95 protein-coding genes (1 of these 95 running past the window's edge) are annotated in these 115,343 nt (G+C 33.5%); 57 read left to right on the top strand and 38 right to left on the bottom strand.

Features of this window, described 5'->3' with window-relative positions; genetic code table 11:
• From ilvD to I5M07_RS01130, 3 genes are all read right to left on the bottom strand, one after another.
• Window positions 1-285, bottom strand: partial view of a dihydroxy-acid dehydratase gene (gene ilvD / locus I5M07_RS01140; RefSeq protein ID WP_200104355.1) — the start only. The gene continues 1,392 nt to the left of window position 1, outside the view; only the first 285 of its 1,677 coding nucleotides appear in the window; the start codon lies at window positions 283-285; the stop codon falls past the left edge of the window.
• A gap of 257 nt (window positions 286-542) precedes the next feature.
• Window positions 543-1,661 (bottom strand): 3-isopropylmalate dehydrogenase, encoded by a 1,119-nt coding sequence (leuB, locus tag I5M07_RS01135; protein WP_200104354.1) that lies wholly within the window; start codon window positions 1,659-1,661, stop codon window positions 543-545.
• A gap of 31 nt (window positions 1,662-1,692) precedes the next feature.
• A complete protein-coding gene (locus I5M07_RS01130; RefSeq protein WP_200104353.1) occupies window positions 1,693-2,853 on the bottom strand; it encodes a 2-isopropylmalate synthase in 1,161 nt (386 codons plus the stop codon).
• 156 nt (window positions 2,854-3,009) lie between these two features.
• Here I5M07_RS01130 and I5M07_RS01125 point away from each other — a divergent pair, with 156 nt between their 5' ends.
• Window positions 3,010-4,554, top strand: coding sequence for a hypothetical protein (locus I5M07_RS01125; RefSeq protein WP_200104352.1), 1,545 nt, complete (start codon window positions 3,010-3,012; stop codon window positions 4,552-4,554).
• Window positions 4,555-4,646: 92 nt separating this feature from the next.
• Here the strand turns inward: I5M07_RS01125 and I5M07_RS01120 are convergent, their stop codons facing one another.
• The 9 genes from I5M07_RS01120 to I5M07_RS01080 form a co-directional block, all read right to left on the bottom strand.
• The gene (locus I5M07_RS01120) at window positions 4,647-5,075 is read right to left on the bottom strand and encodes a hypothetical protein (RefSeq protein WP_200104351.1); all 429 of its coding nucleotides are present in this window, start codon (window positions 5,073-5,075) and stop codon (window positions 4,647-4,649) included.
• Window positions 5,076-5,216: 141 nt separating this feature from the next.
• Window positions 5,217-6,089: a succinate--CoA ligase subunit alpha gene (gene sucD / locus I5M07_RS01115; RefSeq protein WP_200104350.1), complete on the bottom strand. Its 873-nt coding sequence runs from the start codon at window positions 6,087-6,089 to the stop codon at window positions 5,217-5,219.
• Between the two features lie 86 nt (window positions 6,090-6,175).
• Complete coding sequence (locus I5M07_RS01110) at window positions 6,176-6,538, bottom strand: nuclear transport factor 2 family protein (RefSeq protein WP_200104349.1); 363 nt, start codon at window positions 6,536-6,538, stop codon at window positions 6,176-6,178.
• A 2-nt stretch (window positions 6,539-6,540) separates the two neighbouring features.
• Window positions 6,541-7,470 (bottom strand): UDP-3-O-(3-hydroxymyristoyl)glucosamine N-acyltransferase, encoded by a 930-nt coding sequence (locus I5M07_RS01105; protein ID WP_200104348.1) that lies wholly within the window; start codon window positions 7,468-7,470, stop codon window positions 6,541-6,543.
• A gap of 102 nt (window positions 7,471-7,572) precedes the next feature.
• Complete coding sequence (gene efp, locus I5M07_RS01100) at window positions 7,573-8,139, bottom strand: elongation factor P (RefSeq protein ID WP_200104347.1); 567 nt, start codon at window positions 8,137-8,139, stop codon at window positions 7,573-7,575.
• Between the two features lie 130 nt (window positions 8,140-8,269).
• Complete coding sequence (gene lpxA, locus I5M07_RS01095) at window positions 8,270-9,055, bottom strand: acyl-ACP--UDP-N-acetylglucosamine O-acyltransferase (RefSeq protein WP_200104346.1); 786 nt, start codon at window positions 9,053-9,055, stop codon at window positions 8,270-8,272.
• Window positions 9,056-9,088: 33 nt separating this feature from the next.
• Window positions 9,089-10,477 (bottom strand): bifunctional UDP-3-O-[3-hydroxymyristoyl] N-acetylglucosamine deacetylase/3-hydroxyacyl-ACP dehydratase, encoded by a 1,389-nt coding sequence (locus tag I5M07_RS01090; RefSeq protein ID WP_200104345.1) that lies wholly within the window; start codon window positions 10,475-10,477, stop codon window positions 9,089-9,091.
• The gene (lpxD, locus tag I5M07_RS01085; RefSeq protein ID WP_200104344.1) at window positions 10,470-11,513 is read right to left on the bottom strand and encodes a UDP-3-O-(3-hydroxymyristoyl)glucosamine N-acyltransferase; all 1,044 of its coding nucleotides are present in this window, start codon (window positions 11,511-11,513) and stop codon (window positions 10,470-10,472) included. The genes I5M07_RS01090 and lpxD overlap by 8 nt, the downstream gene beginning before the upstream one ends.
• 130 nt (window positions 11,514-11,643) lie before the next feature.
• Window positions 11,644-12,876, bottom strand: coding sequence for an HD domain-containing protein (locus tag I5M07_RS01080; protein ID WP_200104343.1), 1,233 nt, complete (start codon window positions 12,874-12,876; stop codon window positions 11,644-11,646).
• Between the two features lie 210 nt (window positions 12,877-13,086).
• On the opposite strand from I5M07_RS01080, the gene I5M07_RS01075 reads away from it, so the two are divergent.
• The 8 genes from I5M07_RS01075 to I5M07_RS01040 all read left to right on the top strand — a co-directional run bounded on the left by I5M07_RS01075 (window position 13,087) and on the right by I5M07_RS01040 (window position 23,168).
• Window positions 13,087-13,569 (top strand): GbsR/MarR family transcriptional regulator, encoded by a 483-nt coding sequence (locus I5M07_RS01075; RefSeq protein ID WP_200104342.1) that lies wholly within the window; start codon window positions 13,087-13,089, stop codon window positions 13,567-13,569.
• Window positions 13,570-13,595: 26 nt separating this feature from the next.
• On the top strand, window positions 13,596-14,705 hold the full coding sequence (locus I5M07_RS01070) for an efflux RND transporter periplasmic adaptor subunit (RefSeq protein ID WP_200104341.1): 1,110 nt from the start codon (window positions 13,596-13,598) through the stop codon (window positions 14,703-14,705).
• Between the two features lie 20 nt (window positions 14,706-14,725).
• A complete protein-coding gene (locus I5M07_RS01065) occupies window positions 14,726-17,881 on the top strand; it encodes an efflux RND transporter permease subunit (protein WP_200104340.1) in 3,156 nt (1,051 codons plus the stop codon).
• 4 nt (window positions 17,882-17,885) lie between these two features.
• Window positions 17,886-19,286 (top strand): efflux transporter outer membrane subunit, encoded by a 1,401-nt coding sequence (locus I5M07_RS01060; protein ID WP_200104339.1) that lies wholly within the window; start codon window positions 17,886-17,888, stop codon window positions 19,284-19,286.
• A 156-nt stretch (window positions 19,287-19,442) separates the two neighbouring features.
• Entirely contained in the window at window positions 19,443-20,996 is a 1,554-nt protein-coding gene (gene porX / locus I5M07_RS01055; RefSeq protein WP_200104338.1) for a T9SS response regulator signal transducer PorX, read from the top strand.
• Between the two features lie 66 nt (window positions 20,997-21,062).
• A complete protein-coding gene (gene tsaE / locus I5M07_RS01050) occupies window positions 21,063-21,470 on the top strand; it encodes a tRNA (adenosine(37)-N6)-threonylcarbamoyltransferase complex ATPase subunit type 1 TsaE (protein WP_200104337.1) in 408 nt (135 codons plus the stop codon).
• A gap of 84 nt (window positions 21,471-21,554) precedes the next feature.
• The gene (locus I5M07_RS01045; RefSeq protein WP_200104336.1) at window positions 21,555-22,754 is read left to right on the top strand and encodes an alanine dehydrogenase; all 1,200 of its coding nucleotides are present in this window, start codon (window positions 21,555-21,557) and stop codon (window positions 22,752-22,754) included.
• Between the two features lie 36 nt (window positions 22,755-22,790).
• Window positions 22,791-23,168 carry a DUF4258 domain-containing protein gene (locus I5M07_RS01040; RefSeq protein ID WP_200104335.1) on the top strand — a complete coding sequence of 126 codons (378 nt, stop codon included), beginning with the start codon at window positions 22,791-22,793 and terminating at the stop codon, window positions 23,166-23,168.
• On the opposite strand, the gene I5M07_RS01035 is transcribed toward I5M07_RS01040, so the two are convergent.
• A complete protein-coding gene (locus tag I5M07_RS01035) occupies window positions 23,165-23,836 on the bottom strand; it encodes a uracil-DNA glycosylase (protein WP_200104334.1) in 672 nt (223 codons plus the stop codon). The two genes, I5M07_RS01040 and I5M07_RS01035, sit on opposite strands and share 4 nt — an antisense overlap.
• A gap of 110 nt (window positions 23,837-23,946) precedes the next feature.
• Here I5M07_RS01035 and I5M07_RS01030 point away from each other — a divergent pair, with 110 nt between their 5' ends.
• The 9 genes from I5M07_RS01030 (at window position 23,947) to I5M07_RS00990 (ending at window position 32,209) form a co-directional block, all read left to right on the top strand.
• Complete coding sequence (locus I5M07_RS01030) at window positions 23,947-26,112, top strand: endonuclease MutS2 (RefSeq protein ID WP_200104333.1); 2,166 nt, start codon at window positions 23,947-23,949, stop codon at window positions 26,110-26,112.
• A 165-nt stretch (window positions 26,113-26,277) separates the two neighbouring features.
• Window positions 26,278-26,781 (top strand): carboxypeptidase-like regulatory domain-containing protein, encoded by a 504-nt coding sequence (locus tag I5M07_RS01025; protein ID WP_200104332.1) that lies wholly within the window; start codon window positions 26,278-26,280, stop codon window positions 26,779-26,781.
• 195 nt (window positions 26,782-26,976) lie between these two features.
• On the top strand, window positions 26,977-27,390 hold the full coding sequence (locus I5M07_RS01020) for a thiol-disulfide oxidoreductase DCC family protein (RefSeq protein WP_200104331.1): 414 nt from the start codon (window positions 26,977-26,979) through the stop codon (window positions 27,388-27,390).
• Window positions 27,391-27,432: 42 nt separating this feature from the next.
• The gene (prmA, locus tag I5M07_RS01015; RefSeq protein ID WP_200104330.1) at window positions 27,433-28,269 is read left to right on the top strand and encodes a 50S ribosomal protein L11 methyltransferase; all 837 of its coding nucleotides are present in this window, start codon (window positions 27,433-27,435) and stop codon (window positions 28,267-28,269) included.
• A 30-nt stretch (window positions 28,270-28,299) separates the two neighbouring features.
• Window positions 28,300-28,575: an ATP-dependent Clp protease adaptor ClpS gene (locus tag I5M07_RS01010; RefSeq protein WP_200104329.1), complete on the top strand. Its 276-nt coding sequence runs from the start codon at window positions 28,300-28,302 to the stop codon at window positions 28,573-28,575.
• Window positions 28,576-28,688: 113 nt separating this feature from the next.
• Window positions 28,689-29,141: a 2-dehydro-3-deoxyphosphooctonate aldolase gene (locus tag I5M07_RS01005; RefSeq protein WP_200104328.1), complete on the top strand. Its 453-nt coding sequence runs from the start codon at window positions 28,689-28,691 to the stop codon at window positions 29,139-29,141.
• Between the two features lie 84 nt (window positions 29,142-29,225).
• The gene (gene kdsA / locus I5M07_RS01000; RefSeq protein WP_200104327.1) at window positions 29,226-30,044 is read left to right on the top strand and encodes a 3-deoxy-8-phosphooctulonate synthase; all 819 of its coding nucleotides are present in this window, start codon (window positions 29,226-29,228) and stop codon (window positions 30,042-30,044) included.
• A gap of 48 nt (window positions 30,045-30,092) precedes the next feature.
• A complete protein-coding gene (locus I5M07_RS00995) occupies window positions 30,093-30,977 on the top strand; it encodes a hypothetical protein (protein ID WP_394369040.1) in 885 nt (294 codons plus the stop codon).
• 119 nt (window positions 30,978-31,096) lie between these two features.
• A complete protein-coding gene (locus tag I5M07_RS00990) occupies window positions 31,097-32,209 on the top strand; it encodes a PAS domain-containing sensor histidine kinase (protein WP_200104326.1) in 1,113 nt (370 codons plus the stop codon).
• A gap of 75 nt (window positions 32,210-32,284) precedes the next feature.
• Here the strand turns inward: I5M07_RS00990 and rpsA are convergent, their stop codons facing one another.
• Window positions 32,285-34,060, bottom strand: a complete 1,776-nt coding sequence (rpsA, locus tag I5M07_RS00985; RefSeq protein WP_200104325.1) for a 30S ribosomal protein S1 — start codon at window positions 34,058-34,060, stop codon at window positions 32,285-32,287.
• A 399-nt stretch (window positions 34,061-34,459) separates the two neighbouring features.
• Here rpsA and I5M07_RS00980 point away from each other — a divergent pair, with 399 nt between their 5' ends.
• Entirely contained in the window at window positions 34,460-35,824 is a 1,365-nt protein-coding gene (locus tag I5M07_RS00980; RefSeq protein WP_200104324.1) for a pectate lyase family protein, read from the top strand.
• 75 nt (window positions 35,825-35,899) lie between these two features.
• Here I5M07_RS00980 and acs read toward each other — a convergent pair whose 3' ends face one another.
• Window positions 35,900-37,810 (bottom strand): acetate--CoA ligase, encoded by a 1,911-nt coding sequence (gene acs / locus I5M07_RS00975; protein WP_200104323.1) that lies wholly within the window; start codon window positions 37,808-37,810, stop codon window positions 35,900-35,902.
• Window positions 37,811-38,069: 259 nt separating this feature from the next.
• On the opposite strand from acs, the gene I5M07_RS00970 reads away from it, so the two are divergent.
• The 6 genes from I5M07_RS00970 (at window position 38,070) to I5M07_RS00945 (ending at window position 45,295) form a co-directional block, all read left to right on the top strand.
• On the top strand, window positions 38,070-39,110 hold the full coding sequence (locus I5M07_RS00970) for a GMP reductase (RefSeq protein ID WP_200104322.1): 1,041 nt from the start codon (window positions 38,070-38,072) through the stop codon (window positions 39,108-39,110).
• A 439-nt stretch (window positions 39,111-39,549) separates the two neighbouring features.
• Window positions 39,550-40,689 carry an ergothioneine biosynthesis protein EgtB gene (gene egtB, locus I5M07_RS00965; protein WP_200104321.1) on the top strand — a complete coding sequence of 380 codons (1,140 nt, stop codon included), beginning with the start codon at window positions 39,550-39,552 and terminating at the stop codon, window positions 40,687-40,689.
• Between the two features lie 35 nt (window positions 40,690-40,724).
• Window positions 40,725-42,083 (top strand): mercuric reductase, encoded by a 1,359-nt coding sequence (locus tag I5M07_RS00960; protein WP_200104320.1) that lies wholly within the window; start codon window positions 40,725-40,727, stop codon window positions 42,081-42,083.
• A gap of 7 nt (window positions 42,084-42,090) precedes the next feature.
• Entirely contained in the window at window positions 42,091-43,557 is a 1,467-nt protein-coding gene (locus tag I5M07_RS00955) for a BCCT family transporter (RefSeq protein WP_200104319.1), read from the top strand.
• A 74-nt stretch (window positions 43,558-43,631) separates the two neighbouring features.
• Entirely contained in the window at window positions 43,632-44,624 is a 993-nt protein-coding gene (locus I5M07_RS00950; RefSeq protein ID WP_200104318.1) for an L-histidine N(alpha)-methyltransferase, read from the top strand.
• Window positions 44,624-45,295: an aspartate/glutamate racemase family protein gene (locus I5M07_RS00945; protein ID WP_200104317.1), complete on the top strand. Its 672-nt coding sequence runs from the start codon at window positions 44,624-44,626 to the stop codon at window positions 45,293-45,295. The genes I5M07_RS00950 and I5M07_RS00945 overlap by 1 nt, the downstream gene beginning before the upstream one ends.
• A 36-nt stretch (window positions 45,296-45,331) precedes the next feature.
• Here the strand turns inward: I5M07_RS00945 and I5M07_RS00940 are convergent, their stop codons facing one another.
• From I5M07_RS00940 to I5M07_RS00925, 4 genes are all read right to left on the bottom strand, one after another.
• On the bottom strand, window positions 45,332-46,261 hold the full coding sequence (locus tag I5M07_RS00940; RefSeq protein ID WP_200104316.1) for a sensor histidine kinase: 930 nt from the start codon (window positions 46,259-46,261) through the stop codon (window positions 45,332-45,334).
• A gap of 277 nt (window positions 46,262-46,538) precedes the next feature.
• Window positions 46,539-47,354, bottom strand: coding sequence for an alpha/beta fold hydrolase (locus I5M07_RS00935; RefSeq protein ID WP_200104315.1), 816 nt, complete (start codon window positions 47,352-47,354; stop codon window positions 46,539-46,541).
• Window positions 47,355-47,496: 142 nt separating this feature from the next.
• Window positions 47,497-48,537, bottom strand: coding sequence for an agmatine deiminase family protein (locus I5M07_RS00930; RefSeq protein WP_200104314.1), 1,041 nt, complete (start codon window positions 48,535-48,537; stop codon window positions 47,497-47,499).
• A 128-nt stretch (window positions 48,538-48,665) separates the two neighbouring features.
• A complete protein-coding gene (locus I5M07_RS00925; RefSeq protein ID WP_200104313.1) occupies window positions 48,666-50,855 on the bottom strand; it encodes a glutamine synthetase III family protein in 2,190 nt (729 codons plus the stop codon).
• Window positions 50,856-51,271: 416 nt separating this feature from the next.
• Here I5M07_RS00925 and I5M07_RS00920 point away from each other — a divergent pair, with 416 nt between their 5' ends.
• Both I5M07_RS00920 and I5M07_RS00915 read left to right on the top strand, forming a co-directional pair.
• On the top strand, window positions 51,272-52,288 hold the full coding sequence (locus tag I5M07_RS00920; RefSeq protein WP_200104312.1) for a glutamine synthetase beta-grasp domain-containing protein: 1,017 nt from the start codon (window positions 51,272-51,274) through the stop codon (window positions 52,286-52,288).
• Between the two features lie 126 nt (window positions 52,289-52,414).
• Window positions 52,415-53,368 carry a TerC family protein gene (locus I5M07_RS00915; RefSeq protein WP_200104311.1) on the top strand — a complete coding sequence of 318 codons (954 nt, stop codon included), beginning with the start codon at window positions 52,415-52,417 and terminating at the stop codon, window positions 53,366-53,368.
• Between the two features lie 76 nt (window positions 53,369-53,444).
• Here the strand turns inward: I5M07_RS00915 and I5M07_RS00910 are convergent, their stop codons facing one another.
• From I5M07_RS00910 to I5M07_RS00900, 3 genes are all read right to left on the bottom strand, one after another.
• Window positions 53,445-54,941 (bottom strand): malate:quinone oxidoreductase, encoded by a 1,497-nt coding sequence (locus tag I5M07_RS00910; RefSeq protein WP_200104310.1) that lies wholly within the window; start codon window positions 54,939-54,941, stop codon window positions 53,445-53,447.
• Between the two features lie 122 nt (window positions 54,942-55,063).
• A complete protein-coding gene (gene ruvX / locus I5M07_RS00905; protein WP_200104309.1) occupies window positions 55,064-55,474 on the bottom strand; it encodes a Holliday junction resolvase RuvX in 411 nt (136 codons plus the stop codon).
• A 23-nt stretch (window positions 55,475-55,497) separates the two neighbouring features.
• The gene (locus I5M07_RS00900) at window positions 55,498-56,232 is read right to left on the bottom strand and encodes a class I SAM-dependent methyltransferase (RefSeq protein ID WP_200104308.1); all 735 of its coding nucleotides are present in this window, start codon (window positions 56,230-56,232) and stop codon (window positions 55,498-55,500) included.
• A 130-nt stretch (window positions 56,233-56,362) separates the two neighbouring features.
• Between I5M07_RS00900 and I5M07_RS00895 the strand changes: the two genes are divergently transcribed.
• Both I5M07_RS00895 and I5M07_RS00890 read left to right on the top strand, forming a co-directional pair.
• The gene (locus tag I5M07_RS00895; protein ID WP_200104307.1) at window positions 56,363-57,178 is read left to right on the top strand and encodes a 2,3,4,5-tetrahydropyridine-2,6-dicarboxylate N-succinyltransferase; all 816 of its coding nucleotides are present in this window, start codon (window positions 56,363-56,365) and stop codon (window positions 57,176-57,178) included.
• A 103-nt stretch (window positions 57,179-57,281) separates the two neighbouring features.
• Window positions 57,282-58,361, top strand: a complete 1,080-nt coding sequence (locus I5M07_RS00890; RefSeq protein ID WP_233621903.1) for a glycosyltransferase family 9 protein — start codon at window positions 57,282-57,284, stop codon at window positions 58,359-58,361.
• Window positions 58,362-58,376: 15 nt separating this feature from the next.
• Here the strand turns inward: I5M07_RS00890 and I5M07_RS00885 are convergent, their stop codons facing one another.
• From I5M07_RS00885 to I5M07_RS00865, 5 genes are all read right to left on the bottom strand, one after another.
• Window positions 58,377-59,141, bottom strand: coding sequence for a lipopolysaccharide kinase InaA family protein (locus I5M07_RS00885; protein WP_200104306.1), 765 nt, complete (start codon window positions 59,139-59,141; stop codon window positions 58,377-58,379).
• An 11-nt stretch (window positions 59,142-59,152) separates the two neighbouring features.
• Window positions 59,153-60,259, bottom strand: a complete 1,107-nt coding sequence (locus I5M07_RS00880) for a glycosyltransferase family 4 protein (RefSeq protein ID WP_200104305.1) — start codon at window positions 60,257-60,259, stop codon at window positions 59,153-59,155.
• Window positions 60,260-60,432: 173 nt separating this feature from the next.
• Window positions 60,433-61,023, bottom strand: coding sequence for a DUF502 domain-containing protein (locus I5M07_RS00875; protein ID WP_200104304.1), 591 nt, complete (start codon window positions 61,021-61,023; stop codon window positions 60,433-60,435).
• 107 nt (window positions 61,024-61,130) lie between these two features.
• Window positions 61,131-61,973 carry a Cof-type HAD-IIB family hydrolase gene (locus I5M07_RS00870; protein ID WP_200104303.1) on the bottom strand — a complete coding sequence of 281 codons (843 nt, stop codon included), beginning with the start codon at window positions 61,971-61,973 and terminating at the stop codon, window positions 61,131-61,133.
• 183 nt (window positions 61,974-62,156) lie between these two features.
• On the bottom strand, window positions 62,157-63,107 hold the full coding sequence (locus I5M07_RS00865; RefSeq protein ID WP_200104302.1) for a PhoH family protein: 951 nt from the start codon (window positions 63,105-63,107) through the stop codon (window positions 62,157-62,159).
• A gap of 187 nt (window positions 63,108-63,294) precedes the next feature.
• Here I5M07_RS00865 and I5M07_RS00860 point away from each other — a divergent pair, with 187 nt between their 5' ends.
• The 4 genes from I5M07_RS00860 to dnaN all read left to right on the top strand — a co-directional run bounded on the left by I5M07_RS00860 (window position 63,295) and on the right by dnaN (window position 67,854).
• Window positions 63,295-64,125, top strand: a complete 831-nt coding sequence (locus tag I5M07_RS00860) for an SAM hydrolase/SAM-dependent halogenase family protein (protein WP_200105129.1) — start codon at window positions 63,295-63,297, stop codon at window positions 64,123-64,125.
• A 102-nt stretch (window positions 64,126-64,227) separates the two neighbouring features.
• Complete coding sequence (gene gldF, locus I5M07_RS00855; RefSeq protein WP_200104301.1) at window positions 64,228-64,950, top strand: gliding motility-associated ABC transporter permease subunit GldF; 723 nt, start codon at window positions 64,228-64,230, stop codon at window positions 64,948-64,950.
• On the top strand, window positions 64,950-66,635 hold the full coding sequence (gldG, locus tag I5M07_RS00850; protein ID WP_200104300.1) for a gliding motility-associated ABC transporter substrate-binding protein GldG: 1,686 nt from the start codon (window positions 64,950-64,952) through the stop codon (window positions 66,633-66,635). Before gldF ends, gldG begins: the two co-directional genes overlap by 1 nt.
• Before the next feature lie 100 nt (window positions 66,636-66,735).
• On the top strand, window positions 66,736-67,854 hold the full coding sequence (gene dnaN, locus I5M07_RS00845; RefSeq protein ID WP_200104299.1) for a DNA polymerase III subunit beta: 1,119 nt from the start codon (window positions 66,736-66,738) through the stop codon (window positions 67,852-67,854).
• A gap of 229 nt (window positions 67,855-68,083) precedes the next feature.
• On the opposite strand, the gene I5M07_RS00840 is transcribed toward dnaN, so the two are convergent.
• The 3 genes from I5M07_RS00840 to porQ form a co-directional block, all read right to left on the bottom strand.
• Window positions 68,084-69,463 carry a nucleoside permease gene (locus tag I5M07_RS00840; protein WP_200104298.1) on the bottom strand — a complete coding sequence of 460 codons (1,380 nt, stop codon included), beginning with the start codon at window positions 69,461-69,463 and terminating at the stop codon, window positions 68,084-68,086.
• Between the two features lie 65 nt (window positions 69,464-69,528).
• A complete protein-coding gene (gene cmk, locus I5M07_RS00835) occupies window positions 69,529-70,221 on the bottom strand; it encodes a (d)CMP kinase (protein ID WP_200104297.1) in 693 nt (230 codons plus the stop codon).
• A gap of 58 nt (window positions 70,222-70,279) precedes the next feature.
• Window positions 70,280-71,299, bottom strand: coding sequence for a type IX secretion system protein PorQ (gene porQ, locus I5M07_RS00830; protein WP_200104296.1), 1,020 nt, complete (start codon window positions 71,297-71,299; stop codon window positions 70,280-70,282).
• A gap of 238 nt (window positions 71,300-71,537) precedes the next feature.
• Between porQ and I5M07_RS00825 the strand changes: the two genes are divergently transcribed.
• The gene (locus I5M07_RS00825; RefSeq protein WP_200104295.1) at window positions 71,538-72,386 is read left to right on the top strand and encodes an SDR family oxidoreductase; all 849 of its coding nucleotides are present in this window, start codon (window positions 71,538-71,540) and stop codon (window positions 72,384-72,386) included.
• An 18-nt stretch (window positions 72,387-72,404) separates the two neighbouring features.
• The gene (locus I5M07_RS00820; RefSeq protein WP_200104294.1) at window positions 72,405-72,665 is read left to right on the top strand and encodes a SemiSWEET transporter; all 261 of its coding nucleotides are present in this window, start codon (window positions 72,405-72,407) and stop codon (window positions 72,663-72,665) included.
• Between the two features lie 73 nt (window positions 72,666-72,738).
• Here I5M07_RS00820 and I5M07_RS00815 read toward each other — a convergent pair whose 3' ends face one another.
• Both I5M07_RS00815 and I5M07_RS00810 read right to left on the bottom strand, forming a co-directional pair.
• The gene (locus I5M07_RS00815) at window positions 72,739-73,212 is read right to left on the bottom strand and encodes a ferritin-like domain-containing protein (protein WP_200104293.1); all 474 of its coding nucleotides are present in this window, start codon (window positions 73,210-73,212) and stop codon (window positions 72,739-72,741) included.
• 309 nt (window positions 73,213-73,521) lie between these two features.
• Window positions 73,522-75,675 carry a catalase gene (locus I5M07_RS00810; RefSeq protein ID WP_200104292.1) on the bottom strand — a complete coding sequence of 718 codons (2,154 nt, stop codon included), beginning with the start codon at window positions 75,673-75,675 and terminating at the stop codon, window positions 73,522-73,524.
• A gap of 210 nt (window positions 75,676-75,885) precedes the next feature.
• Here I5M07_RS00810 and I5M07_RS00805 point away from each other — a divergent pair, with 210 nt between their 5' ends.
• Window positions 75,886-76,170, top strand: a complete 285-nt coding sequence (locus I5M07_RS00805; protein ID WP_200104291.1) for a hypothetical protein — start codon at window positions 75,886-75,888, stop codon at window positions 76,168-76,170.
• Window positions 76,171-76,255: 85 nt separating this feature from the next.
• Here the strand turns inward: I5M07_RS00805 and lon are convergent, their stop codons facing one another.
• From lon to rho, 3 genes are all read right to left on the bottom strand, one after another.
• Window positions 76,256-78,709 carry an endopeptidase La gene (gene lon / locus I5M07_RS00800; RefSeq protein ID WP_200104290.1) on the bottom strand — a complete coding sequence of 818 codons (2,454 nt, stop codon included), beginning with the start codon at window positions 78,707-78,709 and terminating at the stop codon, window positions 76,256-76,258.
• 228 nt (window positions 78,710-78,937) lie between these two features.
• Entirely contained in the window at window positions 78,938-80,269 is a 1,332-nt protein-coding gene (locus I5M07_RS00795) for an MFS transporter (protein ID WP_200104289.1), read from the bottom strand.
• Window positions 80,270-80,430: 161 nt separating this feature from the next.
• Window positions 80,431-82,188, bottom strand: a complete 1,758-nt coding sequence (rho, locus tag I5M07_RS00790) for a transcription termination factor Rho (protein WP_200104288.1) — start codon at window positions 82,186-82,188, stop codon at window positions 80,431-80,433.
• Window positions 82,189-82,371: 183 nt separating this feature from the next.
• On the opposite strand from rho, the gene I5M07_RS00785 reads away from it, so the two are divergent.
• Window positions 82,372-82,785: a DUF4293 domain-containing protein gene (locus I5M07_RS00785; RefSeq protein ID WP_200104287.1), complete on the top strand. Its 414-nt coding sequence runs from the start codon at window positions 82,372-82,374 to the stop codon at window positions 82,783-82,785.
• Between the two features lie 278 nt (window positions 82,786-83,063).
• Window positions 83,064-83,432 carry a hypothetical protein gene (locus I5M07_RS00780; protein WP_200104286.1) on the top strand — a complete coding sequence of 123 codons (369 nt, stop codon included), beginning with the start codon at window positions 83,064-83,066 and terminating at the stop codon, window positions 83,430-83,432.
• A gap of 104 nt (window positions 83,433-83,536) precedes the next feature.
• Here I5M07_RS00780 and lpdA read toward each other — a convergent pair whose 3' ends face one another.
• Complete coding sequence (gene lpdA, locus I5M07_RS00775) at window positions 83,537-84,925, bottom strand: dihydrolipoyl dehydrogenase (protein ID WP_200104285.1); 1,389 nt, start codon at window positions 84,923-84,925, stop codon at window positions 83,537-83,539.
• 322 nt (window positions 84,926-85,247) lie between these two features.
• On the opposite strand from lpdA, the gene I5M07_RS00770 reads away from it, so the two are divergent.
• From I5M07_RS00770 to I5M07_RS00740, 7 genes are all read left to right on the top strand, one after another.
• Window positions 85,248-86,858: an OstA-like protein gene (locus tag I5M07_RS00770; protein WP_200104284.1), complete on the top strand. Its 1,611-nt coding sequence runs from the start codon at window positions 85,248-85,250 to the stop codon at window positions 86,856-86,858.
• Between the two features lie 29 nt (window positions 86,859-86,887).
• Window positions 86,888-88,084 carry an aspartate aminotransferase family protein gene (locus I5M07_RS00765; RefSeq protein ID WP_200104283.1) on the top strand — a complete coding sequence of 399 codons (1,197 nt, stop codon included), beginning with the start codon at window positions 86,888-86,890 and terminating at the stop codon, window positions 88,082-88,084.
• 181 nt (window positions 88,085-88,265) lie between these two features.
• A complete protein-coding gene (locus I5M07_RS00760; RefSeq protein WP_200104282.1) occupies window positions 88,266-89,663 on the top strand; it encodes a tetratricopeptide repeat protein in 1,398 nt (465 codons plus the stop codon).
• Between the two features lie 2 nt (window positions 89,664-89,665).
• Window positions 89,666-90,415 carry a shikimate dehydrogenase family protein gene (locus tag I5M07_RS00755; protein ID WP_200104281.1) on the top strand — a complete coding sequence of 250 codons (750 nt, stop codon included), beginning with the start codon at window positions 89,666-89,668 and terminating at the stop codon, window positions 90,413-90,415.
• A gap of 146 nt (window positions 90,416-90,561) precedes the next feature.
• Window positions 90,562-91,317: a lipid A phosphoethanolamine transferase gene (locus I5M07_RS00750; RefSeq protein WP_200104280.1), complete on the top strand. Its 756-nt coding sequence runs from the start codon at window positions 90,562-90,564 to the stop codon at window positions 91,315-91,317.
• 63 nt (window positions 91,318-91,380) lie between these two features.
• On the top strand, window positions 91,381-92,802 hold the full coding sequence (locus I5M07_RS00745) for a glycoside hydrolase family 1 protein (protein WP_200104279.1): 1,422 nt from the start codon (window positions 91,381-91,383) through the stop codon (window positions 92,800-92,802).
• Between the two features lie 116 nt (window positions 92,803-92,918).
• On the top strand, window positions 92,919-94,859 hold the full coding sequence (locus tag I5M07_RS00740; protein ID WP_200104278.1) for a DUF349 domain-containing protein: 1,941 nt from the start codon (window positions 92,919-92,921) through the stop codon (window positions 94,857-94,859).
• A gap of 77 nt (window positions 94,860-94,936) precedes the next feature.
• Here I5M07_RS00740 and clpB read toward each other — a convergent pair whose 3' ends face one another.
• Window positions 94,937-97,531: an ATP-dependent chaperone ClpB gene (clpB, locus tag I5M07_RS00735; RefSeq protein WP_200104277.1), complete on the bottom strand. Its 2,595-nt coding sequence runs from the start codon at window positions 97,529-97,531 to the stop codon at window positions 94,937-94,939.
• A 140-nt stretch (window positions 97,532-97,671) separates the two neighbouring features.
• Here clpB and ytxJ point away from each other — a divergent pair, with 140 nt between their 5' ends.
• Window positions 97,672-98,064 carry a bacillithiol system redox-active protein YtxJ gene (ytxJ, locus tag I5M07_RS00730; protein ID WP_200104276.1) on the top strand — a complete coding sequence of 131 codons (393 nt, stop codon included), beginning with the start codon at window positions 97,672-97,674 and terminating at the stop codon, window positions 98,062-98,064.
• A gap of 63 nt (window positions 98,065-98,127) precedes the next feature.
• Here the strand turns inward: ytxJ and I5M07_RS00725 are convergent, their stop codons facing one another.
• A complete protein-coding gene (locus I5M07_RS00725; RefSeq protein ID WP_200104275.1) occupies window positions 98,128-100,461 on the bottom strand; it encodes an ATP-dependent helicase in 2,334 nt (777 codons plus the stop codon).
• Between the two features lie 156 nt (window positions 100,462-100,617).
• Between I5M07_RS00725 and I5M07_RS00720 the strand changes: the two genes are divergently transcribed.
• The 11 genes from I5M07_RS00720 to I5M07_RS00670 all read left to right on the top strand — a co-directional run bounded on the left by I5M07_RS00720 (window position 100,618) and on the right by I5M07_RS00670 (window position 114,919).
• Window positions 100,618-101,142: a DUF7935 family protein gene (locus I5M07_RS00720; protein WP_200104274.1), complete on the top strand. Its 525-nt coding sequence runs from the start codon at window positions 100,618-100,620 to the stop codon at window positions 101,140-101,142.
• Between the two features lie 99 nt (window positions 101,143-101,241).
• Complete coding sequence (locus tag I5M07_RS00715) at window positions 101,242-102,885, top strand: arylsulfatase (protein ID WP_233621902.1); 1,644 nt, start codon at window positions 101,242-101,244, stop codon at window positions 102,883-102,885.
• Between the two features lie 70 nt (window positions 102,886-102,955).
• Window positions 102,956-104,008, top strand: a complete 1,053-nt coding sequence (locus I5M07_RS00710; protein WP_200104273.1) for an HAD family hydrolase — start codon at window positions 102,956-102,958, stop codon at window positions 104,006-104,008.
• Window positions 104,009-104,044: 36 nt separating this feature from the next.
• The gene (locus I5M07_RS00705; protein ID WP_200104272.1) at window positions 104,045-104,884 is read left to right on the top strand and encodes a hypothetical protein; all 840 of its coding nucleotides are present in this window, start codon (window positions 104,045-104,047) and stop codon (window positions 104,882-104,884) included.
• Between the two features lie 791 nt (window positions 104,885-105,675).
• Window positions 105,676-106,005 (top strand): alpha/beta hydrolase, encoded by a 330-nt coding sequence (locus I5M07_RS00700; protein WP_200104271.1) that lies wholly within the window; start codon window positions 105,676-105,678, stop codon window positions 106,003-106,005.
• Window positions 105,984-106,679 (top strand): alpha/beta hydrolase, encoded by a 696-nt coding sequence (locus I5M07_RS00695; RefSeq protein ID WP_200104270.1) that lies wholly within the window; start codon window positions 105,984-105,986, stop codon window positions 106,677-106,679. The genes I5M07_RS00700 and I5M07_RS00695 overlap by 22 nt, the downstream gene beginning before the upstream one ends.
• A 410-nt stretch (window positions 106,680-107,089) precedes the next feature.
• Window positions 107,090-107,668 (top strand): TetR/AcrR family transcriptional regulator, encoded by a 579-nt coding sequence (locus I5M07_RS00690; RefSeq protein ID WP_200104269.1) that lies wholly within the window; start codon window positions 107,090-107,092, stop codon window positions 107,666-107,668.
• A gap of 219 nt (window positions 107,669-107,887) precedes the next feature.
• Window positions 107,888-109,030, top strand: coding sequence for an efflux RND transporter periplasmic adaptor subunit (locus I5M07_RS00685; protein WP_233621901.1), 1,143 nt, complete (start codon window positions 107,888-107,890; stop codon window positions 109,028-109,030).
• Window positions 109,031-109,039: 9 nt separating this feature from the next.
• Complete coding sequence (locus I5M07_RS00680) at window positions 109,040-112,204, top strand: efflux RND transporter permease subunit (protein WP_200104267.1); 3,165 nt, start codon at window positions 109,040-109,042, stop codon at window positions 112,202-112,204.
• A gap of 127 nt (window positions 112,205-112,331) precedes the next feature.
• Window positions 112,332-113,750 (top strand): TolC family protein, encoded by a 1,419-nt coding sequence (locus I5M07_RS00675; protein ID WP_200104266.1) that lies wholly within the window; start codon window positions 112,332-112,334, stop codon window positions 113,748-113,750.
• A gap of 65 nt (window positions 113,751-113,815) precedes the next feature.
• Window positions 113,816-114,919, top strand: a complete 1,104-nt coding sequence (locus I5M07_RS00670) for an NADH:flavin oxidoreductase (protein WP_200104265.1) — start codon at window positions 113,816-113,818, stop codon at window positions 114,917-114,919.
• The last annotated feature ends 424 nt before the right edge of the window (window positions 114,920-115,343 follow it).

Genomic DNA, 115,343 nt, shown 5'->3' with positions numbered 1-115,343 from the left:
CAAAGAAAATCGCATACCTTCGGTACCATTTGAAATACCATCGCTTACACCAATTGTATTAAAAATTAAACCAACTAAATCTTGATTCCAGACACTTGCTTTTACATCTTTAGCTAAATCATTTAAATGCATATTGCAAGTATTTCCTTCATAGCCCATACTTACAATCCCTACTTGTGCCTTTTTCAAATCTTCTTCAGTCAAACCAACACCATACAACATAGCTTGAGCAGCAGGTTGCGTCTCATCTTGTGTAATGGTTTTACTGTATTTGTTTAATACCATTTTTGTTTAATTTATTTAAAAAAAAACCTCCCAATTTTATTGGGAGGTTTATAATATTATTTTTCAATTATATCTATACTCTTCCCTAATCAACTGTGGTAACCACAATGACATTAACGACAAAAGTATTTATAATTAAATGTTTCATTTTTTGTTTTTGGTGGTACAAATGTATAAAAAACATCAGTCTAAAAAAAACAAAAAAGCAACATTTTACCTACTTCTTGTTAATAAATCTATATTTTTAACAAAATTTATTAAACAATTGTCGATTGACCAATATGAACGTTATCATTATTAAAATAAAGCAAATCGTCTTTATTCAAAATATAGTTTGAAATAAAATCCCCTACTTCATTGGTACCAAAATTCGAATCCGGCTTCAAATCACTTGTAACCACTTGGTATTCAATTGATTTTTCGACCGCTTCGTAAACTTTATCTGCTTCTGTTTGTAATCCAAAAAACTCTAACATCATAGCTGCCGATAAAACAGATGCAATAGGATTGGCTTTATTTTTACCTTTTGCTCTAGAATAAGTACCATGAATTGGCTCAAACAATGCTTTTTTATCTCCTAAGGAAGCTGAAGCCAACAATCCTATTGAGCCCGTAATAACACTTGCTTCATCAGACAAAATATCGCCAAATAAATTTTCGGATAGAATTATGTCAAATTTTTTAGGATTTATTATTAATTGCATAGCGGCATTGTCTACAAATAAAAAATCCAGTGCTACTGATGGATAACTTAATCCCACTTCTTTTACCACTTTTCGCCACAATCTGGAAGTTTCTAAAACATTTGCTTTATCAACAACTGTAACTTTGTTTTTCCTTTTTTGAGCTGCTTGAAATGCCAAATGCGCAATTCTAGCTATTTCATTTTCGGAATACTCACACAAATCAGACGCATAGGTTCCGGCTTCGTTTGTTGTTTTCTCACCAAAATATACCCCCCCTGTTAATTCGCGATAAATTATAAAATTTGTATCTTGAATAATTTCTCTTTTTAAAGGAGAAGCATTTAATAATGGTCGATATGGTTTTATAGGCCGAATGTTAGTAAAAAGACCTAATTCTTTTCGCAACTTAAGCAAACCTTGCTCCGGGCGAACTTTAACATCAAAATTATCATTGTATTTAGCATCTCCAATAGCACCTAGTAAAACGGCATCTGTATTTAAACATAAATTTAAAGTTTGTTGCGGTAATGGATTTCCTGTTCTTTCAATTGCAGTTGCTCCAATTAAAGCTTCTTCAAAAATAAAATCATGTTCGTAGACACTAGCGATAGCTTGCAATGCTTTTTTTGCTTGCAATACAACCTCTGGTCCAATTCCGTCTCCCGCTAAAACTGCAATTTTAAATTCCATTATACAAAACTAAAAACGTGTTACAAAAGCATTAAATATTTACTTTACAAGCTTCAATGATTTGATGAATATCCTCATCAAGCACTTCTTTTTTAATATCTGCAAAACGCAAAAACTCTTGATATACAATATCTAATTGCACTTTTGTAAGCTCATAACCCACTTTTTTAGCACGATAGGCTAAAGCTGCACGACCGCTACGAGCTGTTAAAACAATAGACGATTCGTTTACACCAACATCATGCGGATCCATAATTTCGTAAGTAGCTCTGTTTTTTATAACACCATCCTGATGAATTCCAGAACTATGCGCAAAAGCATTTGCTCCCACGATAGCTTTATTAGGCTGCACAATCATCCCCATACTTTCCGAAACCAAACGACTCATTTCATTTAATTGTCGGGTATTAATATTAGTATCTAAATTCAAATAAGGGTGTTGTTTAAAAATCATTACCACTTCTTCCAAAGCAGTATTCCCGGCACGCTCACCAATACCATTAATTGTACATTCAATTTGTCGTGCTCCATTAATTGCTCCAGCAATAGAGTTTGCCGTTGCCATTCCTAAATCATTATGACAGTGACACGAAATAGTGACATTATCAATTCCTTTCACATTCTCTTTTAAGTATTTTATTTTGGCACCGTATTCTTCTGGCAAACAATAGCCTGTCGTATCTGGAATATTTAATACTGTAGCCCCCGATTTAATAACTTCTTCGCATACTTTTGCTAAGAAAGCATTTTCGGTTCTACCAGCATCTTCTGCATAGAATTCTACATCCTCGACATAACTTTTAGCATGAGACACAGCAAATTTTGCTCTCTCAATAATATCTTCTCTGGTTGTGTTTAATTTGTGAATGATGTGAGAATCAGAAGTACCTATTCCTGTATGAATTCTAGGTTTTTTTGCATTTTTGAGAGCCGCTGCTGCAACATCAATATCGTTTTTTACTGCTCGAGTTAATCCGCAAACGGTAGCATTTTCTACAATTTTACAAACTTCAGAAACTGATAAAAAATCACCAGGACTAGATACAGGAAAACCAGCTTCAATCACATCTACTCCCATTTGATCAAGGCGTTCAGCGATAACTAATTTTTGTTTGGTATCCAATTTACATCCTGGAACTTGCTCACCATCTCTTAAAGTGGTATCAAAAATTTGAACTTTCTCTCTATTCATTATTCGTTTATTTAATGTAATTTCACATCTTGATAACAAACTTATCACCTAAGTCTGTAATATGAAATTCATTTAACTGAATATATACTGTTTATAACGCACTAAGCTACCATATAAACATTTGAAAATCAGTAAATTAAAACCTATTTTTTTACAATGGCTAACCATCAAAAAGATTTTTTATTTGTATTAATTAAATCACTTACTAAGTCTGAAAAAAGGCAATTCAAAATTTTTGCAAGTCGATTAGAAACTAGTTCAAATACCAAATTCATTGAATTATTCAATATTTTGGATAAGTCTGAAACCTATGATGAAAAAATTATTCTGAAAAGCGGAAGTATTAAAAAAATTCAACTTTCTAATTTAAAATCATATTTATACAAACAAATTCTAGTCAGTATACGGCTGAATATTCCTAGTCAAAATATTCGCTATCAATTGCGCGAACAAATGGATTTTGCTGTTATCCTGTACAACAAAGGTTTATACAAACAAAGTTTAAAAATTTTAGACAAAACCAAGCAGCAAGCCATTGAGCACGATGAAAAATACATGGCATACGAAATTGTTGAATTTGAAAAATTAATTGAATCGCAATACATAACCCGAAGTATTCAAGGGCGGGCAGATGAATTGGTTATTCAGGCAAAAGAATTGAATTACAGAAATACGATTTCGAGTAAACTTTCGAATTTATCCTTGCAATTATACGGCATCATGCTTAAAACGGGTTATGTAAAAAACGATGAAGAGTACCGTTATATTGATGATTATTTTCAGAAACATATTTCAAAATTAGATGAAACTAAATTTGGTTTCCGAGAAAAATATTGGTTTTATAATGCCAATTTGTGGCGAAGTTTTTTAGTACAAGATTTTTTGGCCAGTTATAAATTTTCTTATAAATGGGTAACACTTTTTTATGATAATCCGAATATGATTTATTTAAATCCGGTGTTTTTTTTAAAAGGAAACAATTATTTTTTAGAATCCTTGTACATGCTTAAACACCAAACCAATTTTAAAAAATACCTTACTTTATTAGAAGAAACCATTCAAGATCCCAAATTTCCGGTAAATGATAATATAACATCACTTGCCTTTTTATATGTGTATAACAACAAACTAAACTATCATATTTTAGAAGCTTCTTTTAAAGAAAGCGAATATTTGATTCCCGAAATTTTAGATAAATTAAAACTTCATAGCAATCATTTAGATGAACATCACGAAATGATGTTTTATTACAAAATTGCTAGTATTTATTTTGGTAATGAAAAATACAATGAATCTATTTTTTATCTAGAAAAAATCATAAACAACAAAAACTTATCCATGCGGGAGGATTTAATGTGTTTTTCGCGTATTTTATGTTTGATTGCTCATTATGAACTAGGAAAAGATTATTATTTAGAAAATCAGCTTAAAAACACCTATAAGTTTTTATTGAAAATGAATGATTTACACGAAGTTCAAAAGGAAATCATTAAGTTCTTGAAAAACCTAAACAATTTTTATCCTAGCGATATAAAAAAGGAATTCATTAAAATGAGAGCTCGATTTGTTGAACTTGAAAAAAACACTTACGAAAAACGTGCTTTTTTATATCTCGACATTATTTCGTGGTTAGAAAGTAAAATTGAAAACAGAAAAATGAGCGATATAATGAAAGAAAAAGCAAAACTTAATAATCGTTAGATTTTAAAGCAAAAAGCCTAAACTCAGCATTACTGATTTTAGGCTTTTTCATATTTAAGTTTTTATTTTAAAAGACTTTTAACCAACTAAAATTAAAAAGCAACATTCCATTTTGGCAATACGCCGTTTTTATCAAAAAATTGCTGTAATACAGCTCCTTCCACTGCGGTAGGGATTGCTTTTATTTCTTCATTAAAAGTATCATACCAAACTACTTCTAACTCAGCAATTGATTCTATTTTCATTTGTGCTGGCCAAGAATATTTTCGTCCAGTTTTGGCAAATTGATGACCGTTCACGATTTTATCGTACAAGCCTCCATTTTTAATTTTTAAAGTACCGTTGTTTTGAATTGTTCCAGTAGAACCAACCATTATTAATTGTTTGCCTTCATTTGTAATTTCATAAACCAAAAATACGCCAGATGCCGAATCTGGAGCATTACATACAGCTTCTAAACTATCCTCTATTGCAAAATTAAAACTATCGGTTGATTTAAATTTTTCTAATTCTTTATACATGTTTTTTATTTATAAGTAACTGAGATTGTAAGAACCTTAATTACTTTGTTTTACTTTTATTCTATATCCTATAAAAATGTAAAAAAGTCTCAACAAAATAGTGAGACTTTTCTAGAATTGTTATTTTGAATTATTTAGAAATTATCCTAATACTTCTTTTACTTTTTTACCGATTTCAGCAGGAGAATCTACAACGTGAATTCCGTTTTCTCTCATGATACGTTTTTTAGCAGCCGCTGTGTCATCAGAACCTCCAACAATAGCACCAGCATGCCCCATAGTTCTACCAGCAGGAGCAGTTTCACCAGCAATAAAACCAATAACTGGCTTACGGTTTCCATCGGCTTTTACCCATTTAGCAGCATCTGCTTCTAATTGACCACCAATTTCACCAATCATAATAATACACTCTGTTTCTGGGTCGTTCATTAATAATTCAACCGCTTCTTTTGTAGTTGTTCCAATAATTGGATCACCACCAATACCAATAGCTGTTGTAATTCCTAATCCTTGTTTTACTACTTGGTCAGCTGCTTCGTAAGTTAAAGTTCCAGATTTAGAAACAATACCAACATTTCCTTTTTTGAAAACGAAACCTGGCATAATACCAACTTTAGCTTCACCTGGAGTAATTACACCTGGACAGTTTGGTCCTATCAATCTTGCGTTTCTTTCTTTAACGTAATTGTTAGCGTTAATCATATCAGCAACTGGAATTCCTTCTGTGATAGCAATAATCACTTTAATACCTGCATCAGCAGCCTCCATAATTGCATCAGCAGCAAAAGCAGGTGGTACAAAAATAATAGAAGTATCGGCACCAGCTTGATCTACAGCATCTTTAACTGTATTGAAAACTGGACGATCTAAATGCGAAGTCCCCCCTTTTCCTGGAGTAACACCACCTACAACGTTTGTACCGTATTCAATCATCTGAGTTGCGTGGAAAGTACCTTCGCTACCTGTAAATCCTTGAACAATTATTTTGGAATCTTTATTAACTAAAACACTCATGATATATTATTTATATGATTTTAAATTTGTGTTGCAAAAATAAGGTTTTTTATGTAATTTTTTTCGAGTTTATTGTGATAAAATTGCTAAGAAATATGACTCATTTGATAACCTCGGTATAATTTATTGTCTTTTATTTGCCATATGGTCATAAAAAGCGCCAATAAAATTTCTTCACGGGGATTTTCTATGGTTTTTACGTAATGGGCATACCGAACAGCAACATTCTCACCTTCCTCAACAATATGACTAATTCGAACTTTTGAGCGAACATATGCTTGACTTAACTCTTGAGCATAATTCAACATTGCTTTATAATCCATTTGGATTAAACCGCTAGTACTATTCCATTCTAAAATAATTTCAGGATGCAAAAAATCTTTTAAAACTTCAACATCAATAAAAGCATCCGATTTGTAAAATTTCTGAACAAATTCTTTTATAGACATAATTACTTCAATTTATTTAAAATTTCAGGAATCTTTTTAATATTAGCCAATTGTTTCAATTTTTCTCTCGATTCTTGTATTGGAGTTCCAAAATACGACTTCCCTCCTGGTACCGATTTTGTTACTCCCGTTTGCCCCATCACCACTGCTTTACTTCCGATAGTTATACCACTCGTGGTACCCACTTGGCCCCATAAAGTTACTTCATCTTCTATTATAACACAGCCCGCAATACCTGTTTGCGACGCAATTAAACATTTTTTACCAATAACGGTATCGTGTCCTACATGAACCTGATTGTCTAATTTAGTACCTTCTTTTATAGTAGTATCACCTGTAACTCCTTTGTCAATAGTGCATAAAGCTCCAATTCCTACATTGCTTTCAATGACAACTCTTCCACCCGAAAGCAACTGATCAAAACCTTCAGGACGTTTTTTATAATAAAAAGCATCTGCTCCAATAACGGTACCAGCGTGAATAATGACATTATCGCCTATTTGCGTATTGTCATAAATGGAAACATTGGAATGAAGTAAACAATTTTCACCAATTGTTACATTATTTCCGATAAAACAATTTGGTTGAATTTGGGTACCTTCTCCAATTTTAGCCGACGGTGCTATAGCCACATTAGCGTATTGAAAAGGTCTAAAATGGCGTGTTAAAAAATTGAAATCACGAAAAGGATCATCGGAAATTAAAAGGGCTTTTCCTGATGGACAATCAACTTTTTTATTTATTAAAACAATTGTTGCGGCTGATTGTAACGCTTTATCGTAATATTTTGGATGGTCAACAAAAACAATGTCTCCTGCTTCAACAACATGAATTTCATTCATACCTAAAACCGGAAAATCATCATTTCCAACAAATTCACAACCAAGCAAATTTGCAATTTCTAATAAAGAATGCGCTCTTTGAAATTTCATAAAATAAATTTGAAAATTTGAAAACGATACAATTTGAAAATTAAAAATTTTTGTTTCGAAAACCCAAAAGTTCATTTCAAATTTTCAAACTTGCAAATTCAATTACTCTTTTACACGCTCCATGTAATTTCCAGAAGCGGTGTCAATTTTAATTTTATCTCCTTCATTAATAAACAAAGGCACATTTACTGTTGCTCCAGTTTCTACTGTGGCTTGTTTTGTAGCATTTGTAGCCGTATTCCCTTTTACACCTGGCTCTGCATAAGTTACTTCTAAAATAATAGAAGCTGGCATATCAACAGCTAAAGGTAGATCGGTTTCGGTATTAATTTGTACCATTACGTTTGTTCCTTCTTTTAACAAATCGGGGGCATCCAAAATGTTTTTGTTTAACGTAATTTGCTCAAAACTCTCATTATTCATAAAATGAAATTGATCCCCTTCGGCATATAAATATTGATATGTATGTGTTTCTACTCGAACATCTTCAATTTTGTGTCCTGCTGAAAATGTGTTATCCAAAACCTTTCCTGTTGTTAAACTTTTTAATTTTGTTCTAACAAAAGCGGGGCCTTTTCCTGGTTTTACATGAAGAAATTCAATAATTTTATAAATATCGTGGTTGAATTTAATGCAAAGTCCGTTTCTAATATCTGATGTAGATGCCATTTTTTTTATTTTAAATTTAAGAATGCAGCTTTTAAAATCTATAAACTGCGTTTAGTATTGTTTTAATAATTATCTATTCCATTTAATGATAAAGGTTAGAGTTCTAAAATCAGAAACCTAAACTCTAAAATTAATAATTCCCTGAATATCCTTTCATTACACCTCTTGACGAATTTCTGATGAAATCTAAAATTTCGTCACGCTCAGGAGTAGCTTCCATCTCTGCTTCAATAATACTTAAAGCTTGAGTAGTATTGTAATTTTTTTGGTATAATATTCTATAAATATCTTGTATTTCTCTAATCTTTTCGGTGCTAAAACCTCTTCTTCTTAATCCTACTGAATTGATACCTACATAAGACAAAGGTTCTTTTGCGGCTTTGGTATAAGGCGGAACATCTTTTCTTAATAATGATCCTCCTGAAATCATCGCATGATCTCCAACACTAATAAATTGATGAACAGCTGACAAACCACCAATAATAGCATAATTACCAATCGTCACGTGTCCCCCTAAAAGAACTCCGTTAACTATAATGGCATTATTACCCACATGACAATCATGAGCAATGTGTGCAGTTGCCATTATTAAACAATTATTACCTATAACTGTTTGACCCGAGGCAATCGTTCCTCTATTTATAGTAACGCATTCTCTAATCGTACAATTATCACCAATTATTGCTAAAGATTCTTCTCCACCAAATTTCAAATCCTGAGGAACCGCCGAAATTACGGCACCCGGAAAAATATTGCAATTTTTTCCTATTCGCGCACCCTCCATGATGGTTACGTTTGATCCTATCCAAGTTCCTTCTCCTATTACTACATTATTATGAATAGTCGTAAAAGGTTCAATTACAACATTTTTAGCGATTTTAGCGCCAGGATGAACATAAGCTAAAGGTTGATTCATCTGTTTATTTTTAATTTTTGTTTGTAAAGGCTTTTATTGTTTTTTGGCAATTTGTGCCATCAATTCTGCTTCGGTAACTAGTTTTCCATTGGCATAAGCATTTGCTTGCATGTGGCAAATTCCGCGACGAATTGGCGAAATCAAATCGCATTTAAATACCAAAGTATCTCCTGGTAAAACTTTATGTTTAAACTTCACATTATCAATTTTCATGAAATAGGTCAAATAATTCTCAGGATCTGGTACTGTACTTAAAACCAAAATACCACCCGTTTGAGCCATTGCCTCCACGATCAAAACACCTGGCATAACGGGAGCTTCAGGAAAATGTCCAACAAAGAAATTTTCGTTCATTGTTACATTTTTCAAACCAACCACATGGCTGTCCGACATTTCGATAATTCGATCAATTAATAAAAAGGGTGGACGGTGTGGCAACATCGCCATTATTTTATGAATATCCATTAATGGCTCTTGGTTTAGATCATAAACTGGAACCTGGTTTCTTTGTTCAATTTTGATGATTTTAGCTAATTTTTTAGCAAATTGTGTGTTAACAAAATGCCCTGGTTTATTAGCAATTACTTTACCTTGGATACGGATTCCGATTAAGGCTAAATCGCCAATTACATCTAATAATTTATGGCGAGCCGCTTCGTTTGGATAGTGTAAAGTTAAATTATCCAAAATCCCGTTTGGTTTAACTGAAATCTCTTCTTTATCAAAGGCTTTCTTTAAATTTTCCATTGTATTTGAAGAAATTTCTTTATCAACATATACAATAGCATTGTTTAAATCACCCCCTTTTATTAAACCATTTTCTAATAATGATTCTAATTCGTGTAGAAAGCTAAATGTTCTTGAATTGGCAATTTCAGTTTTAAAATCTGAAATATTTTTTAATGTAGCATTTTGAGTCCCCAATACTTTAGTACCAAAATCAACCATCGTAGTTACCTGATAATCATCGCTTGGCATTACTAAAATTTCACTTCCCGAAGCTTCATCAGTAAATGAAATTACTTCTTTTACCACATACACCTTTCGTTCGGCATCTTGTTCTTCTACACCTGCTTTTTCAATTGCTTCTACAAAAAACTTAGAAGACCCATCCATAATAGGAGGCTCAGGAGCGTTTAATTCAATGATTACGTTATCGATATCGCAACCTACAAAAGCAGCCAAAACATGCTCTGAAGTTTGAATTTTAACTCCTAATTTTTCCAAATTAGTTCCTCTTTGGGTATTCACTACATAATTTGCATCCGCTTCAATGATTGGCTGACCTTCAAGATCAACACGTACAAAAGTAAATCCATTATTTATTGGAGCTGGTTTAAAAGTCATTGTTACTTCTTTTCCAGTATGTAATCCTACGCCTGTAAGCGAAATTTCATTTTTGATGGTCTTCTGTTTAACCATTATTTCCATTTTTTTGGTTTAATATTTGTTTTTTTAATTCTTCTAACTCGGCAACAATTTTGGGTAAATTTTTAAAATGCACATACGATTTACTGTAATCATTGTATCCAAAACTTGGACTTCCTTGCACCGTTTCGTCATCTTTTAAGTTCCTACCAATACCCGATTGGGCTTGAACTTTTACATTATTTCCTATGCTCAAATGACCTGCAATGCCTACTTGACCGCCAATCATACAGTTTTTACCTATTTTAGTAGAACCTGCAACTCCTGTTTGAGCTGCAATTACGGTATTCTCGCCAATTTCTACATTATGAGCAATTTGAATTTGATTGTCTAGTTTTACTCCTTGCCTCACAATGGTCGAGCCTAAAGTTGCTCTATCGATAGTGGTATTTGCACCAATATCAACATAATTTTCAATAATTACGTTACCAATTTGAGGTACTTTTTTATAAAACCCTTCATCCGTTGGAGCAAATCCAAAACCATCGGCACCAATAATGGTTCCCGAATGAATGGTACAATTGCTCCCGATAATGGTTTCGGAATAAATTTTTGATCCTGCAAAAATACAGGTGTCATCTCCTACAACCACATTATCTCCTAAAAAACAATTTGGATAAATTTTGACATTATTTCCAATCTTAACATTTTCACCAATATAGCTAAAACTACCTAAGTATAAGTTTTCGCCATAGGTTGCAGATTCTGAAATAACCGTATTGGGTTCGATTCCGTTTTTGTTTAATTTTACTTGATTGTAAAATTCGAGTAATTTTGAAAAAGACGCATAAGCATCTTCTACTTTTATAAGTGTAGCAGAAATGGCACCCTCTGGAATAAAACTCTCATTTACAATAGCAACTGTTGCTTGGGTTGTATAAATAAAGTTATTGTATTTCGGATTAGCCAAAAACGTGAGTGAGCCTTCGGTACCTTCTTCAATTTTAGATAAACGGTATACTTCTGCGTTAGGATCCCCTACTATACTGCCCCCTAAAATTTCTGCAATTTGTTCTGCTTTAAATTTCATTTCATCTGATTATGTTTTGATTAAGAATAAGATAGACTTTACAAAAAATACATTTTTTACTTATTCAAAATAAAAACTTTAGCTAATTTCATTCCGACAAAAATATAAAAAATAGGTTTTAAATATTAATTTATATCAGTTGTTTTGGAAAACAACTGTAATATTTCGTCACTAATTTTGATAATGATTTCAAATTCAGTTGGTCGGAAGCTTCTACAACATCTTCAATTGTTTTATCTTTTTTTAAAATCCGAATAGGTTCGGCTTCTTTACTGTATGCTTGATTTTTTATTTTTCCCCTAAAAATAAAGTAATCTGCCTCACCCACCGTAATCGGATTGACTGCTGCAAATTCTTCTTTCAAAACCTGAATTTCTTCTACAGGAATTTTCTCCGCGCTCATTTTTATTTTCAACAAATCCCGATTTATAATCATTTTACTCAAACTCGCCAAAATAAAATCGCCATGAAATTGCCAAGCTTTAAGTGCACTTATAATATCAAAATCATCTAATTGGGCAAATTTTTCAAGAATGCCACTATCAAATTGTTCTAGGGTAATTTTATTTTCCATAAAAAACTGAAGTGGTGCGCTACACGGCAATTTTTCGCCTTTTAATGTTAGTTCTTTCGCTCTTTTTAATACTTTAGTCAAAATTAGCTCGGCCACCAAACTTGTTTTATGCAAGTAGGCTTGCCAATACATTAAACGTCGGGAAAGTAAAAATTTTTCGACCGAATAAATTCCTTTTTCTTCAATAACCAAAACATCATCTACCACATTCATCATTTGGATTAAACGTTCCGAATTTACATTTCCTTCAGCAACGCCTGTATAAAAACTATCTCTTTTTAAATAATCCATTCGGTCCATATCGAGTTGGCTCGATATTAATTGTAACATAAATTTGCGGTGATAATCTCCTTTAAAAACCTGAATTGCCAAACTTAATTGACCGTGAAAAATTTCGTTTAATTGATTCATAAACAACAACGAAATAGCTTCGTGGTTTACATCCTCTACGATACTTTTTTCCATAGCATGCGAAAAAGGACCGTGACCTATATCGTGCAATAAAATGGCTATTAAAAGGGCATTTTCTTCTTCGGTTGAAATAGAAACTTCTTTAAAACGCAACGTTTCAATTGCTTTTTGCATTAAATGCATGCAACCTAAAGCATGATGGAAACGAGTATGATTGGCTCCCGGATAAACTAAATAGGACAATCCCATTTGCGAAATGCGTCGTAATCGCTGGAAATAAGGATGCTGAATTAAATCGTAAATCAATTCATTGGGAATGGTTATGAAACCGTAAATTGGGTCATTAAAAATTTTCAATTTGTTAATGTGATTTACCATCTGGGTTGTTTTTTGCCCGACAAATATAAAGAAATAACTATTAGTTGTTATTGGCTTGTCTTTTAATTATCGTTCAAAAGCATTAATGCTCCTTAAAAATTAATACTTTTTTACACACAAATTTACAAAATCAACATTTAACATATTTTTAAGGTTCGATTAGTTCGGTAATTAGCGAACCAACTGTAAATTTGCATAAATTTTATGTACATGGATAATTTGCAGAAAGAAAAACAAGAATTAATCGAAATGTTTGGAATCCATTTTGAATCAATTTACCATGTCACTCCCCTAGCCGCTCGAATTATGGGATTGCTCATATTAGATGGTTGCAAAGAAGGATTGACTTTTGAGACGATTGTGGAGCGAATGGGTGCTAGCAAAAGTTCAATTTCGACCAATTTACATTTACTGCTTAATTCAGAGCGAATTGAATATTATACCATTTCGGGCGATAGACGCAAATATTTTAAAGCATCGCCTTTTAGTAATCGATTGGCTAATTATATAAAAGTTATTGAACACGAAAAAAACCTAATTGACAAACTTACTTTATATAGAGAAAAAACAATGTCTTGTACGCAAGAAACCAACAACTTAGCGCATGCAAAAGCTTATAAAGCCTATGTACAAAAAGTTGAAAACATTCTTTTAGAATCTATAGAAGAATTTAAAGAAATTGAAAAAAATTAAATAATCGATAATCAATCCACATACCTATGAAGAATATTCAATTTTCACTATTAAGTCTCTTATTTGTTTTTGCGTCCTGCGAAAAAAAAGAAGAAAAGGCGCCTGTAGTGATGCCTTACAAAGTTATTAAAGTTACCCAATCCAATACTTCATTATTGGCCGAATACCCGGCTACGCTTGAGGGTGTAACCGATATTGATATTCGTGCAAAAGTAGATGGTTACATTGAAAAAATATATGTACAAGAAGGACAAGAAGTAAAAAAAGGACAATTACTTTTTAAACTTGAAACACAAACAGCCGATCAAGAAGCAAGTGCTGCAAAAGCGAAAGTAACTGCGGCTCAAGTAGAAGTAAACAGATTAAAACCGTTGGTGGAACGTGACATTATTAGTGATGTACAATTAGAAACCGCCAAAGCCAATTTGGCAAGTGCAAAAAGTACCTACCAAAGTATTGTAGCACGTATTAATTACGCCACCATTAAAAGTCCGGTAAACGGAATTGTAGGAACCCTTCCTTTACGTTTAGGAAGTTACGTGAGTAGTCAAACAACTCAACCTTTGACACGTATTTCGGATGTAAGTACAATTTATGCTTATTTTTCAATGAATGAAAAGCAACAATTGGATATTACGATGCATGCCGCTGGTAAAACTTTTCAAGAAAAAATTGCAAAAATGCCACCTGTAAATTTGATTTTGAGTAACGGAACGGAATATGAAAAAAAGGGTAAAATCGAAACCTTTAGTGGTCAGGCCAATACTCAAACTGGATCTTTTAACGTAAGAGCTAGTTTTGCAAATACCAATAAATTATTGCGTTCAGGAGGAAGTGGAACCATTCAAATTCCGACTAATTTAGAAAACGTGATTTTAATTCCGCAAAATGCCACTTTAGAAATGCAAGACAAACGTATTGTTTTAAGTGTAGACAAAGACAACAAAGTAATTGCTAAACCCGTTACGGTTCGTGCTGTGCCAGGCGGTCATTTTTATGTGGTTGATGAAGGTTTGAAAGTAAATGATATCATCTTAATTGAAGGTATCGGAATTATTTCGGAAGGAACTAAAATCAAACCCGAAATTGTTGAAAATCCGGTAAAAATTAATCCTATTCCGTACGAGAATAACTAACTTTTGAATAAATAATACTTATGTTTTCAAAATTCATTGACAGACCCGTATTGTCAACGGTGATTTCTATAATCATTGTTATTTTGGGTATTTTGGGATTAATATCGCTCCCAGTTTCGCAATACCCCGAAATCGCCCCTCCAACGGTAACGGTTGCCGCTAATTATCAAGGTGCTAGTGCCGAAGTTGTAATGAACTCTGTGGTTATTCCGCTAGAAGAACAAATTAACGGTGTAGAAGACATGACGTACATGACTTCTACTTCTAATAACGATGGTTCAGCAACCATCAACATCTATTTCAAATTAGGAACCAATCCAGATTTGGCAGCTGTAAACGTGCAAAATCGTGTATCGCGTGCTACTCCGCTTTTACCTCAAGAGGTAACAAAAGCTGGGGTTACTACTTCCAAAAGACAAAGTGATAATATTTTGATTTTCTCTTTATATAGTGAAAATCCAAATTACGACATGACTTTTCTTCAAAACTATGCCAACATCAACATCTTACCTAAAATCAAAAGGGTTGCTGGTGTGGGTGAAGCCATGATTTTTGGTCAAAAAGATTACTCGATGCGTATTTGGCTAAAGCCAGATGTTATGGGAGCTTATGGACTTGTACCCGCCGATATTACCAATTTATTGGCCGAACAAAATATTGAAGCTGCACCTGGGCAATTGGGAGAAAGTAGCGATCAATCATTTCAATATGTTTTAAAATACAAAGGTCGTTTACAAAGTACGCGTGAATTTGAAGAAATCATTGTGCGTTCTACTCCAAGTGGCGAAGTACTAAAATTAGGCGATGTGGCTCGAATTGAATTAGGTGCTGTAAATTATGCCAGTAACACCTTGACAAACGGAAACCAATCGGTGGCAATTGCCGTGGCACAAACTGCGGGTTCTAATGCTCAAGAAGTTATTGAACATTCTTTAAAGGTATTAGACGACTCTTCGATTAACTTTCCGAAAGGAGTAAAATACACTACTTTAATTAATGCAAACGACTTCCTTGAAGAATCGATTTCGAAAGTTATCCATACTTTGATAGAAGCTTTTATATTGGTATTTATTGTGGTTTTCATCTTCTTGCAAGATTGGAGATCAACCCTTATTCCGGCAATTTCGGTACCTGTGGCTATTGTAGGAACGTTCTTTTTCCTGAGTTTATTTGGTTTTACCATCAACTTATTAACACTTTTTGCCTTAGTACTCGCGGTGGGAATTGTAGTGGATGATGCCATTGTAGTTGTTGAAGCCGTTCACGCCAAAATGGAAGCCGGCGAGCACAATCCTAAAAAAGCGGCACATAGCGCCATGAATGATATTAGTAGCGCTATTATTTCGATTACATTGGTAATGTCGGCCGTGTTTATTCCGGTTTCTTTTATTAGCGGTTCTTCGGGTGTTTTTTACAAACAATTCGGGTTAACTTTAGCGGTTTCTATTGTTTTATCGGCTATTAATGCCTTGACTTTATCGCCTGCTCTTTGTGCGATTTTCTTAAAAGAACACGATAAAAATGCGCCTAAAAAAGGATTCTTACAACGCTTTTATACCGCCTTTAATGCTGGATTTGATAACACTACATCAAAATACAAAAAATCGGTTGAATTTTTCGTTAAACGAAAATGGCTGGCATTTTTAGGAATTGCTGTTTTTACTGGAATTTTTGCTTTATTATTAAATATTACGCCAAAAGCTTTCGTACCCAATGAAGATACCGGTTCGATTATGTCGGACATTTCCTTAGCTCCCGGAACTTCCTTAAATAGAACCGAAGAAGTTTTATTAGAGATTGAAAACAAACTAAAAGGAATTCCTGAAATTAAAGAAGTGTTGCGTATTTCGGGACGTAGTTTGATTAGTGGTACGGGTAGCAACTACGGAATGGTAATTGTAAAATTAAAACCTTGGGCAGAGCGTAAAGAAAAAAGCCAAGAAGTTACTGCCGTAATCCAAGAATTATTTAAACGAGCTTCATCGGTAAAAGATGCCCGTGTGCTGTTTTTTGCGCGTCCAACTTTGGTAGGTTTTGGATTTTCGAACGGATTCGAAATGCAATTACAAGATCAAAAAGGTGGTTCTATTCAAGAATTGAGTAAGGTTAATGCAGATTTCATAGCGGCATTAAATAGCCGTCCTGAAATTCAGTACGCTTCGACTTCTTTCTCGCCAAATTACCCACAATACCGAATTGATTTGAATGTGCCGGCTATTAAAAAATCGGGCTTAACCGTAACCGATATTTTGGGAACACTTCAAGGATATTATGGTGGTGTGTATGCTTCTAACTTTAATAAATTTGGAAAACAATTTAGAGTAATTTACCAATCAGAACCTAAGTTTAGAACCGATCCAGAATCTTTAAATAGTGTTTTGGTTCGAAACAACAACGGACAAATGGCTCCAATTTCGCAATATGTGAAACTCGAAAAAGTTTTTGGACCACAAGCTATCGATCGTTTTAACTTGTTTACTTCGGTTAAAATTACAGGAGCACCTAATCCTGGATTTAGTTCCGGAGATGCTATTAAAGCTGTTCAAGAAGTTGCTGCCGAAAAACTTCCATTAGGTTATGGTTACGAATTCTCGGGTTTAACACGTGAAGAAATTAGTGCTGGCGGACAAACCATTTACATTTTTATGTTGTGTTTGATATTTGTATATTTCTTACTATCGGCACAATACGAAAGTTACATTTTGCCATTTGCCGTATTATTATCGTTGCCAATTGGTTTGGCAGGTGCTTATATTTTTGCGTACTTTTTTGGTGTAACCAATAACATTTACTTGCAAATTACCCTAATCATGCTTATCGGATTGCTGGCCAAAAATGCTATTTTGATAGTAGAATTTTCTGCCGATGCACGACGAAAAGGACTCACCGTAGTGCAAGCAGCCATTCAAGGTGCTGTAGCGCGTTTGCGTCCTATTTTGATGACGTCATTTGCGTTTATCTTAGGTTTGGTGCCTTTAATGCTGGCTCGTGGTGCAGGTGCTGTTGGTAACAAAGCCATCGGAACGGGTGCAATTGGAGGTATGTTAATTGGAACCATTTTGGGTGTTTTTATTATTCCTGTCTTGTTTATTGTTTTCCAAAATTTACAAGAAAAGGTTTCATCAAAACCAATTCAGCACGCTAACGAGGAATCAGATGTAAAATCTTTAGAATAAGAATATGAAAACTAAAATATATAGCATTGCTTTACTAATCTTTTCAGCAATCGTATTACAATCGTGTCTGGTAACAAAAGATTACAAAAGACCTGAAGTAGAGACCGAAAATCTTTACCGAACAGATTCGACTTCGGCAGATTCGACTTCGATGGCAAATTTACAATGGCAAACCATTTTTACCGATCCTATTTTGCAACAATACATCAAACGTGGATTAGATAACAATTATGATATCCGAATTGCCATTCAAACTTTGGCCGCTTCCGAAGCAATGATGAAACAAGGAAAAGCGGGGTATTTACCTACTTTTTCTGTCGGAACCGATGTGACACATCAAGAATTATCGAAAAATAGTCAGTTAGGTTCGATCGTTCGAAATACCTCAATTGATCAATACCAACTTACAGGAAATTTATCTTGGGAAGCCGATGTTTGGGGGAAAATTAGAAGTACTAAAAGAGCGGCAAATGCAGCATATTTGCAAACACAAGCTGCTAATCAAGCCGTAAAATCAGATTTAATTGCTCAAATTGCTTCAACTTATTTCGAATTGCTTTCGACTGATGCGCAAATTAAAGTGACCGAAAAAACATTGGTAAATCGTATTGAAAGTGTGCAAACCATGCTTTCTTTAAAAAAAGCAGGAAATGTGAACGAAGTGGGTGTTAAACAAACCGAAGCACAAAAATTTGCAACCGAGTTAATTCTGGCCGATTTAAAAAACAATGTGATTTTTTTAGAAAACAAACTCAACTTATTAATGGGCGAAAATCCGAAAAAATTAGAGCGTGGTCTTTTAGAAAATCAAAATGTGAATTCGGAAATTGCATTAGGCGTTCCTGCTATTTTATTGCGAAACAGACCCGATGTTATCGCTGCCGAATACAATTTAATTACCGCTTTTGAACAAACAAACGTTGCCAAAACAAATTTTTATCCTAGATTAACTTTAACGGCAACAGGCGGATTTCAAAGTATCGATATTCAACAATGGCTAAGCGCTAATTCGTTATTTGCAAGTGTTATCGGCGGTTTAACACAGCCTATTTTAAACAAAAGACAAATTAAAACTCAGTTTGAAGTAGCCAAAGCAAATCAAGAAACGGCTTTGCTTCAATTTCAACAATCTTTATTAAATGCTGGTAACGAAGTTTCTAACGCCTTGGCACAATACAACAACGAAACAACTAAAATTGAGGTGCGTAAACAACAGGTTGAATCGTTAACGTTAGCAAGTAATTATTCGGATGAATTATTAAATTACGGAATGGTTAATTATTTAGAAGTATTAGCCGCCAAAACCGAAGAATTAAATGCTGAATTGAGCTTAATAGATAATAAATTCCAACAATATAACGCTATCATTCAGTTATACAGAGCCTTAGGCGGCGGTTGGCAATAAGATTTTTTTTAATGTTGGTTGATTTTCAAAACCACCGTATGTTTTTAGCATGCGGTGGTTTTATTTTTTAGAAATAGTTTTGCATCTAAAATTATCATAATTTTAATAACTATTCGTTTCATAAAGAATTAAATTGCATAAAAAAAAGACATTTAAATGGATAAAATAAAGATACTTTGGGTCGATGATGAAATCGATTTATTAAAGCCACATATATTATTTTTAGAGAAAAAAAACTACGAAGTAACCACCTGCAACAACGGATTAGATGCCCTAAGTATTTTTGAAGAAAACAATTTCGATATTGTTTTTTTAGATGAAAATATGCCCGGAATGAGCGGATTGGAAACGCTTTCGGATATGAAAGAAAAAAAATCTTCAATACCGATGATTATGATTACCAAAAGCGAAGAGGAATATATAATGGAAGAAGCAATCGGTTCTAAAATTGCCGATTATTTAATAAAACCCGTTAATCCCAATCAAATTTTATTGAGTTTAAAAAAGAATTTGGATCATTCGCGTTTGATTTCAGAAAAAACGACACTCGATTATCAAAAAGAGTTCCGAAAAATAACCATGGAACTTGCCATGGTGAATACCTATGAAGATTGGATTGAATTATATAAAAAATTAATTTTTTGGGAATTGGAACTTGAAAACATCAACGACCAAGGAATGATTGAAATTCTCGAATCGCAAAAAATTGAAGCTAACTCCCAATTCGGAAAATTTATAGAACGCAATTACGAAGATTGGTTTCAACCCAAAGCCGATCGTCCGATACAATCGGACACTTTGTTTAAAGAATTGGTTGTTCCGGAAATTCAGAAAAAAGACAAACCCATTTTATTTGTCGTAATCGATAATTTGCGTTACGACCAATGGAAAGCCTTTGAACATGTAATTAACAATTATTACAAACTCGAAAAAGAAGTTCCCTACTACTCTATTTTGCCCACCGCAACGCAATATGCTCGGAATGCTATATTTTCTGGATTAATGCCTTTAGAAATGGAAAAAAAGCATCCTGATTTATGGAAAAATGATGTAGAAGAAGGAGGAAAAAATTTATATGAAGCCGAGTTTTTAACTGCTCAACTCAAACGTTTAAAGCTCGATATTGTTCAGGATTATTTTAAAATCACCAATTTAGCCAGTGGAAAAAAATTAGCCGAAAATTTCAAATCACTCAAAAACAACGATTTAGTTACAGTGGTTTATAACTTTGTAGATATGCTTTCGCATGCTAAAACCGAATTAGATGTGGTAAAAGAATTGGCATCAGATGATAAAGCGTATCGTTCCCTAACTTTAAGTTGGTTTAAAAATTCGCCTCTTTTAGAAATCATTCAACAGGCTCAAAACATGGGTTTCAAATTGATTCTTACAACCGATCACGGTACCATAAACGTTAAACACCCTTCTAAAGTAATTGGCGACAAAAACACGAGTTTGAATTTGCGCTATAAAACCGGTCGTAGTTTAACCTACGAAAGTAAAGATGTTTACGATATAAAAGACCCAAAAAAAATCGGATTGCCCGCAATTAATATGAGCAGCTCGTTTATTTTTGCTAAAAACGATTTATTTTTGGCTTACGTTAACAATTACAATCATTATGTGAGTTATTACCGAAATACGTACCAACACGGCGGTATTTCGTTAGAAGAAATGATAATTCCGTTTCTGGTTTTTAATCCAAAATAATATTTAGAAAAGGAGTCATATTGAATTAAAAAAACAAATGGCTCCTCTTATCAATTACTTGAAAAAATGGAAGTACACTATTACCTAGACCAAATTAACGATGTTGCCCGACAAATTCTAGAAGAAAAACTAGAAAAAATTATCCTTTTTAAAGGAGAAATGGGAGCGGGAAAAACCACGCTAATCAAAGCATTATGCCAGAATTTAGGCGTAACGGATGCCACTAGCAGCCCTACTTTTTCTTTAGTAAACGAATATCAAACTGCTGATGGAGAGCTCATTTATCATTTTGATTTTTATAGATTAAAACAAGAAACCGAAGCGCTGGACATGGGTGTAGAAGATTATTTTTACTCCGGTAATTGGTGTTTTATCGAATGGTCCGAAAAAATTCCGAATTTAATTCCCGAAATGCATACTATGATTACTATTGAGTCTTTAGCAGATGGCAAGCGTATACTACGTTTAAACTAGAAACAAAGTCAACTATTTGTTCTTGAATTAACATTATTTTTTTTAAAACTTTTTACGTAATTTGTGTACAAAAATTTGCATAAAATGTCAATCACTATAACTCCTTTTACAAAACAGCAATTATTGCCTCAGGAAGAAAAACTGGAAATCGGTAAACACAAAAGCGACCTTTTTATAGGCATTCCGAAAGAGACCAGTTACCAGGAGCGCCGAATTTGCCTAACACCCGATGCCGTAACATCTTTAGTATATCAGGGACATCGTGTGATGATTGAATCTGGAGCTGGCGAAAGTTCAAGTTATAGCGACAAAGAATATGTTGATGCAGGAGCCGAAGTAACAAAAGACACTAAAAAAGTTTTTGCTTGTCCGATACTCTTAAAAGTAGAACCTCCTACCATTGCCGAAATAAAATTAATGAATCCCGAAACCATCTTAATTTCGGCTATTCAATTAAAAACCAAAAAAAAGGCCTATTTCGAAGCCTTGGCACAAAAAAAAATCACCGCACTCGCCTTTGAATACATAAAAGATGAAGACGGATCCTACCCTGCCGTAAAATCGTTAAGCGAAATTGCCGGAACAGCTTCTATTTTAATTGCAGCCGAATTAATGATTACCGACGATTTAGGAAAAGGTCTCCTATTTGGTAACATTACAGGCGTTCCTCCTACCGAAGTTGTCATTTTGGGTGCGGGTACTGTAGGCGAATTTGCCGCAAAAACGGCTTTAGGATTAGGTGCTTCTATTAAAGTTTTTGATAACTCGATTACCAAATTACGCCGTTTACAGAATAATTTAAACCAACGTGTGTTTACATCAACTATACAACCCAAAGCTTTGCTGAAAGCCTTGCGACGTTGCGATGTTGCCATTGGCGCTATGCGAGGCAAAGAACGTTGCCCAATTGTAGTTTCGGAATCAATGGTTGAACACATGAAAAAAGGAGCCGTAATTGTCGATGTAAGCATTGATACGGGTGGTTGTTTTGAAACTTCGGAAGTTACCACTCACGAAAAGCCTACTTTCTTAAAAAACAACGTTTTACATTATTGCGTACCCAATATTCCTTCTCGATATTCCAAAACAGCCTCACTTTCTATAAGCAACATTTTAACACCGTACTTATTACAAATTGCTGAAGATGGCGGAATTGAAAGTGCTATTCGTTGCAACAAAGGGCTTTTAAACGGCATTTATCTCTATCACGGAATCGTAACCAACAAAGCCATTAGCGATTGGTTTGATTTGCCTCATAATGACATTAATTTACTTGTTTTTTAGTGCCACTTTGGTGTACCTTTGCCGAAAATAATTTTTATGAAATTTTCTCAGCGTCTTGCTTATTATTTGTTAGGATTAATGATCGGTTGTTTTTTTGTTGCTTTTGTTTTTGGAGGAAAAGACACCAGTTGCAATTATTTTCCTAATGCCCGAGTTTTAAGCAATTTACGTAGCAAACCCTTCCATTATTCTGAAGAAGCTTCTAGTGTTTTAAAAGAAAATTGGATTGATACTTTAGATATTAAAAACACACTTCAATACGGCGATATCGATTTTGATAATAGCAATATCGCGTATAAAAAAGGAAAATTGTATGTGATTGAAGGCAAAACAGTCAAAAACCAAGAAATCATTGTCAAAGTAATCAATTACGAAAATAAAGCAGTTTTAGAATCGATTACTAAAGCGAATTAAAACCAATTTATGGGCGCTTTTCCCCATGTTTTTAAATAAGCATTTGTTTGACTAAAATGTTTATTTCCAAACCATTTCCCTTGATTGGCACTCATTGGCGAAGGATGACCCGATTCTAAAACCAAATGTTTAGTTCGATTAATTTTTGCCCCTTTTTTTTGAGCAAAACCACCCCAAAGCAAAAAAACGATGTGTTCTTTTTGTTCAGAAATAAGCTGAATTACAGCATCCGTAAATTGATTCCATGCCAAATGTTTGTGACTATTAGGTGCATCTTTCCGTACGGTTAAAGAAGCATTTAACAACAAAACACCTTGTTGTGCCCAAGACGCTAAATTACCCGTATTGGGCATTAAAACAGCATCTAAATCATCATGAATTTCTTTAAAAATATTCCGTAACGAGGGCGGAATTTTTACCGAATCATTCACAGAAAAACTCAAACCATTGGCCTCTCCCACTCCATGATATGGATCCTGACCAATAATAACCACTTTCAAATCAGCAAATGAACAGGAATTAAAGGCCGAAAAAATCAAATCTTGAGGCGGGAAGCACGTAAAATCTTGGTATTCTTTTTCTACAACTTTAATCAAATCAATAAAATAAGGCTTTTGCATTTCTGCCGCTAACACATTTTGCCAATCATTATTTATTTTTAAGTCCATAGATAATTCGTTTGGTACAAACTTAAACAACTTTTTAAAAGTAGCCGTAATTGAACTCGTTTTAAAGCTCGTAAGTTTGTAACTTTGCTCCTTTCTATTTTGGATAAAACATGACATCAATTACCGATAAAACCTTACAAGATTTACAATTTCCAACCATACTCGAAACCATTTCGGCAATGTGTAATACCGATATTGGTAAAGAAAAAGCACTCGAAATTAAACCGTTTAGAGATAAGGAAAACTTACTTCAGTCGCTTCATCAAACTTCCGAATATGTAGCTTCTTTTGATAATAACAATGCTATCCCAAACCATGGTTTTGAAGCCATTACAAACGAAATTAAATTTTTAGCAATTGAAGATAGTTTTTTGGAAGTTGGAAGTTTTAAAAAAATTGCCAATTTATCGCAAACTGTAAATGTCTTATTGACCTTTTTAAAAAAATTTGATGATTATTATCCGAATTTAAATCAGCGTGGCTTACAAGTTGAATACACCAAAGACATTATAAGTTTTATTGACGTTGTAGTTGACAAATATGGAGAAATTAAAGACAATGCTTCACCCCAATTATCCGAAATTCGTAAAAGCATGAACTTAGTTCGCGGTAAAGTAAACCAAAGTTTTGGAGCCGCATTAACCCATTACAACGGTTTAGGCTACTTGGATGATATTAAGGAAAGTTTTGTACAAAACCGACGTGTTTTAGCCGTTTTAGCCATGTATCGCCGAAAGGTGAAGGGAACTATTTTAGGTACTTCCAAAACAGGAAGCATTGCTTATATTGAGCCTGAACAAACTCTTAAATATTCAAGAGAATTGGGCAATTTAGAATACGAAGAAAAGGAAGAAATTACTCGAATTTTAAAAAAATTATCTAACGAAATTAGGCCTTTTTTGCCCTTATTAAAAGAGTATCAAGCATTTTTAAGTGATATCGATGTCATAGCTGCAAAAGCCAAATATGCCAATAAAATCAAAGGAATATTACCTAATATTACCGAAGAACGCAGGCTGTTTTTTAGAGAAGCGTACCATCCCATTCTGTATTTAAACAACAAAGAAAAAAACGAAATTACCTATCCGCAAACCATAGAACTCAAACAAGATAACCGCATTATTGTTATTTCGGGACCTAATGCCGGGGGTAAAACCATTTCGTTAAAAACGGTTGGTTTGTTGCAATTAATGCTGCAATCGGGTATGTTAATTCCGGTTCATGAGCGAAGTGAAACCTTTTTATTTGATCGTATTTTAACTGATATTGGAGATAATCAATCTATTGAAAATCATCTAAGTACATACAGTTATCGATTAAAAAACATGAATTACTTTTTAAAAAAATGTAATCATAAAACACTGTTTTTAATAGATGAATTCGGTACAGGTTCGGATCCCGAATTAGGGGGTGCTTTGGCTGAAATTTTCTTAGAAGAATTTTATCACCGAGAAGCATTCGGAATTATAACCACCCACTACTCCAACTTAAAAATGTTGGCCAACGAATTGCCGTATGCAACCAATGCCAACATGCTTTTTGATGAAAAATCATTAGAGCCGATGTTCAAGTTAATTTTAGGACAAGCAGGAAGTTCTTTTACTTTTGAAGTGGCGCAAAAAAACGGCATTCCTTTCGGGCTAATTAATCGAGCGAAAAAGAAAATTGAAGGCGGAAAAGTGCGTTTTGATAAAACCATTGCTACTTTGCAAAAAGAGCGCTCTAAACTCGAAAAAACGTCTTTAAATCTAAAAGAAGAAGAAACTAGAGCACGCGAGGAAAGCAAAAAGATGGAAAACATCAATGTGAAAATCAAGCAAAAACTCGAAAGTTACCAAGAGTTGTACGATAGCAACCAAAAGCTGATTTATATAGGACAAAAAGTAGATGATTTATCGGAAAAATATTTTAACAATAAAAACAAAAAGGAACTCATAGGCGAATTATTAAAAATAGTAGAAATTGAAAATTCCAAGCGTAAAAAAGCTACTCCAAAAGAGAAAAAAATAATTGCCGAAAAGAAAAAAGAAGTCATTAAAGAAGTAGAAGTTCAAATTGACGTCATTAGGGAAGAAAAAAAGACTAAAAAACTAAAACCAGTAGTTGAAAAACCAAAACCCATTTTAAAAATTGGCGATCGCGTACGCATGATTGACGGAAGGTCGGTGGGAAGTATTGATAATATTGAAAAAAATAAAGCAACCGTCAATTACGGTGTTTTTACCTCAAAAGTAAATTTAGACGAATTAGAATTGGTGGAAGCTGCTAAAAAATAATTGTATATTTCTGATTTAAAACTAAATAACCAAAGAAAATTAATTATGAAAAACTTAAAATTATATTTTTCAGCTCTTTTACTTTTAAGTTCTTTATTTTTTTATGCTCATAACCAAACACCAAATAATTCAAAAATAATAGCTCAAAAAAATATTTAGAAAGAATTGTATAAGAGTATTTACGAAAAAGAAAATAATCCGCTCATTGTTATAAATGGAATTTTATTGGGAAATGATACTGCTTTTTTAAATATAATTAATCCAAAAGAGATTGAAAGCATAACCGTTTTGAAAGATAGTGCAGTAACAAAAATCTATGGAAAAGGTGCTAGAAAAGGAGTTTTAATATTGACTTTAAAAAATAAAAATATTAATTCTATCGAGAAATTTAAAACAACTTATAATCTTTATTCTTCTGGAAGCGAAGAAATAAAAATCACAGGAACAATTACCAATTCTCAAAAAAATCCCATTGAAAATGTTATAATAACAAATTTGAATAGGAAAGAGTCATTTAGATCGGATTCTCAAGGAAAATACACACTTACTAGTCGTGAAAATGATATCTTATATTTTTATTTAAAGGGTTATAAATCCGAAACTATAAAAATTAAAAATACCAAAAATGATATTGTTTTAAAAAAAGATGATACCAAAAAGATTAAATAAAAATCCTTAAAAAATGATTTCCATGAAAAAATAAAGCAACTGTTAATTACGGCGTTTTTACCTCAAAAGTAAACTTAGACGAATTGGAATTGGTGGAAGCTGTTAAAAAATAGTTAGCGTGTGTTAAAATCATACTATTCAGGATTTTTTTGAGTTGGTATATATAAACTATTGATTCCAAATCTTATAATCAGTATGCACACATTTCCTCCAAATAAAAAAATTATTCTTTACGACGGATTCTGTAATCTCTGCGATTCTGCGGTTCAGTTTATCATCAAACGCGATAAAAAAGATATTTTTCGGTTTGTTGCTTTGCAATCGGAACTCGGAATTGCCATTTGCAAATCAATAGGAATCAGTTTTTCAAAAATGGATAGTCTTATTTTGTTCGAACCCAAAGTCGCTTATTTTTATAAATCTTCGGCTGTTATTGCCATTGGTAATGAGCTAGGCGGAATTTGGAAATTAAGTCCGTTGTTTCGGTTGATTCCGATTTTTATTTCAGATGCACTTTATGACTTTGTTGCCAAAAACCGTTACCGCCTTAACGGAAAAAAGCAAAAATGTATGATTGCTACACCCGAATTAAAAGCTAAATTTTTATAAAAATTACCGCTTGGCTACGTACCTTTGCAAAAAATACTGCTCATGTCAAATAGTTACTTAGGTTATCATTTTAACATCGAACCAAAGGAATTGGGTTCTGAAATATTAATTGCTGAATTAGGCGAATTGGCTTTTGAAAGTTTTACCGAAACCGAAACCGGTATATCGGCATTTATAAAAAAAGAACTTTGGGAAGAAAACATTTTAGAAGACGTGTATATTTTAAATTCGGATGAATTTACTATTACGTATACCGTTGAAGAAATTGATCAGGTAAACTGGAATGAAGAATGGGAAAAAAACTTCGAGCCTATTGATGTAGACGGAAAATGCCATGTTCGAGCACCTTTTCACCCAAAAACCAATGCCGAATTTGATATTGTAATTGAACCTAAAATGAGTTTTGGAACCGGACATCATGAAACCACTCACATGATGATTCAGCATTTATTAGAAACAGAGGTATCCAATTTAAAAACCTTAGATATGGGTTGCGGAACAGCTATTTTGGCAATATTAGCCGAAATGAAAGGTGCCCAACCTATCGACGCTATTGATATTGACAATTGGTGTTATTTAAATTCTATTGAAAATGCCGAACGCAATAATTGCCAACACATTTCCGTTTATGAAGGAGATGCGGCTTTATTGGAAGGAAAAGATTACGATTTGATTATAGCCAATATTAACCGAAATATTTTACTAAATGACATGGAACGTTATGTAGCTTGTTTAAACCCAAAAGGCATTTTGCTTTTGAGTGGTTTTTATGAAGAAGACATTCCTTTTATCGATGAATCGTGTACTCAAAAAGGGCTACGCTATGTTAAAAAGTTCCAAAGAAACAATTGGGTATCATTAAAATACGTAAATTCGTAAAATATTCATTAACAGTATAAAACTTTTCAAATGAGTACGAAAGAAAAAGTAAGAGAACGTGTAAGAGAGAAAGAATCTATTGGTTTTAATAACGAAATTATTCTTTATAATGATGATGTCAACACCTTTGATCATGTAATTGAAACTTTAATGCGTGTTTGCCATCATACTCCCGAACAAGCCGAACAATGTTCTTTAATTATTCATTATAATGGCAAATGTACCGTAAAAACAGGTCCTTTAGCCAAACTTAAACCGCAATGCTCACAACTTTTAGAAGCGGGGCTTAGCGCCGAAATTATTTAAACCAATTTTGGTTTTATTTCAAAGTCTATTTTATTTCAATATTAAATAAAATAGACTTTTTTGTACCCGCTAATTCTTACTTTTAATCCGTATTATTTTAAGCAAAAACAAGCATGAAAAAAATTGTAATTTTAATTCTATCTCTTATTTGTATCTCTTGTACCAGTACAAAATCAACCTTAAAAAACGTAGATGATAATGCGCCAAATTTAACCTTAACAAAAGACAATACTTTTTTAATAACCGAATTCAGTAAAGACAAAAAATACGGTTATGATCCCGATTATCCTATTAATATTTTTTTCAAAACAACCCGAGAAGAAACGGTTAATCAGGAACGTTTTTTGAATGCTTTAGCAGGACCCAAAGGCGAAAAAATAACGTATTCCAAACTAGAAAGTTGCTGTCCGTTTCCTTCAAAAAGAAGTAATATGGGTGCCGGATTATTAGATGTTTATGAATTAAAATGGGAAGGTCAAAAAAAACCAGTAACACTTTATTTAAATATCTATGAAAAAGGATATTTAAAGGTTCCGATTGGACTTACACTCAAGAAAAACAATTAACAATTGGCGTTCTTAAAAAATTCATAAGAACTAAATAGTTAATGGTAAAACCTAACTACCTTTGCAGTCGTAAAACAAATTCCTATGAACATACACAATATCCCTCAAATCAAACATACTGATAGTGGAAATTTCTTTTTATTAGCAGGTCCTTGCGCTATAGAAGGAGAAGAAATGGCTCTTCGAATTGCAGAAAAACTAGTTGGTATTACCGATAAACTTGAAATTCCGTACGTTTTTAAGGGCTCATTTAAAAAAGCAAATCGCTCTCGAATTGACAGTTTTTCAGGAATTGGAGATGAAAAAGCATTAAAAATTTTGCGAAAAGTTTCAGAAACTTTTAAAATTCCTACCGTAACCGACATTCATACCAATGAAGATGCTGATAAAGCAGCCCAATATGTAGATGTTTTACAAATTCCAGCTTTCTTAGTGCGTCAAACCGACTTGGTTGTAGCAGCTGCCAATACAGGTAAAACCGTTAATTTGAAAAAAGGACAATTTATGAGTCCCGAAAGCATGAAACACGCTGTACAAAAAGTTTTAGATTGTAACAATCAAAATGTAATGGTTACAGACCGTGGTACCATGTTTGGCTATCAAGACATGATAGTAGATTTTAGAGGAATTCCAACCATGCAGCAATATGCTACAACGGTTTTAGATGTTACTCACTCATTACAACAACCCAATCAAACGGCAGGCGTTACCGGTGGAAGACCCGATATGATTGAAACCGTAGCCAAAGCAGGAATTGCTGTCGGAGTTGATGGAATTTTTATTGAAACTCATTTTGATCCTGCCAATGCCAAAAGTGACGGCGCCAACATGTTACATTTGGATTATTTTGAAACCCTAATGAATAAATTAGTGGCCATTCGAAAAACCGTAAATCAATTCTAAAACAAATTTAAATTCAAATTGAAAACAAAACTAACTGCTATGGTTGTAATGGCCATAAGCATCACTTCGTCTATTTTTGCACAAGAAGAAATCAAAGTTCAAGATAAATATACAGCTCACAACAAAGGAAAATTTTTTGTTATGTGGGGAGGAAACCGTGAAACTTATACCGATTCCGATGTGAATTTCAGAGGTAAAGATTATAATTTCACAATAGACAACATGACCGCTCATGATAAACCAAAAGGATGGCATCTCGATTACGTCAATCCGGTTAAAATGACTATTCCGCAAACTAATTTACGTTTGGGTTATTTTATTAATGACCATTACAGCGTTGCTGTTGGAGTAGATCATATGAAATACGTCATGACACAAAATCAAACAGCGAATGTTACGGGATATATTAATTTACCAACCGATCAAGCGGGTTCTTTTTACAACGGAGATTATAACAACACACCAGTAGATATGTCTCAACATGGCGCTCAAGAAGGCGGTATGGATACTGGTACTACTTTGGAAAGTACTCCTCCTTTTTTAATGTATGAACATACAGATGGTTTAAACTACGTTCATACCGAAGTATCTCGTTTTGATGATATTTCAAAATGGTTCCGTTTACCAAACATTGATAAAGTACAAATTAATCTAACCGAAGGTATTGGAGCTGGACTTTTATACCCCAAAACAAACACCACTTTGCTTGGAAAAGAACGTCATGATGATTTCCATGTTTCTGGTTACGGTCTTTCGGCAAAAGCAGGATTAAACATAACCTTTTTTAAGCACTTTTACATACAAGGTGAATTAAAAGGAGGTTATATCAACATGCAAGATATTCGAACTACTTTAAGTGCTGATGATAAAGCCTCGCAAGATTTTTTCTTTTTTCAAAAAATAATTGCTGTAGGCGGAATTTTCCGAGTTTAATTTTAAATCTACTTACATACTAAAAGCAACATTCTTAAATTTTGAATGTTGCTTTTTTGTTACCAAAAAAAATTGTACTTTGATGTTTACAAATAGCCCATTGGCAGCAATAATAAGCTATGCTAAAAGACACTCCCGATAAAAAAAATCAAAACAAGGAATTCATTTACAATTTTGAAGAATTTTTCGAATCTACTCCAGACTTATTATGTGTAGCCGGTTACGACGGTTATTTTAAACGAATTAATCCTGCAGTTGTTTCTTTATTAGAATATACCGAAGAAGAACTATTTGCTCGCCCAATTAATGATTTTATTTTTGAAGCCGATAAAAACTTAACGTCTTCGGTACGAAAAAAATTAACCGAAAACGTAGGGCTTTTTAATTTTGAAAATCGGTATGTGACCAAAACTGGAAAAATAGTTTGGTTGCATTGGACATCGGTTCCTGTTGAGGATAAAAAAATTGTTTACGCCATTGCCAAAAATATTACTTCAAAAAAAACAATGGAATTTGAGCGTAAAGAACATATCAAAGAGCTCACCCAACACAATGAAGAATTACAAAAAATCACCTATTCCACTGCTCACGATTTGCAGTCGCCTATCAATAACTTATTATCGGTTTTTGATTTAATTGAATACAATAAAATTCAGGACGAAGAAAGTTTGGAATATCTCAAAATTATTGAATTAACAACTCAACAATTAAAGAAAACATTGAATGAAACCGTAATAGCACTTGATAAAAAACATCAAGAAAACAATGCGTTAGAAGAAGTTTTTTTTAATGAGGTGCTTGAAGAAGTTTTAAATTCGATTATATCATTAGTACAAAATTCTAAAACAGTACTTATTACTAATTTTGATGGATTGCCTAGCATTTTTTATAATAAAGCTGCATTAAAAAGTATTATTTTAAACTTAATTACAAATGCAATTAAATACAATAAAAAAGGCACAAAACCTGAAATTACTATCCAATCTTTAGAAAATTCAAATGGAATAAAGCAATTAATTATTTCCGATAAAGGAATTGGGTTTGATATGAAAAAGGTAAAAGATAAAGTATTTGGACTGCATCAAACATTTAATTCAAATGATGACAGCACCGGAATTGGTCTTTATTTAGTCCATAAACATGTTACAAATTTAGGAGGAACCATTTCTTTAGAAAGCCAAATCAACCAAGGGGCTACCTTCACCATTACCTTTAAAAACACGATTCTATAAAAATAACGACATATCAAAGGCATAAAAAAAGTCCCACATTCCTGTGGGACTTTCTATTTATAAAAAATCTAAGAATTATTTTTTCTCCGTTTTTTCCATTTTAGCTTTTAAAGCAGCTAATACATCATTGTTATCACCTAAAGTCGCAGCTGGTGCGTTAGTAGATGCAGATGAAGTGTTTTCAGCAGCAGCTTTCACGTTTTTCTCTTCTTCTTCACGGAAGATAGCAGTGTGAGAAGCAACTACTCTTTTGAATTCTTTGTTGAATTCAATTACTTTGAAATCAGCTGAATCACCTTTTTTCAATTTCTTTCCGTCTTCTTTTTCAAGGTGACGAGTTGGAATGAAAGCAACGATATCATCTCCGAATTCTACAGTAGCACCTTTGTCAACAATTTCAGAAATCTCACCGTTGTGGATAGTTCCTACAGCGAAAGAATCTTCGTATTGATCCCAAGGATTAGCAGTAGTTTGTTTGTGACCTAAAGATAATTTACGTCCTTCAACATCTAATTCTAATACAACAACATCAAGTTTCTCACCAACATTTACAAACTCAGATGGGTGTTTTATTTTCTTAGTCCAAGATAAGTCAGAGATGTAAATTAATCCATCAATTCCTTCTTCTAATTCTACGAAAATACCAAAGTTTGTAAAGTTTCTAACGATACCTGTATGTTTAGAACCTACTGGGTATTTAGAAGTAATATCAGTCCATGGATCTTGAGTCAATTGTTTGATACCTAATGACATCTTACGATCTTCTCTATCAAGAGTTAAGATAACTGCTTCAACAACATCTCCAACTTTCACGAAGTCCTGAGCAGAACGTAAGTGAGTTGACCATGACATTTCAGAAACGTGGATTAAACCTTCAACACCTTCAGCAACTTCGATAAATGCACCGTAATCAGCGATTACAACTACTTTACCTTTAACTTTATCACCAACAGTTAAGTTAGCATCTAAAGCATCCCATGGGTGAGCGTTTAATTGTTTCAATCCTAATTGAATTCTTGTTTTCTCGTCATCGAAATCAAGGATTACAACGTTTAATTTTTGGTCTAATTCAAGAACTTCACTTGGGTGGTTGATTCTACTCCAAGAAAGGTCAGTAATGTGAATTAATCCATCAACACCACCTAAGTCAATGAACACACCATAAGAAGTAATGTTTTTAACAACACCTTCTAATACTTGTCCTTTTTGTAATTGACCGATGATTTCTTTTTTCTGTACTTCAATATCAGCCTCGATAAGCGCTTTATGAGATACAACAACATTTTTGAATTCGTGGTTGATTTTTACCACTTTGAATTCCATCATTTTGTTTACATATACATCGTAGTCTCTAATTGGCTTAACATCAATTTGAGATCCTGGTAAGAACGCCTCGATACCGAATACGTCAACGATCATACCTCCTTTAGTTCTACATTTAACAAAACCGTTAACGATTTCTCCAGTTTCATTAGCAGCAATAACTCTATCCCAAGATTTGATAGTACGTGCTTTTCTGTGAGATAATACTAACTGACCTGTTTTGTCCTCACGGATATCAATTAATACTTCTACTTTGTCACCTACTTTTAAATTAGGATTGTAACGAAATTCGTTTAAAGAAATAACACCTTCAGATTTAGCATTGATATCAACGATAACGTCTCTATCTGTAATTCTAACTACAACACCTTCTACTACTTCTTCTTGATCTGTAGCGATGAATGTTTTAGACACTAATTCTTCAAACTCTTGTAAGTTTTTCTCATCTACAGCATCGATTCCTTCTTGGAAATTGTGCCAGTTAAAATTTGCTAAAAACTCTTCTTGTGATTTTAATAATTCAGACATGCTGATAAAAAATTTGTATTCTGTTTTCTCTAGTGTTTCTTAATGCGGTAGAAAAATACAGAAGTTGTTTTACATAAATTGTTGATTCCTAATGAAAACACTCTCCGCCAAAAGGACTGCAAAAGTACCATCTTTTTACCAATAAAAAAAATTATTTGGTTCTAAATCAAGTCTTCTTGCTATTAAAGTGAATTTTAGAGAATTAAAAGTAATTGTTTGCTTATTTTTTTAAGAAGTTAATCACTAATTGAATTGTTATTAAAGCTCATTTAAACGATTTACAACCGAATTTTTAAAAATAATTTCACACCAATTTTGATTTACTACTTTTTATTATGTTAAATTTGTGCAATCGATTACACCAATTAAATCTTAACCCCAAAAACTTAAAATTTAAAAATGAAAAAAATCTCTTTATTAGCAATTTTTTTGCTGAGTATTTCCAATTTATTTGCCCAAAAATACTACATGGATCATCCAGAAGGTTTTGGTGCAGCTACTACTGGAGGTGGCACTCCTAATACTTCAAACACCGTAACGGTTTCAAACTATTCTGACTTAGAATCTGCTCTTACTTCAACTTCTCCTACCAATGCTGTGATTTTAGTATCAGGCACAATTGAATGTTCCTATACTAGTGTAAAGTTAAACAACAAAACCATTATTGGTTTACCCGGTGCAAGGTTAGTTAATTTAAAACAAGTTAAACCAACCAGCGGTCTCTCAAATGAAGATAATTCAGGAATATTAACACTTAAACCTGGTTCTAGTAATGTAATTATTAGAAATTTAGTATTCGAAGGTCCTGGCGCATGGGACGTAGGAGGAAAAGATAATCTATCTATTGAAGGCTGTGTAAATCTTTGGGTTGACCATTGTGAGTTTCAAGATGGTATGGATGGTAACCTTGACATGAAAGACAAAACAGACAATGTAACTATTTCATGGTGTAAGTTTACTTATAAAAAAATACCAAAAACCACCGATTATGAAGATAAGGGAACTCCAGATCATCGTTTTTCTAGTCTAATCGGCTCTGGAAGTTCTAATTCACCTGATGATGGTCATTTTAGCATAACTTTTCAAAATTGTTATTGGGCTGAAGGGTGTAAAGAACGTATGCCAAGAGCCCGAAATGCTGAATTGCATATTTTAAATTGCTATTATAATACCTCACTCTCTAGCTCACTCGCCATTGGCTTAGGAGGAGGAACAAAAAACAGCACTTGTTATGTTGAAGGAACTAATTTTTCACAAGTAACTTCAACTTATAAAAGCTATCCTGCTGACGGCGGTACAATTGCTATCAATTTCGATAATTGCTTAAAAGGCGCTGCAAATATCGGTACGGTAAACAAACCAACTTATGCCTATACTGCTATTCCTGTAAATTTAGTTGAAGCTGCAGTAACCAATACTTCATGTGGCGCTGGTGCTACCCTTCAAGTAACTAATGATGGTATTATTTCGGCTAGTTGCAGCAATGACAATTTAGGAGTAAATGAAATTAAATCTACCTTAGAATTGAAATACTACCCAACCGTAATTGATAGTTTATTAAACATTGATTTTTCTGCTAACGATTCTGGAAAAGCCGTTATCGAAATGTACGCTGCCAATGGCTCTAAAGTATATACACAATCTAAAAATATCGCTCCTAATGAGAAACTAGAACTCAACGTAGCTTCGTTAGGAAAAGGGATGTACTTTTGTAAAGTATTTGTTAATGATAAAGCAAAATCATTTAAAGTTTTAAAAGATTAAATTACACCTACCTACTAAAACAAAAATAGGCGACTCAATATGAATCGCCTATTTTTTTTGCCTTTAGTTTTGAAACTATTCTTTTCTGTTATCTTTGATTTCGTCTACAATTTCAGGATTCAACAAAGTAGTTGTATCACCAAAATTTGAAAAATCTCCTTCAGCAATTTTTCTTAAAATTCTTCTCATAATTTTACCCGAACGCGTTTTAGGCAATCCAGAAACAAATTGAATTTTATCCAACTTTGCAATTGGCCCGATATGATCTGAAATATATTGATTAATTTCTTTTGTTAGATTTTCTTTATTTCTAACCTCACCTGTTTCTTTAAGAATTACGTAACCGTACAAGGCATTTCCTTTAATATCATGCGGAAAGCCAACAATTGCCGACTCAGCTACAGCAGGATGTTCGTTAATTGCATCTTCAATTGGAGCTGTTCCTAAATTATGTCCCGAAACAATAACCACATCATCTACTCTACCGGTAATTCTGTAATAACCAACCTCATCTCTTAAAGCTGCATCTCCTGTAAAAAATTTACCAGGAAAAGCTGAAAAATACGTGTCTTTGTAACGTTGATGATCTCCCCAAATAGTTCTAGCAATACCTGGCCACGGAAACTTAATACACAAGCTACCCACAACTTGATTTCCTTCTATTTCATTTCTTTTTTCATCCATCAAAACAGGCTGAACCCCTGGTAAAGGTAATGTAGCATAAGTAGGTTTTGTTGGAGTAACGAACGAAATTGGAGAAATCATAATTCCACCCGTTTCTGTTTGCCACCAAGTATCAACAACCGGACAACGTTTATCACCTACGTGATCGTTGTACCAGTGCCATGCTTCCTCATTAATTGGCTCTCCAACCGAACCAATTACTTTTAAAGATTTTAATGGAAATCTTAAAATATAATCTAAACTTTCTTTAGCCAATGAACGAATTGCCGTTGGCGCAGTATAAAATTGTGTGATTTTATGTTTTTCGATAATTTCCCAATAGCGACTAAAATCAGGATAAGAAGGAACACCTTCGTAAATTACTGTTGTACCACCATTCAATAAAGGGCCGTATAAAATATAAGAATGCCCTGTAATCCAACCAATATCTGCCGTACACCAAAAAATATCATTTTCTTCGTGGTTGAAAACATTTTTAAAAGTATAGGAAGTATACACCATGTAACCCGCTGTGGTATGCACCATACCTTTAGGTCTTCCTGTAGAACCCGATGTATATAAAATAAATAACGGATCTTCGGCATCCATTATTTCGGCTACATTATTATTAAGTGCTACATCTAACAAAGGTTGCAACCATTGATCCCTGCCTTCTTTCATTGAAATAGCAGTATTGGTACGTTTAGCTACTAATACCTTTTCAACTGAAGGGCACGATTCCAAAGCTTCATCTATAATTGCTTTTAATTCGATTGTTTTATTTCCTCTATACGCGCCATCAGAAGTGATGACCATTTTACATTCGCTATCATTTATACGATTAGCCACAGCCGAAGAAGAAAATCCAGCAAAAACTACTGAATGAATCGCTCCAATTCGAGCACATGCCAAAACCGAAACGGCTAATTCCGGAATCATCGGCAAATAAATACAAACACGATCTCCTTTTTGAATTCCTTGTTCAAGCAAAACATTGGCCATTTTAGAAACACGCTCGTATAAATCATTATAGGTAATATGCAATGCTTCTTCAGATGGATCATTTGGTTCAAAAATAATAGCTGTTTTTTCACCTCTTTTATTTAAATGTCTGTCAATACAATTTTTGGTAATATTAACTTTTGCACCAGAAAACCAAGTTACCTCAGCGCTAACCATATTAAACTCAACAACTTTGTCCCATTGTTGGTACCAAGTAAAATTTTCTTCAGCTATTTTACCCCAAAATTTTCTTGGTTCACGAACTGATTTATTATAATGTTTAAAATATTGCTCTAAATTTTCAATTTTAAAATAACTCATGTTTGCTTAAATTTTTTATAAATGTATTAAAACAGATTTAATTGTAAAAATAATTTAATTTATAAATTTTAACTAAAAAAAACCAACTCACAAAAAAAACAGTTATTTAATTCATTTTTTAACAATATTGGTTCAGAAATCAAAAAAAACGAAGAATACAAAATTCAATAAACAAACCTAAATTTTATATTTTTTATAACTTAATTGGTTCAATTTTTTATAAAAATCCTATATTTGATATGAACCAAAAAACAAAATTATGCGCATTGAATCCGATTTAAAGTTAGGTTTTAAAGATGTTATGATTCGACCTAAACGTTCGACCTTAAAGAGTCGTTCGGAGGTATCTTTAGAGCGAGATTTCAAATTTTTACATAGCACCTTAACTTGGAGCGGAATTCCGATAATTGCGGCCAACATGGACACTGTAGGTACTTTTGAAATGGCAAATGTTTTAAGTAGCCAAAAAATATTCACCGCTATACACAAACACTATAGTATTGAACAATGGACAGACTTTCTTGAAAATGCTTCCGAAGACATCTATCAATACATAGCCGTAAGCACTGGAACAGGTAAAAAGGATGCTGTACAATTGAATACTATTTTAGAAAAACACCCCAAATTGCAATTTATTTGTATTGATGTAGCCAACGGTTATTCGGAGCATTTTGTTGAATTTTTAAAACAAACCCGAAAAAAACATCCGAATAAAGTAATAATAGCCGGAAATGTGGTAACAGGCGAAATGGTCGAAGAGCTGCTCTTGGCAGGAGCCGATATCATAAAAGTAGGTATTGGTCCCGGCTCTGTTTGCACTACACGAGTTAAAACGGGAGTAGGTTACCCCCAACTTTCCGCTATAATCGAATGCGCCGATGCCGCTCATGGATTAGGTGGTCACATTATAAGTGATGGTGGTTGTAAAATTCCGGGCGATATTGCAAAAGCTTTTGGAGCCGGAGCCGATTTTGTTATGTTGGGAGGCATGCTAGCTGGCCACACAGAAAGCGGCGGCGATATGACTATAGAAAACGGAAAAAAATACAAAAACTTCTACGGAATGAGCTCGTCGACCGCCATGGAAAAACATGTTGGTGGTGTAGCCGAATACCGAGCAAGCGAAGGAAAAACAGTAACAATTGAATACAAAGGAAATGTTATTCATACCGTTTTGGATTTTTTAGGCGGTTTGCGAAGTGCTTGCACTTATGTAGGTGCCTCTAAATTAAAGGAACTCACCAAAAGAACTACCTTTATAAGAGTTAGTGAACAAGAAAACAATGTTTTTTCTAAGTAAAAGCCAAATTTTAATTTTCGAAATTTTAGATAGTAAAACGCTAAAAATAACTGCCTGAATATTTTTTAAAACCCATTCTTAAAACCCAGCAATTAATAATTAAAATATTGCCACTCGAAATGAGTAGCCATTACACAGCTCTCATAAAAAAAATAGGGAAAATAATTACCTCGATTAAGCATTCTTAAGCGATATTTTTTGGCTAAATCTTGACTTCCCTCCTATTTTCTACCTGTGAATTATGTAATCATAAAGTTGTTTTTTGAAAAGTAATAATTTTTATAAAGGTTATTTTTATGAAAATTATTACAAATTCAAGAGTATCAATCAAGTAAATTACTTTAACTCTTTGTTTATAATAACTTACCAAAACAAGAAAACAAAATTTTTGCGATAAACTGTTTTATTCTCGTAAATCAAATCCACATAATTACAAAACATGATAGCACGTTTCTTAGAAATCAGACAAAAAACGGAAGCAATTTGTAGCCCTTTATGCATCGAAGATTATTCGGTACAACCTAGCGAATTTGCTTCTCCGCCCAAATGGCATTTGGCACATACCACTTGGTTTTGGGAAGAATTTGTGCTCACCAAATACGATTCTGACTACGTGGTGTATCATCCCGATTTTTCTTATCTGTTTAACAGTTATTACAACACAGTTGGCAAACGTGTCTTACGTCCAACTCGTGGCTTAATGACTCGCCCCCCTGTAGAGGAAGTGTATGCCTATCGCACTCATGTTTCAAAAGCAATGGAACTATTTTTGAAAAATGATTTGTCAAAAGAGGTTTTGGATATTATAGAAATTGGACTTAATCACGAACAACAACACCAAGAATTATTGGTTTATGATATTAAATACTTACTCGGAATGCAACCCACTTTTCCGATATACGGAAATGACTTCATGACTACTGCTGAAAAACAAGAAACTGGTTTTGTATCGATTAAAGAAGGTATTTATGAAATTGGTCATCAAGGTGAATCATTCTGTTTTGATAATGAACTCGGAAGACATAAGGTATATATAACTGATTTTGAAATTTCAAAAACGTTAGTTACAAATGGCGACTACCTCGAATTTATAAACCAAGGCGGTTATCAAAACTTTAATTATTGGCATGATGAAGGCTGGGGTTGGGTAAACGAAAATAAAATTGAAGCACCCTTGTATTGGCATAAAATAGAAAACGATTGGTACCAATATACTCTTAATGGATTTGAGAAAGTTAATCCAGATTTTCCCGTGATGCATTTGAGTTATTACGAAGCTTTCGCTTATGCTGAATGGAAAGCCATGCGTTTACCAACAGAGTTTGAATGGGAGGTTGCCAGCACGCAACTGCAATGGGGAAAAGTATGGGAATGGACTAATAGTGCTTATTTGGCTTATCCTAATTTTAACAAAGCGGCTGGTGCTTTAGGCGAATACAACGGCAAGTTTATGGTTAATCAAATGGTATTGCGTGGTGCATCGATAGCCACTCCCGAAAACCATAGTCGAAAAACCTATCGTAACTTTTTTCAAGCGAACATGCGTTGGCATTTTTCTGGCTTGCGACTCGTCAAATAAGCTGCAGTACTCTTTAATTTTAAAACTACTTTACCATGAAAAAATTTGATTACATCATCATAGGCACGGGACAAGCAGGCACGCCTTTAGCCTTTAGTTTAGCCGAAACAGGAACCGTAGCCATTATTGAAAAAGATTTTTTAGGTGGAACTTGCGTAAATAATGGTTGTATTCCGACCAAAGCCTATGTGGCAAGTGCTCGCAAGATGTGGGATGCCAAAAATGGAGTTGAATTTGGAGTTGAAATTACGGGTAAAATTAAAGCCAATCTCAGCGAGATTAATGCACGAAAACAAAAATTAGTACTTGAATCTCGGGAGAATATTGAAAGTGCCATCGAAAAAAATAAAAAAATTACACTTTATAAAGGAGAAGCACATTTTAGTAGCAATTACGAAATTAAAGTTGGGGCTGAAAAACTTACAGCAAAAAAAATATTTATCAATGTAGGCGCCCGGGCGGTAGTACCCGAAACCTACAAGGAAGTTCCTCATTATACCAATGAAAATATTTTAGAACTTACCGATTTGCCTAAACATTTGATTATTATGGGCGGAAGTTATATTGGTTTGGAATTTGGCCAAATGTTTCGACGTTTTGGTAGCGAAGTAACCATTATAGAACGTAGCGACCGTTTGATAGGAAGAGAAGATGAAAATGTGAGTGATTCCGTTGCAGAAATATTAAAAGCAGCAGGAATCAATATTGTTTTTAATGCCAAAGAAATTCATGTTAAGCAAGAAAAAAAGACAATTTTAGCAACTATGGACAATCGTAAAGTAAGCGGTTCTCATTTGCTTTTGGCTATAGGACGAACGCCCAATTCTGACACCTTACACTTGGAAAATACCGATATAAAATTGGACGAGAAAAACTATATAAAAGTCGATTCGTATTGCCAAACCAATGTAGAGGGAATTTTTGCTCTTGGGGATTGTAATGGCGAAGGGGCTTTTACCCATACCTCGTATAATGATTTTCAGATTGTAGAAAGTTTTCTTTTAAAAAAGAAAGAAAAAAAAATCAGCGATCGAATTATGACTTATGGATTGTTTATTGATCCTCCGCTAGGCCGCATCGGAATGACGAAAAAAGAAGCTTTGGAGAAAGGTTACGAAGTTTTAGTAGCGCATCGTCCTATGACTAAAGTCGGCCGTGCCAAAGAAAAAGGAGAAACACTCGGATTTATGGAAGCACTAATCGATGCCAAAACCAAGCTTTTTTTAGGAGCATGTGTTTTAGGAGTGGGCGGCGATGAGATTATTGGAAGTATTACCAATTTAATGTACGCCAAACAACCTTATACCGTTTATCGCGATGCGGTGCATATTCACCCAACGGTTAGCGAACTTATTCCTACTATGTTAGAAGACTTAAAACCTATCAAAAAATAGATCGATTTTGGTTTCAAAACAAAACAATTACTTAGGAGCAACAAACTTACGCTTATACGGAATCCTTTTTGGTGCTTTCTTTTTTATAAGCGGCATTATAGCTCCCGAAAGTTTGTTAACAACATTGCAACAGTTCAATCACCATCTTCTATCGGTTTTTAGTGGTTATTATTTAGCAATGGGCGTAATTGTGGTTATAGCGGCTCTAGTACTTTTGTTTTTACCCATTAGTAATAGACGATTAGGTGATGAAAAACCCACTTATTCTTATTTCAGTTGGATTGCCTTGTTGTATAGCACCGGCATGGGCTCAGGTCTTTTACTACGGGCGGTACAAGAACCTGTATATTATTTGAACAACAGCCCTGTAGTTACTAACAATGCCCAAGAAACAGCATTGCAATATACTTTTTTTCATTGGGGGTTTACACCTTGGGCCATGTATAGTTTGTTTGGGTTATTTGTAGCTTACAATTTGTATATTAAAAAAGCACCCAATTTATTAGAAGCTATTGTACCTCAACTGAAAAATAAGATTTTACAATTTATTGCTATTCTTTTTATTGTACTCATTACCATTACAGGCGTGATTGCTTCGCTGGGTTTGGGTACTGCGCAATTAGTGGGTGGTTTAAATTATACATTTGGTACCCACTTTGATACTCTTTTTTTGTTAGGAAGTGTGCTTCTTATGGGAGTTATAGCAACTTATTCGGCTTTGACAGGAATTACTAAAATGATTAAATTTCTTGCCGATTTTGACTTTGCTTTCTCTATTTTATTATTGCTTTTCGTCGCATTTTTTCTCCATTACGAAACTTTTTTCAATCATATTTTTAGCGCATTTTATCAATATTTCATTCATTTTTTTGAAATGAGTTTGGCTGTCGGAGATTACACCACAAAGGGCACTTTTACGCAAGATTGGACGGTATTTTATTGGGCATTTTGGTTGGCTTGGGTCCCTTTCACCGGCATTTTTATAGCTCGAATATCAAAAGGAAGAACCATTAAAGAGTTTTTAATTGCAACCATTTTGGTTCCCACTTTAGCCACCATCATTTGGTTTTCAGTATTTGCTTCTTCCGCTTTTGAAATGATAGAAAACGGAGATGCAACGCAATTTGATAATGTCTTTAGTTCCTTGTTTGTTTTCTTGGAACATTTGCCTTTTCACCAATTAACGTTTTTGATAGCGGGTATTTTAGTAGCCATTTCTATTATTAATTCGGTTGACTCAGCAATTTTTGTTTTAGGAATGTTTAGCGACCAAGGCAATGAAAATCCTTCTAAAAAACACAAACTAACTTGGGGCATTATCATTACGGCAACCGCTCTCGGACTAACCGCTTTAGGAACCAGCGATTTGCTTAACGGAATTAGTAATTTGTTAATTATTATGGCATTACCCTTTAGTTTTTTATATCTGTATTGTATCGTTACCTTCTTTAAACACAACATTTTCCAAAAATAATGTAAAATGCCAATGGCAAAACTGAAGTACTTTTAAATAAATTCAAAAATCGAAAACCATCAATAACCTGACTTATGAAAGAGACCATCGTTTTAGAAAAAAAAGAAACCGCCACAAGTACATTTGAACAATTTAAAAAAGAAGTAAATGAAGGACTAAGTGAACCGATTAAGTCGCTGCCATCAAAATTTTTTTATGATGAAAAAGGCGATGCTCTTTTTGTACAAATCATGCATTTACCCGAATATTACGTAACGCGTTCTGAACATGAAATTTTCAAAAATAAAAGTAATACCATTATTGATGCTTTACAATTAAATCCAGATACTTATTTTGAATTAATAGAATTAGGTGCTGGAGATGGAACTAAAACCAAGGAACTTTTACAAGCGCTTTCGCAACAGCAGTACCAATTTGATTATTTACCAGTAGATATATCGCAAAATGCTTTAGATATGCTTGAAGCAGATTTAAACAAAGAGATGCCGCATATTTCGGTAAAAACAAAACAAGGCGATTATTTTGAAGTTTTAGAATCTTTAAAAGAAAACGAACATCCAAAAGTGATTTTGTTTTTAGGCTCTAATATTGGAAATATGTCCGATCAAATTGCCGCCAGCTTTATATCTAATTTAAGCGCCAATTTGGGCTACGGCGACAAGTTGTTTTTAGGAGTCGATTTGATTAAATCTACAGAAATTGTTTTACCGGCTTACAATGATAGTCAGGGTGTAACAGCTGCGTTTAACTTAAATTTACTGGACCGAATTAACCGCGAATTGGATGCCGATTTTGAAGTAGAAAATTTCAAACACCAACCCGAATATGATGAAAAAGAAGGTATTGCAACTAGCTTTTTAGTTAGTATAAAAGAGCAAGTTGTGTTTGTAAAAAAACTAAACAAAACATTTCGTTTTGCCAAAGGCGAGAAAATTTTAACTGAAATTTCAAGAAAATACAACGATCGAATTTTGAATAAAATTCTAAAAAAAACTGCCTTTGTTATAAAAGACAAAATAACAGATAGCCAAAAATATTTTGCAAATTATGTTTTAGAGCGTTTATAATGAATAGTAAATCACTCGGTATTTTAGGTTTAGGAAGCCGCTCAACGCTATTTTATATAAAAGAACTTAATCGTCTTTATCAATTAAAAAATGGCGGATATAGCACTTGCCCTTTCAAAATGTGGAATACTAATTTTGATACCATCAACAATTTACTGCCAGAACCTTCCGAAAAACTTAAAAAAATTGTACGTGAAAATCTTTTGAAATTGCAAAATATGCAAATAGATTCAATTTTGGTTCCAAATATTACACTGCATCAAATAATTGATAGCATAACTTTACTACCCAAAATCATTCATCCTGTTTCCTTAACTATACAAAAGCTACAAGAAAAAGGAATAACTAAAGTGATTTTATTTGGTTCTGCTTATACCATGGAAAGTAAATATATTAAAGAAAGTTTTCAAAAAGAACATCTGGAAATTGTACTTCCTTCTGAAGAAGACCGCCTTTTTATTGATTATGTTCGCAAAGAAATATATGCCGAAACCGAAAGTCATGAATTGTTAAGGAAATATAATAATATTATCGAAAAATACTCAACTGATTATGCAGTTGTACTAGCTTGTACCGAATTATCAATAGTATGGAACGGAAAAAATTCGAGTGTTTTTGATATGGCTCGAATTCAAATGGAAGCCGCTATAGCAAATTTTGACCGTTTCTGAAATCAATTGAAATGGTCTATTTTAAAGACAGCAAATTTATTTAAAAGGTAGTGTAATAATAAATTTCAAACTTTGTTTTTTATTGGTAGCTGTAGTTATATTACCATCTAATAACTGAACAATCCTCTTGCAATAGGCTAAGCCAAATCGTAATTCGGTGTCCTCGGCGTCTAATTTCCAAAAAAGATCAAAAATGCTAGTGCTTGGTATGTATTTTTGATTGCTGTTATCTTCAAATACAATTCGCAAACATTCTTCATACTTATAAGCGTCTTTTAGTTCCGTAAATACATTTTCTGTAATCGTATCAACCGATATTTTTATTTTTGAAGTGTAATCGTCATTTTTATGATAACTAAAAGCATGTACGAGTAATTCCCTAAACAAAATAAGCACCAAACGATTATCAGAAAGGAATTTTTTATCGGGTTCCAAATGATTTTCAAAAACAATATTCACTTTTTCAGAAGATAATCCACAATCCATTTTAGCTTTTAAAACGGCTTCTTCTATATTCACAGGAACGTGTTCTAGCGCCTTTCCTTCTAATCCATTATACTGTTCAAGTTTTTCAAGTAAATGCCTTACCTGTTCCACAAATCGGGAAATTTTTAATAGCCCACGACCTAGGTCAGTTTCATGATTTAAATCTTCATTTTCTAAAAGTCTGCTACTAAAAAGATTAATTTTTCGTAAAGGTTCTTGTAAATCATGCGACAAGACTTTACTCAATTCTCTTTGAAACGATTCTTTTCGTGAAAGTTTACGCAATTGCAATTCTAATTGGTGCTGTGTTTCCAACAAAGTATTGCGTATTGCTATTAATTCTACATTTTCTTCTACAGCTTTCTGAGCAATTTTTTTTGATTCTAACAAAGCCTTCTCAAATTTATTTCGCTGATTGATTTGAATACCTCCGGCGTAAATAGTATAGCCATCATTATATTCTTCAAAAGTAAAATTCAAAAGTACAGGAATTTCATTTTTCTCTTTCGATAGAAAAGAAAGATAAATTTCGTTTGCTATTTTTTGAATTTTAAGTAAGGGGAAAATTTGTGTTTGAAAAAATAATTTACTTCCTATAGTTAATAAATTTTCAAATTTTTCTTGACCTATAAGTTCCGTTTCATTGAAATTTAAATCGGCTAAAAAAGTGTCGTTTATTTGATTAATTAAACCTTCCTTAGAGAAAGATACTAAGTAACAAGGTGAACAATGGTAGGATTGAAGTCCGTTATTTTTATTAGACTGTTTGATACTGTTTGTTTAAAAAATTAGTAATGGCTAAGATAGTTTCTTCAGGATGGCTCATGTGCGGGCAATGGCCTGTTGCATCTAACTTTACATAAGAACTATCCTGAATCTGTTGGGCAATATACTCACCCACAGCATCTGGTGCAATAGCATCATCCGAGCATTGTAATATAAGTACGGGAATTTTAATACGCGATAAATCTTTTCGATTATCACTAAAAAAAGTGGTTTCAGCAAATTGTCTGGTAATAATGGGATCTGTAGCGCAAAAACTCTCCTCGAGTTCTTTAACTAATTCAGGTTTATCCTCATTTTTCATTATGATTGGAGCCAAAAAATTAGCCCATCCCAAATAATTATTATCCATCACATCTAATAATTCCAACAATTCCTTCTTTCCAAATCCACCAAAATACTGTGTATCATTTATGTAACAAGCTGATGGACCAATAAAAACCATAGCGGAAAATAAATCTGGAAACTTGATACTAACCAAACTCCCTATCATCGAACTCACCGAGTGTCCCACGAAAATAACATCATTCAAATCTAATTCGTCACAAATATTAATTATATCTTGCGCATAACCATTTAAGTTACTATATCTCGCCGGATTGTATTGGTTGATATCCGATTGTCCACAACCCACATAATCAAAAAGAACAATCCGATAATCATCTATAAAAGAGGGGGTAACAAATCGCCACATATTTTGATCGCAACCAAAACCATGTGCAAAAAGTATCGTTTGATTACCATTTCCAATTATATTTACGTTATTTCGCTGCGAAATGGTTTTATTCATATTTCTGAAAAAGAAGTTATTACTAAAGATAGACAAATATAACCAACTAATATTTGGAAATGGTTAAATTGTAGCCAAACAAGATAGTCTCATTTATCAAGTTTGTTTAACTCCTTTCAGTTTATGCTTGAATATCAAATTGTTACTCCGGAATTTGCTGACTTAAACAATGTAATGTGCCAAAGCCCCAAATAAAATCAATAGCGCTAATTCCGATAACTTCTCTATCTGGGAAACATTCGGATAAAATATTAAGTGCAATTCTATCATTGGCATCATTAAAAGTTGGGACTAAAACACAGTTATTCAATATTAAAAAATTAGCATAACTAGCTGGTAAAACCAAATCTTCAAAAACTACTGGTTTTGGCATAGGCAATGCCACTATAACGGGAGATTTTCCGTTTTCTAATTTAGCATTTTGCAAACATTTCAAATTATCTTGCAAAGGAGCGTAATTAGGATCGTTTTTGTTTGTTTCTACAATGGTTACAATAGTATCTTCATTTACAAAACGACATAAATCATCAATATGCCCATGAGTATCGTCACCTTTAATTCCGTCTCCAAGCCAAATTACATTGGTAATTCCTAAATATTCTTTAAAAACTGCTTCATAATCTTCTTTGGTAAAATTTGGATTGCGAACCTGAATTTCTGGATCCATCAAACATTCTTCCGAAGTCAACAAAGTACCTTTACCATTTACATCAATTGCACCACCTTCTACAATAACAGGCTTGCCTTTGTACATTACTTGAGTTAACGGAATAGTCAAATGATTTGCCACTTTGGATGGTACTCCCCTATCCAATTTGTAATTTTTATATTTTGCCCAACCATTAAAATTAAAATTCAGCGCTTCTCTTTTACCGTTATTGTAAACGATAATAGGACCTGAATCTCGCATCCAACTGCGGTTTGTCTTTTGTATTATAAACGATATTTTAGATAGTACAACGTGCGCACGCTCCAACATTTCGGTCACTTTTACTTGTTGTTCGTGGTGAGCTACAACCAAAAATACATTTTCAAATTGTGACACTTTTTTTATGAATTCAACAAATGCCCATTGAACCGCTTCATATTTTCCTGGCCAATCTTTTCCGTTATGAGGAAAACATAAAAGGATTCCTTGTTGTTTTTCCCATTCTGCAGGAAATCTTCTAGTAATTGCTGACATAAAAAAAAGCTATAATTAAAGTGCAAAGATAATCATTCAAAAATATTTTATACCAACAAGCCTTTTTATTGGAACAAAAAAAGCCTTACCAAACACGATAAGACTTTTTAAATATAATTAAATGAAAACTATTTAATAAACAATAATTCTCTGTATTTGGTTAAAGTCCAAGTTTCATCATCAACAATTAATTCCAATTTATCACAATGATTACGAATATTTTCAAAATAAGGTTTTACTTTATTGCAGTAAACTTCGGCTTTGATTTGTGCATCTTCTAATTGATTGGCTTTTCTACGTTCGTCGGTCATCGCTAAAACTTTCGAATTAATTCCTTCGATATGGCTCGAAATTTCTTTGATAATGGCAATTTGTTCTTTGGCATAAATTTCAAAATCTTTTCCAAAAATTTCTTTCAACCCTTTTACATTATCAATCAACGTATTTTGATAACGAATTGCGGTTGGAATAACATGATTACGAGAAATATCGCCCAAAACGCGACCTTCAATCTGAATTTTCTTGGTATACTCTTCTAATTCAATTTCATAGCGCGCTTCCACTTCTACCTGATTCATAATTCCGAGTTCGGAAAATAAATCTAATGCTTCTTTCGATGCTCTAGCTTTTAAAGCTTCGGGAGTGGTTTTAAAATTTGTTAAACCTCTTTTAGCGGCCTCTTTTTCCCAAGCTTCGCTATACCCATCGCCTTCAAATAAGATTTTTTTAGATTGTTTGATGTACTCTCGGATAACATTAAAAATCGCATCATCCTTTTTCATTGATTTGTTTTCGATTAAGGCATCTACTTCAATCTTAAAATCTCGCAATTGTTTGGCTACTATGGCATTTAATGTGGTCATGGCATTGGAACAATTGGACATTGAACCTACCGCTCTAAACTCAAATTTATTACCTGTAAAAGCAAAAGGAGAGGTTCTATTTCGATCGGTATTATCTAACAAAACGTCTGGAATTTTCCCCACAACATTTAGTTTTAAATCCGTTTTTTCTTCGGGAGATAATTTCCCTTTAGTTACTACCTCTAATTCTGACAAAACTTTGGTCAATTGTTCTCCAATAAAAACCGAAATAATTGCAGGCGGTGCTTCGTTGGCTCCCAAGCGATGATCATTACTAGCGGTAGCTATTGCGGCTCTTAACAATGATTCGTGATCATTTACCGCCTTAATTGTATTAACAAAAAAGGTTAAAAACTGCAAATTACTCATTGGTGTTTTACTAGGACTTAACAAATTCACTCCCGTATCGGTTGCCAAAGACCAGTTATTGTGTTTACCCGAACCATTAACCCCTTTAAAAGGCTTTTCGTGAAGCAAAACTTTAAAATCATGGCGTTCGGCCACTTTTTGCATAATATCCATCAACAAACAGTTGTGGTCTACAGCCAAATTGGTTTCTTCAAAAATTGGCGCTAATTCAAATTGATTCGGCGCTACTTCGTTATGACGTGTTTTAACTGGTATTCCTAATAAAATACATTCTTGTTCTAAATCACGCATGTAAGTCAGGGCACGAGTAGGAATAGAACCAAAATAATGATCGTCTAATTGCTGTCCTTTTGCTGAGGTATGCCCTAGTAATGTTCTACCAGTCATCATCAAATCGGGTCTACTTTGCGCTAACGATTTGTCTATCAAAAAATATTCTTGTTCCCAGCCTAATGTAGCGGTTACTTTTTTGACATTTTTATCAAAATATTTGCAGACTTCGGTCGCCGCATCATCTATTGCGGACAAAGCTCGCAAAAGCGGAATTTTATTATCTAATGCCTCACCGGTATACGATATAAAAACAGTAGGAATACAAAGCGTAGTTCCAAAAATAAATGCGGGCGATGTAGGATCCCAGGCAGTATAACCACGAGCTTCAAAAGTATTACGAATTCCTCCATTAGGAAAACTAGATGCATCTGGCTCTTGTTGCACTAATTGTGCTCCGCCAAATTTCTCAACAGCATCACTGCCATCAAATGAAGTTTCAAAAAAAGCATCGTGTTTTTCGGCAGTGGTTCCTGTTAAAGGTTGAAACCAGTGTGTATAATGAGTTACTCCTTTAGACAAAGCCCATTCCTTCATACCCATGGCAATATAATCGGCTAATTTTCTATCAATTTTGCTTCCGTGCAACACTGCATCCCCAACAGCTTTAAGCGCATCTGAAGTTAAATATTTTTTCATGGCTTTTTCATTAAAAACATTCGACCCAAATAATGCTGATTTTTTACCTATTTCTTCAAAATGAATCGGTTTTCTATTGGATGCTTCTTTTAAGGCTTGAAAACGTAATGTTGCCATTGTATTTTATTTTTATATTAATATTTCGATTTTTATTGTTTTACAAAGATACGGAATAATTGCCTCTTTAAAAGCTACAAAACAGACAGATTCAGAGCATTATTAGCAATAAAAACAAGCTTTTTCAAAGAATAATAAATTTCAACTAAAAAAATATAACAAAAATTCATATTTGTTAATATAAAATTAACAATTTAACAAATTAGAATTAACCCGATAAAACCGATTTCATTATAGAATTCGATATATAACCCGATATTTTTACTTTTTTTACAAATTGCCCCCTAACAAATTGCCGTTATGCTAAAAATAAGAGTTTAACATACAAAACATACCCCCTAATTTTTGCCAGCGAGAAATAAAATTTATATTTGCAATGTTTAAAAATCAAAAAATAAAATTAATCTATTATTGTTATGGCTAAAATAAAGTTAGAGTACCTTTGGTTAGATGGATATGAACCAACTCAAAATCTTAGAAGTAAAACTAAAGTTGAAGAGCACGAAAATTTTCAAGGAACATTAGAAGAAATTGGAAATTGGTCTTTTGACGGTTCATCAACTAGACAAGCAGAAGGTGGTTCATCTGATTGTTTGTTAGTACCAGTAGCTATTTACCCAGACCCAACTCGTATTAACGGTTACTTGGTAATGTGTGAGGTAATGAATGCTGATGGAACACCACACCCTTCTAACGGTAGAGCAACTATTGATGATGATAATGATGATTTCTGGTTTGGTTTTGAACAAGAATACTTCATCATGGATACTAAAACATTATTGCCTTTAGGTTTCCCTGTTGGAGGATATCCTGCTCCACAAGGAATGTACTACTGCTCTGTAGGTGGAAAAAACACTCACGGGAGAAAACTAGTAGAAGAACATGCTGATTTGTGTATCGCTGCTGGAATTAACTTTGAAGGTATTAACCAAGAAGTTGCTTGCGGACAATGGGAGTTCCAATTATTTGCAAAAGGAGCTAAAAAAGCAGGTGACGAAATCTGGGTAGCTCGTTATTTATTAGATCGTTTGACTGAAAAATACGGTTACTATATTGAATACCACCCAAAACCACTTGGTGACACAGACTGGAACGGTTCTGGAATGCACGCTAACTTCTCTAACGAAGTATTAAGAACATGTGGTTCTAAAGAAACATACGAGAAAATCTGTGAAGCTTTCCGTCCTGTAACTAAAGAACATATTGAAGTTTATGGTGCTTACAACGAACAACGTTTAACTGGTAAACACGAAACTGCTTCTATCAACGATTTCTCTTACGGAGTATCTGACAGAGGATGTTCAATCCGTATTCCTTTAATGACTGTTCAAAAAGGTTGGAAAGGTTGGTTGGAAGACAGAAGACCAGCTTCAAACGGAGATCCATACAAAATTGCTGCTAGAATTATCAAAACTGTTAAGTCAGCTTTATAATTTCAACATATTACTATTTTTTAAATGCCTTCTTTTTGAAGGCATTTTTTTTTATTTATTTATTTTTTAAAAGTAAAATATCCAAATTTCATGATTTATCTTTGTGTAAAACCAAAAAAATAAAATATGATTGTTTGGATCTCATTTTTAGCACTTGTTGTTGTTATTTTAGCCTTAGATTTGGGCGTTTTTAATAAAACTCCTCATATCATTTCTTCTAAAGAAGCAAGCAAATGGACCTTAATTTGGGTTAGTCTTTCTTTTTTATTTTCGGGTGTCATTTATTGGTTATATTCCAATGAGTATATAAATAATCCCGATCAATTAAAACCCGCAGTAGCTTCGATGAAATTCATTACAGGCTATCTTATCGAGCTTTCATTAAGCATAGATAATATTTTTGTAATAGCAATTATTTTTTCCTCATTTAAAATTGCTCAAAAGTACCAGCATCGAGTCCTATTTTGGGGAATTCTTGGCGCCATTGTTTTTAGAGGAATCATGATATTTTTTGGCGTGATGCTCATCAATAAATTTACCTGGACAACTTATGTATTTGGGTTGTTTTTGTTATTTACTGCCATAAAAATGTTGTTCTCTAAAGATGAAGAAGACTTTCATCCTAAAGATTCTTTTGTATACAAAACATTAGGAAAAATAATTCCGATGACATCCGAAACCGATGGCGAAAATTTTTTCATTCGAAACAATAAAGGAAAAAAAGCCGCTACCCCTTTATTTGTAGCCTTAATAGTCATTGAAGTAATGGATGTATTATTTGCAATTGACAGCGTGCCGGCCATATTAGCTATAACTTCCGATCCATTTATTGTATTTAGTTCTAATATTTTTGCCATTTTAGGCTTGCGTTCGATGTATTTCTTTTTGGCAAATATGCTCGAAAAATTCAGCCAATTGGAATACAGTTTAATAGCAATTTTAAGTTTTGTAGGCTTAAAAATGTTATTACATCAATTCATTCACATTCCGGAATGGGCATCATTAGGCTTTATTGCATTATCACTAATTATAGGAATCCTAGTTTCATTGCAGAAAAACAAAACTAAAGATTTGGAATAAATTTTAATTTTTAAGAAAATAAAAAAGGCTTTCTAATTGAAATTTAGAAAGCCTTTTTTATGAGGAAATTATGTTATTATTTCAATTTCAAAACCGTAGCGGTATGATTTCTAATTTCACTTAACAACTCTGGTTTATCGTTTAAAGTTTGTCCGTAAGAAGGAATCATCGTTTTAAATTTACTTTGCCATTCAGTTGATTTAGCTTGGTCTTTAAAACATCTTTCAATCAAATCAACCATAATAGAAACGGCTGTTGATGCTCCTGGAGAAGCACCTAATAAAACAGCTAAAGTCCCATCTTGCGTGTTAATAACTTCTGTTCCGAATTCTAAAACACCACCACCATTCACTTTATCTTTTTTAATAACTTGAACTCGTTGTCCAGCTCGTTCCAATACCCAGTCTTTCGCATTTGCATTAGGTAAATATTCGCGTAAAGCTTCAATTCGGTCATCTTGAGACTGACGAACTTGCTGAATTAAATATTTCGTTAAAGGAATGTTTTTAATCCCCGCAGAAAGCATCGGTAAAATATTATCTAATTGAATCGACAAGGGCAAATCCGAATACGAACCGTTTTTCAAAAATCGTGTTGAAAACCCTGCAAATGGTCCAAATAACAATTGTTTTTTGCCATCAATAACACGTGTATCGATATGCGGAACTGACATAGGAGGCGCACCTACACTGGCTTTTCCGTATACTTTTGCAGCATGTTTTTCTATAACTTCTGGATTAGTACATTTAAGCCATTGTCCACTTACTGGAAATCCTCCGTAACCTTTTCCTTCTTGAACATCGGCTTTTTCTAATAATGGTAAAGAACCACCTCCAGCTCCGATAAACACAAACTTAGTATATGCTTTACGCTTTTGACCCGTAGTTAAATCGTTAATTTTAATGCGCCAAGACTTATCATCTCGCTGTTTTAGTTTTTTAACTTCGTGGTTAAAATGCATCGAAACACCATCCATTTTTGATAAATAAGCAAACATACTTCGAGTTAAAGCACCAAAATTAACATCGGTACCAATTGCCATAGAAGTACCCGCTACTTTTTCCGAAGGATTTCGTCCTTCCATAACCAAAGGCATCCACTGACTTAATTCAGAGAAATCGGTACTAAAAACCATTTCTTTAAACAATGGATTTTGCTTTAATGCTTCAAAACGAGTTTTAAGAAAGGAAACATTTTTATCTCCCCAAACAAAACTGATATGAGGAACACTTTTTATAAAATTTTCAGGCGAAGGTACTTTGTTTTGCTCTACTAAATAAGACCAAAATTGACGCGAAACTTCAAACGATTCTGCAATAGAAATTGCTTTTTTGGTTTCTACAGTACCGTCTTTCTTTTCGGGAGTATAATTCAATTCGCAAAAAGCAGAATGCCCTGTACCGGCATTGTTCCAAGCATCAGAACTTTCTGCAGCCGCCACATCTAGTCTTTCGTAAATTTCAATTTTTAAATCAGGTTGTAATTCCTTTAAAATCAAACCAAGAGTTGCACTCATTATTCCTGCTCCAATAAGTACTACATCAGAATTAGAACGTATCGTATTATCTGCCATTTTAATATTATTTTTAAGAAAGTGCAAAGATACTTCAGAAAATCACAATAAAAAAGTATAATTCAGTCCTTTTAAGTTATAGAATTTAAAATTCACAGAGTTAAAAGCTTCAAAAAGCCATATTATTTTTGACGTAAATAATCTTGCAATAAAATAGTTGCCGAAATTTCATCTATCAAGGCTTTATTTTGACGTTGTTTTTTATTTAAACCACTATCAATCATGGTTTGAAAAGCCATTTTTGAAGTAAATCGTTCATCAACTCTAACTACTTTCATTTCAGGAAAAATATTTGAAAAATGAGTTGCAAAGCCTTTAATAATCGAAGCACTTTGCGAAGGCTGTCCGTTCATTTGTTTGGGTTCTCCTATTAAAACAGCTTCAACTTTTTCTTTTTCGAAATAATTTTTCAAAAAATCAATTAAAGTATGAGTCGGAACAGTAGTTAAACCCGAAGCAATAATTTGCATCTCATCCGTTACCGCTATTCCGGTGCGTTTTTGTCCGTAATCTATAGCAAGTATTCTTGGCATATTATTTTTTTTATCAAAGATATCTATTTTAACTTCCCTATTCTAAACAACAATGGGAAAGTCACTTTCTTGTCATTTTTTTGCCAAGATTTTTTTAATTCTTCACTGATGATATACAATGGATTGTTGCCATTTTTCGAAATATAATGTTGTGTCGACGACCAAGTTTCAAGATAACCTATTAGTTCTTCAAAAGTCCATGTGAAATTATTTTCGAAACTTTCAGCTTTAATTTCATCAAAAGGAAAAGGAATAGTTGTGTAATTTTCATCCAAATACTTTCGCTCTTTATCCCAATAAGGACCAACAATATTATAATAATAATTGTGGATTATTACATCTGATTCAGGATTGGTTGAAAACAATCCATATCCTAAAACAGCAAAAATTCCTTCAGGTTTCAAGATTCTATAAATCTCTTTGTAAAAAGAATCGAAATCAAACCAATGAATCGCTTGAGCAACAGTAATCAAATCGAAAGTTTTATCTTCAAATGATGTTTTTTCAGCGGGTTCTAATTGATAAATAATATTAGAAGCCTGAACAGCATTATCGAGTTGTTTTTGACTTATATCTGTTGCGTAAACTTTTTCAAAAACAGCAGACAGTTTCTGAGCAATTTGCCCATTTCCTGTAGTAATATCAAGCGCCATTGATTTATTATTGACAAATGAAATCAAATAATCGATCATTTCCTTAGGATAATGTGGTCGATACTTTGAATATCCTGAAGCTTGTTTCGAAAAATTATCTTTCATATTGACTTTCTTGTGATTTATCAAATTTACAAAAATTAAAAAACCTTGAGTTAAATCCATAACATTTTCAAGACATTTCTCTTTTTTGCTATTGGTTAAAAATGGTATATTTGCCAAAAATTTATCAAAAATGAACGAATTACAATCTATAATAGAACAAGCTTGGGAAAACCGCGCTTTACTACAAGAAACAAAAACTACCGATGCCATTAGAGAAGTTATCGAATTATTAGATTCTGGTAAATTGCGTGTTGCTGAACCAAAAGGTGATGGTTGGCAAGTAAACGAATGGGTTAAAAAAGCAGTAGTAATGTACTTCCCTATTCAAAAAATGGAAACTTGGGAAGCTGGAATTTTTGAATACCACGACAAAATGGAATTGAAAAAAGACTACGCCGACAAAGGAGTTCGTGTAGTTCCAGGAGCTTCAGCTCGTTATGGTTCATTTATCTCTAGCGGAGTTATCATGATGCCAAGTTATGTAAATATTGGTGCTTATGTTGATGCTGGAACTATGGTAGATACTTGGGCAACTGTGGGTAGCTGTGCTCAAATTGGTAAAGATGTTCACTTGAGTGGTGGCGTAGGAATTGGTGGTGTTTTAGAGCCATTACAAGCTGCTCCTGTAATTATCGAAGACGGTGCTTTTATCGGTTCTCGTTGTATTGTAGTGGAAGGTGTTCATGTGGGTAAAGAAGCTGTTTTAGGTGCAAATGTTTGTTTGACTGCTTCTACCAAAATTATTGATGTTACTGGTGAGGAGCCAGTTGAAATGAAAGGTTTTGTACCAGCTCGTTCGGTTGTTATTCCTGGAAGTTATACTAAAAAATTTGCTACTGGCGAATACCAGGTACCTTGTGCTTTAATCATCGGAACACGTAAACCTTCTACGGATTTAAAAACATCATTAAATAACGCTTTACGCGAATACGACGTAGCTGTTTAAAAATAGTTATATTTGAAAAAATAAAAACCAAATTCCAACATTACAACTATTGGAATTTGGTTTTTTTATTCCCAATTTACAGTCTTTAAATCTACTTGCTTCAATGAAAATTCTTGTAATTCAACAAAAAATGATTGGCGACGTTTTGATCAGCAGCATTATTTGTAACAATTTACGAATAGCTTATCCAAATGCACAGATTGACTATTTGGTTTACGCCAGTACAACTCCTGTATTAGAAGGAAACTTTTCCATAGACAACATTATTCTGTTCGAAGAAAAACACCGAAAAAGCAAATTAGAATTAGTAAAACTAGCACTTGAAATACGATCCTCAAATTACGATATCATTATTGATGCTTATTCCAAACTCGAAAGTTGGTTTATTGTATTATTGAGTAATGCAAAAAGAAAAATTTCATATCAAAAACCAGGGCGTACTTTTTTATATACCGATAATATTCCGTTTGAATCCTCACCAAAAACCAATCTAGGCTTGGCAATCGAACGCCGATTATCGTTACTTTCTCCTTTAAAAATTACCATCCCGATCGATCCGGAACCTAAACTTTTTATCACAAACGACGAAAAGAATCAAGCTATTTCTCTTTTAGAAAATCATAAAATAGATCGAAACAAAAAAACAATCATGATTAGTCTTTTAGGGAGTGAAAAGTTAAAAACATACCCACTTGATTATATGGTTGAAATAGTTGACACCATAGCAGATACCCTAGAAAATATTAATATCCTTTTTAATTATTTACCCAAACAGCTAAGCGATGCTCAATTTGTATACAATGGTTGTAAACCCTCAACGCAATCTAAAATATATTTTGATGTATTAGGCAATGATTTAAGAGGCTACATTGCCCTTATGAATGAGTGCGACCTCATAATTGGAAATGATGGAGGCGCTATTAATATGGCCAAAGCTTTAAATAAACCTACCTTTACTATTTTTTCTCCTTGGATTGAGAAAAAAATATGGTCTACTTTTGAAGATGGTAAAAAACATATTTCTGTTCACTTGAACGATGACAAGCCAGAACTTTTCACAAATAAACCAGAAAAACAATTAAAAAAAGAGGCTTTAAATTTGTATAAAGAATTTAAACCTACTTTTTTTGTTTCTAAATTAAAAACCTTTTTACATCAAAATTTGAACATTTCAAACGATTAAAAGAATGATGCTTTTTTATGCCTTCCAAAACTTAAGTTTCTTTTTTAAGCGTTTTTTCTTGACAAATCGTTCTTGAAAATCTTGTGTCTCAAACCACATTTTTTTAAATATAACTTCTTCCGATTGTTGCGAATAATACTTAGCATACTCATTACTCATAATGGCAATCATTTCTTTTTTAGGAGTCAATCGGCTGCAATTTTTCATACGTTGTTCAAATGTCATTTGAGAATGAAAATTCATCCTGTTCAAATCGACCAAAAAGAAATCGTAAATACCCGCTTCTCTCTTTTTAATTAAGGTATTACCTGGCGAATGATCTAAAAACTCCACTCCTTTTTCATGCAATTGAAACGTAAAATGGGTAAACTGTCTCAATATATTTTCATGATCGGGATAATCCGGAATTTCAACTAATTCTCTAAAAGTTAGTTCTGTTTCCAAATGTTCACTCACATAATAGCTATCAAGTAAACCCAGCCAATTAAAATTCTCATAATAAGCAATTGGTTTTGGAGTACCTATACCTTTTTCTAACAAAATAGTAGCAAATTCAAAAGAACGTTTTGCTTTTGATTTTCTAAAATATTTATAAGCTATTTTATTAATCAAATTTGGAATTTTGAAGGATTTAATATTAAGTATTAAGCCCTTAACATCAAATAATTTTATTTGATTACGCTGACCTAAAACGAAATCTTCTCCCTTATTTTTAAAATCGCTAATAAAAATTTTAATTTGATTTTGGTCTACTATTTTATTAGTATATATTATATCCACAATTAATAAATTTAATTATCTAATAATTTTTTATATATTTTATATGTTCTTTCCGCAATAACAGAAGATATAAATTCCTCATTAATTATTGTTTTGCTCTTACTTATAAATTCTTGTTTTAAATCGAAATTATTTAACAACATACAGATTTTATCTCCCATTTTTTTAAAATCCTTGATTGAACATAAATAACCATTCTTCCCATCTTTTATAATAGAAGGGATAATCCCTACATTTGTAGCTATAATTGGCACTCCTATTAACATAGCTTCTAGTACTGAGGTTGGACCTCCCTCTCGTTGGGACGTAAGTAAAAAAACATCAAATTGACTATTTAAACTAAACGCATCCTCAACATTATCAGTAAAAATTAAATATTCTTTAAGTCCTTTTTGAGAAACTTTTATTTTTAAATCATTAGTTAATTTTGAAAATTTTCCAATTTGAAAAAAAACAATGTCTTTTCTTTTCAGAAAATTAACTAAATAATCTACCGTATCAATTAAAGTATCTAAGTCCTTTGCCGTAGTATGATTCGCAATATTTCCTATTATAAACTTTCCAGATGGAATATGGTATTTTTCTCTTAAATTGATATTGGTTTCTACATATAATAATTCTTTCGGAACACAATCTGGAACTACGACAAGTTTTTTTTGATTTGATTTATTAAGTGCTTTTTTAAAATCCTCTTTTACACTTTTTGAAACACAAAAAATAACATCTATATTATTTGAATTGTATTTAAATTTACTAAAGAAACTACTACTAGCACTTATTGCCTTTTTTGAAAAGACCGTTTTTATTTTAATATTTGAAAAAAAACCAACGATAAAATAAAACGTTAATGAACTACTATTATGAAGATGGATTACATTTGGTTTAAGTGAATTGATTAAGTTTTTAAAAAATTTAAAATTTTTAAAATTTATTATTTTATTATCAGCAAAAGGAATAAAGGAAATATTGTTAATCATACACTCTTTTTCCAACTTTGTTCCCTTAATTCCTAAAACGGTATTGACAACTCCAAGTTTATTTAATTCAGGAATACAATTAATTATTTGTTGTTCATTTCCTCCCCAAGCCTTAGCACCAGTGATATGTAAAATTATCATAATAGATTATTGTAATTATATGCAAATATAATTACCCTTAACAAAACATTACCAAAAACAACGTAATAAATAGAAATTAAATATTTAACTAAATGCTTGTCATTTTTTTTCTCTAACTAATATACTTTATATATCAAAAAAATAAAAAATCCTTGATTTAATTTTAGTACTATTTATTTGAAATTTAAAATTCCTTTTCCAAGCGATTTAACCGAAGTATCTAAATTAGCAGTTGAGGTTTCTGATAATTTCTTTATAAAATGTGTTTCAACAACAAAGATTTGTCCTTGATCCTTCGCTGGTGCATTGGGCACAAAAACTACTACTTTACCTGTAGGTTCTTCTTCAATTAAATAAGCGGGTTGCCAATAATCTCCTTGTTTTAGCAATACTGGAGGGTATTGCGGTGGTTTAACACCTTTCTTTTTTAATAAGTTAGCCTCTGCTATTTTTTTATTTTTTTCATAACCCGGAAAAAAAAGGATCAATTTGCTATCTAACCAATCACTAAATTGTTTAAGATAAGCCCAACGCACCATATAACCACTAAAATATAACAATAAGAGTAGAATAACACCTCCAAAAACATCGGTAGCAATTCTTCCAAAAATGACATCAAAACCTAAGAGATGTGCCGTTTTTTCGCCATATTTTTCAAAAAATCCCCAAACACGTTTTAAAATTTCATAAAAAACATATAGGGGAATCAATAAGGCAGCACCAGCTAAACAATTATCTTTGACTTTTTCTAAAAATTTAATCATAATAAAAGCTTTAAATTAAACAGTTACCAATTATTCAAACTAAAATTGAATGTACTGTAAATTTATACTTTATCTAAATAATTAACAAAGAAAATACTTCAAAAAAATTAATTGATAAGTGAGGTTTTATTTTTAATAAAATATTGAGAAAGAAATGTAGCAACTCCGTCATCAGCATTGCTATCAATTATTTCCAACTGAGGTAAAACATCTTTTAAAGTTTGAGGTGCATTTTTCATAATCAAACCTTTACCAGCTTTAGAAAGCATTTGTAAATCATTAAAACCATCTCCAAAAGCCACCGCCTGACTCATCGTAAAACCTTCATTTTGCAAAACCTTTTCGATGGCAAAACATTTATCAATCGATTTATCCATAAATTCCAAACAAGTTGGCAAACTAAAGGCATGATGTAGCGTATCGGCATTATTGGCTAAAATAGCATCTTTTAAGACAATTAGTTTTTCCTGATTTTCGTGAGCAAAAAAGATTTTAATTGCGCTAAAATCTTCTAAGCTCTTATAGTCAACCAATTCGGGTAAATATTTCAAATCGGCTTGAAAGCTATTTAATTTTTCGCTTAATTTATTAGTTTGCCATACATTTTCTTTGAATAAAACCACGGTTATTTCGGGATCAATTTCGACATTTAAGGCCTTTTTCACCAAGTCACTTTCCAAATCAAATGAAAATAACAACTCACGTTGCGGAGTGTGAATTCGAGCTCCATTAGAACTTACAAGATATACCGGAAAATCAAGTGTATCTAAAATTGCCATAGCATCTAAATGATGACGACCAGTAGCTACTATTATCAAATATCCATTTTGATGCAGTGTTTTAAAAACAGATTTGGTGTAGTCGGAAATCCGATGATTGGGTTTTAATAAAGTACCGTCTAAATCAGTTACGATTACTTTTATAACGTTGAAATTTTGTATCATATCCATAAAATTGTCTTTTACAAATTTACCCTTTTCAACTACAAAAAAAAAAGAAACTCAAAGATTCATTTAATATAAATCAAAAAATTACTATTTGATTAACAAAACTTTACGAATTATTCAAATAAAAAAAACGTTTCATAGTGTTTCTTTTAGAACACCACAAAACGTTTTAAAGTTGTAAATTATCTAATCGTGATTTTCGATTTGCTTGTAGGCATCAATCACTTTTTTCACTAGGCGGTGGCGCACTACATCTTTATCATCGAGATAAATCATACCGATACCATCAAGATCTTTTAACACTAATAGCGCTTCTTTTAATCCCGAAATGGTTCTGCGTGGCAAATCAACTTGACCAGGGTCACCTGTAATCATAAATTTAGCATTTTTACCCATACGCGTCAAAAACATTTTCATTTGATTGTGCGTGGTGTTTTGAGCTTCATCTAAAATTACAAAGGCATTATCCAAAGTTCTTCCGCGCATAAAAGCCAATGGCGCAATCTGAATAATTCCTTTCAAAATATAATCGTCTAATTTTTCATTAGGCAACATATCTCGGAGTGCATCGTAAAGCGGTTGCATGTAAGGATCTAATTTTTCTTTCATGTCTCCCGGCAAAAAACCTAGATTTTCGCCAGCTTCAACTGCGGGTCTGGTTAGAATGATGCGTTTTACTTGCTTTTCTTTTAACGCCTTGACAGCCATAGCAACACCTGTATAGGTTTTTCCGGTTCCAGCAGGGCCCACGGCAAAAACCATATCGTTTTTATTAATGCTATCAACCAGTAATTGTTGATTAGGAGTCATTGCTTTAATAAGCTTTCCTCCTACTCCATGAACCAATACTTTGTCATGATCGTACGCTTTTTTTTCTTCTTGACCATCGCTCATTATAACACGTTCAATAACATTATCATCAATATTATTATATCGTGTAAAATGCAACATCAGTCTTTGAAAGCGTTTTTCAAATTCATCTAAAACATCTTTTTCGCCAAAGGCTTTGAGAGTAGTCCCTCGCGCTACAATTTTAAGCTTCGGGTAATACTTTTTAATAATTTCAAGATGCGAATCTTGAGCGCCCCAGAATTCTTTTGGAGCGATGTCAACGAGCTCGATTATTCTTTCGTTCAAATGAGGTAGTTTTAAATTAAAATTAAATCGTTTTAAAAATCAGGGTGCTGTCGGGTATTTTAAAAACTCCAAAATCGGAATTTGTTTTTCGTTTATTCGTTTTTACAAAACCTAATTTATTAGCTTTGCATTACTCAAATTTAATAAAATTTAAACTTAGATTCTACCATTAGTTATAAACAAAATGATGTCAATAATTACCCTTACTACCGATTACGGCTTAAAAGACCACTTTGTTGGGGCTTTAAAAGGGAAAATTTTTTCGGAACTTCCTGAAGCTCGCATTATTGATATTTCGCATGATATTGACCCCTTTAATGTTACCGAAACCAGTTATATAATTAATGCCTCCTATATAAGTTTCCCTAAAGGAACTGTTCATTTAATTGGGGTTGATATCGAAAAAAATAAAGAAACCCAACACATAGCCATGCAATGGAATGATCAATTCTTTATTTGTGCCGATAATGGCATTTTGAGTATGCTTACTCAAAAAATAAAACCGCAAAAAATGGTCATGCTCAACATACACGATCGTTTTCCTGCTGATTTTACCGATTTGGATATTTTTGTAAAAGTGGCCTGTCATTTGGCTAAAGGCGGTTTGTTAAATGTGATTGGAAAAGAAATTCAAAGCATTAAACAAATTACCGAATTGCAGTCGGTTGTGAGTAACGATGGTAATTCTTTAAAAGGAAACATAATTTATATTGATCATTTTGGAAATGTGGTTACCAATATTACCAAAAAACAATTTCTAGAAGTTGCCAAAGGTCGGAGTTATGAAATTGTCATGAAACCCAACAATATTAAAACTATATTACCTAATTATTCGGCCATTGCCGACTCTAATAAATTTTCAATAAAAAATTACGAAGGAAAAAAACTAGCCATTTTTAACGAAGCAGGTTATCTGGAAATTGCTATTTTTAGAAGCAATCCGACCAAAGTAGGCTCTGCAAACAGTTTATTGGGATTAAATTATAGAGACCCTATTTTAATTGAATTTTCGAATTAATTTTCCTCAAAATAAAATACATTTGCAACCTAAAAAAGAGAGCAATTTAACTTACGCAACACGTTCGTTTTTTACTCTAAAATGCAACAAAAAAACAACTAAATGAAATCTATCATTTTACGAGAAATAAAATCCTTCTTTGGTTCGCCAATAGGTTATTTGGTTATTGGTTTATTTTTAATTAGCAACGGACTATTTTTATGGGTTTTTGAAGGAGATTATAACATTCTGAATTCTGGTTTTGCCGACCTAAATCCGTTTTTCACTTTAGCGCCTTGGATTCTTATTTTTTTAATTCCTGCTGTAACCATGCGAAGTTTTTCGGATGAAAAAAAACAAGGAACAATCGAATTATTGTTAACCAAACCTTTACCAACTTGGCAAATTGCTTATGGCAAGTTTTTTGGTTCTTTTTTACTGATTGTTTTAGCCATTATTCCGACTTTAATTTACGTAAAAGCCATTTCTGATTTAGGAATGACCGAAGGAAATTTTGACATAGGAAGCACTATAGGTTCTTATATCGGACTGTTATTTCTAGCTGCGGCTTTTGCTGCTATCGGTATTTTCACCTCGACTTTATCCGATAATCAAATAGTGGCCTTTATTGGCTCAGTTTTTTTATGTTTTTTATGCTTTTTCGGTTTTGACGGATTTGCTACTATCATCAAAGGATTTTCATTCCTTTCTAATTTTGGCATACAAGCCCATTATACAAGTATGAGCCGAGGGGTTTTGGACACTCGCGATATTATTTATTTTTTTAGTATCGTGATTTTATTTCTTTCGTTAACCGTTTACCAATTAAAATCATTTAAAAAATAATGAAAGCTTCTACCCAAAAAAACGCCCAATCGCTACTGGTTATAGTTGCTATTTTGATTGCTCTTAATTTTGCCGGATATTTTGTATTTCATCGGTTTGATTTAACCCATGATAAACGCTATACTTTATCGCCAACTTCTTTACATATTATTAAACAAGTACAAAATCCGCTGTCGATAAAAATTTATTTAGGAGGCGACCTTCCGCCTGAATTTCATCGTTTGCAATTAGAAACCAAACAATTACTAGAAGAATTTCAAGCATACAACCGAAATATTGTTTTTGAATTGGTAAATCCTTTAGAAAATGAAGAGGAAAGCAAAGCCTTAACCAAAGAATTGTTTTTAAAAGGCTTAACTCCCGTAAATATTACAGTTGAAGATAAAGGAAAACAATCGCAAGCAATGGCTTTTCCTTGGGCAATTGCCGTTTACAATAATAAAGAAGTCAATATTCCGCTACTCAAAAACAGCATGGGAGCATCAACCACTCAAAAAGTAATGACTTCTATCCAACATTTGGAGTATGCGGTTGCCGATGCTATCAACAAAATAACCACCGAAAAACAGAAAAAAATAGCGGTTATTAAAGGAAATGGCGAAATGAAAGAGATTTTTATGGCGAAGTTTTTAATGCAAATTCGCGAAAGTTATCATATCGGTCCTTTCACTTTAGATTCTGTTGCGAAAGATCCAAATGGCACTTTAAAAGCTTTAAAAAAATACGATTTAGCCATTATTGCCAAGCCAAACGAAACTTTTTCCGACGAAGTAAAACAAGTTTTGGACCAGTTTATCATGAATGGCGGAAAAACACTTTGGTTGATTGATGAGGTTACTGCCGAAATGGATAGTTTGTATAATAATTCTGGAGCAACCTTAGCTTTTGGAAAAGATTTGAATTTAAACGACCTTTTCTTTAAATACGGTTTCCGAATTAATCCTGATTTGATTAAAGATGAAAATGGTAGTGTTTTAAAATTAGCAACTGGAGAGCCCGGAACCGCTACTCAATTTCAAGATTTTAACTGGAAATTTGCACCTGTAGTTTATCCAAATAATGCTCATCCGATTGTAAAAAGTTTAGGTGGTATCCGTTTGGATTTTGCTAATCCGATTGATACTTTAAAAAATGGAATACACAAAACTGTGCTTTTACAATCTTCTAAATTTTCTAAAAAAATTGGAACTCCTACCGAAATAAATTTAAACATTGTGACCGAAGAAACGTCTCCAAACCATTACATCAACACGGGCAATTTACCCGTAGCCGTTTTATTGGAAGGTGCATTTGAATCGGTATACGAAAATCGAGTATTGCCGTTTAAAGAAACTGATTTCTTAAAAAAAGGAAAAAACACTAAAATGATTGTCGTTTCTGATGGTGATGTTATCAAAAATCAATTGGATAAAGAAGGTATGCCAGTTGAATTAGGTTATGATCAACGTACGGGCAACATGTATGACAACAAAGATTTTGCCTTAAACTGCGTTAATTATTTGCTCGACGATAACGGACTTATTAACATTCGCAGTAAAGAAGTTGACTTGCCTTTACTCGATAAAAATAAAGTTTACGAAAACTACACCAAAACTCAAATTCAAACCATTGGCCTACCGCTTGTTATTTTAGGTGTTTTTGGTTTGGTGTTTACTTTTATTCGCAACAGAAAATATGCACGATAAGTGTTGATAAAAAATTTTCAATACTAGGATAGTTTACGATATATTTGTATTCTGTCTTAGTTGAAAAACTAAAATATAGCTAAATATTAAAATACAACAGATGAAATTTATAGTATCGAGTTCGTACTTATTAAAACAATTACAAGTTTTAGGTAGCGTTATCAACAGCAACAACACCTTACCTATTTTAGATAATTTTTTATTTGAATTAGATAACAATACTTTGACGGTTTCTGCATCTGATTTAGAAACAACCATGTCGGCCACTTTGGCAATCGACTCAACAAGTCAAGGAAGTGTTGCCGTTCCCGCTAAGTTATTACTAGAAATTTTAAAAACGTTTCCAGAACAGCCATTAACTTTTACTGTTGAAGAAAACAACACAGTCGAAATTAGCTCTAATTCGGGTAAATATGCCGTTGCGTATGCTGCAGGCGAAGAATTTCCAAAAGCTGTAAGTCTTGATGATCCATCGGTGACCTTAGTTCCTTCGGATGTATTGGCAACTGCGGTAAGCAAAACAATTTTTGCAGCGGGTAATGATGATTTGCGTCCGGTAATGTCGGGAGTATTTTTTCAATTTTCGCCAGAAGGACTTACTTTCGTAGCCACCGATGCTCATAAATTGGTAAAATATGCGCGTACCGATGTAAAAGCATCGCAAGTAGCCGATTTTATCATGCCTAAAAAACCTTTAAATATTTTAAAAAGCATTTTAGGAACTTCGGATGCTGAAGTAAAAATCGAGTATAACGATTCGAATGCTACTTTTTCTTTTGATAATTATATTTTAATGTGTCGTTTAATTGACGGTAAATACCCAAATTACGAAGCGGTAATTCCAAAAGAAAATCCAAACAAGTTAATGATTGATCGTTCTTTATTTTTAAGTTCTGTTCGTCGTGTGGCTATTTTTTCTAATAAGACGACACACCAAATTCGTTTAAAAATTGCAGGAGCTGAATTGAATGTTTCTGCCGAAGATATTGATTACTCAAACAAAGCCGAAGAACGTTTAACGTGCGATTATCAAGGAGATGATATGCAAATTGGATTCAACTCTCGTTTTTTAACTGAAATGCTTACCAATTTACAATCGGATACAATAATGCTGGAAATGTCTTTACCTAACAGAGCTGGAATTTTAACGCCTGTAGATGGTTTAGAAGAAGGCGAAACCGTAACCATGTTAGTGATGCCGGTAATGCTAAATAGTTAACATTTAAGTTTATATTTGTTAAATTTAGTTCTTTGCAAACCAAATAAAAGCTGTATTATTGTAAAAAAAATGCTATTAACCAACCAATTTTTATATCTAAAAACCGCAATTTCACTTAGAGTTGCGGTTTTTTACTTTTAGAAAAAAATTGTAATACCCAAAAAACCCGATAAATTTTGATTTATCGAGTTTTTTTATATTGAGTAAACTCTTCCGCTTATATCCATTCTTAATGGCTCACGATGTTTTCGAGCTCTTTAGGATTGTGTTTATGACGAAACAAAATAGCAAAAGCAATTGCAATTAGTAAAGCATAACAAGCAAAAGCAAGCCAAATGGTATGCCAATCTTTCATTAAAATTGCAGTAGAAAAAGTGCCATTATCTAAAATGTTTGTGCCTTGATTTTCTACAAAAGCTATCATTTTTGGATTGTTAACCTCTGTATCTAAAAATAAAGACAATTCCTGAGTATTGTGAAACGATTTTGTGAAAAACTTATCAATAGCCCACCCTGATGTAAAACTACCTAAAACAGCCCCTACTCCGTTAGTCATCATCATAAACAATCCTTGTGCTGAAGATCTGATTTTAGAATCGGTATTGGTTTCTACGAATAAAGAACCTGAAATATTGAAAAAATCAAATGCCATTCCGTAAACAATACAAGATAAAATTATCATCCACAAACCGCCTACAGGGTCGCCATAGGCAAATAAACCAAAGCGTAGCACCCATGCCAACATACTAATTAACATAACTTGTTTGATTCCGAAACGTTTTAAAAAGAAAGGAATTGCCAAAATAAATAAAGTCTCGGAAACTTGAGAAATCGACATAATAATCGTCGAATATTTAATTACAAACGAATCGGCATATTTAGGAAAATGCTTGAATTCATCTAAAAACACATCGCCATAAGCATTCGTTAATTGTAAAGCTCCTCCTAAAAACATCGAAAAAATAAAAAACAAAGCCATTTTGTAGTTACCAAACAATTTAAAGGCTTCTAAACCTAATGTTTCGCTCCATGTAGCATTTTCTTTAATTAACCTTTGCGGCTTACATTTTGGTAACGTAAAGGCATATAATCCTAATAATAATGCACCTAAACCTGCAATGTAGAATTGAAACTCAGTCGATTTACTTCCTGATAAATTCGTAATCCACATGGCCACAATAAAACCAATTGTTCCCCAAACCCGAATAGGCGGAAACTCTTTTACTACATCTTTATCATTTAATTTTAAGGAAGTATACGAAATCGAATTACTTAAGGCAATTGTGGGCATATAAAAACACATGGCCAATAACATTACATAAATAAAAGTTTCGGGTGTGGTGACTTGCGGAATATAAAACAAAACCAAAGCATACAAAATATGTAAAACACCGTACAATTTTTCGGCATTCACCCAGCGGTCTGCCATAATTCCGGTTAAAGTAGGCATAAAAAGAGAAGCTATCCCCATGGTTCCGAAAACCAAACCAAACTGCGTTCCATCCCAAACCTTTGTACCAAACCAATAATTACCAATTGTAATAAGCCAAGCTCCCCAAACAAAAAATTGTAGAAAGCTCATTAAAATTAACCTGTTTTTAATTCCCATTCGATGTAATATTGGTTAAAAATTAGGAGTGTAAAACTAATCTTTTATAAAATAATGGCAAAAAATTAACTCTTTTTAACAGTTTTATTTACAAGTTCTAAAACCGTTTGAAATTGCTCTTCACGAGTTAAATTAGAATTGTCAATTTCGATAGCATCGGCAGCAATTACCAAAGGTGAATCCGCCCTGTGTGTATCAATATAATCACGCTCAACAACATTTTTCAAAACCAACTCATATTCAACCACATCACCACGTTCTTTCAATTCTTCATACCTCCGTTTGGCACGCGTATCAGCACTAGCGGTCATGAAAATTTTTAATTCGGCATCCGGAAAAACAACGGTACCAATATCTCTTCCATCCATTACAATCGCTTTGTTTTTGCCCATTTGCTGTTGTTGCTCTACTAATTTGGAACGAACTTCTGATACTTCGGCTACTTTACTCACAAAATTAGAAACCTCAATGGTGCGTATTGCCATTTCTACATTTTCGTTATTCAAATACATTTCGGCAAAACCCAATTCAGAATTGAATTGAAATTCCAGTTTTATATCTTGTAAGTGAGCAATTAAGGCTTTACTATCAAAATGTGATTCATCTATAAAATTATGTTGCATAGCAAACCAAGTCACCGCTCGGTACATAGCGCCTGTGTCTACGTAAACGTACGACAATTGTTTGGCTAATTGTTTGGCTAAAGTGCTTTTTCCTGTCGATGAAAATCCATCGATAGCAATGGTTATTTTTTTCAAAATTCAAATTATTTTTAAAGTGTAAATTTAAAGAAACCAATCGGGCTAATAAAAGCAATTATTGTAAATTAAGCGTTAACCCAAATAGACTGGTATTGGCTGCCGAAGTGTATCGGGAATACGAATAATTAAATTTTAATTTATTCAATTTAATTCCGAATCCAAATGATATTCCGGAGAAACTGCGTTGTTCGACAATTTTTAATTCGGCCGATCGTCTAAAATTATATCCAATTCTAAGGTTTATCGCTTTTTTAGGAAACAATTCAACACCAAATATCGTGTGTCGAATCACGTTGCTTAAAAACCCTACATTTTCTTCGCTCGAAGTTCCATCTAAATTATTTTCGGCTCTGTTAGGATTTGAAAAAGCCAGATTCCATTGTTGCAAATTCTCAAAAGTCAAATGCCAACGAATAGGAACATGCTCTAACTCTTGCGAAATTCCCGCTATAATTTCAAACGGCAAAGGTTCTCTGATTCCCGAATAGGTTTTAAACTGGGTTCCGATATTTCGGAAAACCACACCATAATTAATATCATTTCGGTCATCGATATAGATAAATCCTAAATCCAAAGCACCTCCAAATGAATTATAATTTTCTAAAGTAGACGTTATTAATTTGGCATTTGCGCCAATAAACATATCGGTATACGGAATATTATAAGCGTACCCGACTGACAATGCGGCCTCACTTCCTGAAAAATTACTTGTTGCTTGGCCATTTTCGTCATAACCTTCAAAATCGCCGTAATTGACATAGGTTACACCTGCTTGAAAAGTTTGTAAATGCCTATCGTACGTATACGCATAGGAAGCAGTTCCATAAGCCACTTCTCCGTAATAATTACCGTAATTTATGGCTAAATGATTGTCCATATCGGCATTAAGAGTTGCCGGATTAAAAAGAACCTGATTAACATCGTCATCATAAAGTGTTATGACTTGCCCGCCTAAGGCTGCTTGTCGAGGCGAAGTCATCAAATTTAAAAATTGATAGGTATATTTCCCTCCAATTTGTCCGTAAGAAACGATACAAAAAAGGAAAAAAAACAGCACTACCTTCTTATTTTGCATATTTATATGACTTAATCTGAACTAAAACGCAACTGCGAAGATAAAATTATAAACCGATAAACCGCAAAAGCTTTATAAAAATTGCTATCCTAATTTTTATAAAATTTCTCTACAATATTCTATCCTAATAAAATTGCTTTTATCAACTTAATTTTCAGCGCTAAATATTAGACTTATTCAGTCAATTTTCTAATTCTTAAAAATTTAATTTTAATGATTAATTTTAAGTGGAATGGTCATGAAAAAAGAAATAAATCCCCCAAAACAAAAACAAAAATTACCCGGCAATGAGTTTGCCATGCAACCGGAACCCGAAATTATTAAAGAAAATTATGTGGGCAGCGGCAAGTTGCTTGGCAAAGTAGCTTTTATTACAGGTGGCGATAGTGGCATTGGAAGAAGTGCTGCAATTCATTTTGCAAGAGAAGGTGCCAATATTGCGATTGTGTATTTAAAAGAAGACAAAGATGCTTTGGAAACCAAAAATTTAATTGAAAAAGAAGGCAGGCAATGTTTGTTGATTAGTGGTGATTTGAAAGACGAGAAATTTTGTAAATTGGCTATAAAAAAATGTGTGGATGAGTTTAAAGGAATTAACATTGTTGTAAATAATGCGGCAATTCAATTTCCAAAAAACGAATTGGAAAAGATTACCAGCAAACAATTGCATACCACTTTTGAAACCAATATTTACTCCTATTTTTATATAACTACAGCAGCTTTGCCTCATTTAAAAGCGGGAGACACCATTATCAATACCAGCTCGGTTACGGCTTATCGAGGCAGTGAACATTTAGTAGATTATTCGAGTACTAAAGGCGCAATAGTTAGTTTTACTCGCTCTTTATCCGCTATGTTAGCCAAACGAAAAATTCGCGTAAACGGAATAGCTCCGGGCCCAATTTGGACACCCTTAATAGTTGTTTCTTTTGATAATTTAGATGAATTCGGAAAAGACAATCCAATGGGGCGCCCAGGTCAACCCTCTGAAGTTGGACCTGCCTATGTATTTTTAGCCTCGGAAGATAGCAGTTATATTTCGGGACAATTTATTCATATCAATGGTGGTGAATTAGTGGGAGCGTAATCTCTAAATGAATTTAAAATGGTACTAACGGATGTAATTGGATTTGTAGCTGGTATTTGCGTAACTATCTCTATTGTTCCCCAAATTTTAAAAGTTTGGAAAAGGAAAAAAGTAAAGGATATTTCGTTAAAAACGTTTAGTATCATCACATTCGGAATTGCCTTATGGGTTGTATATGGCATTCTTAAAAAAGATTTACCCATTATCATAACCAACAGTATTTCATTGGTTTTAAATGGAATCATGATTTTTTTCATCCTCCATTTTGAAAAAGAATAAACATAACGGTTAAAACATAAAAAGGGCTGTTCTTCTCAATTGAAAAACAGCCCTATTATTTTTGACTAAATATTTAATCCTCTTTCGCTGCGCCTACATTAATCGCATCAACAGCAATTATGGTTAAGTTTTTATCTGCCGTTTTTTCTTCTTCTAAGGTTTGTTCTAAAATTGTAACGACCTCTTTCATTCCTAAAGTTTCGGCAAACTGACGCATGGTGCCATATGTAGCAATTTCATAATGCTCAATTTTTTGACAAGCTGCAATGATTCCGGCATCGCGAACAACGCCAATTTCGGTTTCCTCTAAAATACCACTGCCTTCTTCAACTAAACCGGCCATCGCATCGCATTTTTTTCCTTTGGCTTTTTTACCTAGGATTTCAAAAATTTGTTCCAAACGCAATACATGCTCTTCTGTTTCGGATAAATGACTATTTAGAGCCTCAATTAGTTTTTCGGAGCTGGCATTTTTAGCCATTTTGGGTAACGCTTTAGTTAGCTTTTTTTCAGCCCAATAAATGTCTTTTAATTCATCTTCAAACAACTCGGTTAAACCCGATGCAGCATCCGATTTTGCTTTTACTTTTGTTGTCTCTTTTTTAGCTTTTGTTTGAACCGTTTTTTTGTTTTCGGTTTTTTTTCTGTACTATTTTCTGTAGTTTTCATAATGTAATTTTTAGTATTAATAACTATTTCAAAGCTAGCTATATATGTAGCCCTATCGTTATATCATTCTCTCACAATATTTCATTATAAACACTTTATTTTCAAAACTTTACAATAAAAAACACAACAGTAAAAAAGCCTTCAGAAAATATTCTAAAGGCTTTTAATTTGATCCATTTTACATCTTTTAAACCATTTTTTCTCGTTTCCAATAACGGTGGTTTCCTAACTCTTTTATAAAGGAAGAAGCTAAGGCAGAATCGCTACTTTCTTTTGAAGTTAAAACACCTTTATCGTCTTTAAGCAACTCATCCGATTGAAGTACCTTACTCAAAAGCTCGGCACCTGTACCTTCTGCGGCGATATATTTACAATGTTTAAACGTATCGGTAATGAATTCTTTTACTTCAGGAAATTGCTTTAACGCTTCTATTCCATCTCCTGAAGGAATAAAAATACCATCAAATAAAACCGAAGCCGCAATTAAATAGCTTTGATCAACCGGAATTGTATCGCCATTTTCTGCTTGAATATTACCCAAGTGTGGCGCAATAATTTTTACTGCTGCTCCCTCCTTTTCAAGTGCTTTTTTCATGTTATTTACCGATTCCGACATTACACCGTCATTACATAAAAAAGCAATTTCTCTCGACATAATGGTTTTTGAATTGGTTGGATTCAGAATCATGCTCAAAGCATCGGATTTTTCTACAGCTTGTTTAACTGTTTTTGATTCTTGATCACCATTCGAGTCTGCTCCTACTCCCTGATTCATTGGTTTTTCAGTTTTTTTCGGTACAGCTACACCAATTCCGTCTGCTACTTTTTTAGCCAAATCGGTATCAATTTGAGCCAATAGGCCTAGCATTCTTTCTCTAATCGCTAAGGTTTCAACTTTTCCTAACTCAAATCGCAACGCTTTTATAATATGCGTTTGCTCAATCGGCGTTTGACTGTTATAAAATAATTTGGCTTGTCCGAAATGATCCGAAAAACTTTTGCTTCTGGCACGTACTTTTTGAGCATCAATTTTTTCGTTGAAACTTGAAAAACCGCCTTCTGCAATTTTTGCCTGAAATGGGCAACCGCCGCCTAAAGAATTCGGATGGTAACTCACGCGACCTTTTGCAATTTCTTGACGCATGTGTCCATCACGTTGGTTGTTGTGTGTTGGGGAAATACTTCGATTAATTGGAATTTCATGAAAATTGGGACTTCCTAATCGTGATAATTGTGTATCGGTATACGAAAAAAGTCTTCCTTGAAGCAACGGATCATTTGTAAAATCGATTCCTGGAACCACATGTCCAGGATGAAAAGCTACTTGCTCTGTTTCGGCAAAGAAATTATCGGGATTTCTGTTCAAAACCATTTTACCAATAATTTGTACAGGAACCAATTCCTCTGGTACTAACTTGGTTGGGTCTAATAAATCAAAATCAAATTTATGCTCGTCGCTTTCAGGAATGAGTTGTACACCTAATTCCCATTCTGGAAAATTTCCGTTTTCGATAGCATCCCAAAGATCTTGTCTATGAAAATCGGAATTTTTTCCTGAAATTTTTTGCGCTTCATCCCAAACAACACCATGAGTTCCTAATTTGGGTTTCCAATGAAATTTTACAAAATGTGACTCGTTCTGACTGTTTATAAATCGAAATGTATGAACGCCAAAACCTTCCATCATACGCAAACTCCTCGGAATAGCTCTATCGCTCATAGCCCACATGATCATGTGCATCGACTCAGGCATAAGGGAAATAAAATCCCAAAAAGTATCATGAGCCGAAGCCGCTTGAGGCATTTCATTATGAGGTTCTGGTTTTACAGCATGAATTAAATCGGGAAATTTCATTGCATCCTGAATAAAAAATACTGGCATATTATTTCCAACCAAATCATAATTTCCTTCTTGTGTATAAAATTTTACCGAAAATCCTCGTACATCTCTAGCCAAATCTGTTGAACCTCTAAAACCGGCTACAGTAGAAAAACGAACAAAAACGGGTGTTTTTATCGAAGTATCGTTTAAAAATCCTGCTTTGGTGTATTTTTCCATCGATTCGTACAATTCAAAATAACCATGTGCTGCAGAACCTCGGGCATGCACAATTCGTTCTGGAATTCGTTCGTGGTCAAAATGCGTTATTTTTTCTCGCAGAATAAAGTCTTCTAATAGCGATGGTCCTCTTTCGCCTGCTTTTACCGTATTATTATCATCGTTAATTTTTACGCCTTGATTAGTCGTCATAAATTGATCTTGAGCATCTGATTTGTTTTTCTCTAAATCTTCTTGCTTAGCCGAAAAATTTTCATTGTTGGTTTTCTTGGAGTCTTTCATAGTTTTCCTTTTTAACGAGTTAATAAACTAAAAGTTTTTATGATGTTTGTTAGCTTAAAAGTAATCGCTTCAAATCTTAGGAAGTTATACAATTATTGACTGTTTTTATAAATTAACCACTTGAAAATCATATAATTAAAACCAAATATTATGGAAGTTTTTTGAATTATTGTGAAATACCTTTAAATCATAATTTAAAAGATAGAAATCATGGAAAAGAATTCATATAATAAAAGTACGCAAAACCAAGATTTAGCTGAAATTGCTGAACAAGGATACACGGTACGAAATGGGCATAATCCGAACAAACCTAATCCTTTCGAAAAACCAATTACAGAAGTAGAAACTGATGAAATTTACCCCGGAACCGATTTGGATGAAGATAGCATTGATGAAAATGGAAAAGAAAAGGTCGTCAACGATGAATTTGATAATCCGTCCGATAATTTTGATAACTTATTCGATGAAAATGAAGAGGATTCTGGAATTTATTAAGTGGTAAACCTCTTCAAAAAAAGCAGTTTTAAAAAATAAAAAATGGGGCTATAAACCCCATTTTTTAATAAAATATCGATAAAATTTACTTCAATTCTTTAGCATTTTTAACCTTTTGATTGGTTAAAGCCAGTTTTAAAACTTCGCTCATTTCTTTTACATAATGAAAAGTAAGCCCTTCTAAATACTCGGCTTTAATTTCATCCACATCACTTTTGTTTTCGTAACACAAAATGATTTCCTTGATATTTGCGCGTTTGGCAGCTAAAATTTTCTCTCTTATTCCACCCACCGGCAATACTTTTCCGCGTAAGGTAATTTCTCCAGTCATGGCAATGCTCTTTTTCACTTTTGTTTGCGTTAATAACGAAACCAAACAAGTTAACATCGCAATACCTGCACTTGGTCCGTCTTTCGGAGTCGCACCTTCTGGAACGTGAATGTGAATGTTGTATTTTTGAAATAAATCAACGTTAATTCCTAAAGTTTTCGCATTTGCCTTTATATATTCTAGAGCAATTGTAGCCGATTCTTTCATTACATTTCCTAGATTTCCGGTAACATTTAAGCTTCCTTTACCTTCTGAAATAATCGATTCAATAAATAAAATATCACCACCAACGCTCGTCCAAGCCAAACCAGTCACTACTCCTGCAACATCGTTGTTTTCGTATTTATCACGTTCAAGTTTTGGCACACCCAATACCGAAACAATATCTTCGTCGGTTACTTTTTTATTGTATTCTTCTTCAAGTGCAACTGATTTTGCTGCATTTCGAATCACTTGCGCAATTTTGTTTTCTAAATTTCGAACCCCCGATTCACGTGTGTATCCTTCAATAATTTTTTCCAATTGTTTTTTCCCAATTGTTAAATCTTTATTGGTTAATCCGTGATTGGCTAATAATTTCGGAAACAAATGTCTTTTAGCAATTTCAATCTTTTCTTCGATAGTATAACCTGACATTTTGATTACTTCCATACGATCTTTTAACGCAGGTTGAATAGTGCCCATATTGTTAGAAGTCGCGATAAACATTACTTTAGATAAATCGTAACCCATTTCAAGGAAATTATCATAAAAAGCACTGTTTTGCTCAGGATCTAAAACCTCTAATAAGGCTGAAGAAGGATCGCCACTGTGGCTATTTGATAATTTATCGATTTCATCTAAAACAAAAACAGGATTGGAAGTTCCGGCTTTTTTCAAACTTTGAATAATACGACCTGGCATAGCACCAATATAGGTTTTTCGATGCCCTCTAATTTCGGCTTCATCGCGTAAACCACCTAATGAAATTCGAACATATTCGCGCCCCAAAGCTTCGGCAACCGAACGACCAATTGACGTTTTACCTACTCCTGGAGGTCCTGTTAAACAGATAATTGGCGATTTCATGTCGTTTCGCAATTTTAAAACAGCCAAATGCTCTATCATTCTTTTTTTAACTTCTTCTAGACTAAAATGATCTTTATCCAAAACTTTTTGAGCATGTTTTAAATCAAATTTATCTTTAGAATATTCACCCCAAGGCAAATCCAAAATCAATTCTAAATAATTGCGTTGAATTCCAAAATCGGGTGATTGCGGATTCATTCTGCGCATTTTAGACAATTCTTTTTCAAATTGCTTTTGCTTTTTTTCGTCCCATTTTTTGGTTTTGGCACGAATACCCATTTCATCAATTTCTTCTTCTTGCGAAACGCCTCCCAATTCTTCTTGAATGGTTTTCATTTGTTGGTGCAAGAAATACTCACGCTGTTGTTGGTCTAAATCAAAACGTACTTTGGACTGAATATCGTTTTTGAGTTCTAATTTCTGCAACTCAATATTCATATACCGCAAAGTTTCAAAAGCTCTTTCTTTTAAATCATTAATAGACAACAAACCTTGTTTATCATGTACCGATAAATTCATGTTTGATGAAATAAAATTGATCAAAAACGATTTGCTTTCAATATTTTTTATAGCAAAAGTAGCCTCAGAAGGTATACTCGGACTTTCTTTAATAATTTGAATAGCCAATTCTTTTATCGAATCTAAAACAGCTGTAAATTCGGTATCGGCAACATCCGGTCGCGTTTCGTTTACATCAATAACGTTAGCTTTTATATACGGTTCTTCGGCAATAACTTCATCAATTTTAAAACGTTTTTTTCCTTGCAGAATTACCGTAATGTTTCCATCAGGCATTTTTAAAACCCTCAAAATTCGCGCTACTGTTCCAATTTTATTGATATCGTCTTTAGTTGGATCTTCAACATCCTCATTAATTTGCGAAACAACTCCGATAATTTTATCACCCGCATTGGCATCATTAATCAACTGAATCGATTTATCTCTACCAGCAGAAATTGGAATTACCACACCTGGAAACAAAACAGTATTGCGTAAGGGCAAAATTGGTAAAGAAACAGGCAACTCTTCGTTGTTCATTTCTTCTTCATCTTCGGGCGTTAATAAAGGAATTAATTCGGCTTCTGAATCAAATTCCTGAAGTGACAGATTGTCAATAGTAAGTATTTTGTGATTTGACATAGTAAAATATAGGTCGTTTTGTCATTATTATTTTTAGAAGAATGCGTAAAGCATTCTCAAATGCACGTGATTCTTTGGAAAACACGAACATACACTATTTTTATCATTTAGCCCTTAAATTAGACAATCTTTATGCCAAAAGACTTTATTTAAGATTGAATATTGTGGAAAAGAAAATTTTTCATATGTATTAATAAAATAGAAATTTAAAAAAGAAAGCATTTCGTTTTAATGAAGCTCTTTCCTGTTTTGCTTCGGAATTCGTGTTAGAAGCCCAACTCCAATTACAAAAAATAGGCCTAAGAAAACAATAGCAAAACGAGGACTCCCGGTAATTTGATCAATTATCCCGTAGACGCACATTCCGATAACAATTCCGATTTTTTCGGCAACATCATAAAAACTAAAAAACGAAGCGGTATCCTGAGTTTCGGGTAATAATTTGGAATATGTAGAACGAGATAAAGATTGTGTACCTCCCATAACCAAACCTACTAAAGCCGCCATTATATAAAAATGCACGGGTTGGGTTATAAAATACGCAGCAATACACAACAAAACCCAAAAGCAATTAATGACAATTAAAACACTTATATTCCCAAATTTTGACGATGCCTTTGAGGTTAAAACCGCTCCCAAAATAGCTACTAACTGAATGACCAAAATACAAATAATTAAGCCTGTAGTACTTTCATCTGCCGATTTCCATTCAATTTCTTGTGCTCCAAAATAAGTAGCCACTAGCATAACGGTTTGCACAGCCATACTATAAACAAAAAAGCCTCCTAAATATCTTTTTAAAGGAATGTTTTCTCCTAGATAACCCCATACTTTTTTGAGCTCTTTAAAACCGTTAAAGACAACATCTTTTGTGATTTTTTGATTAGAATTTTTATTTCCTTTTGGCAAATAATAATAGGTATACTGACTGAACAAAATCCACCAAACTCCCACCATTACAAATGAATATCGCATCGCTTTCATAGCTGCTTCTCCTTTTGTGCCGGTAATACCAAACATATCAGGCATCATAATCATTGCTAAATTGACTATCAACAAAATAACACTACCAATATAACCCAATGAATATCCTTTAGCGCTTATACTATCTTGTTGGGAGGAAAAAGCAATATCGGGCAAATAGGAATTATAGAAAACCAAACTTCCCCAAAATCCAATTAATCCCATAAAGTAAAACAGCAATCCAATATAAATATTATCAAGACTGAACCAATACAAACCCACACAGGATAAAGCGCCGAGGTAACAAAAAAACTTCATGAACATCTTTTTATTTCCAACATAATCGGCTATTCCAGAAAGTAAAGGCGAAATAAAAGCAACTTTTAAAAAGGCTAGCGCCGTAACAAAACTAATTAAGGCCGAATTTTTAAGATTCAAACCAAAAACAGTAATATAATGTGATCTGTCCGAAAACAAGGCTTCATAAAAAATAGGAAATACTGCCGACGAAATGACTAAAGCATAAACGGAGTTTGCCCAATCATAAAAAGCCCAAGCGTTTAACAACTTTTTACTTCCTTTTGGTAGTTCTGTCATAATCATATTTTTTTTTGCGTTACGAATGTATTCAAAAAAACTAAAACTTAAGATTAAAATTAATTCAATCTGAAAACAGAAAAGGTTCTGAAAATCAAAACAGAATTTTCAGAACCTTTCTTCTATATATAACTTAATTAAAATAGTGTCCCTAAGACCTTTTAATCGTTCATCGAAATCAGAAACTCTTCGTTATTTCTCGTTTTTTTAAAACGATCGTTGATAAAATCCATTGCCTCAATCGGATTCATATCGGCTAAATATTTACGCATAATCCACATGCGTTGCAATGTTTTTTCATCCAATAATAAATCATCTCGACGTGTGCTTGAAGAAGTTAAATCAATAGCAGGGAAAATACGTTTATTAGCAATTTTACGATCCAATTGCAACTCCATATTACCAGTTCCTTTAAATTCTTCAAAAATAACTTCGTCCATTTTAGAACCTGTTTCGGTCAAAGCGGTCGCAATAATACTCAACGAGCCACCGTTTTCTACATTACGAGCAGCTCCAAAAAAACGTTTTGGTTTTTGCAAAGCATTAGCATCAACACCTCCACTCAATACTTTACCTGAAGCTGGTTGAACTGTATTATAAGCTCTTGCCAAACGTGTAATCGAATCCAACAGAACCACTACATCATGACCACATTCAACCAAACGTTTTGATTTTTCTAATACGATATTGGCAATTTTTACGTGTTCTTGAGGCTCACGGTCAAAAGTAGAGGCAATCACCTCACCACGAACATTTCGAATCATGTCGGTAACCTCTTCCGGACGTTCGTCAATTAGTAAAACAATTAAATATACTTCTGGGTGATTGGCAGCAATAGCATTTGCAATGTCTTTTAACAACATTGTTTTACCTGTTTTGGGTTGTGCTACAATCATACCACGTTGCCCTTTTCCGATTGGCGAAAACAAATCGATAATACGTGTGGAAATGGTACTTTGTTTTTCGGCTAATTTGAATTTTTCAGAAGGAAAAACGGGAGTTAAATGTTCGAATGAAACGCGATCACGAACTACTTGAGGATCGTGTCCATTGATTTTTAAAACGCGAACTAAAGGAAAAAACTTTTCGCCTTCTTTTGGCGGACGCACCACTCCTTTTACAGTATCTCCAGTTTTTAAACCAAACAACCGAATTTGAGAAGTTGACAAATAAATATCATCTGGCGACGCTAAATAATTGTAATCAGATGAACGAAGAAAGCCATAACCATCGGGCATCATTTCTAAAACTCCTTCACTTTCAATAATGCCATCAAATTCAAAATCAGAATCTCTAAAATTGATATTCTTTTTGTTTTTATGATTTTGATTCGGATTGTTATTTCCGTTTTGATTGTTGTGGTTATTTTGATTTGGGTTTTGGTTTGGGTTTTGGTTTTGGTTTGGATTTGGTTTGTTCTGATTTGCATGCTGTTTTTTAGGTTGTATAACAGCTTCATTTTTTTCTGAAATTACTTCTTTTACAGCAACTTCATCAACCGGAACTTCTGGTGTATTAGTTTCTTTATCTCGCTGAACAGCGATTTTCTTTTCGTAATTGGCTTTTTTAAATTTCGGAGTTTTATTTTCTCTTGGACTTACAGCAGTTGGTTGTTCCTGAATTTCGTTTGATTGAACAACAATTTCTTGCTGTTCAGGAACTTCTAATCCTTTTTTAATAGCGGGTATTTTTTTAGCCGGCGCTATTCTGTTTCTTTTAGGTTTATCTTCAGAAGATTCAACGTTTTCTTTTGCTTGTATCGGACTTGCATCGGATGCAGCTGTAGCTTCTTGGTGCGCTAAGATCTGACTTATTAAAGTCTCTTTTTTGACCCCATTAAACTTTATTGTTTTAGCTAATTTAGCTATTTCTTGAAGCTCGACAAGCTTCATTTCTTTTAAAGCAGAAATATCAAACATGAATATTCTTTGAATTTAATTAATTTTAGGAAAACTGTAAAAAGAATGTAGTAGATTATTTTATAGAATCAACCGCAGTATGAAGTGCTTACGGTATTATGATGCAATAATACGAATAAAATTTAATCATACAATAGTATTTTAAAAAAAGAAAACATATTTTTGTACGACATTATTACTAATATGATACAACGAATACAAACCATTTACCTTCTGCTTACCTTCGCTATTTCGGCGATTCTTTTTTTCTTATTTCCACTATGGACTTTAGAAAATGGTAAAGTAGTTTATTTTATGGAAAGCCATTTGTACACTATTCTACTAGGATTAAGCACCATGTTATCGGTAATGAGTATCATTTCGTTTAAAAAGAGACAAAATCAGTTTGTGATGAACCGACTGAACATGATAATAAATTTAAGTTTATTAGGATTATTTGTATATCATTCACTAAATTTATCTGGAGAGACACCTGCTGTTTCAGAGAAAGGTATTGGGATGTTTCTACCTATAGTTGCTATCGTGCTGTTAGTATTAGCTAACAGAGCCATCAAAAAGGACGAAGATCTTGTAAAATCTGCGGATCGATTGAGATAAACCTATAAACATAAATTATTTATGCGCGAAAAAAGACCGAACAATTGTTCGGTCTTTTTTATTTTACCCTATTACTGGATATTTATATTGAATTCAGCCTACAACACACATTCTCAGAGGAAACTAGAAATTATCATTTTACATAAAACTCTAAACTAAATTTGATAATTATAAAAATTAACGTTATATTTATTACATAATTACAAAAAAACAACTTCAAACATATCCAGAATATACTTCATATCAAAATAAAATTTGTTTAACCAAAAATCAAAATCATGAAAAAATCTAAACTACTTTTATTCGGGATTGCTTTTTTAGTACTATCAATGATTTCTTGCCACAAGGGTAGAAACAAACTCGTAAATTCTTGGAAAGTGACAGCTGTTGAAGCCAAAACACCCATGCCGGATTCGATAAAAAATGAAATTTTAGAAAAAGGAAATTTAACTTTCACTAAAGATGGTTATGTTTCGGGATTTTTAAAAAGAGAAATTAGCCAAGGTACTTTTGTACTAACTAAAGGAGGCAAAAGCTTGGTTATTAATGACGAAACAGGAACTCCCTATCCTTGCGAAAGCACCATTACTAATGACCAACTAATTTTGGAAAGTGATGATATGAAATTAACACTGGATAAAAAATAAAAAAAACAGACAATCTTTATTAATTATTATATTCAAGCATGAAACAAAAAAAACCGACTTACTAAGTAAATCGGTTTTTTTTATTTTCAAGTTTAAAATTTCTTTTACAAGTGAATTACTTCACCATAAGCATCGGCAACAGCTTCCATTACAGCCTCACTCATAGTTGGGTGTGGGTGAATTGATTTTAAAATTTCATGACCTGTAGTTTCTAATTTACGAGCCACAACTGCTTCAGCAATCATATCGGTTACACCGGCACCAATCATGTGACATCCTAACCATTCGCCGTATTTAGCATCAAAAATTACTTTTACAAAACCATCTGCAGCGCCAGCCGCTTTTGCTTTTCCTGAAGCCGAAAAAGGAAATTTTCCAATTTTCAAATCGTATCCTTTTTCTCTAGCTGCTTTTTCAGTCAAACCTACCGAGGCTATTTCAGGTGTTGCATACGTACAACCTGGAACATTTCCGTAATCAATTGGGTCTACATGCAATCCTTTGATTTTTTCAACACAATTAATTCCCTCAGCCGATGCAACGTGAGCCAAAGCTTGACCTGGAGTAACATCTCCAATAGCATAATATCCAGGGATATTTGTTGCATTATAAGCATTAACCAAGATTTTATCTCTATCTACAGCAATTCCCACATCTTCTAAACCAATGTTTTCGATGTTAGTTTTAATTCCAACTGCCGAAAGTACAATATCTGCCTCTAAAATTTCTTCTCCTTTAGCCGTTTTTACATTAGCTTTAACTCCAGCACCAGTAGTATCCAATTTTTCAACAGAAGAATTTGTCATTACTTTTATACCAGCTTTTTTCAATGATTTTTCAAATTGTTTTGAAATATCTTCATCCTCAACCGGAACAACATTCGGCATAAATTCAACTATAGTAACATCAGTACCCATAGAGTTGTAAAAATGTGCAAACTCTACTCCAATTGCTCCAGAACCCACAATAATCATCGATTTTGGTTGCTCTTTTAAAGTCATCGCCTGGCGGTAACCAATTACTTTTACACCATCTTGAGGTAGATTTGGTAACTCACGAGAACGAGCTCCCGTAGCAATAATAATATGATCTGCACTATATTCTGTTACTTTATTATCTTTATCGGTAACATCTAATTTTTTTCCTGGTTTTAATTTCCCGAAACCTTCAATTACGTCAATTTTATTTTTTTTCATCAAAAACTGAACTCCTTTACTCATTCCTTCGGCAACGCTACGGCTACGTTTTACTACAGCTCCAAAATCTTTATCAAATTCAGATACAGTTAAACCATAATCTGAAGCATGTTTTAAATAATCAAAAACTTGAGCTGATTTTAATAATGCTTTAGTTGGAATACAACCCCAGTTCAAACAAACTCCACCAAGGTTTTCTTTTTCCACTACAGCTACTTTAAAGCCTAATTGTGATGCTCTAATGGCAGTTACATATCCACCTGGGCCACTTCCTAAAACGATAACGTCGTATTTCATTTTTTTACTTTTTTACTATTAAATACTCAACAACAACAGTGTAAAAGAGCATTGTTACTAATTTTGGTTATTACATTTTATTTGCGATTGCGAATTTAAGGATTTATTTTAAAAGAAAACTCAAAATAGTATCGAATCATTAATTTACAAAGCATATTTCACAGAGTTTTTTAGAATAGTGAATTTTATCAGCAATATTTTTTTTCAAATACGTATTCATTATATATAATATCAAGTTTCTCGGTATAAGCAATTATAAATAAATCCTAATTTAGAATTTGATTGTTTGCTTTTTCCTAAATTTGACAAAAATTTATAACCCTTGAAAAAACTCCTTTTTGTAGTCCTTTTTATTTCGTTGCTTTTGCATAATCTACATTGCATTGCTCAGGCTCCTAAAAAAATTAATATCGAACATTCTGATTATGCCGATATGAATCAAACCGAAATTCCGGATGCTTTTTTGTTAACTGGAAACGTGAAGGTTAATCATGATGGAGTAGTATTAACTTGCAATAAAGCCTATTTTTTTCAGAAAGAAAATTACCTAAAAGCCTTTGGAAATGTACAATTGGTTCAAGGTGATACTTTATTTTTAAACAGTAAATATGCCGAATATAACGGGAATGTAAAAAAAGCCTTTGCCACCGGAAGCCCAGTCATGACTTCACCCGATGCTACATTAGAAGCGGATACGATTTATTTTGACCGAAATGTTCAAGAGGTTTACTACAACACAAAAGGAACTATTGTAAATCGGGAAAATGTTTTAGTAAGCAAATCCGGGCGATATTTTGTGCAAAACAAAAAATTCTTGTTTTTAGACGATGTAACACTTACCAATCCGAAATATGTTATAAAATCGAATCATTTGGATTATGTGACCACTAATGGACATACGAATTTACTAGGCCCATCAACCATTACTAGTAAAAACAATTACATTTATACCGAAAAAGGCTTTTATGATACCAAGAAAAATTTGGCTCATTTTGTCAAAAATTCCTATATAAAATACGACGACCGACTAATAAAAGGAGATAGTTTGTTTTACAATCGAAATACCGAATTTGCATCGGCAACTAAAAATGTAAAAATCACCGATTCTATTAATCGCGGAATTGTAAAAGGGCAATATGCCGAAGTTTACAAACTAAAAGATTCCATGTATGTTACCAAAAGGGCTGTTGCGATTAATTTTGTAGAAAACGATTCGGTTTACATACACGGAAAAAAATTGATGGTCACTGGTAAAGAAGACAATCGAATTATTCGCGCTTTTAACAATGTTCGTTTTTTCAAAACCGATATGAGCGGAAAATGTGATTCTATACATTCGAGTGCGCGAACTGCCTTGACAAAATTGATTGGAAATCCAATAATCTGGAACGGCGAAAATCAAATCACAGGAGACATTATGCACCTTATTGGTGAGCCTAAAACCAACAAAATTGATTCTTTAAAGGTCTTAAACAATACTTTTATAATTTCTAAAGACACGTTAGGTACGGGCTATAATCAAGTAAAAGGGGTTAATTTATTTGGAAAATTTAAAGACGGAAAATTGCACGATGCCGATGTGATTAAAAATACCGAAGTGATTTATTACATGCGAAACGATGACAATGAACTTATCGGAATCAATAAAAACAAAAGCAGTAAAATCAATATGATTATCGAAGGAAATAAAATCGAAACCATTACTTTTTTTAACAATGTAGATGGTGATATTTTTCCGGAAGCCGAATTGCCCGAAAATGCTCGAAAGTTAAAAGGATTGGTTTGGCGTGGCGATGAACGAATTAAATCGAGAGATGATATTTTTCCGCCCGAAGAGTTAGAAGAAGAAAAACCAAAAATGATAGAGAAAACTAGCGCTTCAAAAAACAAACCACCTATAAAATCGGCCAAAAAAGCCGGGGCAAAAAAATAATAGGATTATTTGGATTTAACACACAAAAAATGAATTCTGATTTTATAAAATACCAAGCTCAAACATCACCTTACCCATTAGGAATGGAGGTTTCTCATGCAAAAGGCTCTTATATTTTCGACACAAATAATAAAAAATATTTGGATTTTGTGGCGGGTGTTTCGGCCTGCTCACTAGGTCACCAACATCCTCGAGTTAATCAAGCCATAAAAGACCAACTAGACAAATATTCGCACGTGATGGTGTATGGCGAATATTCGCAAAGTCCAGCGGTTGAATATTGTAAACTCATGGCCTCGCTCCTGCCCGATTCGCTCAATAAAACCTATTTAGTAAATTCTGGTACCGAAGCTATTGAAGGAGCACTAAAATTGGCTCGCCGTGTAACCGGCAGAAGTCAATTGATTTCGTGTTACAATGCTTATCATGGCAACACCATGGGCTCAATGAGCGTGATGGGATTTGAAGAACGCAAACAAGCTTTTCGACCTTTACTTCCCGATGTTGATTTTATCCATTTCAATAAGGAAGCCGATATTGAAAAAATTACCACAAAAACGGCTGGTGTTATTTTAGAATCAATTCAAGGAGGCGCAGGTTTTATTGAGCCTCAAAATGATTTTTTCCTCAAAATAAGAAAACGCTGTGACGAAGTGGGCGCGCAATTAATCATAGATGAAATTCAACCCGGATTTGGACGCACCGGAAAACTATTCGGTTTTCAAAACTATAATATTGTACCCGATATTATAGTAATTGGAAAAGGAATGGGCGGCGGAATGCCTGTAGGCGCTTTTATTGCTTCGGAAGAAAAAATGGATTTGTTGACTGCCAATCCAAAACTAGGTCACATTACCACTTTTGGAGGTCATCCTGTCATTGCGGCAGCTAGTTTGGCTACTTTGAAAGAAATTACCGAAACATCTTTAATGGAAGATACTTTAAAGAAAGAAAAGCTCTTTAGAACACTTTTGGTACATACTTTGATAAAAGAAATTAGAGGAAAAGGTTTAATGTTGGCCGCAATGACCGAAAGTCCCGAAATTACCAACGAAGTAATTTTAAAATGTCAAGACAACGGACTCATTTTATTTTGGTTGTTATTTGAAGGTTGCGCCATCCGCATTACACCTCCTTTAACTGTTTCGGAGAATGAAATTAAAGAAGGATGCCAGATAATTTTAAACGTAATGGATTCGGTTTTGAAGCAACAAAGTAAAAAATAAATTTTTCCTTATATAAAAAATAATTTAAGATAGTCATAAATTCCCTTGACTATTGTTTTAAAAATGAAATAAAAAAAGCGATTTTTGTTAATTAAATTGTTCAAAACAATTCGTTCTTTTTTTAAAAATCAACAAAAGGGTTGCCTAAATTTATAATAGGCTAATTTCAAAAACACAGAGTATGCAATTAAGCAACGAAGAAGAAGAAGATTATAACCTATCCCTTTCCAAATTTGAGTCCATGTTAAAAACAAACAAAGTACTCTTTTTTGATTCTGAAGAATTCGAAGAAATCATCCTTCACTATCTGGACATAGGTAAGGCTAATTTAGCAAAAAAAGCCTTAAAGTTAGCACTAGATCAACATCCAAAATCTACAGGCTTAAAATTAGTACAAGTAGAAATGCTAGTGTTTGACGACAAACTTGAATTAGCAGAAAAACTCCTTAATGAGTTATATGCGATAGAACCCACCAACGAAGAAATTTACATTCAAAAAGCCAACATTTATTCCAAAAGAGACCAACACGAAAAAGCGGTCGAATTGCTTAAAATAGCGCTGGAATATACTGATGACTATGCCGACGTTTACAATTTGATTGGAATGGAGTATCTTTTTATGGACAATCTTGAAAAAGCAAAAGAAAGTTTTATTAAATGTTTGGAAGAAGATTTAGAAGACCAATCGGCCTTATATAATGTGGTGTATTGTTTCGAATTTTTAGACCAAAACGAAGAAGCTATTGCGTACTTAAACCAATACATCGACAAAAATCCGTATAGCGAAATTGCTTGGCACCAAATGGGTCGTTTGTATTACGGAATAAAAGATTACGAAAATGCGATTCGTGCTTTTGATTATGCCACTTTAATCGATGAAAATTTCTTAGGTGCTTTCATGGAACGTGCCAAAGCATTCGAACGTTTAAAAAAATACAAAGAAGCGATAGAAAGTTACAACCGCACTATCGAATTAGACGATGCAACTTCCTACGCTTTATTGCGAATTGGTAAATGTTACGAACGATTGGGCAATAAAGTTTTGGCTCTTAAATATTACAACAAAACCGTTCACGAAGATCCCTTGTTAGACAAAGGTTGGATTGCGATTACAGATTTTTATGTACGCCAAAAGAACTTTCAAAAAGCCTTGTTTTTTGTAAATAAAGCATTAGCCATCGACAATCAAAATAGATTGTATTGGAAACGTTATGCTACCATCAACAAACAAATGAACTTTTTTGAAGAAGCTGAATTTGGTTATAGAAAAGCTGTTGAATTTGGCGATTATGAACTTGATACTTGGTTATTTTGGGTAGATATTTTACAATTTTTAGGCGAATTTGATAGTGCTATTCAAACCCTTTTACAAGCATCAGAATATTTTCCTGAAGAAAATGAAATTGAATATCGCTTGGCTGGATTGTATTTTATGTTGCAAGATACCACCAAAGGAAAGTTTCACTTGAGCAATGGTTTACGTTTGAATTTTGATAATTACATTTTAATAGAAGATTTATTTCCGGTAGTTTGGTCTAACAAAGAAGTTAAAAACTACATTTCAAAATATAAAAAATAAGAATGAAAGACATTTTAAAAAGGCGTTTTGGCCTTTTAGGACGCAATATTGACTATTCTTTTTCTAGAGGTTATTTTGCTAAAAAATTTGAAAACGAACTTTTTGAAAACTGTAGTTACGAAAATTTTGACATCCCCGAAATAAATTATTTTACTGAATTAGTTAAAAACAATCCCGATTTAAGCGGAATGAATGTTACTATTCCGTACAAAGAACAGGTAATTCCTTTTCTAGATAAATTATCCAAAAAAGCAGCCGAAATTGGAGCGGTTAATACCATTAAATTTACCAAAAAAGGAAAATTAAAAGGCTATAATACCGATTATTATGGATTTAAAAAATCGCTTAAACCGCTGTTGCAACCACATCATAAAAAAGCACTCATTCTGGGGACCGGAGGCGCCTCCAAAGGGGTAGCATTTGCATTAAAAGAACTTGATATTTTATACACTTTTGTTTCAAGAGAATCACGCGAAGATGTTATTGATTATAATTTGATTAATGCTACAACTTTTGATAATTACCAAATTATCATCAATTGTACACCTGTCGGTACAAGTCCCAACTTAGATGCTGCTCCCGATTTACCTTATAATTTTTTTACCGAAAAACACATTGCCTACGATTTAATCTACAATCCTGAAGAAACGAAATTTTTAAAGAACGCCAAAAAACATGGAGCTACAATAAAAAACGGTTATGAAATGCTGGTGTTTCAGGCTGAAAAAGCTTGGAATATCTGGAATAAATAAATAATTGATTAATAAATATTTTAAAAAAGACACTTTCTCTATCCAGAAAAAGTGTCTTTTTTATTTTCTTACATTTCTTAATGAAATTTTAACCAGAATAAGAATGTTTTTTTTATTAAATTAGCAGTATACTTATTCGGAAAATTATGAAGAAATTTTTACTATCATTAGGCATTTTTCTTTTTTTAAACATTCAATTAAGAGCACAAGCTGCTGACTCTTCCAATGTATATAATGTTTTCAATCAACCTCGTTATCACTATTTTTTTAATAGTGTAGTACTTTTTAATGAATATTTAGACACTGATAATGGCTCTTATAACACTACCAATGCTCGGCTTTTACTACCAATTGGAGACAAATCTTGGAACTTTAGAGCCGATTTACCTTTGGTTTCGGCAAATACCAATCATCAAAATAAAACAGGATTAGGAGATATTTCGGCTTCCGTTGCCTTCATTCCTATTTTAGGACAACATCACGGTTTGTCGGTAAAAGCACGTATTTATGCCAATACAGCGGTTGACCCCGCTTTTGGAACAGGAAAATGGCTTTTTGTTCCCACAGTCTTCTATGGCCATTATTTTGACAAAGCCAAAAAGGTACTTTTAATTTCTTCTTTAGAATACCAAACCAGTTTTGCCGGTTCAAGTAATCAAAGTGATGTGAATACTACGATTTTTGAAAATGCTATTTATTGGTTTCAAGGCAAAAACTGGTTTGCTGTAGATGCCGCTTTTCGATACAATAATACTTTAGATGGGTTTCAAAACAATGCTTATTTAGAATTTGGAAGAAAAATTACTAAAGAAAACATGATTTACATTCACCCAAGTGTGGCTTTTGGAGGCGAAAAATCATATAATTACGGATTTGAATGCGGTGTTTTAATATTATTTTAAAACATTAATTTAATGCTCAACTAACATTCAAAGTTTAGATTTGTTTTAAGTAAATTCTAAACAATGTTAAAAAAACTATTGGTTGCTTGTACCGCTATTTTTCTTCTTTACTTTTTCTCAATCGCTTATTTTAACTACAAACATCCTATTTTTAAATGGAATTGGGAAACTATTCCAACTAGCGAAATGCATTTTCCAAAAACATTTTTATGGGGAACCGCAACGGCTGCACATCAAGTAGAAGGCGGACACACAAACAGCAATTGGTCTTGGTGGGAAAATCAAAAAAAGAAAAGCGGGCAACCAACCATTGCAAATCAGGAAAAAGCAGGAATTGCAACCAACCATTGGCAACTTTACCCTAAAGACATTACTTTGATGCAAGAATTAGGCGTTAATTCTTATCGCTTTTCATTATCCTGGAGCAAAATAAATCCTAAAGAAGGCCATTTTGACCAAGCTAGTATTGAACATTACTCCAATGTAATTGATAGTTTGTTGGCTAAAAATATCGTACCAAATATTACTTTACATCATTTTGAAGAACCATTATGGTTTATGCAAAAAGGCGGATTCGAAAAAATGGAAAACCTTCGCTATTTTGAATTATTTGTAAAAAAAATGATTCAGTCGTACGGAAATCGAGTTCAACTATGGACAACTTTCAACGAAATAAATGTATATACCAGTTTGGCTTATATGTCGGATATTTTTCCGCCAGGAAAAGACAATACACTATTAGCGGGTCAAGTTTTACGAAACATTCTAATTGCGCATACGCGAGTTTATCAAATGATAAAAAAACTACCTGAAGGTAAAAATGCTAAAATTGGAATTGTAAAAGACATCTTTTTTTTTGAACCTAAAAACAGATGGAATGTATTGGATTGGTTAGGCGCAGAAATTGCCGATTCGAATTTCAACAGTTCTTCCTTAGCTTTTTTTGAAACAGGAAAATACCAATTTTATGTCCCCTTTGAAGCTAATTTGCAGTACGAAGATAAAAATGCTCCTAATACGCTCGATTTTATCGGTTTAAATTATTACTCGCATTATGCTACGGAATTCAAACTTTTTGAACATGAAAAAATGTTTTCAGCAGTAAAAGACGAAACCATGACCGATATGGATTATACCGTGTATCCTGAAGGAATTTACCGAGCCATTAAACGAATTTCTAAACTACAAAAACCAATTTTAATAACCGAAACTGGTATTGCCGATAACAAAGATGATCGAAGACCTCAATTTATCGAAAGGGAACTTTTTGCCGTTTCTAAAGCCATACAAGACGGATATGATGTGAGAGGTTATTATTATTGGTCCTTAATTGATAATTTTGAATGGAGTTTGGGTTATTCAAAAAAGTTTGGACTTTATTCTGTAGATCAAAAAACACAAATTAGAACCTTGAAAAATGGCGGAAAAACATATCAAAAAATTGTAAAAAAATTTGCACAACCACAACCAAAAATTTTCGATTAATATCAAACTCCTTTGACCTAAAAAGACTTATAAATAACGGATTTGTTTTGTATTTTCAAAGTCCTTTAGTATCTTTCGGACAACTAATTAAAGTAAAACCTTAAACATTGATCAAAATGTTAGAAGAAATGAATGATAACCTGCCAGAAGCAGACGGAAATAACAAAGAAGAAGTGACGCCTTCAGTAGCAACAGAAACTACAGAAGATGCAGTAAATAATGCTTCCAATTCAAATGAAACACCATCTCAAAAACACCATGCTTTAGATGCCATTGAAAACTCCAATGCTGAGGAAAGTGAAGATGAAACCATAAAAGAGCGTCATACGATTCCGATGAAAGAGTACGGTACTTTTTCGTTAGAACAATTAACCGACGAGCTTAAAAACTTGATTGTGGTAGACAAAGTAATGTCTATCAAAGAACATGTTGATGAAATTAAAAAAGCGTTTACAATAGAATACAATCATTTAATTGAAGAAAAAAGAGAAGAATTTAACGCCGAAAATACCGATCCAAACGAGGAATTTGAATATCATTTGCCTTTAAAATCGAAATTTGATGAATACTATAATGTATACAGAAGCAAACTAAACGCACATTATAAAAATTTAGAAACCAATTTAAAATCCAATTTAGAAAATCGATTGGCTATTGTGGAAGAGCTGAAAGAGCTAATCAATCCGCAAGAAAATATAAAAGATACGCTCAAACATTTTAACGAATTAAGAGAGCGCTGGAAAACGGCAGGTCCAATTCCGAAAGACAAATACAACCACGTTTGGAATAACTTTCATTTTCATGTCGAAAATTTTTATGATTATTTGCACTTAGATCGCGAGGCTCGTGACTTGGATTTTAAACATAATTTAGACCAAAAGCAAAAAATTATTGCTCGTGTTGAAGAATTGACTCAAGAAGCTGATGTAAATAAAGCATTTAGGGAATTACAAGATTTACACCGAATTTGGAAAGAAGATATTGGACCGGTTTCTAAAGAACACCGTGATGAAATTTGGAATCAATTTAGTGAATTAACCAAAAAAATTCACGATAAAAGAGAACTTTTATTTGAAAACCAACGAAGTATCGAATTAGATAATCTCGAAAAGAAGAAAGCAATTATTGCGCAAATTGAACAAATTGCGACCGAGAAAGTAAATACACATGCACTTTGGTTACAACAAATTGATAAAGTAGAAACCTTACGTTCAGATTTTTTTGCTATCGGTAAAGTCCCTTCGGATGTAAACGAATCTACATGGACTGCTTTTAAAGCTGCAGTTAGAAAATTCAATTCTTTAAAAAATGCTTTTTACAAAGAAATAAAAAAAGAGCAAACCGAAAATTTAAACAAAAAACTTGCGCTTGTTGAAAAAGCAAAAGAGCTAAAAGACAGCACCGATTTCGCTTCTACTACTCCAATAATGAAAAAAATTCAAGAGGAATGGAAACAAATTGGGCATGTACCAAGAAAATATTCGGATAAAATTTGGAAAGAATTTAAAGATGCTTGTAATGCCTATTTTGATCATTTAAAAGAGCAGAAAAAAGAAGAGAATTCAGAGGAAATTGAAGCTTTTGATAAAAAGAAAGCTTATTTAGAAACATTGCGTTCTTTTCAATTAACTGGTGATCACAAAACCGATTTAGATGCTATCAAGTTGCATATTGAAAATTGGAAAAACCTCGGAAAAGTACCCTTTTCGAGACGACATATCGAAGGAAAATTCAATAAAATATTAGATGCGCTTTTCGAAAAATTAAGTTTAAGCAAAAAAGAAACCGAAATGATTCGTTTTACCAATCGAATAGATTCGCTAACTGAAAGTAATGATACGCGAAAATTAGATAACGAAAAAATCTTTATCATGCGTAAAATTGAAGAAGTGCAAAATGAAATTTTTCAACTAGAAAACAACATTCAATTTTTCACGAATACCAAAAATGCCAAAAAAGAGAATTCTATCGTTTTAGAAGTTCGTAAAAACATTGCCATTCATAAAGAAAGTCTCGAAGTTTGGAAAACTAAACTACAGCAGCTCAGAGAACTTTAAACATAAAAAAACGGTAAGTAAAAAAAATACTTACCGTTTTTAATTTATAGAACTTTAGTAAAAGCTACTAAGTAAAATTAAACTGTTTGATTTCTAAAAACCAATTGATTATCAAAGGCATCTAACAAAATAATACTATCCGTTGTAATGGCGCCTGAAAGAATCTCTTTAGACAACTGGTTTAAAACCTCTCTTTGAATCACGCGTTTGACAGGTCTAGCCCCAAAATGAGGATCATATCCTTTTTGTGACAAATAAGCAATAGCCTCTGGTGTTGCATCCATTGTAATGCCTTGCAAAGCCAGCATTTTGGTCACACTTTTCAGTTGCAAACTCACAATTCTTGTAATATTGTCTACTGAAAGAGGTGTAAACATTACGATTTCATCAATACGATTAATAAATTCTGGTCTAACCGTTTGTTTTAACAAGCCCAAAACCTCCACCTTTGCAGCTTCGGCAGCCGCCTCTACATCTGCTTTTAGGTTTTCAAATTTATCTTGTATAATCTGACTTCCCATATTGGATGTCATGATGATAATTGAATTTTTAAAGTCGGCTAAACGACCTTTATTGTCTGTTAATCTACCTTCATCCAATACTTGTAATAAGATATTGAAGGTATCTGGATGTGCTTTTTCAATTTCATCCAACAAAATAACCGAATACGGTTTTCTACGAACAGCTTCTGTTAATTGACCACCTTCATCATAGCCTACGTATCCTGGAGGTGCCCCAACCAAACGACTCACACTATGACGTTCTTGGTACTCACTCATATCGATACGAGTCATCGCATTTTCATCATCAAAAAGATATTCTGCCAACGCTTTGGCTAATTCTGTTTTCCCGACACCGGTTGTCCCTAAAAACAAGAAACTACCCACTGGTTTTTTCATATCTTGTAATCCAGCACGACTTCTACGTACTGCATCACTTACGGCCTGAATTGCTTCCTCTTGCCCCACTACTCTTTTATGCAATTCATCTTCTAAATGCAAGAGTTTTTCACGTTCGGTTTGTAGCATTTTCATCACCGGAATTCCAGTCCATTTTGCAATAACTTCCGCAATGTCTTCGCGAGTTACCTCTTCTTTAATAAGGGAATTTCCTTGTTGGAATTCTTGCAGTTGTTTTTGCAACACATCCAAACGTTCTTGAGCTTCTTTAATTTTTCCGTATCGAATTTCGGCTACTTTTCCGTAATCGCCTTCTCGTTCGGCACGTTCGGCTTCGTATTTAAAATCTTCAATTTCAAGTTTTACGGCTTGAATACCATCCACAATGTCTTTTTCCGATTTCCATTTTGCATAAATTTCGTTTCGTTCCTCTTTAGCATTTGCCAAATCCAAACGTAAACCTTTCAATTTATTTTCGTCGTTTTCACGTTTGATGGCTTCAATTTCAATTTCCAATTGCATGATTTTACGATCTAAAACATCCAATTCTTCGGGTTTAGAATTGATTTCCATACGCAATTTAGAAGCCGCTTCATCCATTAAATCAATAGCTTTATCAGGTAAAAAACGATTGGTAATGTAACGTTGAGAAAGCTCTACAGCAGCAATTATGGCTTCATCTTTAATCTGAACTTTATGATGGGTTTCGTATTTTTCTTTAATTCCACGTAAAATAGAAATAGCACTTTCGGTATCTGGCTCATCAATTAATACTTTTTGAAAACGTCTTTCGAGGGCTTTATCTTTTTCAAAATATTTTTGATATTCATCCAAAGTGGTAGCACCAATCGCTCTTAATTCACCACGAGCCAAAGCGGGTTTTAAAATATTAGCTGCATCCATTGCACCTTCACCACCACCAGCTCCAACAAGTGTGTGAATTTCGTCAATAAATAAAACAATATCCCCTTCTGCAGCCGTAACTTCTTTAACTACCGACTTCAAGCGTTCTTCAAATTCCCCTTTGTATTTGGCACCGGCTATTAACGCTCCCATATCGAGCGAAAAAACGACTTTATCTTTCAAGTTTTCTGGCACGTCACCATCTACAATTCGGTGTGCTAATCCTTCGGCAATGGCTGTTTTACCAACCCCAGGTTCACCAATCAACATTGGATTATTTTTGGTTCTACGGGTTAAAATTTGCAACACACGGCGGATTTCTTCATCGCGTCCAATTACCGGATCTAATTTTCCCATTCTGGCTAATTCATTTAAATTTTTAGCGAATTTATTTAAGGAATTGTAATTTTCTTCTGCCGATGCAGAGGTTACTCTTTCCCCTTTTCGCAATTCTTCGATTGCCGCTTTTAGCCCTTTTCCTGTAACACCTTGGTCTTTTAATATTTGAGAAACTTTCGATTTTGACTCAAAAATAGCTAAGATTAAATTTTCAATCGAAACATATTCGTCGTTCATTTTTTGAGCAATAATTTCTGCTTCATTTAAAGTAGTATTAGCAGTACGAGAAAGCATTACATCGGCACCAGAAACTTTTGGAAAACTCTGAATCTGACTATCCAGAAGTTGCAAAAATAAAGGTAGATTGACATTTAGTTTTTTTAGAATAAAAGGCGCCACATTTTCATCGACCTCAAAAATGGCTTTTAAAATGTGTTCATTTTCTATTTGCTGTTGCCCATTCCGTTGCGCAATTTGTTGCGAAAGCTGAATGGCTTCTTGTGATTTAATTGTAAATTTATTGATGTTCATATTGTTTTGATTTTGAAATTATAGTTTACTTTTGATTCGAAATAGACAAATTATATTCCACACAACAAAAACAGACAAAATGTCTTGTTTTAATTAAAAAAACATCTTAAAACAGACGAAATGTCATAAAAACAACACTTATGAGTTTTTTCTCTTCCCTTTTTGGCAATTCTGATTCGGAAAATAGTAACGAATCTAAAATTAACTGGATTCCTCTTATAAATTTATCACAACTTGATGATATAGAAAATATATCTAACGTTAAACCCATCTTAATTTTTAAACACAGCACCCGCTGCAGTATCAGTCGAATGGCTTTGAAACAGTTTGAAAGAGAATATGATTTGGACGAATCTGTTGATGCCTTTTTCTTAGATTTATTAGAACACCGCGATATTTCGAACGAAATTGCGGCACGATTTAACGTTATACATCAGTCGCCTCAAATTCTTTTAATTCAGAATAAAAAAGCAGTTTATAACGCTTCGCATAGTGATATTAACGCTGAAAATTTAAAAACAAAAATACTTTAAAAACAAAAAATCCAGCAGTTGCTTTTAAAACAATTGCTGGATTTTTTTTATTTGACAGGTATATTACCCGATTATATCAAGCTTAGCAAAACGAAGCAGTAGTTTTTTAATTCCGCCTACTTCAAATTTAATTTCAGCTTTTTGGTCGGCACCAACTCCTTCTAAATTAATCACTTCTCCTTTACCAAAACGTTCGTGCATTACCACTGTTCCGGCAGTTAATTTATTGTCGAACAAATTAGCACCAGTACTATGACTTTTAGAACCCATTGGTTTCAGTTTCCGGATGGTACCATTCAAACCCGCTTCATTGGAAGCAGTACTTTTGGGCGGAATACTACCAACAGGTTTTGCCAATCGCAATTTTGATTTATCCACATCTCCAAAAATATCCTTATCAATCATGGGTTGATAACGGTACGAACGCTCTTCGGGAGTTAAATATTCTAAATATTGACCATCAATTTCTTCAATAAATCGAGAAGGTTCGCTATCGGTAAGTTTTCCCCAACGGTAGCGAGATTGTGCGTAGGTAAGATACGCCTGATGCTCTGCCCTGGTTAAAGCCACATAAAACAATCTTCGTTCTTCTTCCAATTCGCTTCGGGTACTCATACTCATGGCACTCGGAAACAAATCTTCTTCCATCCCCACCACAAACACGTGCGGAAATTCTAATCCTTTAGCTAAATGTATGGTCATCAACGCCACACGATCTTCATCTGCTGTATCTTTATCCAAATCGGTGGCCAGCGCTACATCTTCTAAAAATTCCGATAAAGCACCTCTAGCGCCATCAATTTCTTTTTGTCCCTCGGTAAAGTCTTTAATACCATTTAACAATTCTTCAATATTTTGAACTTTTGCCATTCCTTCCGGAGTTGCATCTTTTTTAAGTTCTTGCACCAATCCAGTTTTTTTAGCCACGTGATCGGTTAAATAAAAAGCATCTTGATTTTCGTTGATAACCTGAAAACTTTGAATCATAGTTACAAAATCGTGCAATTTATTTTTGGTACCAGAATTTAGTTTTAAATCGATTTTATCAATATTAAGCATTACTTCCCAAATCGATCTTTTGTAATGATTCGCGGCAATGGTAAGCTTTTCGACGGTTGTATCTCCAATTCCACGAGCGGGATAATTAATAACACGAATCAAAGCTTCTTCATCCTTCGGATTAACAACCAAACGCAAATAGCCCAAAACATCTTTGATTTCTTTTCTTTGATAAAAAGACAAACCACCATAAATTCGATACGGAATATCGCGTTTTCGAAGTGCATCTTCCATAGCACGCGATTGTGCATTGGTTCGGTACAAAATGGCAAAAGCGCCGTTATGCAATTGATTTTGCATTTTTTGCTCAAAAATCGTACTGGCTACAAAACGACCTTCTTCGGCATCGGTCAAACTACGATGGACTTTAATCTTAGGTCCAAAATCATTATCGGTCCATACAATTTTATCTAATTTGGTTTTATTTTTATCGATAATAGTATTGGCCGCTTCCACAATATTTCGGGTAGACCGGTAATTTTGTTCCAAACGAAACATTTTTACGCCATCGTAATCTTTTTGAAAATTTAAAATATTGTTGATGTTAGCGCCGCGAAATGCATAAATACTTTGAGCATCATCACCCACAACACAAATATTTTGAAATTTATCCGATAAAGCCCTAACAATCAAATATTGCGAATGGTTGGTATCTTGGTACTCATCGACTAAAATATACCGGAAGCGATTTTGATATTTAGCCAAAACTTCTGGAAAACGAGTTAGTAATTCGTTGGTTTTCAACAACAAATCATCAAAATCCATTGCACCTGCTTTAAAACAACGCTCCACATATTGCTGGTAAATTTCTCCCAAACGCGGTTTTTTAGACATTGCATCAGCCTCTTGCAATTCGGGATTATTAAAATACGCTTTTACGGTAATTAAGTTGTTTTTATAATTCGAGATGCGTCCTAAGACTTGTTTGGGTTTGTAAATATCCCTATCCAACTGCATTTCTTTGATAATGGATGAAATCAATCGAGCCGAATCCTGTGAATCGTAAATCGTAAAATTGGAAGGATATCCTAATAAATCCGCTTCCGATCTTAAAATTCGGGCAAAAATAGAGTGAAAAGTTCCCATCCAAAGATTTTTGGCTTCGCTAGCACCTACAATATCTGCAATTCGACTTTTCATTTCGCGAGCTGCTTTGTTGGTAAAGGTTAACGATAAAATATTAAAAGCATCAACTCCTTGGCTCATCAAATAAGCAATTCGGATAGTAAGAACGCGAGTTTTTCCGGAGCCTGCACCAGCAATTACAATCATTGGGCCATCTTTTTGCAAAACGGGTTGACGTTGCGCTTCGTTAAGTTGATCGATATATTTTTGCATGAACTTTTCGATTTTTAGCAAAAGTAAGAATTAAAAAATTGATTTAAAATGAAACCGTTTAAGTTCTAATTGAAATGAATATTCCTTCTTAAATAAATAAATTTCTAGGCAAAAACTTTAGTCAAATACGTTATTTTTGCCAAAATTTGATACCACATGAATACTGCCCAAATACTTGAACTTTTTTGTTATACTTTGCCTGCTTTGGTTACAGGTGTAATTGCTTATCGTTTTTTTGGATTATTTATTAAAAGTGAAAATAAAAAATTCCGTTTTTTGTTAGAAAACAAAGCAAGTCAGGATGCACTTCCTATACGTTTGCAAGCTTACGAACGAATGACGTTGTTTTTGGAACGCATCAATTTAAATAAGTTAGTACTCCGAGTTGCTCCCTTATCCGAGGATAAAAATTTGTATGAAAATTTGCTAATTGAACACATCGAGCAAGAGTTTGAACACAATTTAACTCAACAAATTTACATGACCGAGGAGTGTTGGACTGTGATTACTACAGCCAAAAATGCTACTATACAAATCATCCGTAAAACAACGATGAATGAAAGAGTGGAAAATGCATTCAAACTTCGTGAAAAAATACTCAATGATTTACTCGAAAAACAATCACCAAGTCATGGTGCTCTTTCGTATATTAAAAATGAAATTAATATTTCTCTTTTTTAAGTAGTTAAAATTCTAAAAAAAAACAAATACTTTCTTATTTGACTATTGTTTTTTTGTAGTACTTTTATTTAAATTTAAAACTTTAAATATTATCGTACTATGAAAAAACAAAAATTTATTTATGAGTTTACCTTCTTAAGCTTTTTTGTTATGACGGTTGTTTTTTCCCAAACTTCTGGTCAATCGAAAGGAAAAAATTATGGCAAAAAACCAAATATCATAATGCTAATCTCTGATGATACAGGATGGGGAGATTTAGGCGTTTATGGAGGAGGTGTAGGACGAGGTATGCCAACACCAAACCTTGACAAAATGGCAAAAGAAGGACTACAATTCTGGTCATTCTACGGTCAGCCAAGTTGTACCCCAGGTAGAGCCGCAATGTTAACTGGACGTATCCCTAACCGAAGCGGTATGACTACGGTAGCATTTCAAGGACAAGGAGGCGGACTTCCCGCTGCCGAATGGTCTTTAGCATCTGTTCTTAAAAAAGCGAATTATAAAACCTATTTTTCTGGAAAATGGCACTTAGGTGAAGATGACTATGCAATGCCAACGGCTCATGGTTTTGATAAAATGGAAAGTGTCGTTTTATATCACTTAAATGCTTATACATATGCTTTCCAATCCTGGAATCCAGATATGACACCAGAAATGCTTTCATTTTTTCAAAAAGTTACTAAAGGAGTTTTAGAAGGCAGTGCCGGTAGTAAAGTTAAAGAAGTTTCAAAAGTAACAGAAGAGAATATTGCCGAATTAGATATGATGATGACAGATAAAGTTTTGACACAATTAGACAATTATGGAAAAGCTAAAGATCCATTTTTCATGTGTATTAATTTTGCTAAAAACCACCAACCTAACCTACCTTCAAAACAATTTAAAGGAAAATCACCTGTAGGAAGTAAATACGGAGATTGTGTTATGGAAATGGATTATAATGTAGGACGTGTAATGGATAAAATTCGTTCATTAGGCATTGAAGACAATACTATTGTAATTTATACTGTAGACAATGGAGCTTGGCAAGACGTGCATCCTGACGCTGGTTATACGCCATTTAGAGGCTCTAAAGGAACAGATAGAGAAGGTGGTAGCCGTGTACCAGCAATCGCTTGGTGGCCTGGTAAAATTGAAGCAGGAACAGATAGTCATGATATTGTTGGAGGTCTAGATCTTATGGCTACTTTTGCAAGTTTAGCTGGTATCGAATTACCCAAAAATGATAGAGATGGTAAGCCAATGGTTTTTGATAGTTATGATATGGCTAATGTATTATTTAAAGAAGGAAAACCATTACGTGATAAATGGTTTTATTTCACCGAAGCCGAACTATCTCCAGGTGCTATTCGTGTTGGAGCATTTAAAGCAGTTTATAACAAGAGAGGTGACAATGGTGCGCAAGCTGGAAGTGACATGCCTGGACAGGAATTAGGTTGGAGAGGAAATGAAAAATATGCTGCTACTGTACCTGCAATTTATAATCTTTGGCAAGACCCACAGGAACGCTATGATATTTTCATGAATAGTTACACTGAAAAAACATGGACTTTACCTATTTTTAATAAAGCTACTCAAGAATTAATGAAAAGTTACTTACAGTACCCTCCAAGAAAACTCCAAAGTGAAGTATATACTGGACCTTTAGAAATTACACGATTTAGAAATTTAGAAGAAGCTAAAAAAATACTAGATGAAAAAGGTATTATAATTCCTGATTTTAATAGTGACACAAAAAAATAACAACTATAATAACTAATTTATTTAGCCGATCCCTTAGGTATCGGCTAAATAATCAAAAAACTGATAAATTATGAACCTAAAAACAAATTCTCTTTTAGCAAAAACTTTCCTGTTGTCGGTGCTTTTAGTTTCGGTTTCTGCTTGTAAAAAAGAAACTTCAAAAGAAACTGATATTACCACAACACAAGATTCAGTTGCTGTAGAAGCTCCACTTGCTTCCTGGAACGAAGGCCAAAATAAACAAACCATTTTGGACTATGTAAAAGATGTAACGACAGAAGGCAGTGCTAACTTTGTTCCCGTTGCCGATCGTATTGCTACTTTTGATAATGATGGGACATTATGGAGTGAACAACCTGTTTATTTTCAACTATTTTTTGTAATGGACAGGATTAAAGTATTGGCTAAAGATCATCCGGAATGGAAAGACAAACAGCCTTATAAATCGGTTCTTGAAAACAACATGCCTGAATTAATGAAACAAGGTAAAAAAGGTTTGGTTGAATTATTAATGACCACTCATGCAGGTATGTCTTCAGAAGAATTTGAAAAAACAGTAAAAGATTGGATTGCAACAGCAAAGCATCCAACTAAAAACAAGCCATACAATCAATTGGTTTTTCAACCGATGTTAGAACTTATTAATTATCTGAAAGAAAACCAATTTAAGGTATTTATTGTATCAGGAGGCGGTATTGAATTTATGCGTCCGTGGGCAGAAGCCACTTATGGCATTCCTAAAGACCAAATTATAGGAAGCAGCCTCAAAGAGCAATTTGAAACGACAAATGGCACTACAACAATTAATAAATTAGCTGAACTTGATTTTTACGACGATAAAGAAGGAAAACCTGTTGCAATTAATAAATTCATTGGTCGTAAACCAGTTCTTTCTGCAGGAAACTCTGATGGTGACTTGCAAATGCTTCAGTATGCAGCTTCCAATCCGCTTAAAAATTTGGAAATATACATCCACCACACAGACTCAATAAGAGAATGGTCGTACGACAGAAAATCTCCAATTGGTACTTTTGATAAAGGTTGGGATGAAGCTAAGCAAAAAGGCTGGTTAGTTATAGACATGAAAAACGACTGGAAAGTTATTTATCCTGGTGATAAATAAAAAAATGCAACTTTGATCATAATCTGATACAAATCAATGATAAAGAAAAAAAACATATCTCTTTATGCAACTATTATACTTTTTATAATAGGTACAGCAAATTCTTCCATGTATGGTCAGGACACCAAAGAAACGGATGCACCACAAGAAGGTGCTACCTCGGTAAAACAATCGCAAGAAGTAATGAATCCTACTACATTGGCTTGGCAATTACAACTGGAAGAATACTCCATTTTTGATACAGAAGGCCAGGATGGTTTTGCGCAAAATTTTCGTTTTAGGGGAATTATTCCTGTAGAAAAAGGATTTTTAATCAAAGTTCCCCAATTGTTACGTGTCATCACTTTTGTAAATACCGCAACCAATGGACGTACAGGGTTAGGAGCTTCTACTTTTAACCAATTTTTTATATTAAGTAAAAAAAAATGGGGTCAATTTGGAGCTGGTTGGAATTTAAACATTCCGACTGCGACCGCTGCTGAATTAGGTTCTCATCAATGGCAAATTGGACCAGCTGCCACCGTTACGTTTACAAATTTAGGAAATTGGCAAATGTACTGGATTTGGGAAAACTTCTTCTCAATTAGTGGAAATAGTAAATATGGTTCAAGTGCTTTTGCAGTTGTACAACCTAATATTTTTTACACTTGGTCAAACGGAATTTATGCGGGGATTGAACCTGAATGGCAAATTGACTATAAAACTGGAAAAGTCGCCATCCCTATGGATTTTCGAGTTGGCTATATTTGGTCAGGAAAATTAAAATACAATGCCTACATTGAACCCGAAATTATGGCTTATCGCTCTGATGGATACACCCGAAACCTAAGCAATTTTGGAGTTCGTTTAGGCTTTAGATGGTACATACCTATGTAAGAAACTAATATTTTAAAAAGCAAAAGCGTCAAATTCAGCTGAATTTGACGCTTTTGCTTTTTATAAGAAATAATTATTATCTAATTAGTTTTCTGTATTTCAAACGTTTTGGAGTTAAATTTGTTCTTGATCCCATAATCTGTTCTTAAAAATAGCTTACAAACTGACAATAATAAAAATAAAATACTAACAACCAACTGATTAAAAATATTTAAGGCTTTAAAAGGGGTAAATTCCAACCTTTTATTAGAAGATTTGAAACTTTTAGCGGAGTCTTTTTAAGATTCTTTGTAATTAACATTCACGAATAATTGAAATCCTAAATCAAGTGTCCTCATTCGTGTTAGCAATTTTTATAAAAAATCATGGGAATTGCGCATATATTGGAAACTGTAAATCTATTTATTTATCACGTTTCAATTTAATAGGATTTTGTCTGGTGTAAAACAAATCAAATATTTCAACTCTATTTTTTTCTATGTTTACTGAACAAATAATTATGGAATGACTATTAAAAAGAAGATAGTGTAAATTTTTAGAATTATTTTCTAATAATTTTTCTTCTTGCCCAAGTTGTTTTCTAACATAGAAGATTTTATTGTCGTAAATTATATTCAAGTTTCTATCTAAAAATCAATAATTCCCTTATATGGATCAATATTTATAAAATACTTGTGGAAGCTCCACCGCATAGTCGTAAAACAATTCTATTTGATTACATATATTAAATCATTTTATAATATCTTTCGAATACTTACCTTTTTAATCTAATTTTCAGGAAAAAATATAACATGTTTAAAAACATAAATTTTAGGCTTCTATTTTTAATTAGTGGAATGACAATCTGCTGCTTTAGTTGCAATCAAATAAAGAAAAATGTAATTATTCCACCAACTGTAAAGATGAATGGCATAACATTTAGTAATGTTAACTATAAAAAAATCGCATCAAATGATAGTTTAGTAATGGATATTTATTTACCCATCGGTGTTAGTAAATCACTCAGACCAGCGGTACTATTTATACATGGTGGAGGCTGGACAGGCGGTGATAAGTCTGTTATTAAAACATTTTTAGGCAACATGTTCTCAATGACCTTTTGGAGAGAGGATACGCTGTAGCAAGTATTAATTACCGATATGTAAACGATTCTGTTCATTTTCCGATACCGATAATTGATTGTAAGGATGCGGTTAGATGGCTACATAAAAATGCTAAAGTATATAACATTGATGAGAATAAAATTGGTTTATGGGGTGCATCTGCTGGTGCCCATCTGGCTTTGATGACAGCGTACTCTAATAATGATGATTTTGTAGGAGATGAAAATTTAAAAAGTACTAATTCTGATGTGATATACATAATTGATAATTTCGGTCCCACAAAACTTGACCAATTACTTCGTTCACAATTAAATCCTATCGTTTCTGCTTCCTTGCGATTGTTTGCAAATGAAACTTATCTTAAACGAAAAGAAAAAATTGAGCAACTGACGGGATTTACATTAAAAAAAAAAGCAAAAGCAACCGAAATTCTAAAAAAATTATCACCTGTGAATTCCATAAATCATAATAGTGTTCCGACCTTGATAATGCATGGTGATAGTGATGAAATTGTTCCTTATGAACAATCTTATATATTAAATGAAGCTCTCAAAAAATATAAAGTAAAATGTAAATTTTATAGTTATAAAAATGCCATCCATGGATTTAAGAATATTTCAACTCAAGAAATAACTACTATAAGCAACGACATAATTTCTTTTATTGATCAAATAACCGAATCAAACGATTAGATTATGTAAATTGTAAAAATAAAAAATGCATTAAATTGTTATAAAGTTTTATTTTTAGAACATTCTCTAAAGCATTCTCAACTCTACTCCTTTTATACCTATATTCTGAAAGTTTTCTACTGCTCAAAATCTATTTATAAGATTTAAAAACATACTATTATTTTAGCTACAAAAATCTCTACAGATCTATTTCCTTGCAATACTAATTTTGAAGGTAATGAATTATAAATTCTTCTATTGTCTATCCTTATTACAACTTTCCACAATACTATTAACTAAATTTAATAGAAAAAAACACAATCAATATTTGTTTTTGATTTATTTTTTTAAAAATCTAAAAAAACTTTTTAAGATTTTGAAACGATAGTTTCAAAATAAATTATAAATTTGCAAAGTGAAAATTAAATCTTATGGCTCGCTGTGTAGAATTTAACGAAGTTGAAAAAATTGAAAAAGCAATGAATCTCTTTTCTGAAAAAGGATACAATGCTACTTCAATGCAAGACCTTGTTGATGCTATGCAGATCAATAGAAGTAGTTTATATAACACTATTGGTGACAAACACCAACTTTTCATGAAATGCATTAATAATTATTTTGATAATGCAATGCTGGAAATAAAAGAAAAAGTTTGCCAACATGATTCTGCTAAGAAAGCTCTGATTAGCATTATTAAGGATAAAGCAAATTGGATAATTTCTAGCGATAAAGGATGTCTTGGAATGAAGACCAGTTTTGAAGTTGCCACAGATGATTGTATGGTTAGAAATCAAATGAGCAAAAACAGTGATGTATTTATTGATTTTTTGGCCACTGTAGTACAAAGAGCTATGGATGATGGTGAAATGGATGACTCAGAAGATGCTGCGTTAATGGCTGAATATATTGCTACTTCATTTACGGGATGGAAGCAATCGTACATCCTTCATGAAAATCCTATCAAAATCAAAAAAATGTCAGAGTTCTTGATTAAAAATATATTCAAATAACCTTTTTTTTTTTAACAATAATTCTGAAACGTTTATTTCAGAAAATAAAATATAATACGCATACCCTTTTTAAAATTACAACATTGATTCTGAAACGATTATTTCAGAATAAACCCTTTAGTACTAACATCAATTTTTATTAAAAACAGCATGAATTCTGAAACGATTATTCCAAAAACAAATACAATAATAAAACCCAATTTAAATCCAATTCCAATTATGAAAAAAGTTATCCTATTACCCCTAATAGCTCTATTGTTGATAAGCTGTGGTGATAAACAACAAACCTCAGAAGCTGTAGCTGCTCCACTCCTACCCGTTTTTAGCATTCAAAATACCAATGCTGTTACTGAAGTTGAATATCCGGCAGCGATTCAGGGAGCAGTTGATGTTGAAATTCGCCCTCAAATCAGTGGGAATCTCGAAAGAGTCTATGTTGACGAAGGAGCTTATGTTACCAAAGGACAAACACTTTTTAAAATTAACGAGCGTCCATTTCGTGAGCAATTAAACAATGCCTTAGCGAATCTTCACGCAGCCGAAGCAGCTTTTATCAACGCTCAATTGGAAATTGACAAATTAACTCCTTTAGTACAAAACAAAGTGGTTTCTGATTATCAATTAAAAACAGCTAAAGCTTCTCAAAAAATTGCTGCTGCAAATATCGAACAAACCAAAGCAATGGTAGCTTCGGCAAGAATTAATTTAGAATATACTACTGTAAAAGCACCTGTGAGCGGCTACATTGGTAGATTACCTAAAAAACAAGGTAGTTTAGTTTCGGCTTCTGATATCGAACCCTTAACTAATCTTTCGGATGTACATGAAGTTTTTGCCTATTTTTCTTTAAGTGAAACAGATTTTATCAACTTCAAAGCCCAATACGCAGGAAGCACTCTTGGAGATAAAATTAAAAACTTACCAGCAGTTTCTTTAATCCTTGCCGATAACACTCCGTATACGCATCTTGGAAAAATTGATATGATTGATGGTCAATTCGATAAAACTACAGGTGCAATTACTTTAAGAGCCACTTTTCCTAACAAAAATGGAACACTTCGCTCAGGAAACACAGGAAAAATTCACTTAGGTATTCAACACGACGATGCCATTTTAATTCCGCAATCGGCAACTGTTGAAATGCAAGATAAAGTGTTTGTTTTCACGGTAAGCAAAGACAATAAAGTCACCAAAACACCTATCAATATTATTGGTAAAAGTGGAACTAATTACCTTATCAAAGATGGTGTACAACCTGGTGATCAAATTGTATTGAGTGGAATTGACAAACTTCAAGAAGGTCAAAAAATTCAACCTGAAAAAGCAAAACCTGCAGTAGCAGAAATCATTAACAAAAAATAATTTTTACAAATGTTCAAAATATTTATACAAAGACCTGTACTGGCAACCGTAATCTCCATTTTATTGGTGATATTAGGTGTACTTGGACTTAGCAAATTGCCTTTACAACAGTTTCCAGACATTGCGCCTCCATCAGTTTTGGTAACGGCAGTTTATCCTGGAGCTAACGCAGAAACCGTTTTACGTTCTGTTGCTCCTTCTTTGGAGGAATCCATAAACGGTGTGGAGAATATGACTTATATGAGTTCTACCGCAAGTAATGATGGTACTTTAGCGATTACTGTTTTCTTTAAACTAGGAACGGATGCCGATCAGGCTGCGGTGAACGTTCAAAACAGGGTGGCACAAGCTACCAGCCACTTGCCTGCTGAAGTAGTTCAGCAAGGTGTAACCACTGCAAAACAACAAAACAGTTTCATTATGGCAATTGGTATGTATACCGATGAAGAATCGAAATACGACCAGACTTTTGTGGCTAATTATGCTCAGATTAATATTATTCCGGAGATCAAACGTATTCCAGGAGTTGGTTCTGCTGCTATTTTTGGCGGAACAAAAGATTATTCGATGCGTGTTTGGTTGAATCCAACGCAAATGGCTACGCATAATGTAACGCCAAACGAAGTTATGGCGGCCATCCAAGATAAAAGTTTAGAAGCTGCTCCGGGGAAATTTGGTGAACGAAGCAAAGAAGTTTTTGAATATGTAATCAAATACAAAGGAAAATTAACCAAACCCGAAGATTATCAAAATATTGCTATTCGTTCTAATGCTGACGGTTCTATTCTTCGCTTAAAAGATGTGGCGCGAGTTGAATTGGGTGCTTATTCTTACAATAGTTTAACGCGTTTGAATGGTAAAAAAGGAATAGTAATTGGTGTGATTCAATTGGCGGGTTCCAATTCAAATGATATCCAAATTGCCATTAATGAATTAATGGAAAAACAAGCTAAAAGTTTTCCTGCAGGTATCAAAAAAAATATTTTTTATAGCACAAAAGTATCGTTAGACCAATCGATCGATCAGGTAAAACATACTTTATTGGAAGCTTTTATCTTGGTATTTATTGTTGTATTTATCTTTCTTCAAGATTTTAGATCCACATTAATTCCGGCGATTGCCGTTCCGGTAGCGATTTTAGGAACGTTCTTTTTTATGCAAGTATTCGGATTCTCAATTAACTTATTGACATTATTTGCCTTAATTCTGGCAATTGGAATTGTGGTCGATGATGCGATTGTCGTCGTCGAAGCCGTACACGCCAAAATGGAACACAAACATTTGTCTCCAAAAGTAGCTACACACGAAGCGATGCACGAAATTACGGGTGCAATTATTTCGATTACACTGGTAATGGCTGCGGTATTCTTACCTGTTGGTTTTATGGAAGGTTCTACAGGAGTTTTCTATCGTCAGTTTGCTTTTACGATGGCGATTGCAATTGTAATTTCTGCCGTTAATGCTTTGACATTAAGCCCTGCCCTAGCCGCTTTATTCTTAAAAGACAATCACGCAGCTGATGGCGACAAACCTTATGAGAAAAGAGGATTTAAAGAGAAATTCTTTACTGGATTCAATAATAGTTTTGAAAATTTAACCAACCGTTATGTAGGCGGATTGAAATTCTTAATACGTAACAAATGGGTTAGTTTAGGCGGATTGGCTTTGATAACTATTGCTACAATTGTAATGGTAAAAACCACTCCAGCAGGATTTATCCCAACAGAAGATCAAGGTTTTATCGCCATTGCAGTAAACACGCCTTCTGGAACATCATTGGACGGAACTCAAAAAGTAATGACCGAAGCTGAAAATGTCTTGAGCAAATTACCAGCTTCAAGAGATGTAACTGCGATTTCAGGTTTTAACTTATTGACGAATTCTACAAGCCCATCTTCGGCAGTTGTTTTTGTATTGCTGAAACCAAATGAAGAGCGTGGTGAAATGAAAGATATCAATGAAATAATGGCCGATGTTCAAGGAAAATTAGGCGCTATTTCCGAAGGTAGTTTCTTCGTATTTAGTTTCCCAACCGTTCCTGGTTTTAGTAATGTTGAAGCTTTGGATTTGGTATTACAAGACAAAACGGGTGGCAAACTGGATAAATTCAGTGGTATTTCTCAAAACTTCATTGGCGAATTGATGAAACGTCCTGAAATTGCAGTTGCTTTTACCAGTTTCAAGGCCGATTATCCGCAATTGCAATTAGATATTAATGATGCCAAAGCCGATCAATTGGGTGTAAAAGTAAAAGACATTCTGCAAACAATGCAGGCGTATTTTGGTAGCGCACAAGCATCTGACTTTAACCGATTTGGTAAATATTATCGTGTGGTTGTTCAAGCCGATATTGAGGACAGAGCCGATCCTTCATCTATTGACCGTGTATTTGTAAAAAACAAAAATGGCGAAATGGTTCCTATAAATACTTTGGTAAAACTGACTCGTATTTATGGTTCAGAAACCGCTTCGAGATACAATTTATTTAACTCTATTGCTATAAATGCCATACCTGCTCCAGGATTTAGTTCAGGTGACGCTATCAAAGCCATTGAAGAAGTAGCGGCACAACAATTACCTACAGGGTATGCTTATGAATTTTCAGGACAAACTAGAGAGGAAATTTCATCTGGAGGACAATCAGTAACGATTTTCTTACTGTGTTTGATATTCATTTATTTCTTACTATCAGCACAATACGAAAGTTACATTTTGCCCTTGGCAGTAATCTTGTCTATCCCAGCCGGAATATTTGGCGTATTTATAGCCATTGGTTTAACTGGAATCGAAAACAACATTTACGTACAAGTCGCACTGGTAATGCTTATTGGACTGCTCGCCAAAAATGCGATTCTGATTGTGGAATTTGCCGTTCAAAAAAGAAAATCTGGTCAGGCATTGGTTAAAGCTTCAATCGATGCTGCCAAACTGCGTTTACGACCAATTATTATGACGTCACTGGCTTTTGTCGTTGGATTAATTCCGATGATGAGTGCCACGGGACCATCGGCTCAAGGAAACCATTCCATTAGTATTGGAGCTGCTGGTGGAATGATTTCAGGAGTTATTTTAGGAATAATGATTATCCCTGTCTTATTCATCATATTCCAACATTTACAAGAAAAAATTTCAGGTAAGCCAATAGCTGTAATTCATAACGAAGAAAAAAAATAATACTATGGAAAATTACATCACCTTAATTCTAGTGGGAATCCTCATTAGCATTGGATACTTATCCTATCAAGTTTGGAAAGATCTTGAAAATAATGATGATTTCTGTTCAGAAAAATAAAATGAAAAAATGAAAAAGTATATAAGCAAAATTGTGATAGTCATTACATTGATTAGCACATTGATTTCTTGTAAGGTTTCGAAAGATATTGAAACTCCAACCAATGCATTTCCTGATACTTTCAGGAATGCAGCTGTGCCAACTGATACATCAAGTATTGCCGATTTAGAGTGGAAAAGCTTCTTTACCGAAAAAGATATTATTAAATTAATAGATAGCGCGGTTGCTAGAAACAACGATTTGCAAATTGCCACCAAAAATATCGAAATTGCCCAATACCGATTCACACAATCGAAATGGGGAAATGTTCCGCAGGCCAATTTATTAGTAAACGCCAGTACCAGCAATCCGTCTGACAATAGTTTTACGGGAATGAACCTTAACCAAGCTTTGGGTCAAAAACACATTGACGATTATTCTGCAGGAGTTTCTCTTTCGTGGGAAGCTGATATTTGGGGAAAAATCCGTAATCAGAAAAAAGGTGCTTATGCCAGTTATTTGCAATCGGCAGAAGTAAAAAAAGCACTGCAAACCAATATTGTAGCTAATGTTTCTAAAGGATATTACAATCTTTTGATGTTGGACGCTCAATTGGAAATCGCCAGACAAAATCTGAAATTGAATGACAGTACAACGAAAATTATCAAACTAAAATACGATTCGGGACAGGTAAACTCATTAGCCATTCAACAATCGGAAGCGCAAAAATTGAATTCGGCACAATTGATCCCTTTATTGGAGCAAAATATTGCCATTCAAGAAAATGCTTTGAGTGTCTTGACAGGTTCTTTCCCTAATTCGAAACAAAGGACTATTGGTTTGACAGCAATTACCATTAAAAATAATGCATCTATTGGAATTCCATCTTCATTAGTAAGTCGAAGACCGGATGTAAAAAGTGCTGAATTGGCTTTGAAAGTGGCTAATGCCAATGTTGGAATTACTAAAGCCGATTTGTATCCAGCCTTACGAATAACAGCCCAAGGCGGATTGAATTCCTTTGAAACCAGCAGTTGGTTCAACATTCCTGCTTCCTTATTTGGAACGGTTGCAGGAGGCTTGACACAACCTTTATTGAACAATAAAAGATTGAAAACCCAATACAAAATTGCAGTTGCCGAGAGAGAAAAAGCCGTTTTGAGTTTTAGACAATCCGTTTTAGTAGCAGTTAGCGAAGTATCAGATGCTTTGGTAAAAGTAGAAAAACTACAACAACAAGAATCTTTTTTACAAGAACGTGTAAAAACCCTGCAATTGGCTATTAAAAATTCGAAAATGCTATTCCAAAACGGAATGGCGGAATATTTGGAAGTTTTAGCCGCTCAAGCCAGTTTATTGCAAAGCGAATTAGAATTAGCCAACATCAAAAGAGAACAACTTTCTGTCAACACCGAATTATATCGCGCATTAGGCGGAGGGTGGAGATAACATATACAGTTGATATTCTTATATTTACAGTACTAAAAATAATAATCAAAAATCATAAATAGTTTATGGATACAAGTAACTTATTTACGCCTTTTAGCTTAAAGTCGTTAAATCTTAAAAATAGAATTGTAATGGCGCCAATGACGCGCTCGTTTTCACCAAACGGAATTCCAACCGACACCGTAGCTTCTTACTATCAAAAAAGAGCGGAAGGTGAAGTAGGATTAATATTATCTGAAGGAACAGTTATCAACAGAGCTTCTGCTTCTAACGATGCAAATGTTCCTCATTTTTATGGTAATGAAGCTTTAAACGGATGGCAAAAAGTAATCAATGAAGTTCACGCTGCTGGAGGAAAAATGGGACCACAAATTTGGCATATGGGCATTATGGACAACCATCATTCGGGCTGGGTTCCGCCAGTTCCGTTTGAAGGACCATCTGGTTTAAATAGACCTGGGAATAGGAACGGAAATACGATGTCTGAAAAGGATATTGAAGACACGATTATCGCTTTTGGACAAGCAGCTGCCGATGCTAAAAGATTGGGTTTTGACACTATCGAAATTCACGGAGCGCACGGTTACTTGATTGACCAATTCTTCAACCCTGAAACCAATTTACGTACGGATATTTATGGCGGAAAAACGATAAAAGAACGCAATCATTTTGCTATTGAAGTGATTAAAGAAATCAGAAAGCAAGTCGGAAATGATTTTGCTATTATTATGAGAGTTTCTCAATTCAAACCTTCGGATTACAATTATAAACTGGCCAAAAATCCACAGGAATTAGATGCTTGGCTGACACCTCTTGTGGATGCTGGAGTAGATATTTTACATTGTTCTCAACGACGTTTCTGGGAACCTGAATTTGAAAAATCGGATTTGAATTTTGCAGGCTGGGCTAAAATCCTAACTGGGGTTCCAACTATTACTGTTGGTTCTGTTGGTTTATCAGGCGATTTCTTTGGAGCATTTGCAGGCGAAAGCTCAGAACCAACTTCACTAGACGAATTAAACAGACGTTTCGACCGAGGTGATTTTGATTTGGTTGCCGTTGGTAGACCGCTTTTATCCGATCCAAATTGGGTTGCTAAAATTAAAGCTGGAAAAACAAATGAACTTGTAGGTTTCAGTAAAGAAGCTTTAGGTGAATTGGTTTTATAAAAAATCATAATTGTATAAAAACAAAAATGCTTCTGATATTTTTCAGGAGCATTTTTTGCTATCGATTATAAGAAATAATCATCGGTATATCTTTAGCACAAATTAATGAAATTGCTTAAAAGTTGGCTATTTAATTATGTTCTCTACTTTAAAAAAAATTATAAAAATTCAATTCAGGATTCTGTCGCATCTTTCAGAACAAATATAAAAATGTAACTAATTTAAAAGTTAATCTGCCAGTTTACAGCATCATGTAAACATATTTATCTTTGGCTCAATTAAGTGACTCTTTTTCAAAAAATCCACAATTTTAATTTCGGTTAATGTTGGTCTTGCCTATTTAAAACTTTTAAAGCCTAATTAACTTGGTTAGCAAGAAGCAAAATTTATTTTTTTTCAATAAAAATTGAAGGCATGAGTTTCT

The organism is Flavobacterium agrisoli (assembly GCF_016522065.1).
Classification (GTDB): Bacteria; Bacteroidota; Bacteroidia; order Flavobacteriales; family Flavobacteriaceae; genus Flavobacterium; species Flavobacterium agrisoli.
The sequence above is the reverse complement of the archived record's forward strand: the minus strand, read 5'-3'. Positions and strand labels throughout refer to the sequence as shown.

Excerpts from the sequence above, each read along its gene's own strand:
- leuB (WP_200104354.1), bottom strand. The coding sequence starts at position 1,661 with ATGGAATTTAAAATTGCAGTTTTAGCGGGAGACGGAATTGGACCAGAG.
- I5M07_RS01130 (WP_200104353.1), bottom strand. The coding sequence starts at position 2,853 with ATGAATAGAGAGAAAGTTCAAATTTTTGATACCACTTTAAGAGATGGT.
- I5M07_RS01125 (WP_200104352.1), top strand. The coding sequence starts at position 3,010 with ATGGCTAACCATCAAAAAGATTTTTTATTTGTATTAATTAAATCACTT.
- I5M07_RS01120 (WP_200104351.1), bottom strand. The coding sequence starts at position 5,075 with ATGTATAAAGAATTAGAAAAATTTAAATCAACCGATAGTTTTAATTTT.
- sucD (WP_200104350.1), bottom strand. The coding sequence starts at position 6,089 with ATGAGTGTTTTAGTTAATAAAGATTCCAAAATAATTGTTCAAGGATTT.
- I5M07_RS01110 (WP_200104349.1), bottom strand. The coding sequence starts at position 6,538 with ATGTCTATAAAAGAATTTGTTCAGAAATTTTACAAATCGGATGCTTTT.
- I5M07_RS01105 (WP_200104348.1), bottom strand. The coding sequence starts at position 7,470 with ATGAAATTTCAAAGAGCGCATTCTTTATTAGAAATTGCAAATTTGCTT.
- efp (WP_200104347.1), bottom strand. The coding sequence starts at position 8,139 with ATGGCATCTACATCAGATATTAGAAACGGACTTTGCATTAAATTCAAC.
- lpxA (WP_200104346.1), bottom strand. The coding sequence starts at position 9,055 with ATGAATCAACCTTTAGCTTATGTTCATCCTGGCGCTAAAATCGCTAAA.
- I5M07_RS01090 (WP_200104345.1), bottom strand. The coding sequence starts at position 10,477 with ATGGTTAAACAGAAGACCATCAAAAATGAAATTTCGCTTACAGGCGTA.
- lpxD (WP_200104344.1), bottom strand. The coding sequence starts at position 11,513 with ATGAAATTTAAAGCAGAACAAATTGCAGAAATTTTAGGGGGCAGTATA.
- I5M07_RS01080 (WP_200104343.1), bottom strand. The coding sequence starts at position 12,876 with ATGGTAAATCACATTAACAAATTGAAAATTTTTAATGACCCAATTTAC.
- I5M07_RS01075 (WP_200104342.1), top strand. The coding sequence starts at position 13,087 with ATGGATAATTTGCAGAAAGAAAAACAAGAATTAATCGAAATGTTTGGA.
- I5M07_RS01070 (WP_200104341.1), top strand. The coding sequence starts at position 13,596 with ATGAAGAATATTCAATTTTCACTATTAAGTCTCTTATTTGTTTTTGCG.
- I5M07_RS01065 (WP_200104340.1), top strand. The coding sequence starts at position 14,726 with ATGTTTTCAAAATTCATTGACAGACCCGTATTGTCAACGGTGATTTCT.
- I5M07_RS01060 (WP_200104339.1), top strand. The coding sequence starts at position 17,886 with ATGAAAACTAAAATATATAGCATTGCTTTACTAATCTTTTCAGCAATC.
- porX (WP_200104338.1), top strand. The coding sequence starts at position 19,443 with ATGGATAAAATAAAGATACTTTGGGTCGATGATGAAATCGATTTATTA.
- tsaE (WP_200104337.1), top strand. The coding sequence starts at position 21,063 with ATGGAAGTACACTATTACCTAGACCAAATTAACGATGTTGCCCGACAA.
- I5M07_RS01045 (WP_200104336.1), top strand. The coding sequence starts at position 21,555 with ATGTCAATCACTATAACTCCTTTTACAAAACAGCAATTATTGCCTCAG.
- I5M07_RS01040 (WP_200104335.1), top strand. The coding sequence starts at position 22,791 with ATGAAATTTTCTCAGCGTCTTGCTTATTATTTGTTAGGATTAATGATC.
- I5M07_RS01035 (WP_200104334.1), bottom strand. The coding sequence starts at position 23,836 with ATGGACTTAAAAATAAATAATGATTGGCAAAATGTGTTAGCGGCAGAA.
- I5M07_RS01030 (WP_200104333.1), top strand. The coding sequence starts at position 23,947 with ATGACATCAATTACCGATAAAACCTTACAAGATTTACAATTTCCAACC.
- I5M07_RS01020 (WP_200104331.1), top strand. The coding sequence starts at position 26,977 with ATGCACACATTTCCTCCAAATAAAAAAATTATTCTTTACGACGGATTC.
- prmA (WP_200104330.1), top strand. The coding sequence starts at position 27,433 with ATGTCAAATAGTTACTTAGGTTATCATTTTAACATCGAACCAAAGGAA.
- I5M07_RS01010 (WP_200104329.1), top strand. The coding sequence starts at position 28,300 with ATGAGTACGAAAGAAAAAGTAAGAGAACGTGTAAGAGAGAAAGAATCT.
- I5M07_RS01005 (WP_200104328.1), top strand. The coding sequence starts at position 28,689 with ATGAAAAAAATTGTAATTTTAATTCTATCTCTTATTTGTATCTCTTGT.
- kdsA (WP_200104327.1), top strand. The coding sequence starts at position 29,226 with ATGAACATACACAATATCCCTCAAATCAAACATACTGATAGTGGAAAT.
- I5M07_RS00995 (WP_394369040.1), top strand. The coding sequence starts at position 30,093 with ATGGCCATAAGCATCACTTCGTCTATTTTTGCACAAGAAGAAATCAAA.
- I5M07_RS00990 (WP_200104326.1), top strand. The coding sequence starts at position 31,097 with ATGCTAAAAGACACTCCCGATAAAAAAAATCAAAACAAGGAATTCATT.
- rpsA (WP_200104325.1), bottom strand. The coding sequence starts at position 34,060 with ATGTCTGAATTATTAAAATCACAAGAAGAGTTTTTAGCAAATTTTAAC.
- I5M07_RS00980 (WP_200104324.1), top strand. The coding sequence starts at position 34,460 with ATGAAAAAAATCTCTTTATTAGCAATTTTTTTGCTGAGTATTTCCAAT.
- acs (WP_200104323.1), bottom strand. The coding sequence starts at position 37,810 with ATGAGTTATTTTAAAATTGAAAATTTAGAGCAATATTTTAAACATTAT.
- I5M07_RS00970 (WP_200104322.1), top strand. The coding sequence starts at position 38,070 with ATGCGCATTGAATCCGATTTAAAGTTAGGTTTTAAAGATGTTATGATT.
- egtB (WP_200104321.1), top strand. The coding sequence starts at position 39,550 with ATGATAGCACGTTTCTTAGAAATCAGACAAAAAACGGAAGCAATTTGT.
- I5M07_RS00960 (WP_200104320.1), top strand. The coding sequence starts at position 40,725 with ATGAAAAAATTTGATTACATCATCATAGGCACGGGACAAGCAGGCACG.
- I5M07_RS00950 (WP_200104318.1), top strand. The coding sequence starts at position 43,632 with ATGAAAGAGACCATCGTTTTAGAAAAAAAAGAAACCGCCACAAGTACA.
- I5M07_RS00945 (WP_200104317.1), top strand. The coding sequence starts at position 44,624 with ATGAATAGTAAATCACTCGGTATTTTAGGTTTAGGAAGCCGCTCAACG.
- I5M07_RS00935 (WP_200104315.1), bottom strand. The coding sequence starts at position 47,354 with ATGAATAAAACCATTTCGCAGCGAAATAACGTAAATATAATTGGAAAT.
- I5M07_RS00930 (WP_200104314.1), bottom strand. The coding sequence starts at position 48,537 with ATGTCAGCAATTACTAGAAGATTTCCTGCAGAATGGGAAAAACAACAA.
- I5M07_RS00925 (WP_200104313.1), bottom strand. The coding sequence starts at position 50,855 with ATGGCAACATTACGTTTTCAAGCCTTAAAAGAAGCATCCAATAGAAAA.
- I5M07_RS00920 (WP_200104312.1), top strand. The coding sequence starts at position 51,272 with ATGGCTAAAATAAAGTTAGAGTACCTTTGGTTAGATGGATATGAACCA.
- I5M07_RS00915 (WP_200104311.1), top strand. The coding sequence starts at position 52,415 with ATGATTGTTTGGATCTCATTTTTAGCACTTGTTGTTGTTATTTTAGCC.
- I5M07_RS00910 (WP_200104310.1), bottom strand. The coding sequence starts at position 54,941 with ATGGCAGATAATACGATACGTTCTAATTCTGATGTAGTACTTATTGGA.
- ruvX (WP_200104309.1), bottom strand. The coding sequence starts at position 55,474 with ATGCCAAGAATACTTGCTATAGATTACGGACAAAAACGCACCGGAATA.
- I5M07_RS00900 (WP_200104308.1), bottom strand. The coding sequence starts at position 56,232 with ATGAAAGATAATTTTTCGAAACAAGCTTCAGGATATTCAAAGTATCGA.
- I5M07_RS00895 (WP_200104307.1), top strand. The coding sequence starts at position 56,363 with ATGAACGAATTACAATCTATAATAGAACAAGCTTGGGAAAACCGCGCT.
- I5M07_RS00890 (WP_233621903.1), top strand. The coding sequence starts at position 57,282 with ATGAAAATTCTTGTAATTCAACAAAAAATGATTGGCGACGTTTTGATC.
- I5M07_RS00880 (WP_200104305.1), bottom strand. The coding sequence starts at position 60,259 with ATGATAATTTTACATATCACTGGTGCTAAGGCTTGGGGAGGAAATGAA.
- I5M07_RS00875 (WP_200104304.1), bottom strand. The coding sequence starts at position 61,023 with ATGATTAAATTTTTAGAAAAAGTCAAAGATAATTGTTTAGCTGGTGCT.
- I5M07_RS00870 (WP_200104303.1), bottom strand. The coding sequence starts at position 61,973 with ATGGATATGATACAAAATTTCAACGTTATAAAAGTAATCGTAACTGAT.
- I5M07_RS00860 (WP_200105129.1), top strand. The coding sequence starts at position 63,295 with ATGTCAATAATTACCCTTACTACCGATTACGGCTTAAAAGACCACTTT.
- gldF (WP_200104301.1), top strand. The coding sequence starts at position 64,228 with ATGAAATCTATCATTTTACGAGAAATAAAATCCTTCTTTGGTTCGCCA.
- gldG (WP_200104300.1), top strand. The coding sequence starts at position 64,950 with ATGAAAGCTTCTACCCAAAAAAACGCCCAATCGCTACTGGTTATAGTT.
- dnaN (WP_200104299.1), top strand. The coding sequence starts at position 66,736 with ATGAAATTTATAGTATCGAGTTCGTACTTATTAAAACAATTACAAGTT.
- I5M07_RS00840 (WP_200104298.1), bottom strand. The coding sequence starts at position 69,463 with ATGGGAATTAAAAACAGGTTAATTTTAATGAGCTTTCTACAATTTTTT.
- porQ (WP_200104296.1), bottom strand. The coding sequence starts at position 71,299 with ATGCAAAATAAGAAGGTAGTGCTGTTTTTTTTCCTTTTTTGTATCGTT.
- I5M07_RS00825 (WP_200104295.1), top strand. The coding sequence starts at position 71,538 with ATGAAAAAAGAAATAAATCCCCCAAAACAAAAACAAAAATTACCCGGC.
- I5M07_RS00820 (WP_200104294.1), top strand. The coding sequence starts at position 72,405 with ATGGTACTAACGGATGTAATTGGATTTGTAGCTGGTATTTGCGTAACT.
- I5M07_RS00810 (WP_200104292.1), bottom strand. The coding sequence starts at position 75,675 with ATGAAAGACTCCAAGAAAACCAACAATGAAAATTTTTCGGCTAAGCAA.
- I5M07_RS00805 (WP_200104291.1), top strand. The coding sequence starts at position 75,886 with ATGGAAAAGAATTCATATAATAAAAGTACGCAAAACCAAGATTTAGCT.
- lon (WP_200104290.1), bottom strand. The coding sequence starts at position 78,709 with ATGTCAAATCACAAAATACTTACTATTGACAATCTGTCACTTCAGGAA.
- I5M07_RS00795 (WP_200104289.1), bottom strand. The coding sequence starts at position 80,269 with ATGACAGAACTACCAAAAGGAAGTAAAAAGTTGTTAAACGCTTGGGCT.
- rho (WP_200104288.1), bottom strand. The coding sequence starts at position 82,188 with ATGTTTGATATTTCTGCTTTAAAAGAAATGAAGCTTGTCGAGCTTCAA.
- I5M07_RS00785 (WP_200104287.1), top strand. The coding sequence starts at position 82,372 with ATGATACAACGAATACAAACCATTTACCTTCTGCTTACCTTCGCTATT.
- I5M07_RS00780 (WP_200104286.1), top strand. The coding sequence starts at position 83,064 with ATGAAAAAATCTAAACTACTTTTATTCGGGATTGCTTTTTTAGTACTA.
- lpdA (WP_200104285.1), bottom strand. The coding sequence starts at position 84,925 with ATGAAATACGACGTTATCGTTTTAGGAAGTGGCCCAGGTGGATATGTA.
- I5M07_RS00765 (WP_200104283.1), top strand. The coding sequence starts at position 86,888 with ATGAATTCTGATTTTATAAAATACCAAGCTCAAACATCACCTTACCCA.
- I5M07_RS00760 (WP_200104282.1), top strand. The coding sequence starts at position 88,266 with ATGCAATTAAGCAACGAAGAAGAAGAAGATTATAACCTATCCCTTTCC.
- I5M07_RS00755 (WP_200104281.1), top strand. The coding sequence starts at position 89,666 with ATGAAAGACATTTTAAAAAGGCGTTTTGGCCTTTTAGGACGCAATATT.
- I5M07_RS00750 (WP_200104280.1), top strand. The coding sequence starts at position 90,562 with ATGAAGAAATTTTTACTATCATTAGGCATTTTTCTTTTTTTAAACATT.
- I5M07_RS00745 (WP_200104279.1), top strand. The coding sequence starts at position 91,381 with ATGTTAAAAAAACTATTGGTTGCTTGTACCGCTATTTTTCTTCTTTAC.
- I5M07_RS00740 (WP_200104278.1), top strand. The coding sequence starts at position 92,919 with ATGTTAGAAGAAATGAATGATAACCTGCCAGAAGCAGACGGAAATAAC.
- clpB (WP_200104277.1), bottom strand. The coding sequence starts at position 97,531 with ATGAACATCAATAAATTTACAATTAAATCACAAGAAGCCATTCAGCTT.
- ytxJ (WP_200104276.1), top strand. The coding sequence starts at position 97,672 with ATGAGTTTTTTCTCTTCCCTTTTTGGCAATTCTGATTCGGAAAATAGT.
- I5M07_RS00725 (WP_200104275.1), bottom strand. The coding sequence starts at position 100,461 with ATGCAAAAATATATCGATCAACTTAACGAAGCGCAACGTCAACCCGTT.
- I5M07_RS00720 (WP_200104274.1), top strand. The coding sequence starts at position 100,618 with ATGAATACTGCCCAAATACTTGAACTTTTTTGTTATACTTTGCCTGCT.
- I5M07_RS00715 (WP_233621902.1), top strand. The coding sequence starts at position 101,242 with ATGAAAAAACAAAAATTTATTTATGAGTTTACCTTCTTAAGCTTTTTT.
- I5M07_RS00710 (WP_200104273.1), top strand. The coding sequence starts at position 102,956 with ATGAACCTAAAAACAAATTCTCTTTTAGCAAAAACTTTCCTGTTGTCG.
- I5M07_RS00705 (WP_200104272.1), top strand. The coding sequence starts at position 104,045 with ATGATAAAGAAAAAAAACATATCTCTTTATGCAACTATTATACTTTTT.
- I5M07_RS00700 (WP_200104271.1), top strand. The coding sequence starts at position 105,676 with ATGTTTAAAAACATAAATTTTAGGCTTCTATTTTTAATTAGTGGAATG.
- I5M07_RS00690 (WP_200104269.1), top strand. The coding sequence starts at position 107,090 with ATGGCTCGCTGTGTAGAATTTAACGAAGTTGAAAAAATTGAAAAAGCA.
- I5M07_RS00685 (WP_233621901.1), top strand. The coding sequence starts at position 107,888 with ATGAAAAAAGTTATCCTATTACCCCTAATAGCTCTATTGTTGATAAGC.
- I5M07_RS00680 (WP_200104267.1), top strand. The coding sequence starts at position 109,040 with ATGTTCAAAATATTTATACAAAGACCTGTACTGGCAACCGTAATCTCC.
- I5M07_RS00675 (WP_200104266.1), top strand. The coding sequence starts at position 112,332 with ATGAAAAAGTATATAAGCAAAATTGTGATAGTCATTACATTGATTAGC.
- I5M07_RS00670 (WP_200104265.1), top strand. The coding sequence starts at position 113,816 with ATGGATACAAGTAACTTATTTACGCCTTTTAGCTTAAAGTCGTTAAAT.